This is a genomic window from Pseudomonas petroselini, assembly GCF_045037875.1.
GTDB lineage: Bacteria > Pseudomonadota > Gammaproteobacteria > Pseudomonadales > Pseudomonadaceae > Aquipseudomonas > Aquipseudomonas petroselini.
The window spans coordinates 3,106,828-3,219,616 of record NZ_CP173614.1; the positions used below are offsets into that span (position 1 = coordinate 3,106,828).

The 112,789-nt window shown below is 62.8% G+C and carries 99 protein-coding genes and 5 pseudogenes (2 of these 104 running past the window's edge); 50 read left to right on the forward strand and 54 right to left on the reverse strand.

From position 1 onward, the window contains the following. Positions 1-443, reverse strand: partial view of an LLM class flavin-dependent oxidoreductase gene (locus tag ACI512_RS14575; protein ID WP_236378740.1) — the 5' end (the start) only. The gene continues 601 nt to the left of window position 1, outside the view; 443 of the gene's 1,044 nt are visible here — the first part of the coding sequence; its start codon is at positions 441-443; its stop codon lies beyond the left edge, outside the window. A gap of 344 nt (positions 444-787) precedes the next feature. Here ACI512_RS14575 and ACI512_RS14580 point away from each other — a divergent pair. Together ACI512_RS14580 and ACI512_RS14585 are read left to right on the forward strand one after the other, a co-directional pair. Then, positions 788-1,672: pseudogene (locus tag ACI512_RS14580) on the forward strand (cache domain-containing protein); the annotation flags it as partial. Between the two features lie 309 nt (positions 1,673-1,981). After that, positions 1,982-2,578 (forward strand): annotated as a pseudogene (locus tag ACI512_RS14585) (methyl-accepting chemotaxis protein); the annotation flags it as partial. Positions 2,579-2,859: 281 nt separating this feature from the next. Here the strand turns inward: ACI512_RS14585 and ACI512_RS14590 are convergent. After that, on the reverse strand, positions 2,860-3,345 hold the full coding sequence (locus ACI512_RS14590) for a flavin reductase family protein (RefSeq protein WP_236383701.1): 486 nt from the start codon (positions 3,343-3,345) through the stop codon (positions 2,860-2,862). Between the two features lie 322 nt (positions 3,346-3,667). Here ACI512_RS14590 and ACI512_RS14595 point away from each other — a divergent pair, with 322 nt between their 5' ends. Next, complete coding sequence (locus ACI512_RS14595) at positions 3,668-5,074, forward strand: cytosine permease (RefSeq protein ID WP_236383700.1); 1,407 nt, start codon at positions 3,668-3,670, stop codon at positions 5,072-5,074. On the opposite strand, the gene ACI512_RS14600 is transcribed toward ACI512_RS14595, so the two are convergent. From ACI512_RS14600 to ACI512_RS14630, 7 genes are all read right to left on the reverse strand, one after another. Beyond that, the gene (locus ACI512_RS14600) at positions 5,062-5,628 is read right to left on the reverse strand and encodes a sarcosine oxidase subunit gamma (RefSeq protein ID WP_046035377.1); all 567 of its coding nucleotides are present in this window, start codon (positions 5,626-5,628) and stop codon (positions 5,062-5,064) included. The two genes, ACI512_RS14595 and ACI512_RS14600, sit on opposite strands and share 13 nt — an antisense overlap. Before the next feature lie 3 nt (positions 5,629-5,631). Then, positions 5,632-8,529 carry a 2Fe-2S iron-sulfur cluster-binding protein gene (locus ACI512_RS14605; RefSeq protein ID WP_405121857.1) on the reverse strand — a complete coding sequence of 966 codons (2,898 nt, stop codon included), beginning with the start codon at positions 8,527-8,529 and terminating at the stop codon, positions 5,632-5,634. After that, positions 8,526-8,825, reverse strand: coding sequence for a sarcosine oxidase subunit delta (locus ACI512_RS14610; protein ID WP_012723544.1), 300 nt, complete (start codon positions 8,823-8,825; stop codon positions 8,526-8,528). The genes ACI512_RS14605 and ACI512_RS14610 overlap by 4 nt, the downstream gene beginning before the upstream one ends. Before the next feature lie 13 nt (positions 8,826-8,838). Further along, the gene (locus tag ACI512_RS14615; protein ID WP_012723545.1) at positions 8,839-10,080 is read right to left on the reverse strand and encodes an FAD-dependent oxidoreductase; all 1,242 of its coding nucleotides are present in this window, start codon (positions 10,078-10,080) and stop codon (positions 8,839-8,841) included. Next, on the reverse strand, positions 10,062-10,967 hold the full coding sequence (gene folD / locus ACI512_RS14620; protein WP_012723546.1) for a bifunctional methylenetetrahydrofolate dehydrogenase/methenyltetrahydrofolate cyclohydrolase FolD: 906 nt from the start codon (positions 10,965-10,967) through the stop codon (positions 10,062-10,064). Before folD ends, ACI512_RS14615 begins: the two co-directional genes overlap by 19 nt. Further along, a complete protein-coding gene (gene purU / locus ACI512_RS14625) occupies positions 10,964-11,830 on the reverse strand; it encodes a formyltetrahydrofolate deformylase (protein WP_064052586.1) in 867 nt (288 codons plus the stop codon). Before purU (ACI512_RS14625) ends, folD begins: the two co-directional genes overlap by 4 nt. Before the next feature lie 434 nt (positions 11,831-12,264). Next, positions 12,265-12,864, reverse strand: a complete 600-nt coding sequence (locus ACI512_RS14630) for a helix-turn-helix domain-containing protein (RefSeq protein WP_027603577.1) — start codon at positions 12,862-12,864, stop codon at positions 12,265-12,267. 282 nt (positions 12,865-13,146) lie between these two features. On the opposite strand from ACI512_RS14630, the gene glnT reads away from it, so the two are divergent. The 6 genes from glnT (at position 13,147) to ACI512_RS14660 (ending at position 20,917) form a co-directional block, all read left to right on the forward strand. Further along, positions 13,147-14,481, forward strand: coding sequence for a type III glutamate--ammonia ligase (glnT, locus tag ACI512_RS14635; protein ID WP_012723549.1), 1,335 nt, complete (start codon positions 13,147-13,149; stop codon positions 14,479-14,481). Between the two features lie 22 nt (positions 14,482-14,503). Continuing rightward, entirely contained in the window at positions 14,504-15,412 is a 909-nt protein-coding gene (locus ACI512_RS14640) for a glutamine amidotransferase family protein (RefSeq protein WP_012723550.1), read from the forward strand. An 11-nt stretch (positions 15,413-15,423) separates the two neighbouring features. After that, positions 15,424-16,098, forward strand: a complete 675-nt coding sequence (locus tag ACI512_RS14645; RefSeq protein WP_012723551.1) for a protein glxC — start codon at positions 15,424-15,426, stop codon at positions 16,096-16,098. Positions 16,099-16,112: 14 nt separating this feature from the next. After that, complete coding sequence (locus tag ACI512_RS14650; protein ID WP_012723552.1) at positions 16,113-17,435, forward strand: FMN-binding glutamate synthase family protein; 1,323 nt, start codon at positions 16,113-16,115, stop codon at positions 17,433-17,435. A gap of 181 nt (positions 17,436-17,616) precedes the next feature. Next, positions 17,617-18,942: an ammonium transporter gene (locus ACI512_RS14655; RefSeq protein ID WP_064052588.1), complete on the forward strand. Its 1,326-nt coding sequence runs from the start codon at positions 17,617-17,619 to the stop codon at positions 18,940-18,942. Positions 18,943-19,615: 673 nt separating this feature from the next. Beyond that, positions 19,616-20,917: an IS4 family transposase gene (locus ACI512_RS14660; RefSeq protein WP_082893840.1), complete on the forward strand. Its 1,302-nt coding sequence runs from the start codon at positions 19,616-19,618 to the stop codon at positions 20,915-20,917. 321 nt (positions 20,918-21,238) lie between these two features. Here the strand turns inward: ACI512_RS14660 and ACI512_RS14665 are convergent, their stop codons facing one another. The 9 genes from ACI512_RS14665 to ACI512_RS14705 all read right to left on the reverse strand — a co-directional run bounded on the left by ACI512_RS14665 (position 21,239) and on the right by ACI512_RS14705 (position 32,161). Beyond that, positions 21,239-22,174: a bifunctional 5,10-methylenetetrahydrofolate dehydrogenase/5,10-methenyltetrahydrofolate cyclohydrolase gene (locus ACI512_RS14665; protein WP_043205171.1), complete on the reverse strand. Its 936-nt coding sequence runs from the start codon at positions 22,172-22,174 to the stop codon at positions 21,239-21,241. Positions 22,175-22,248: 74 nt separating this feature from the next. Further along, positions 22,249-23,928, reverse strand: a complete 1,680-nt coding sequence (locus tag ACI512_RS14670) for an APC family permease (protein WP_012723555.1) — start codon at positions 23,926-23,928, stop codon at positions 22,249-22,251. 74 nt (positions 23,929-24,002) lie between these two features. After that, positions 24,003-26,312 carry a DUF1989 domain-containing protein gene (locus ACI512_RS14675; protein ID WP_236380199.1) on the reverse strand — a complete coding sequence of 770 codons (2,310 nt, stop codon included), beginning with the start codon at positions 26,310-26,312 and terminating at the stop codon, positions 24,003-24,005. A 2-nt stretch (positions 26,313-26,314) separates the two neighbouring features. Further along, on the reverse strand, positions 26,315-27,682 hold the full coding sequence (locus ACI512_RS14680) for an NAD(P)-binding domain-containing protein (protein ID WP_236380197.1): 1,368 nt from the start codon (positions 27,680-27,682) through the stop codon (positions 26,315-26,317). Between the two features lie 20 nt (positions 27,683-27,702). Further along, complete coding sequence (gene purU / locus ACI512_RS14685; protein WP_236380196.1) at positions 27,703-28,569, reverse strand: formyltetrahydrofolate deformylase; 867 nt, start codon at positions 28,567-28,569, stop codon at positions 27,703-27,705. 30 nt (positions 28,570-28,599) lie between these two features. After that, positions 28,600-29,730 (reverse strand): aminomethyltransferase family protein, encoded by a 1,131-nt coding sequence (locus ACI512_RS14690; protein ID WP_064052592.1) that lies wholly within the window; start codon positions 29,728-29,730, stop codon positions 28,600-28,602. Positions 29,731-29,760: 30 nt separating this feature from the next. Further along, positions 29,761-30,777 carry a DUF3445 domain-containing protein gene (locus ACI512_RS14695; RefSeq protein ID WP_236380195.1) on the reverse strand — a complete coding sequence of 339 codons (1,017 nt, stop codon included), beginning with the start codon at positions 30,775-30,777 and terminating at the stop codon, positions 29,761-29,763. Positions 30,778-30,788: 11 nt separating this feature from the next. Then, positions 30,789-31,718 carry a PDR/VanB family oxidoreductase gene (locus ACI512_RS14700; protein ID WP_236380194.1) on the reverse strand — a complete coding sequence of 310 codons (930 nt, stop codon included), beginning with the start codon at positions 31,716-31,718 and terminating at the stop codon, positions 30,789-30,791. Next, positions 31,715-32,161, reverse strand: a complete 447-nt coding sequence (locus ACI512_RS14705; protein WP_236380193.1) for a dimethylamine monooxygenase subunit DmmA family protein — start codon at positions 32,159-32,161, stop codon at positions 31,715-31,717. Before ACI512_RS14705 ends, ACI512_RS14700 begins: the two co-directional genes overlap by 4 nt. Positions 32,162-32,411: 250 nt before the next feature. Here ACI512_RS14705 and ACI512_RS14710 point away from each other — a divergent pair, with 250 nt between their 5' ends. The 3 genes from ACI512_RS14710 to ACI512_RS14720 are packed head-to-tail and all read left to right on the forward strand — an operon-like array spanning position 32,412 to position 34,827. Then, on the forward strand, positions 32,412-33,458 hold the full coding sequence (locus tag ACI512_RS14710) for an ATP-binding protein (RefSeq protein ID WP_046035770.1): 1,047 nt from the start codon (positions 32,412-32,414) through the stop codon (positions 33,456-33,458). Beyond that, positions 33,427-34,086: a response regulator gene (locus ACI512_RS14715; RefSeq protein WP_046035758.1), complete on the forward strand. Its 660-nt coding sequence runs from the start codon at positions 33,427-33,429 to the stop codon at positions 34,084-34,086. The genes ACI512_RS14710 and ACI512_RS14715 overlap by 32 nt, the downstream gene beginning before the upstream one ends. Further along, positions 34,087-34,827, forward strand: a complete 741-nt coding sequence (locus tag ACI512_RS14720) for a PAS domain-containing protein (RefSeq protein ID WP_236380190.1) — start codon at positions 34,087-34,089, stop codon at positions 34,825-34,827. It abuts the gene before it with no gap. Between the two features lie 114 nt (positions 34,828-34,941). On the opposite strand, the gene ACI512_RS14725 is transcribed toward ACI512_RS14720, so the two are convergent. The 5 genes from ACI512_RS14725 to ribBA form a co-directional block, all read right to left on the reverse strand. Further along, positions 34,942-36,096, reverse strand: a complete 1,155-nt coding sequence (locus ACI512_RS14725; RefSeq protein WP_012723566.1) for an ABC transporter ATP-binding protein — start codon at positions 36,094-36,096, stop codon at positions 34,942-34,944. Positions 36,097-36,113: 17 nt separating this feature from the next. Continuing rightward, on the reverse strand, positions 36,114-36,923 hold the full coding sequence (locus ACI512_RS14730) for an ABC transporter permease (protein ID WP_010567348.1): 810 nt from the start codon (positions 36,921-36,923) through the stop codon (positions 36,114-36,116). 6 nt (positions 36,924-36,929) lie between these two features. Then, positions 36,930-37,847 carry an ABC transporter permease gene (locus tag ACI512_RS14735; RefSeq protein ID WP_064052598.1) on the reverse strand — a complete coding sequence of 306 codons (918 nt, stop codon included), beginning with the start codon at positions 37,845-37,847 and terminating at the stop codon, positions 36,930-36,932. After that, positions 37,844-38,869 carry an ABC transporter substrate-binding protein gene (locus tag ACI512_RS14740; RefSeq protein WP_012723568.1) on the reverse strand — a complete coding sequence of 342 codons (1,026 nt, stop codon included), beginning with the start codon at positions 38,867-38,869 and terminating at the stop codon, positions 37,844-37,846. Before ACI512_RS14740 ends, ACI512_RS14735 begins: the two co-directional genes overlap by 4 nt. A gap of 228 nt (positions 38,870-39,097) precedes the next feature. Beyond that, a complete protein-coding gene (gene ribBA / locus ACI512_RS14745) occupies positions 39,098-40,207 on the reverse strand; it encodes a bifunctional 3,4-dihydroxy-2-butanone-4-phosphate synthase/GTP cyclohydrolase II (protein ID WP_231807832.1) in 1,110 nt (369 codons plus the stop codon). Between the two features lie 69 nt (positions 40,208-40,276). On the opposite strand from ribBA, the gene ACI512_RS14750 reads away from it, so the two are divergent. Continuing rightward, a complete protein-coding gene (locus ACI512_RS14750) occupies positions 40,277-40,570 on the forward strand; it encodes a DUF1330 domain-containing protein (RefSeq protein ID WP_012723570.1) in 294 nt (97 codons plus the stop codon). A gap of 140 nt (positions 40,571-40,710) precedes the next feature. On the opposite strand, the gene ACI512_RS14755 is transcribed toward ACI512_RS14750, so the two are convergent. The 6 genes from ACI512_RS14755 to ACI512_RS14780 all read right to left on the reverse strand — a co-directional run bounded on the left by ACI512_RS14755 (position 40,711) and on the right by ACI512_RS14780 (position 45,616). After that, positions 40,711-41,274 carry an NUDIX hydrolase gene (locus ACI512_RS14755; RefSeq protein ID WP_012723571.1) on the reverse strand — a complete coding sequence of 188 codons (564 nt, stop codon included), beginning with the start codon at positions 41,272-41,274 and terminating at the stop codon, positions 40,711-40,713. A gap of 2 nt (positions 41,275-41,276) precedes the next feature. Continuing rightward, positions 41,277-42,029 (reverse strand): GntR family transcriptional regulator, encoded by a 753-nt coding sequence (locus tag ACI512_RS14760; RefSeq protein WP_012723572.1) that lies wholly within the window; start codon positions 42,027-42,029, stop codon positions 41,277-41,279. A 144-nt stretch (positions 42,030-42,173) separates the two neighbouring features. After that, positions 42,174-42,659 (reverse strand): flavin reductase family protein, encoded by a 486-nt coding sequence (locus tag ACI512_RS14765; protein WP_012723573.1) that lies wholly within the window; start codon positions 42,657-42,659, stop codon positions 42,174-42,176. Between the two features lie 12 nt (positions 42,660-42,671). Next, a complete protein-coding gene (locus tag ACI512_RS14770) occupies positions 42,672-44,153 on the reverse strand; it encodes an aldehyde dehydrogenase (protein ID WP_012723574.1) in 1,482 nt (493 codons plus the stop codon). Beyond that, positions 44,150-44,983: an alpha/beta fold hydrolase gene (locus ACI512_RS14775; RefSeq protein ID WP_043205174.1), complete on the reverse strand. Its 834-nt coding sequence runs from the start codon at positions 44,981-44,983 to the stop codon at positions 44,150-44,152. The genes ACI512_RS14770 and ACI512_RS14775 overlap by 4 nt, the downstream gene beginning before the upstream one ends. 42 nt (positions 44,984-45,025) lie before the next feature. Further along, positions 45,026-45,616 (reverse strand): amino acid synthesis family protein, encoded by a 591-nt coding sequence (locus tag ACI512_RS14780; RefSeq protein ID WP_012723576.1) that lies wholly within the window; start codon positions 45,614-45,616, stop codon positions 45,026-45,028. A gap of 187 nt (positions 45,617-45,803) precedes the next feature. On the opposite strand from ACI512_RS14780, the gene ltnD reads away from it, so the two are divergent. The 5 genes from ltnD (at position 45,804) to otnI (ending at position 51,082) form a co-directional block, all read left to right on the forward strand. Continuing rightward, positions 45,804-46,778 (forward strand): L-threonate dehydrogenase, encoded by a 975-nt coding sequence (ltnD, locus tag ACI512_RS14785; protein ID WP_224265963.1) that lies wholly within the window; start codon positions 45,804-45,806, stop codon positions 46,776-46,778. 10 nt (positions 46,779-46,788) lie between these two features. Beyond that, complete coding sequence (gene otnK / locus ACI512_RS14790; RefSeq protein WP_236380186.1) at positions 46,789-48,081, forward strand: 3-oxo-tetronate kinase; 1,293 nt, start codon at positions 46,789-46,791, stop codon at positions 48,079-48,081. Next, complete coding sequence (locus tag ACI512_RS14795; RefSeq protein ID WP_236380184.1) at positions 48,078-48,722, forward strand: aldolase; 645 nt, start codon at positions 48,078-48,080, stop codon at positions 48,720-48,722. The genes otnK and ACI512_RS14795 overlap by 4 nt, the downstream gene beginning before the upstream one ends. Positions 48,723-48,820: 98 nt before the next feature. After that, the gene (locus tag ACI512_RS14800; RefSeq protein WP_231807829.1) at positions 48,821-50,281 is read left to right on the forward strand and encodes an SLC13 family permease; all 1,461 of its coding nucleotides are present in this window, start codon (positions 48,821-48,823) and stop codon (positions 50,279-50,281) included. Between the two features lie 15 nt (positions 50,282-50,296). Continuing rightward, positions 50,297-51,082 (forward strand): 2-oxo-tetronate isomerase, encoded by a 786-nt coding sequence (otnI, locus tag ACI512_RS14805; protein WP_046035750.1) that lies wholly within the window; start codon positions 50,297-50,299, stop codon positions 51,080-51,082. Between the two features lie 737 nt (positions 51,083-51,819). Here otnI and ACI512_RS14810 read toward each other — a convergent pair. From ACI512_RS14810 to ACI512_RS14825, 4 genes and pseudogenes are all read right to left on the reverse strand, one after another. Then, positions 51,820-52,641, reverse strand: a complete 822-nt coding sequence (locus ACI512_RS14810) for a DeoR/GlpR family DNA-binding transcription regulator (protein WP_236380182.1) — start codon at positions 52,639-52,641, stop codon at positions 51,820-51,822. Positions 52,642-52,726: 85 nt separating this feature from the next. Then, positions 52,727-53,263: pseudogene (locus ACI512_RS14815) on the reverse strand (methyl-accepting chemotaxis protein); the annotation flags it as partial. 327 nt (positions 53,264-53,590) lie between these two features. Further along, positions 53,591-54,670 (reverse strand): annotated as a pseudogene (locus tag ACI512_RS14820) (cache domain-containing protein); the annotation flags it as partial. A gap of 145 nt (positions 54,671-54,815) precedes the next feature. Further along, a complete protein-coding gene (locus ACI512_RS14825; RefSeq protein ID WP_231809288.1) occupies positions 54,816-55,706 on the reverse strand; it encodes a bestrophin family protein in 891 nt (296 codons plus the stop codon). A gap of 262 nt (positions 55,707-55,968) precedes the next feature. Here ACI512_RS14825 and ACI512_RS14830 point away from each other — a divergent pair, with 262 nt between their 5' ends. The 3 genes from ACI512_RS14830 to ACI512_RS14840 are packed head-to-tail and all read left to right on the forward strand — an operon-like array spanning position 55,969 to position 58,333. Then, on the forward strand, positions 55,969-56,847 hold the full coding sequence (locus ACI512_RS14830) for a hypothetical protein (RefSeq protein ID WP_236381107.1): 879 nt from the start codon (positions 55,969-55,971) through the stop codon (positions 56,845-56,847). Further along, positions 56,832-57,878 carry a GGDEF domain-containing protein gene (locus ACI512_RS14835; RefSeq protein ID WP_236381106.1) on the forward strand — a complete coding sequence of 349 codons (1,047 nt, stop codon included), beginning with the start codon at positions 56,832-56,834 and terminating at the stop codon, positions 57,876-57,878. The genes ACI512_RS14830 and ACI512_RS14835 overlap by 16 nt, the downstream gene beginning before the upstream one ends. After that, positions 57,875-58,333, forward strand: coding sequence for a metallophosphoesterase family protein (locus ACI512_RS14840; protein WP_236381105.1), 459 nt, complete (start codon positions 57,875-57,877; stop codon positions 58,331-58,333). The genes ACI512_RS14835 and ACI512_RS14840 overlap by 4 nt, the downstream gene beginning before the upstream one ends. Before the next feature lie 8 nt (positions 58,334-58,341). Here ACI512_RS14840 and ACI512_RS14845 read toward each other — a convergent pair whose 3' ends face one another. Continuing rightward, positions 58,342-58,653, reverse strand: coding sequence for a helix-turn-helix transcriptional regulator (locus ACI512_RS14845; protein WP_064052609.1), 312 nt, complete (start codon positions 58,651-58,653; stop codon positions 58,342-58,344). A gap of 78 nt (positions 58,654-58,731) precedes the next feature. Between ACI512_RS14845 and ACI512_RS14850 the strand changes: the two genes are divergently transcribed. The 3 genes from ACI512_RS14850 (at position 58,732) to ACI512_RS14860 (ending at position 62,451) form a co-directional block, all read left to right on the forward strand. Next, positions 58,732-59,823, forward strand: coding sequence for an NADH:flavin oxidoreductase/NADH oxidase (locus tag ACI512_RS14850; RefSeq protein WP_236381104.1), 1,092 nt, complete (start codon positions 58,732-58,734; stop codon positions 59,821-59,823). Between the two features lie 217 nt (positions 59,824-60,040). Next, complete coding sequence (locus ACI512_RS14855; RefSeq protein ID WP_236381103.1) at positions 60,041-62,167, forward strand: TonB-dependent siderophore receptor; 2,127 nt, start codon at positions 60,041-60,043, stop codon at positions 62,165-62,167. Between the two features lie 143 nt (positions 62,168-62,310). Further along, positions 62,311-62,451, forward strand: a complete 141-nt coding sequence (locus ACI512_RS14860) for a TonB-dependent receptor (RefSeq protein ID WP_236381101.1) — start codon at positions 62,311-62,313, stop codon at positions 62,449-62,451. Positions 62,452-62,865: 414 nt separating this feature from the next. Here the strand turns inward: ACI512_RS14860 and ACI512_RS14865 are convergent, their stop codons facing one another. Beyond that, complete coding sequence (locus ACI512_RS14865) at positions 62,866-63,588, reverse strand: FadR/GntR family transcriptional regulator (protein ID WP_064052938.1); 723 nt, start codon at positions 63,586-63,588, stop codon at positions 62,866-62,868. Between the two features lie 48 nt (positions 63,589-63,636). Further along, positions 63,637-65,373, reverse strand: coding sequence for an IlvD/Edd family dehydratase (locus ACI512_RS14870; protein WP_012723592.1), 1,737 nt, complete (start codon positions 65,371-65,373; stop codon positions 63,637-63,639). Positions 65,374-65,566: 193 nt separating this feature from the next. On the opposite strand from ACI512_RS14870, the gene ACI512_RS14875 reads away from it, so the two are divergent. The 7 genes from ACI512_RS14875 (at position 65,567) to araH (ending at position 74,007) form a co-directional block, all read left to right on the forward strand. Next, positions 65,567-66,889, forward strand: coding sequence for an MFS transporter (locus ACI512_RS14875; protein ID WP_236381099.1), 1,323 nt, complete (start codon positions 65,567-65,569; stop codon positions 66,887-66,889). A gap of 15 nt (positions 66,890-66,904) precedes the next feature. After that, the gene (gene araD1, locus ACI512_RS14880; RefSeq protein ID WP_046035744.1) at positions 66,905-67,894 is read left to right on the forward strand and encodes an AraD1 family protein; all 990 of its coding nucleotides are present in this window, start codon (positions 66,905-66,907) and stop codon (positions 67,892-67,894) included. Positions 67,895-67,905: 11 nt separating this feature from the next. Further along, entirely contained in the window at positions 67,906-69,486 is a 1,581-nt protein-coding gene (locus tag ACI512_RS14885; protein ID WP_064052940.1) for an aldehyde dehydrogenase (NADP(+)), read from the forward strand. A gap of 16 nt (positions 69,487-69,502) precedes the next feature. After that, positions 69,503-70,366, forward strand: coding sequence for an SMP-30/gluconolactonase/LRE family protein (locus ACI512_RS14890; protein ID WP_236381097.1), 864 nt, complete (start codon positions 69,503-69,505; stop codon positions 70,364-70,366). Between the two features lie 74 nt (positions 70,367-70,440). After that, on the forward strand, positions 70,441-71,445 hold the full coding sequence (locus ACI512_RS14895) for a substrate-binding domain-containing protein (RefSeq protein ID WP_012723597.1): 1,005 nt from the start codon (positions 70,441-70,443) through the stop codon (positions 71,443-71,445). A gap of 57 nt (positions 71,446-71,502) precedes the next feature. Further along, positions 71,503-73,029, forward strand: a complete 1,527-nt coding sequence (gene araG / locus ACI512_RS14900) for an L-arabinose ABC transporter ATP-binding protein AraG (RefSeq protein ID WP_236381095.1) — start codon at positions 71,503-71,505, stop codon at positions 73,027-73,029. Between the two features lie 9 nt (positions 73,030-73,038). Further along, positions 73,039-74,007 carry an L-arabinose ABC transporter permease AraH gene (gene araH, locus ACI512_RS14905; protein WP_064052942.1) on the forward strand — a complete coding sequence of 323 codons (969 nt, stop codon included), beginning with the start codon at positions 73,039-73,041 and terminating at the stop codon, positions 74,005-74,007. Positions 74,008-74,060: 53 nt separating this feature from the next. On the opposite strand, the gene ACI512_RS14910 is transcribed toward araH, so the two are convergent. After that, positions 74,061-75,209 carry an aldose epimerase family protein gene (locus ACI512_RS14910; RefSeq protein WP_012723600.1) on the reverse strand — a complete coding sequence of 383 codons (1,149 nt, stop codon included), beginning with the start codon at positions 75,207-75,209 and terminating at the stop codon, positions 74,061-74,063. A 138-nt stretch (positions 75,210-75,347) separates the two neighbouring features. Here ACI512_RS14910 and ACI512_RS14915 point away from each other — a divergent pair, with 138 nt between their 5' ends. Further along, positions 75,348-76,115, forward strand: a complete 768-nt coding sequence (locus tag ACI512_RS14915) for an SDR family NAD(P)-dependent oxidoreductase (protein ID WP_012723601.1) — start codon at positions 75,348-75,350, stop codon at positions 76,113-76,115. A gap of 254 nt (positions 76,116-76,369) precedes the next feature. Here the strand turns inward: ACI512_RS14915 and ACI512_RS14920 are convergent, their stop codons facing one another. Genes ACI512_RS14920 through ACI512_RS14930 form a run of 3 tightly spaced genes read right to left on the reverse strand, consistent with a single transcriptional unit; the run spans position 76,370 to position 78,525 of the window. Next, positions 76,370-76,966, reverse strand: coding sequence for a glutathione S-transferase family protein (locus tag ACI512_RS14920; protein ID WP_236383306.1), 597 nt, complete (start codon positions 76,964-76,966; stop codon positions 76,370-76,372). Positions 76,967-76,996: 30 nt separating this feature from the next. Next, entirely contained in the window at positions 76,997-77,530 is a 534-nt protein-coding gene (mug, locus tag ACI512_RS14925) for a G/U mismatch-specific DNA glycosylase (RefSeq protein ID WP_236383308.1), read from the reverse strand. After that, complete coding sequence (locus ACI512_RS14930; RefSeq protein ID WP_236383316.1) at positions 77,527-78,525, reverse strand: AraC family transcriptional regulator; 999 nt, start codon at positions 78,523-78,525, stop codon at positions 77,527-77,529. The genes mug and ACI512_RS14930 overlap by 4 nt, the downstream gene beginning before the upstream one ends. A gap of 65 nt (positions 78,526-78,590) precedes the next feature. On the opposite strand from ACI512_RS14930, the gene ACI512_RS14935 reads away from it, so the two are divergent. Together ACI512_RS14935 and yghU are read left to right on the forward strand one after the other, a co-directional pair. Next, complete coding sequence (locus tag ACI512_RS14935; protein WP_236383309.1) at positions 78,591-79,817, forward strand: MFS transporter; 1,227 nt, start codon at positions 78,591-78,593, stop codon at positions 79,815-79,817. A gap of 67 nt (positions 79,818-79,884) precedes the next feature. Beyond that, on the forward strand, positions 79,885-80,712 hold the full coding sequence (yghU, locus tag ACI512_RS14940) for a glutathione-dependent disulfide-bond oxidoreductase (RefSeq protein ID WP_236383310.1): 828 nt from the start codon (positions 79,885-79,887) through the stop codon (positions 80,710-80,712). Between the two features lie 111 nt (positions 80,713-80,823). Here yghU and ACI512_RS14945 read toward each other — a convergent pair whose 3' ends face one another. The 3 genes from ACI512_RS14945 to ACI512_RS14955 are packed head-to-tail and all read right to left on the reverse strand — an operon-like array spanning position 80,824 to position 83,550. Then, positions 80,824-81,750, reverse strand: coding sequence for a sugar ABC transporter substrate-binding protein (locus tag ACI512_RS14945; RefSeq protein ID WP_236383311.1), 927 nt, complete (start codon positions 81,748-81,750; stop codon positions 80,824-80,826). A 19-nt stretch (positions 81,751-81,769) separates the two neighbouring features. Then, a complete protein-coding gene (locus tag ACI512_RS14950) occupies positions 81,770-82,549 on the reverse strand; it encodes a TIM barrel protein (protein ID WP_236383314.1) in 780 nt (259 codons plus the stop codon). After that, on the reverse strand, positions 82,546-83,550 hold the full coding sequence (locus ACI512_RS14955) for a Gfo/Idh/MocA family oxidoreductase (RefSeq protein WP_012723609.1): 1,005 nt from the start codon (positions 83,548-83,550) through the stop codon (positions 82,546-82,548). Before ACI512_RS14955 ends, ACI512_RS14950 begins: the two co-directional genes overlap by 4 nt. Before the next feature lie 186 nt (positions 83,551-83,736). Here ACI512_RS14955 and ACI512_RS14960 point away from each other — a divergent pair, with 186 nt between their 5' ends. Continuing rightward, the gene (locus ACI512_RS14960) at positions 83,737-85,698 is read left to right on the forward strand and encodes a sigma-54-dependent Fis family transcriptional regulator (protein WP_236383324.1); all 1,962 of its coding nucleotides are present in this window, start codon (positions 83,737-83,739) and stop codon (positions 85,696-85,698) included. Positions 85,699-86,473: 775 nt separating this feature from the next. Here the strand turns inward: ACI512_RS14960 and ACI512_RS14965 are convergent. Both ACI512_RS14965 and rtcR read right to left on the reverse strand, forming a co-directional pair. Beyond that, complete coding sequence (locus ACI512_RS14965) at positions 86,474-86,770, reverse strand: DUF6124 family protein (RefSeq protein ID WP_236383247.1); 297 nt, start codon at positions 86,768-86,770, stop codon at positions 86,474-86,476. Positions 86,771-87,128: 358 nt separating this feature from the next. Next, the gene (gene rtcR / locus ACI512_RS14970; protein ID WP_236383255.1) at positions 87,129-88,709 is read right to left on the reverse strand and encodes an RNA repair transcriptional activator RtcR; all 1,581 of its coding nucleotides are present in this window, start codon (positions 88,707-88,709) and stop codon (positions 87,129-87,131) included. A 213-nt stretch (positions 88,710-88,922) separates the two neighbouring features. On the opposite strand from rtcR, the gene ACI512_RS14975 reads away from it, so the two are divergent. The 3 genes from ACI512_RS14975 to rtcA are packed head-to-tail and all read left to right on the forward strand — an operon-like array spanning position 88,923 to position 91,985. Continuing rightward, entirely contained in the window at positions 88,923-90,149 is a 1,227-nt protein-coding gene (locus tag ACI512_RS14975; protein WP_236383257.1) for an RtcB family protein, read from the forward strand. Positions 90,150-90,162: 13 nt separating this feature from the next. Then, positions 90,163-90,951 (forward strand): nucleotidyltransferase domain-containing protein, encoded by a 789-nt coding sequence (locus ACI512_RS14980; RefSeq protein WP_236383259.1) that lies wholly within the window; start codon positions 90,163-90,165, stop codon positions 90,949-90,951. Between the two features lie 8 nt (positions 90,952-90,959). Further along, positions 90,960-91,985, forward strand: coding sequence for an RNA 3'-terminal phosphate cyclase (gene rtcA / locus ACI512_RS14985; RefSeq protein ID WP_236383260.1), 1,026 nt, complete (start codon positions 90,960-90,962; stop codon positions 91,983-91,985). Here rtcA and ACI512_RS14990 read toward each other — a convergent pair. Next, a complete protein-coding gene (locus ACI512_RS14990; protein WP_236383262.1) occupies positions 91,982-93,040 on the reverse strand; it encodes a LacI family DNA-binding transcriptional regulator in 1,059 nt (352 codons plus the stop codon). The genes rtcA and ACI512_RS14990 overlap by 4 nt on opposite strands. 161 nt (positions 93,041-93,201) lie before the next feature. Here ACI512_RS14990 and ACI512_RS14995 point away from each other — a divergent pair, with 161 nt between their 5' ends. From ACI512_RS14995 to ACI512_RS15010, 4 genes are all read left to right on the forward strand, one after another. After that, positions 93,202-94,287 carry a fatty acid desaturase family protein gene (locus ACI512_RS14995; protein WP_405121859.1) on the forward strand — a complete coding sequence of 362 codons (1,086 nt, stop codon included), beginning with the start codon at positions 93,202-93,204 and terminating at the stop codon, positions 94,285-94,287. A 132-nt stretch (positions 94,288-94,419) separates the two neighbouring features. Continuing rightward, a complete protein-coding gene (locus tag ACI512_RS15000) occupies positions 94,420-94,740 on the forward strand; it encodes a MocE family 2Fe-2S type ferredoxin (RefSeq protein ID WP_046036525.1) in 321 nt (106 codons plus the stop codon). 2 nt (positions 94,741-94,742) lie between these two features. Continuing rightward, entirely contained in the window at positions 94,743-95,942 is a 1,200-nt protein-coding gene (locus tag ACI512_RS15005; protein WP_236383265.1) for an NAD(P)/FAD-dependent oxidoreductase, read from the forward strand. A 1-nt stretch (position 95,943) separates the two neighbouring features. Then, positions 95,944-96,759, forward strand: a complete 816-nt coding sequence (locus ACI512_RS15010) for a sugar phosphate isomerase/epimerase (protein WP_236383266.1) — start codon at positions 95,944-95,946, stop codon at positions 96,757-96,759. 259 nt (positions 96,760-97,018) lie between these two features. Here the strand turns inward: ACI512_RS15010 and ACI512_RS15015 are convergent, their stop codons facing one another. Then, a complete protein-coding gene (locus tag ACI512_RS15015) occupies positions 97,019-97,891 on the reverse strand; it encodes an undecaprenyl-diphosphate phosphatase (RefSeq protein WP_012723617.1) in 873 nt (290 codons plus the stop codon). A gap of 140 nt (positions 97,892-98,031) precedes the next feature. On the opposite strand from ACI512_RS15015, the pseudogene ACI512_RS15020 reads away from it, so the two are divergent. Next, positions 98,032-98,576: pseudogene (locus ACI512_RS15020) on the forward strand (GNAT family N-acetyltransferase). Here the strand turns inward: ACI512_RS15020 and ACI512_RS15025 are convergent. Then, a complete protein-coding gene (locus ACI512_RS15025) occupies positions 98,554-99,498 on the reverse strand; it encodes a GlxA family transcriptional regulator (RefSeq protein WP_064055226.1) in 945 nt (314 codons plus the stop codon). The pseudogene ACI512_RS15020 and the gene ACI512_RS15025 sit on opposite strands and share 23 nt — an antisense overlap. 172 nt (positions 99,499-99,670) lie before the next feature. On the opposite strand from ACI512_RS15025, the gene ACI512_RS15030 reads away from it, so the two are divergent. The 3 genes from ACI512_RS15030 to ACI512_RS15040 all read left to right on the forward strand — a co-directional run bounded on the left by ACI512_RS15030 (position 99,671) and on the right by ACI512_RS15040 (position 102,186). Next, positions 99,671-100,300 carry a TetR/AcrR family transcriptional regulator gene (locus ACI512_RS15030; protein ID WP_064055225.1) on the forward strand — a complete coding sequence of 210 codons (630 nt, stop codon included), beginning with the start codon at positions 99,671-99,673 and terminating at the stop codon, positions 100,298-100,300. Further along, positions 100,297-100,974 (forward strand): type 1 glutamine amidotransferase domain-containing protein, encoded by a 678-nt coding sequence (locus ACI512_RS15035; RefSeq protein ID WP_102060613.1) that lies wholly within the window; start codon positions 100,297-100,299, stop codon positions 100,972-100,974. Before ACI512_RS15030 ends, ACI512_RS15035 begins: the two co-directional genes overlap by 4 nt. Positions 100,975-101,052: 78 nt before the next feature. Next, positions 101,053-102,186: an alkene reductase gene (locus ACI512_RS15040; RefSeq protein ID WP_236383736.1), complete on the forward strand. Its 1,134-nt coding sequence runs from the start codon at positions 101,053-101,055 to the stop codon at positions 102,184-102,186. A 688-nt stretch (positions 102,187-102,874) separates the two neighbouring features. Here the strand turns inward: ACI512_RS15040 and ACI512_RS15045 are convergent. Together ACI512_RS15045 and ACI512_RS15050 are read right to left on the reverse strand one after the other, a co-directional pair. Continuing rightward, complete coding sequence (locus ACI512_RS15045; protein ID WP_012723625.1) at positions 102,875-103,873, reverse strand: NAD(P)H-quinone oxidoreductase; 999 nt, start codon at positions 103,871-103,873, stop codon at positions 102,875-102,877. After that, positions 103,870-105,102 carry a YbfB/YjiJ family MFS transporter gene (locus ACI512_RS15050; protein ID WP_236383795.1) on the reverse strand — a complete coding sequence of 411 codons (1,233 nt, stop codon included), beginning with the start codon at positions 105,100-105,102 and terminating at the stop codon, positions 103,870-103,872. The genes ACI512_RS15045 and ACI512_RS15050 overlap by 4 nt, the downstream gene beginning before the upstream one ends. A 112-nt stretch (positions 105,103-105,214) precedes the next feature. Here ACI512_RS15050 and ACI512_RS15055 point away from each other — a divergent pair, with 112 nt between their 5' ends. From ACI512_RS15055 to ACI512_RS15065, 3 genes are all read left to right on the forward strand, one after another. After that, a complete protein-coding gene (locus ACI512_RS15055; protein WP_012723627.1) occupies positions 105,215-106,090 on the forward strand; it encodes a LysR family transcriptional regulator in 876 nt (291 codons plus the stop codon). A gap of 77 nt (positions 106,091-106,167) precedes the next feature. Further along, complete coding sequence (locus ACI512_RS15060; protein WP_064055246.1) at positions 106,168-106,554, forward strand: DoxX family protein; 387 nt, start codon at positions 106,168-106,170, stop codon at positions 106,552-106,554. Positions 106,555-106,839: 285 nt separating this feature from the next. Beyond that, a complete protein-coding gene (locus ACI512_RS15065) occupies positions 106,840-107,940 on the forward strand; it encodes an IS5 family transposase (protein WP_231810450.1) in 1,101 nt (366 codons plus the stop codon). A gap of 207 nt (positions 107,941-108,147) precedes the next feature. On the opposite strand, the gene ACI512_RS15070 is transcribed toward ACI512_RS15065, so the two are convergent. The 3 genes from ACI512_RS15070 to ACI512_RS15080 form a co-directional block, all read right to left on the reverse strand. After that, positions 108,148-108,966 (reverse strand): alpha/beta fold hydrolase, encoded by an 819-nt coding sequence (locus ACI512_RS15070; RefSeq protein ID WP_236381954.1) that lies wholly within the window; start codon positions 108,964-108,966, stop codon positions 108,148-108,150. 88 nt (positions 108,967-109,054) lie between these two features. After that, positions 109,055-110,446, reverse strand: a complete 1,392-nt coding sequence (locus ACI512_RS15075; RefSeq protein ID WP_236381956.1) for an alginate export family protein — start codon at positions 110,444-110,446, stop codon at positions 109,055-109,057. Continuing rightward, positions 110,443-111,339 carry a VOC family protein gene (locus ACI512_RS15080; RefSeq protein ID WP_236381958.1) on the reverse strand — a complete coding sequence of 299 codons (897 nt, stop codon included), beginning with the start codon at positions 111,337-111,339 and terminating at the stop codon, positions 110,443-110,445. The genes ACI512_RS15075 and ACI512_RS15080 overlap by 4 nt, the downstream gene beginning before the upstream one ends. A 146-nt stretch (positions 111,340-111,485) precedes the next feature. Here ACI512_RS15080 and ACI512_RS15085 point away from each other — a divergent pair, with 146 nt between their 5' ends. Continuing rightward, a complete protein-coding gene (locus ACI512_RS15085; protein ID WP_236381960.1) occupies positions 111,486-112,553 on the forward strand; it encodes an NAD(P)-dependent alcohol dehydrogenase in 1,068 nt (355 codons plus the stop codon). Between the two features lie 165 nt (positions 112,554-112,718). On the opposite strand, the gene ACI512_RS15090 is transcribed toward ACI512_RS15085, so the two are convergent. After that, positions 112,719-112,789, reverse strand: partial view of a hypothetical protein gene (locus ACI512_RS15090; RefSeq protein WP_236381962.1) — the final stretch only. The gene runs 229 nt beyond the window's last position; the window shows 71 of its 300 coding nt (coding positions 230-300); the start codon falls outside the window, past its right edge; the stop codon is at positions 112,719-112,721.

Consider the following 112,789-nt stretch of genomic DNA (forward strand, 5'->3'; position numbering starts at 1 on the left):
TGGGCGTAGTCGCCTTTCCACAACGCACGCACCACCGGCACCATCTCGCGCAGCGCCTGGCCGCCGCTGGAGGCGGGCATGCCGCCGGCCATGCGGTCGAATTCGACTTGGTAAGCACCACGGGCCAGGCCGACTTCCATGCGCCCGTTGCTGATCACGTCGAGCAAGGCGCATTCACCCGCCACCCGCAACGGGTGCCAGAACGGCGCGATGATGGTGCCGGCGCCCAGGTGAATGGTGGTGGTCTTGCCCGCGAGGTAAGCCAGCAGCGGCATCGGGCTCGGCGAGATGGTGTATTCCATGGCGTGGTGTTCGCCAATCCATACGGTACTGAAACCGCCGGCCTCGGCCATCAGGGTCAGTTCGGTCAAGTCTTCGAACAACTGCCGGTGGCTGACACTTTCGTCCCAACGTTCCATGTGTACGAACAGGGAAAACTTCATGACGCTTACCTCGGATCTATTGTGATCGGCCTGTCGGCTGCGGGCCCTTAAGTACTCTCGCCACGTTGAAGCATGCCAGTGATGACGGCTGTTCGGCGGATTGATTGTTGGTATACCATAATACGGAATATCCGCAAAACTTTTCTCTCCAACGGTCGCACCGTCACCTCACAAGGAAAGCGAGCTAGATGAACATAAAACAAAAACTGATCCTGGCCTTTGCGGTGATCGCCAGCCTGCCGGTAATGCTGGTGGCTGTGCTGATCATCCTCAATGTGCGTCATGAGGCACGGGATGGCTTTATCGACAGCAGTGGGCGCGAGATCCGCCAGGTCGACAACGCGATGCAGTTGTTTTTCGAAGGCATCAGCCAGAACGTCAGCTACCTGGCCGCGCACCCGCAACTGCAGAGTATCAAGGGTGATGTGAAACGCTACCTGGCCAGCGATGCCGCACAAGTCGCACCCGGCGAGCGCGACGAGCAGGTGTTCAAGCTGTTCGAAGGCTTGGCCCAGAGTCATTCGGCCTACACCTACCTGTCCCTGGGTACCGAGGACGGCGGTTATGTGTTCTGGCCCGGCGACCCCAAGCTGGCCAGCTACGATCCGCGCACACGCCCCTGGTACAAGACCGCCATGGCCCAGCCGGGCAAGACCCTGCGCACCGAGGCCTATTACTGGGCCGCCGACGATGTGGTGCTGGTCAGCACCGTGCAAAGCTTCAACGACCGCCAGGGCAAGGCGAGCGGGGTGGTCAACATCTACGTGTCCCTCAAGCAACTGACCGACCTGGTCAAGCAGATCAAGCTGGGCGAAAGCGGCTACCTGATGCTGATGGAAGCCAACAACACGGTGCTGGTGGACCCGAATGAACCGTCCCATAATTTCAAGCCTCTCGGCCAACTGGGCGATGGCTATCGTCAGTTGAGCGAAGCCGACCAGGGCCTGGTGCAGGTCGAGCTGGCGGGTGAGCGCTATATGGCGCTGGTGTGGCCGTCCAAGGCCTTGGGCTGGCGGTTTGTCGGGCTGGTGCGCGAGAGTGAAGTGATGGCCGGCGCGGCGCGCCTGACCTGGCTGATTGCAGCCATCGCGCTGGTGTGTGGTGTGCTGTTTGCGGTGGCGGGGGCCTGGTTTGCCGGGCTGATCGTCAAGCCGATTCGCGGCGTGGCCAGCGGCCTGGAAGGCATCGCCCAAGGTGAAGGTGACTTGACCGCGCGCCTGGAGGTGAAGGGGCGTGACGAGACGGCGCAACTGGCCGGCTGGTTCAACCAGTTCCTCGAAGCGATCCGCACGCTGATCCAGCGCATCGGGCAGGCGGCCGGGCAGATCCACAGCAGCTCCGGGAGTGCCACCGAAGTCTCGGTGGAAATGGCCGAAGTCGCCGAGCGACAGCGCGAAGCGGTGGATATGGTTTCGACGGCGTTTCATGAAATGGTTGCCACCTCCAACGAAGTCGCGCGCTCCTGCAGCCAGGCTGCCGACTCGGCCGACAACGGCCAGCGCCAGGCCCACACCGGGCAGCAACAGATCGACGCGGCGGTGAGCAGTGTCGGGCGCTTGAGCGAGGAAATCGGCCACTCCGCCCAGGCCATGGAGCAGCTGGAAAAAGACAGTAATGACATCCAGTCGATCCTCGGCACCATCCGCTCCATTGCCGAACAGACCAACCTGCTGGCCCTGAACGCCGCCATCGAAGCCGCACGGGCCGGCGAGCAGGGCCGTGGGTTTGCGGTGGTGGCGGACGAGGTGCGCGCGCTGGCCAAGCGCACCTCGGACTCCACCGGTGAAATCGACGGGCTGCTCGGCAACCTGGCGCGCCGCACTCACCAGATGGGCAAGCAGATGCATGCGAGCCTGGAGGTGTCCCAGGAAACGGTGGTGTCGATCAACGACGCGCGTGAAAGCTTTGGCCTGATCCGTGAGTCGGTCGACGTGATCCGCGACATGAACACGCAAATCGCCACCGCCGCTGAGGAACAGCACCAGGTGGCCGAAGACATCAATCGGCATATCAGCCAGATTCATGGGGATGCGCAATTAGTGGCAAGCCTGGCCGACTCTACACGCCAGGATGCGCAGCAATTGACGGCGTTGTCGCAGACGTTGAATCAATTGGTCAGCCGCTTCCGCACTTAACTGGCACAGCAGCCCTTAGGGGGACGTTCGAATGAGGGAGCGGGCAAGCCCTAAGACCAGTCAGTTAAGAAGCAGCAAGAGCGAAAAGTGACCTGTGGCGAGGGAGCTTGCTCCCGTTGGACTGCGTAGCAGTCCCAGTCGTTTTAAACAAAGAGCTGGGGCCGCTTCGCGGCCCAACGGGAGCAAGCTCCCTCGCCACAGGTACAGTGTTTGCCTTAACTGACTGGCATTCGGGCAAACCCCACATTTGATCTTCGCTGTTTTCAGAACGGTGTCGGGGATCAGGCAGGCAGTGGCAGGGCGCCCATCTTGCCGTTGCAATACACCAGTGGCCCGGCGTTCTGCCGGGGCACGATCAGGTTCTTCACCGCGCCGACCATGATCGCGTGGTCGCCGCCTTCATATTCGCGCCACAACTCGCACTCGATCACCGCCGTGGCATTGGCCAGGATCGGGTTGCCCAACTCACTGAGCGTCCATTCGATGCCCTGGGCCTTGTCCTTGCCTTTGCGCGCAAAGGCATAGGCTTCGGTTTGCTGCCCACCGGAAAGCACATGAATGGCAAAGCGCTTGTTCTTGATCAACACCGGGTACGAGTCGGAGCTGTAGTTGGGGCAGAACAGCACCAGGGCCGGGTCCATGGACAGTGAACTGAAGGCACTGGCGGTCAACCCGACGATTTGCCCCTCGTCATCGAGCGTGGTGATCACGGTGACACCGGACGGAAACGAACCCATCACTTGTTTGTAGATAGCGGCATCGATCATGGGACGGTCCTCTGCGGGTAAAGCGGTTTTTATGAATTTGTAGGTCTGATGGTATACCGTAATACAGTCGATGCAACCGCTTTTTCAATCGCCCGATGAACGTCAATCCTCGGGCTTATCGCCCATAAATACGGGAGCTATGGCGGGAAATAACAGGGTGCGCTGTGGCACACTTGCGGATCAGATGCGCGCTAAGACTACGGATCAGTCTTGTTAAAATGTTGGAATACCATAATATGGTGTTCATCTGAGGGGCGGCCAAAGAGCTCCCCCGGTTTGGCGTCAAACAACTATAAGATCAGACAAACGCGAGTTCATTTCCATGCCCCAGATGTCCCGGCAAGACCCCCTGATCGAGCATCACACGGTCGATTACGTCCCCCTCGCAGAGCGCCATGGAAAGGCCCGCGACCTGTTCACCTTATGGTTCAGCACCAACATCGCGCCGCTGCCGATCGTCACGGGTGCCATGGTGGCCCAGGTGTTCCATCTCAATCTGGCGTGGGGGCTGTTGGCGATTGCCCTCGGGCACCTGCTCGGCGGCATCGTGATTGCCCTCGCATCGGCTCAAGGCCCGCGCATGGGCATCCCGCAGATGGTGCAGAGCCGTGGCCAGTTCGGCCGGTACGGCGCGTTGCTGATTGTGTTCTTCGCCGCGCTGATCTACGTCGGCTTTTTCATCTCCAATATCGTCCTGGCCGGCAAGTCCATCGTCGGCATCGTGCCGTCGGTGCCGGTGCCGGCGAGCATCCTGATCGGCGCCCTCAGCGCCACCGCCATCGGCGTGATCGGCTACCGCTTTATCCATACCCTCAACCGCATCGGCACCTGGGTGATGGGCAGCGCTTTGCTGGCCGGTTTTATCTACATTTTTGCCCATGACCTGCCGGCAGACTTCCTTACCCGTGGCGGCTTCAACGCGGCTGGCTGGTTGGCTACCGTGTCGCTGGGGGTGATCTGGCAGATCAGCTTTTCGCCCTACACCAGCGACTACTCGCGCTACCTGCCGGCGGACATTGGCATCGCCCGTCCGTTTCTCGCCACCTACCTGGGCGCGACCCTCGGCACCATCCTGTCCTTCGCCTTTGGCCTGGTCGCTGCACTGGCCACGCCCGAGGGCACCGAAGCCATGGTCGCGGTCAAGCAAGCCACCGGCTGGCTGGGGCCGATCCTGATGGTGCTGTTCCTGCTTAATATCATCAGCCACAACGCCCTGAATCTGTACGGCGCGGTGCTGTCGATCATCACCTCGGTCCAGACCTTCGCCAGCCACTGGACCCCCAGCATCAAGGTGCGCGTGGCGATGTCGGGCGTGGTCCTGGCCGGTTGCTGCGTGGTGGCGTTGGGCGCGTCGGCGGACTTCATCTCGCAATTTATTGGCCTGATCCTTGCGCTGTTGCTGGTGTTGGTGCCGTGGGCGTCAATCAACCTGATCGACTTCTACATCATCAAGCGCGGGGTCTATGACATTGCCTCGATCTTCCAGGCCGATGGCGGGGTGTATGGGCGTTTCAACCTGCATGCGATCGTGGCGTACTTCATCGGCATCATCGTGCAACTGCCGTTTGCCAATACGTCGCTGTATGTGGGGCCGTGGGCCAACCTGGTGGAAGGCGCGGACTTGTCGTGGCTGGTGGGGTTGGTGGTGACGTGCCCGTTGTATTACTGCCTGGCGACACGTCAACACACGCAAAAGGTCAGGGCGGCGCGGTTGGGCTACACCGACTGACCCACCCCGCCGAACTCCTCCAGCGCATCCCGCAACGCGCCCTCGAAGTATGCCTTCGAGGCGCGATCCCAGAGGATATGAAACGCCGGCAGCTCCCCACTGCCTGTGTGGATGACAATCGCATTGACCCGCGCCACCGAGGTCTGCGCCACCATCCCCGGCTTGAAGGCCGGGAAACTGAGATCCACCCCGCACAGCTTCGCCATCACCTGCGCAATCACCTCCCCGCTGAGCCGCACACAGGCATGGCTGTCCTGGCGCGGCAGCAAGTAGTTGGCGCGGTGGTCCAGTTCCCAACGCGCTTCTTCATCGGCAATCCGTTGCCCCTGATCCCGCGGGCTGCCCAGCACCAGGTATTCGTTCTGCGACAGGCGCGCCACCCAACTGCCGTCCGCTTGTGCGCAGGCTTGGTTGGGCCCGCCCGGCAACGTGAAGCCGCGCGCCGTGAGGTACTCGGCGCTCTGTGCGCCGCGAAAGCCGACCCGGGGCAGGTCGGTCTGGTCCTGCAGTTGGCAGGGCGGCGTGAACAATTCGTGGGCCTTCAGACTGGTCATGGCTTAACCCTCCTGGCGTTGGTTAGTGGGGTCGAAGAACGGCAGTTGCACCACCTCGGCCTGGACGACGATGCCGCCTTCGACGCGAATCGGAATGCGCTGCCCCGGTGTGCTTTGGTCGATCCCGGCGTAGGCCAGCCCGATGATGCGGCCCAGGCTGGTGGAGTATTCGCAGGAGGTGACGTTGCCGCTGATGTCCGCGCCGTTGAGTACCAGATGGCCTTCCAGCGGTTGCACACTGCCCTTGGGCAGGCTGAAGCCCACCAGTTTGCGTTTCAGCGGCTGGGCTTCGAGGATGTCCACCGAGCGGCGGCCGACGAAGAACGGCTTGGTGCGGCTGACTGCCCAGCCCATGTCGATCTCTGCCGGGTGGGTCATGCCGTCGGTGTCCTGGCTGATGATCACGTGGCCTTTTTCCAGGCGCAGCAGGCGCTGGGTCTCGACGCCGAAGGGGCGAATGTCAAAGGCCTTGCCGGCCGTCATCAACGCGTCCCACAGCGCCAGGCCGTGGCGTGCCGGTACGTGGATTTCATAGCCCAGTTCGCCGACGAAACCCACCCGCAGCAGGCGTGCCTTGATCCCGGCCACCGTGCCCTGGCGCACGCCCAGGTAGGGGAAGCCTTCGGCACTGAGGTCGAGATCGCTGCACACCTGCGCCAGCACCTTGCGCGAGTCCGGCCCCGCCACGTTTACCGCACAGATCGCGGCGGTGACGTTGGTCACGTCCACGTCCAGGCGCCACTGCGCGTTCCACTTGAGCATCTGCTGGTAAATACGATCGACGCCGCTGGTGGTGGCGGTGACGTAGAAGTGGTTGTCGGCCAGCCGCGCGCACACGCCGTCGTCGATCACCACCCCGTGTTCGTTGGTCATCAGCGCATAACGCGAACGGCCCACCGGCTGCTTGAGGAACGCGAAGGTGTAGAGGCGGTTAAGCAGTTCGGCGGCGTCCGGGCCGCGCACGTCGAGGCCGCCGAGTGTGGACACATCGATCAGCCCGACCTTGTTGCGCACGTGCAGCGCTTCGGCCTGCATGCACGCTTCGCGGTGCTGGGCCTTGCCGTAATAGGCCGGGCGCTGCCAGATACCGGCGGGCATCATCTTCGCCCCGGCTTGTACATGGCGCGCGTGCATCGGCGTTTGGCGGTAGGGGTCGAAGGCGCGTCCGGCGACATGCGCGAGTTTCTCCGCCACGAACGGTGGCCGTGCGGTGGTGACTCCGGTTTCGCTGATAGTGCGCTGGGTCGCCCAGGCCACCAGCCGTGCGGTCGGCAGCGCCGAGTGGCGCCCCTGGGACGGGCCCATGCCGACCGTGGAATAGCGCTTCACCAACTGCACATCGCGGTAGCCAATGCGGGTGGCGTTGACGATGTCCGCCACTTGCAGGTCTTCGTCGAAGTCGACGAAATCCTTGCCCTTGGGGTGCGGGAAGATCGGCCAGTGGAAGTTGACCTGGGCTTCAGGGCGCAGCGCTGCAGGCGGGCGGGTGCTGTTCAATCCGAGGGCGAGCAGGCTGTCGGCGGCGGCGTTGGTCGCATCCGCCAGCACATTGTCCAGTTGATGCCGACCGTGTACGGAACCGGCCACGCCCAGATTGCGCGGCAGGCCACTGAGGCTGAACTCCGCCCGCGAGTCTTCATAGGCCAGCTTGCCACCGGCCTGGCACAGCAACTGATAGACCGGCATATAACCGGCCGACATGCACAGCAGGTCGCAGTCGATCACTTGCCCGCTGGTGCTGACCTGGCCCTGGCCGGTGATCTGGCGCACGTCGACGCCCTTCACATGGCGCAGGCCTTTTTCATGCAGGGCCTCGAACACCGTGCTGTTGCTCAGGCACGCGATCTTGCGCTGGGCCAGGGCACCCGGCAGGGCTATGTCCGCCGGGGCGTGACGCAGGTCGATCACAGCGGCCACGTCCACGCCCTGGTCATGCAGGTCGAGGGCGGCCAGGTAGCCGTCATCGTTGCCGGTGAGCACCACCGCGCGCTTGCCGGGCTTGACCGCATACAGCTTCATCAGGCGCTGCGCCGCGCTGGTGAGCATCACCCCCGGCAGGTCATTGTTGCGGAAGACCACCGGTTGGTCGAACGAACCGCTGCATACCAGGCACTGCTGCGCGCGCACTTTGTACAGGCGCTTGCCCTGGATCACCGGCAGGTAGTTGTCGGTGAACCAGGCATTGCAGGTGGCGTCGGTGAGTACCTGGATATTCGCGTGTTGCTGCACCGCGCCCAGCAACTCGCGGCGCAAGGTGTCGGCACGGGTGCCGGCAATATCGAAGCGCGCGTAGGTCAGCGACCCGCCGAGGATCGGTTGCTGCTCGATCAGCAGCACCTTGGCGCCGGCATTCGCGGCGGTCAGCGCGGCCTGCAAGCCAGCGGGGCCGGCGCCGATCACGGCGAGGTCGGTAAACAGGTAGGCCTTATCGTAGTACTCGGGTTGGAACGTCAGGTCGAGCACGCCCAGGCCGGCCTTTTTGCGAATGATCGGCTCCCAGACTTTCCACATGCCCTTGGGCTTGTAGAACGAACGGTAGTAGAAGCCCACCGGCATGAACTTGGAGAACTTGCCCAGGTAGGCGTCCTTGTCGTTGTCCAGCGAGCCGTTGACGTTCTGCGCCGTCACCGCCAAGCCGGCGGACAGCGCATGGGCGTCGGCTAATACGTTGGGTTCGCGGGGCAGTTGCACCAGGCTGTTGGCGTCATGGCCGGCCATGGTCAACGGGCCGCGTGGGCGGTGGTATTTGAACGAGCGCGACATCAGGAAGCGCCCGTTGGCGAGCAGGGCGCTGGCGATGCTGTCGCCCTGCAAACCTTGGTAGGGGAGGCCGTCGAAGCTGAAGTCGAGTGGCTGGTCACGCTGGATCAGCAGGCCCATGGGGGCGGGGAGGCGGTTCATCCGGCGATCTCCTTGGCAGTGGTGAAGTCGACGCGGGTGGTGAACACTTCGCGCGGATCGAAGGTGCGCACGATCTCGTCGGTGACCGTGTGGCGCTCGGCGAGGAACCAGTAGCTGGACGGCGTGTGCATCCACCATTCGCGCACCACGCCGGCAAGGTTGTCGGTGTTGAACACGTAGTCGGCCCATTCGGCATCGCTGCAGGTCAGCGGGTCGGGCATCGGTTTGAATTCACCGCCGTAGGTGAACTCGCTGATATTGCGCGGCCCGTTGAGCGGGCAAATCATGATTTTCATCGTCTGCTCTCCGTCAGTGGCTGGCCGCTGTGGCGCCCATTTCGTTGACTTGCTGGAAGGTCGAAAAGCGCTCGAGGCCGAAGGGTTTGATCAAGTCCGGCACCTTGCCGCCGCTGGCGACCAGCTCGGCCATGGTCTTGCCGCATATCGGCGTGGCCTTGAAGCCCCAGGTGCCCCAGCCGGCGTCGAGGTAGTAATTTTTCACCGGCGACAGGCCCATGATCGGGCTGTAGTCGGGGGTCATGTCGGTGATCCCGGCCCACTGGCGCATCAACTTGGCGTTGGCCAGGAACGGGAACATCTCGATGGCATGGGCCAACAGGCTTTCCTTGAGGTCCAGGGTCGAACGCGTGTTGAACAGCGGGTAGGGATCGGAACCGCCACCGAACACCACTTCGCCACGGCTGGTTTGTTGCACGTAGCAGTGCAGCGCCGAGGAACTTACCAGCGGATCGAGGAACGGCTTGAACGGCTGCGTGACCATGGCCTGCAGCGGGAACGTCTGGATCGGCGAGCGGATGCCGGCCTTGGCCATCAGCAGCGAGCTGTGCCCGGCAATCGCCTGCACCGCGCAACCACACTTGATGGTGCCGCGATTGGTTTTCACCGCAGTGATGGCGCCGTTTTCGATGATCAGGTCCTGCACTTCAGTGAGCTGGTGGATCTCCACGCCGCGCTTGGCTGCCTGCTTGGCGTAGCCCCACGCCACGGCATCGTGACGCGCGGTGGCGCCGTCGATATGCCAGAGCCCGGCGATCACTGGCAGGTGGCCGGGGTCGAGGTTAAGGCTGGGCACCAGCTCGCGGATCTGCTGGCGATCGATCATCTCGGTACGCCCGCCGAAGTGCTTGTTGACCTCGGCGCGCTGGCGGAACGAACGCACGGTGGCGTCGGTGTGGGCCAGGGTCAGTTGGCCGCGCTCGGAGTACATGATGTTGAAATCGAATTCGTTGGACAGCGACTGGAACATCTTCACCGACTCGGCGTAGAAACGAACGCCTTCGCTGGTGAGGTAGTTGGAGCGGATCACCGCCGTATTGCGCGCGGTATTGCCGCCGCCCAGGTAGGCCTTTTCCAGCACCGCGATATTGGTGATGCCGTGGTACTTGGCCAGGTAGTAGGCCGTCGCCAGGCCATGGCCACCGGCGCCGATGATCACCACGTCGTAACTCGACTTGAGTGCCTTGGGCGATGGCAGATCCACCTCCACCGGGTACTCGGAACTCAGCCCGTATTTCAATAGATTGAATGGCATACGGCCTCCGATTGGCTGCGTAGGGCGTGGTGTTGCGCCTGGGCGGCGGCCACGGTGTTTTTCATCAGGAAGGCAATGGTCATCGGCCCGACACCGCCGGGCACCGGGGTGATGGCGGCGACATGGGGCAGGGCGCTGTCGAAGTCGACATCACCCACCAGGCGGCTGCGGCCGTCGTCGTCGATGCGGTTGATGCCGACATCGATCACCACTGCGCCGGGTTTCAACCAGCTCGCGTCAATCAAGCGGGCGCGGCCCACGGCAGCGATCACAATATCGGCCTGGCGGCACAGGGCCTGGGCGTCGTGGCTGCGTGAGTGCAGCACGGTCACCGAGCAATCCGCCTTGAGCAGCAGCGCGGCCATGGGCTTGCCAACGATGTTCGAACGGCCGATCACCACCGCGTGCTTCCCGCGCAGGTCGCCGCAGGTGTGTTCCAGCAGGTACAGGCAACCACTCGGCGTGCACGGCGTGAGCACCGCGCGCCCCTGGCTGAGGCCGCCGACGTTCTGGCTGTGAAAACCGTCGACGTCCTTGTCCGGCGCGATGGCCTCCAGGGCGCGCAGTTCGTCCATCTGCGCCGGCAACGGCAATTGCAGAAGGATGCCGTGGATCGCCGGGTCGGCATTCAATTGGCCGATCAGGATCAACAATTGTTCGGTGCTGGTGTCGCTGGGCAGGCGATGCTCCACGGAGCGGATGCCCACCTCTTCGGCGCGCAGGATCTTGTTGCGCACATACACCTGGCTGGCCGGGTCGTTGCCCACCAGGATCACCGCCAGCGCCGGTTGAATAGCCTGCCCATGCAGACGCGCCACGTCTTCGCGCACTTGCAGCAGCACCCGTGCGGCGGCGGCTTTGCCGTCGATCAGTTTATGCGCGTTCACCGGAACACCACCGTTCTGTCCTGATTGAGGAAGACCCGGTGCTCCAGGTGGTACTTGACCGCCTTGGACAGGGCCACGGTTTCGGTGTCGCGACCGATGGCGACCAAGTCGTCGGGCTTGTACACGTGGTCGACGCGCTGTACTTCCTGCTCGATGATCGGGCCCTCATCCAGGTCGCTGGTCACGTAGTGCGCGGTGGCACCGATCAACTTCACGCCGCGTTGATAAGCCTGGTGATAGGGCTTGGCACCCTTGAAACCGGGCAGGAACGAATGGTGGATATTGATCGCCCGCCCCGACAGTTGCCGGCACAGGTCGTCGGAGAGGATCTGCATGTAGCGCGCCAACACCACCAGTTCGGTGCGGGTGTCGTCGACGATCTTCATCAACTCGGCTTCCTGCGCGGCCTTGTTGTCCTTGGACACCGGCAGGTAGATAAAGCGAATGCCCTCGCGCTCGGCCATCGGCCGCAGATCGAGGTGGTTGGAGACGATGGCGGTGAGGGTCATGTCCATCTCGCCCTTGTGGTATCGGTAGAGCAGGTCGGTGAGGCAGTGGTCGAACTTGCTCACCATCAGCATCACGCGCATCGGCTCGCGGGTGTCGTGCAGCTCCCACTGCATGTCGAAGGCCTGGGCGACATCGGCGAAACCGTCTCTGATCTCTTGCAGGTTGCCCGCATGGCCATCGTTGAAGCGGAACACCGCACGCATGAAGAAGCGGCCGCTGAAGTCATCGTCGAACTGCGCCATCTCCCCGATGTAGCACGCCTTGTCCGCCAGGTAAGTGGTGACGGCAGCGACAATGCCGGACACCGCGGGACAAGTGACCTTGATGATGAAATGGTTTTTTTCGTGTTGCATGACACGTCCTCGGGATGATGGCGGCAGCTCATCGCATAGCGAAAAAATGTCTGAGGACAGCAGGCTCATTCCTTGAGCGCGTTTTCTTGTGGGGAATAAAATATTCCTGAAGTGGCTTTATAGGGGAATGAGGGCGGGGCGTCTAGGGGGTTTGGGAAAGATTTTTAACTGGGGGGAATTTTTTCGGGGGCGACGGGAAGGTCGAATGCGATCAAAGGTGGGCGCTGGCTTGCCTACGATGATCACAGGTCTCTGCAAACTGTAGTGAGCGGGCTTGCCCCGCGCTGGGTGGCGAAGCCGACCCAAACCAGGCGACTTGGTCTTATCTGGAACTCGGCGATGTCTTTACTGGGGCGGCTTCGCCGCCCAGCGCGGGGCAAGCCCGCTCACTACAAGGTGCTCATGCGCCTTTAAAAGGTGTGCAGCAAAGCCGCTTATTCTTTGTCGTTGCCGTAGTTCATGATCGACAACAACCGAATCGGCACCCGCACCAACTCCTCCGGCCCATGGGGAATCTCGCCCTCAAACGTCAGGCTGTCCCCGGCCTCCATGCGATACAACTGGTTGCCGTGGCGATAAATCAGCTCCCCTTCAAGCAGGTGCAGAAACTCGGTCCCTGGGTGCGCAAACGTCGGAAACTCCTCACTGGCGTCATCCATGCTGACCATGTACGCCTCGAAGCTCTTCTTCGGCCCGCGCGTGTGGTTGAGCAGGTGATAGGTATGCCCCTTCTCGGTCCCCCGGCGCACCACTTCCATGCCTTGGTCGGCCTTGACCAGCAAGGCGCTGCCATCCTGCTGGTCGTATTCGCTGAATAATTTCGAGAGCGGCAGCCCGAGCACATCGCACAGGCGGCTCAAGGTATCGAGGCTGGTAGAGACCTGGGCGTTCTCGATCTTGCTCAACATGCCCTGGCTGATATCGGCAATTTTTGCCACGTCAGATAGCTTCAGGTCCTGGGCCTGGCGCTGGCGTTTGATCTGCAGCCCCAGGTATTGCTCAAGCTTGAGGCGCGGGGCGGTTTCGGTGGACATGATCATCGGCTCCTGCACGGTTTCCGTTCAGTAATATTATTTTCGCACTGGGAAAGTGCAAAGTCTGGCGCTTAAAGGCCACCCCGCTGTACGTATTCCTGCAGGGAAAAGAATTTTCCCATATATACAGCACAAAAGCGCTTTCACCGGCACATCAAACAGCCGTCCGCGAATCTGGCAAGGGTATTGCATTCCTGTAGGGAAACTAACTTTCTTTTTAGGAATAAAAAGACAGCCTAGGCCCACCCACACGGTTTTGCCTTTCGCGAGGAGTGACACGCAATGTTGCCAGCAGAAACCCAGCGCATTATCGACAAGCACGGGATCAAGTACGTGCTTGCGCAGTTTGTGGATATACACGGTGCGGCCAAGACCAAGTCGGTGCCCATCTGCGGGCTCAAGACAGTGGCCGAAGAGGGCGCGGGGTTTGCAGGGTTTGCCATCAGCGGCATGGGCATGGAGCCCCACGGTCCGGACTTCATGGCGCGCGGCGATCTGTCGACATTGACCCCGGTACCCTGGCAGCCAGGTTATGGGCGTGTGGTGTGTGTCGGCCATGTCGACGGCAAACCCCACCCCTACGACAGCCGCTACGTGTTGCAGCAACAAGTGCAGCGCCTGCAGGACAAGGGCTGGACGCTGAACACCGGCCTCGAACCCGAGTTCAACCTGATGCGCCGTGACGAGCAGGGCACGTTGCAATTGGTCGACCCCAGCGACAACCTCGACAAGCCTTGCTACGACTACAAGGGCCTGTCGCGTTCGCGGGTGTTTCTCGAGCGCCTGACCGAAGCCTTGCAGGCGGTGGATTTCGAGGTCTATCAAATCGACCACGAAGACGCCAACGGCCAGTTCGAGATCAACTACACCTACAGCGACGCCCTGACGTCCGCCGACCGTTTCACCTTCTTCCGCATGGCCGCCGGCGAGATCGCCAATGACCTGGGCATGATCTGCTCCTTCATGCCCAAGCCCGACCCGAAACGCGCCGGCAATGGCATGCACTTTCACCTGTCGATCAGCAGCGCCGAGAACAAAAACCTGTTCCATGACGCCAGCGACCCGAGCGGCATGGGCTTGTCGACACTTGCCTATCACTTCGCCGCCGGCTTGCTCGCCCATGGCCCGGCGCTGTGTGCGTTCGCCGCGCCCACGGTCAACTCGTACAAGCGCCTGGTGGTCGGCAACTCGTTGTCCGGCGCCACCTGGGCCCCGGCCTTCATCGCGTTTGGCGCCAACAATCGCTCGGCCATGGTGCGCGTGCCGTACGGTCGCCTGGAATTTCGCCTGCCGGATGCAGGCTGCAACCCCTATCTGGTCAGCGCCGCGATCATCGCCGCGGGCCTGGACGGTATCGATCGCCAGCTGGAAATCGACCACGTCTGCAACGAAAACCTCTACAGCCTGAGCCTCGAGCAGATCGCCGAGCGCGGCATCAAGACCCTGCCGCAATCCCTCAAGGAAGCCTGCGACGCACTGGAAGCCGACGCGCTGTTCGCCGAAGTGCTTGGCCCGCAGATCGTAGGCGAGTTCATCAAGCTCAAGCGCATGGAGTGGGTGGAGTACAGCCGCCATGTGAGCGACTGGGAAATCCAGCGCTATACCGAATTTTTCTGACACCGTGTGACGGAGACTTGTTATGTGTGGAATCGTAGGCCTGTACCTGAAGAATCCGCAGCTGGAACCCCAGCTCGGCAAGCTGTTTGAACCCATGCTGCAAGCCATGACCGACCGTGGCCCGGACAGCGCCGGTTTCGCCATCTACGGCGATGAAGTCGCCGATGGCTGGGTCAAGCTGACCCTGCAAGCCACCACCGAAGCCTTCGACTGGAAAGGCTTGATGGGCGAGCTGGAAGGGCGCCTCGGCTGTTCCCTGGATTGGTTCCAGAACGCCAGCGCCGCTGTACTTAAGATCCACGCCGACGAAGCCCCGGTACGCCTGGCGCTGGCCGAACTGGCGCCGAGCGTGCGCATCATGAGCGCCGGGCAGAGTATCGAGATCCTCAAGGGCATGGGCCTGCCCCAGGAGATTTCCCAGCGCTTCGGCCTGGCAAACATGCAGGGCAGCCACATCATCGGCCACACGCGCATGGCCACGGAAAGCGCGGTGACCATGGAAGGCAGTCACCCGTTTTCCACCGGCGCCGACCTGTGCCTGGTGCACAACGGCTCGCTGTCCAACCACTTCCGCCTGCGCCAGGAACTCAAGCGCGAAGGCATCCACTTCGAAACCGACAACGACACCGAAGTCGCCGCCGGCTACCTGACCTGGCGCCTGCAACAGGGTGATTCGCTCAAAGAGGCGCTGGACCATTCCCTGGAAGACCTCGACGGCTTCTTCACCTTCGCCATCGGCACGCGCAACGGCTTTGCGGTGATCCGCGACCCGATTGCGTGCAAGCCGGCGATCCTCGCCGAGACCGACGACTACGTCGCCATGGCCTCCGAGTACCAGGCGCTGTCGAGCCTGCCGGGCATCGAGAATGCGCGGATCTGGGAGCCGGCACCGGCCACGTTGTACATCTGGGAACGCGAGTCAGCAGCTTAAGGAGCGCACACATGAAAACCATCGATCTTTCCACCGCCACCGTGCGTGACCTCAACCAGGCGTTGCACGCCCAGGCCATCGACAACGAGTGGCGCGTGACCCATTCCAACGGCAAGCACAACCTCGCCGTGGGCGTGAACCAGGCCGTGTCCATCGATATCGAGGGCCACGCCGGTTATTACTGCGCAGGCATGAACCAACAGGCCTCGATCACCGTGCACGGCAATGTCGGCGTGGGCTGCGCCGAGAACATGATGTCCGGCTCGGTGCGCGTCAAAGGCAGCGCGTCCCAGGCGGCCGGGGCCACGGCCCATGGTGGTCTGCTGGTGATCGAGGGCGACGCGGGCGCGCGTTGCGGGATTTCCATGAAGGGCATCGACATCGTCGTCGGCGGCAGCATCGGCCATATGAGCTGCTTCATGGGCCAGGCCGGGCGTCTGGTGGTGTGCGGCGACGCCGGCGATGCGCTGGGCGATTCGCTCTACGAAACCCACATCTACGTGAAAGGCACGGTGGAGTCCCTGGGCTCGGACTGCGTCGAAAAAGAGATGCGCAGCGAACACCTGCACGAGCTGCAGGAACTGCTCGACCGCGCCGGTTTCGCCCACCAGGCGGCAGATTTCAAGCGCTACGGCTCGGCCCGTCAACTCTACAACTTCAAAGTCGATAACGCCTCCGCGTACTGATCAGGAGCTCCACCATGACTGAACAAACCCCTCCGGTCCTGCGCGAGTCGGCCACCTTCGACCGCCTGACCATCCAGGAAATCCAGCGTGCCGCCGAAACCGGCATCTACGATATTCGCGGTGGCGGCACTAAGCGCAAGCTGCCGCACTTCGATGACTTGCTGCTGCTCGGCGCCAGCGTGTCGCGCTACCCGCTGGAAGGCTATCGCGAGAAGTGCGGCACCGATGTGATCCTCGGCAATCGCTTCGCCAAGAAGCCGATCCACCTGAAGATCCCGGTGACCATCGCCGGCATGAGTTTCGGTGCGTTGTCGGCCAACGCCAAGGAAGCCCTGGGCCGTGGCGCGACCATCGCCGGCACCAGCACCACCACCGGTGACGGCGGCATGACCCCGGAGGAGCGCGGCCAGTCCCAGCACCTGGTGTATCAGTACCTGCCGTCGCGCTACGGCATGAACCCGGATGATCTGCGCAAGGCCGACGCCATCGAGATCGTCCTCGGCCAGGGCGCCAAGCCCGGCGGCGGCGGCATGCTGCTCGGCATGAAAGTCACCGAGCGTGTGGCCGGCATGCGCACTTTGCCCATCGGCGTGGACCAGCGCAGCGCCTGTCGCCACCCGGACTGGACCGGCCCGGATGACCTGGCGATCAAGATTGCCGAGCTGCGCGAAATCACCGATTGGGAAAAACCGATCTACGTGAAAATCGGCGCGAGCCGGCCGTATTACGACGTGAAGCTGGCGGTCAAGGCCGGTGCCGATGTGATCGTGCTCGACGGCATGCAAGGCGGCACCGCCGCGACCCAGGAAGTGTTTATCGAGCATGTGGGCATTCCGATTTTGTCGGCCATCCCGCAAGCGGTACAGGCTTTGCAAGAGATGGGCATGCACCGCAAGGTCCAGTTGATCGTGTCGGGCGGGATTCGTAATGGTGCCGATGTGGCCAAGGCCATGGCGATGGGCGCGGACGCGGTGGCCATCGGCACGGCGGCGCTGATTGCCCTGGGCGACAACCACCCACGACTGGACGCGGAACTGAAAAAGATCGGCTCGGCCGCCGGCTTCTACGACGACTGGCAGAACGGCCGCGATCCGGCGGGCATCACCACTCAGGACCCGGAGCTGTCCAAGCGCCTTGACCCGGTGGAAGGCGGGCGGCGGTTGGCCAACTACCTGCGGGTGATGGTGCTGGAGGCACAGACCATGGCGCGTGCGTGCGGCAAATCGCACCTGCACAACCTCGACCCCGAGGACTTGGTGGCGCTGACCGTGGAGTCGGCCGCCATGGCCCGGGTACCGCTGGCGGGGACCCGTTGGGTGCCGGGTTCCGGTTACTAGCGGGCCCCTGTAGTGAGCGGGCTTGCCCCGCGCCGGGTGGCAAAGCCGCCCCAATAAAGCCGCCGCATTCATTGAGGTAGAAATGCGGCGGTTGGTTTAAGGGCGGCTTCGCCACCCAGCGCGGGGCAAGCCCGCTCACTACACCCAGGTACTTCCCATTTCTTTTGCAGGAGCTTTGAACATGGTCAATCGTCTTCTTGGCAAATCCCTCTTCGGTGTATTAGTGGCCGGTGCCTTTGCACCCTTGGCGTACGCCGCTGATGCACCCACCTTGAACACCGGCAGCACCGCCTGGATGGTCACCGCCGCCGTGCTGGTGCTGTTCATGTGCTTGCCGGGGCTTGCGCTGTTCTACGGCGGCCTCGTCCGTGCGAAAAACATGCTTTCGCTGTTCACCCAGTGCTTCGGCATCGCCGGGTTGGTGGGCGTGCTGTGGGTGATCTACGGCTACAGCATGGTGGTCGACACCACCGGCATGGTCGAAGGGCAGGTGACCTTCAACAGTTTTGTCGGCGGCCTCAGCCGCGCCTTCCTGGCGGGCATGACCCCGGAGAGCCTGGTGGGGGATATTCCGGAAGGGGTGTTCGTGACCTTCCAGATGACGTTCGCCATCATCACCCCGGCCCTGATCGCCGGCGCCTTTGCCGAACGCATGAAGTTCTCGGCGGCGCTGCTGTTCATGGCCATCTGGTTCACCCTGGTCTATGCCCCGGTGGCGCATATGGTCTGGGGCGGTTCGGGGGCCTTGATGCATAACTGGGGCGTGCTTGATTTTGCCGGCGGTACCGCCGTGCACATCAATGCCGGTGTGGCCGCGCTGGCCGCGTGCCTGATCCTCGGCAAGCGCAAGGGCTACCAGAACACGCCAATGCCTGCGCATAACCTCAGCCTGACCATGGCCGGCGCGGCGATGCTCTGGGTCGGCTGGTTCGGCTTCAATATCGGCTCCGGTGGCGGCCTCAGCGGCACCTCGGGCATCGTCATGCTCAACACTCAGTTGGGCGCCTGCGCCGGGATTCTTGGCTGGATGTTCACCGAGTGGTTCAAGGTCGGCAAGCCGAGTGCCCTCGGCCTGGCCAGCGGTGCGTTGGCCGGGTTGGTGGGAATTACACCGGCGTGCGCCTATGTGGGCGTCGGCGGTGCGTTGGCCATCGGCTTGCTGTGCGGGGTGTTCTGTTATTTGAGCGTGACGGTGTTGAAGCGGCGTTTCGGCTACGACGACAGCCTTGACGTGTTCGGCTTGCACGGCATCGGCGGCATGATCGGCGCGGTGTTGACCGGTGTGTTCTGCGTACCGTCCATGGGGGGCCTGGTGGAAGGTGTGACCATGGGGGGGCAGGTGGTTGCCCAGCTTAAGGGGGTGCTGCTGACCACGGTGTACTGCTTTGTGATCAGTTGGATCATCCTCAAGGTGGTCAATGCCCTGGTCGGGTTGCGTGCCCATGAGTCGGTGGAGGAGATGGGGCTGGACCTGGCCGAGCATAACGAGCGGGCCTACAACCACTGATCATTTTCCCTGAGTTAACGCAGCTCAACATGTGGGAGGGGGCTTGCCCTTATGCCAGTCAGTTAAGGGCGAGCACTGTACCTGTGGTGAGGGCGCTTGCTCCCGCCGGCGGCCTGACAGCCGAGCGGCATCTAACGGTTAGACCGCGATCCAAATGTGGGAGGGGGCTTGCCCCCGATAGCTGTGTGTCAGTCGATTCATCAGGTGACTGATTCAGCGCCATCGAGGCATCGGTATCTACGGCACTCTGGCTATGGCGCTGAACCTGTGGCGAGGGAGCTTGCTCCCGCTGGCGGCCTGACAGCCGAGCGGCATCTAACGGTTAGACCGCGATCTAAATGTGGGAGGGGGCTTGCCCCCGATAGCGGTGTGTCAGTCGATTCATCAGGTGACTGATTCAGCGCCATCGGGGCCTCGGTATCTACACCACTCTGGTATGGCGCTGAACCTGTGGCGAGGGAGCTTGCTCCCGCTGGCGGCCTGACAGCCGACCAGGATGCTGGAGTGGAATGAGTACATATCCGTTGCTGCGGTAACGGCTGCTTATGGTTTCGCTCTTACAGCCATCCCTTTCAAGGTCTTTAGTAAAATCCCCTGAAATTTCATTCAGGGGTACCGAAAGATGTGGGCCGATGTTCTAGCGCGTTTCGAGAAAAAAGCACCTGCGAGCGTCATGGCCAAGTTGGCGCTCGAACAGGCTATTGCCCCTGAGTGGGTCGATCAGGTTTTCGAGGAGCATCGGCAACGGCAGTATTCTCGTGAGCTACTGTTCTCGACCATCATCAAGCTGATGTCCCTTGTTTCATTGGGCTTGAAGCCATCCCTGCACGCCGCCGCGCGGCAACTGGAAGATCTTCCTGTCAGCTTGGCGGCCCTTTACGACAAGATCAGTCGTACCGAGCCTGCTCTGTTGCGTGCCCTGGTTACCGGCTGTGCACAGCGCCTGACTCCAACCATCAGAGAGCTGGGCTGCACGGCGATGCTGCCGGGTTGGCAAGTTCGGGTAGTGGACGGTAATCACTTGGCATCCACTGAGAAACGCTTGGGGGCTTTACGTCAGGAGCGCGGCGCTGCTCGTCCCGGTTTTTCGGTGGTGGCCTACGACCCCGACCTGGATCAGGTCATCGACCTTCAGGCGTGTGAGGATGCCTATGCAAGCGAGCGCGTTTGTGTGCTGCCTCTATTGGCCAATGCCGAGCCAGGCCAAGTGTGGCTGGCTGATCGACTCTATTGCACGCTCCCGGTTATGGAGGCTTGTGAGCAGGTCCAAACCTCCTTTGTCATTCGTCAGCAAGCCAAGCATCCACGCTTGATTCAAGAGGGTGAGTGGCAAGAGCCAGTGCCTGTGGAAACAGGCACTGTGCGTGAGCAGATAATTCAGGTCAGAGGCGGTTACCAATGCCGGCGTGTCGAACTGACCCTTCATTCCCCAACGGACTCGGGTGACAGCAGCTTGATGTTCTGGAGCAATCTCCCCCAGAGCGTCAGTGCACAGCAGATCGCCGAACTCTATCGCCGCCGCTGGAGCATTGAAGGTATGTTCCAGCGACTGGAAGCAATCCTGGAAAGTGAAATCGAAACCCTTGGCAGCCCAAAGGCCGCCTTACTCGGGTTCGCTACTGCGGTATTGGCCTACAACGTCCTGGCCGTCCTCAAACGAAGCGTCGAGCAAGCTCATCGGGGTACCCAGCCTGAAGGATGGGAGGCCTCGATCTATCACTTGGCGATTCAGGTTAGAAGTGGTTATGAGGGAATGCAGATTGCGCTGCCCTCGGAACATCTTCCCGTCATTGCTCTGGAAAAACTGGCCCGGCGCTTACTGGAGCTGGCTAGAAACATCCAACCAAAACAAGTGGCGAAAAGCCCCCGCGGCCCCAAGGTGCCTAAGCCCAAAACATGGGTCCAAGGCACTGCGGTACATGCACATGTTTCAACCGACCGGGTAATCAAGGCTGCCAAAACGAAAAGACCTTGAAAGGGATGGCTCTTACAGCGACTCACTTTTGGAGAGGCCCAAAAGTAAGCAAAAAGCCTTCGCCCCACCACTCGGCACCTCGCCTAGGCTCGGTGTGCCCGTAATCCGACATTGATTTGGGGGGCCGCCGCCACGCGCCATCCATGGCGCGGGGCGGCTAAACCGGCATCCCTGCCGGTTTACCCCCCAAATCAATATCGAATTCCGGCCAGCGTGGTTGACGGGGCGCCTGAGATCAAGAGCTAAAGCAAGATCAAGGGCGGCTCGCTTCGCATCGTGGTTACCGTTGTGGATACCTATGCGCCGACAGCGGTCTGTCAGTCAGCTTGGTTGTAGCTGAGCCACGGCCATCGGGGGCAAGCTCCCTCCCTCATTTGCCTTGCTGCGTTGCAGCTGGCTCGCCACCAGGGTGTTCTTCAGCAAGTAGGCTATCGTCATCGGCCCCACACCGCCGGGCACTGGCGTGATCGCGCTGGCCACGGTGCGTGCGCTGGCGTAATCCACATCCCCCACCAACCGCGTGCCGGTCTCGGTCGTGATGCGGTTGATGCCCACATCGATCACCACTGCGCCGGGCTTGAGCCAACGGGCATCGATCAACTGCGGTCGGCCTACGGCGGCGACGACGATGTCGGCCAAGCGGCACAACGCCGGTGCATCGACGCTGCGCGAGTGCACCACGCTGACCGAGCAGTTGGCTTGCAGCAGCAAGGTCGCCATGGGTTTGCCGACAATGTTCGAACGACCGATCACCACCGCGTGCAAGCCGCTCAAGTCGCCGCAGGTTTCGTGCAGCAGGCGCATGCAGCCGCTGGGTGTGCAGGGCGTGAGCACCTCGATGCCTTGCACCAGGCCGCCGACGTTTTCGCGGTGGAAGCCATCCACATCCTTGATCGGGTCGATCGCGTGGATCACCGCCGCTTCGTCGATCTGCGCCGGCAGCGGCAATTGCACCAGGATGCCGTTGACCGATGTGTCGGCATTCAACTGGGCAAGCAGGTCGAGCACCTGCGTCTGGCTGGCATCCTCCGGCAGCCGGTATTCCAGGGAGCGAATCCCGACGTCCTTGGCCCGCAGCAGTTTATTGCGCACGTAGACGTGGCTGGCCGGGTCGTCGCCCACCAGCAATACTGCCAGGGCCGGGTAGATCTGCTGTGAGGCAAGCAGCAGGACCTCTTCGCGAACCTCATCGAGCACCCGCGCAGAGATGGCCTTGCCGTCAATATCGCGGGCAAGCGTGGGGAGAGAACTGGTCAAAAGCGTCACCGTTGTCTGGGGGAATCAAGGCGCTGAGGGACAAGAATCCCTCAGCCATAGGCAGGCCAGAAGGCTCAGGCTACCAGTTGATGGCAGGCATACACCACCAGTACACCGGCGACCAGCGTGGCATAGGGCAGCCAGCCGGCGCGGCGTTGGCCGTCATCGGCCTGGATATACAGGTCAGTGAGCATGGCGGCGGGGAAGCGGCCCTTGTCCTGCACATAGTGGCGGTAGCAGAACACCGGCAGGATCAGCAGCGCCAGCAACAAGCCGGTGACCAGCGTGCCCGCGCCCCAGATGTCCGCGCCCAGGCCCATGCAGGCCAGGTTGACGAAACTCAGCACGCCGCCGGCCGCCAGCAGTACGGTGGGGGCTTTGTACGGGCGCACCCAGTCGGGGCGGTCAAGGCGGTGGATCCAGCCGGCATTGAGGTTGAGGAAGTTGAAAATGATGTAGCTGACGTTTGAAGCCGCAAGCACGAATACGTAGTCCGACATCAGCAACAGCAGCAGGTTGAACGACAGGTCGGTCCACATCGCCGCCGTCGGCGCGCCATGTTCGTTGGTGCGCCCCAGGTACTTGGGCAGCCAACCGTCCACCGACGCCTGGTACAACGTTCGCGACGAGCCGGACATCGAGGTCATGATCGCCAGCAACGTCGCCAGCACCAGCATGATCAATACGATATTGGCCACCACCTTGCCGCCGCCGATGCTGTCGGCCATCACCTGGCCAACGCCCATGCCGCTGTAGATCGCCGGCGAGAGCAGGCCGCTGTACACCGCGGGCGTGACGACTGCGCCGCTGGCATCGAGCACCGCTGGCGTCACCAGTTGCCCCAGCCCGAGGCTGCCTTGAAACGCCAGCGGCACCAGGGTGAACACCAGGATGCACAGCAGGCCGGCGTAGAAGATCGCCTTGAAGGTGTCGCGCTTGGGGTCCTTGAATTCGCGGGTGTAGCACACCGCCGTTTCAAAGCCGTAGGTGGACCACGCCGCCATGAACAGCCCGCCGGCCATCAATGACCAGCCGGACATATCCCATGGCCCATCGATGACTTGCCCGGCTGCGTCATGGGCCAAGGGGTACAGCGGCAGGAAGTTGGCCTGGGTCGCATCCCCGGTGAACAACGGCACCACGCCCACCAGCAGCAGCGGAATCAACGAGGTGACGCCGAGCACCAGGGTCAGTCGTGCCGAGCGCAGGATGCCGCCGTGCTGCACGGCAAACACCGTGAGCAAAATCAACAAACCAATGGCGAACGTCGCGTTGATGCGCAACGACAGACCGCTTTTCACCCAGCCCAGGTCCAGCAGCGTCAGTTGCCAGGTGTTGATCAACGCATCGGCGGGAAACAGCGCCGTGAGGATATACCCCGCCGCCAGCCCCGAACCGATGGACAGCACCGGTGACCAAGCCAGCCAGTTGCACCACACCGACACCGGTGCGATCAGTTTGCTGTAGCGCACCCAGGCCACCGCGCCGTACACCGAGGCGCCGCCGGATTTGTGCGGGAACAGCCCCGCGATCTCGGCGTAGGTGAAGGCCTGGATAAACCCGAACAGGATCGACACGATCCACACGATCCACGCCGGTTTGCCCACCGTGGCGGCAATCGCACCGATGGAGAACAACACCAGCGCGGGTACGCCACTGGCGACCCAGAATGCCCCGCGCCAATCGATCTTGCGGTGCAGGCTGCCCACCGAGCCGGCAGCCTGCGGTACAGCCTCGAACGTCGTCGCTTCCATCTTCGTATTCCCATGTCTGAATAGCGGTTAGGTTGGGGCAGTCAAAATGCGCTGGCACTCCCGTTTCGGGACGATCAGCTGCGCACCCGGCTTTTGTCCGGGTCGTAGAAAATCGCGGCGCTGACCGTGGCGCTGATGCGCTTCTGCAGGCCATCGACTTTGCCGATCTCAAGTTCAGTGCCGGGCTCGGCGCAGCTCACGTCGACCCGGCACAGCGCGATATTGCTGGCCAGCAGCGGTGAGCGGCAGGCACTGGTGATCACCCCGACCTGGGCGCGGCCCTGGTACACCGGGTCGCCGTGGTGGGCGACCTCGTTGCCGCTCAGGTGCAGGCCGACCAGTTTGTGGCTGGGGTGGGCGCTGCGCCGTAGCAGGGCGTCGCGACCGATAAAGTCATCCGTCTTGCTCTTGAGCGGCACGCTGAAACCGATACCGGCCTCGAACGGATCGGTCTGGTCGCTGAACTCGTAGCCGGCGAAAATCAGCCCGGCTTCGATGCGCAGCAGGTCCAGGGCTTCCAGGCCCAGGGGCACCAGGCCCAAGGGTTGGCCGAGTTGCCAGATGCGGTCCCAGACCTGTACGGCGTCTTCGGGCTGGCACCACACCTCAAAGCCCAGTTCGCCGGTGTAGCCGGTGCGCGAAATCATCAACGGGCAGCCGTCGAAACTGTCCAGCCGACCGACCAGGAAGCGAAACCAGCCGAGGGTCTCCACACTCGGTTGCGTGGGCGGGGTCCAGACCATCTGCTTGAGCAGCTCGCGACTCAGCGGCCCTTGCACCGCCAGGTTGTGAATCTGATCACTGGCCGACTTGACCCACACCTTCATGCCCAGTTTCTGTGCCTGCTCGCGCAACCACACGCCGGCGTAGTCTTCGCCGCAGATCCAGCGGAAGTTGTCCGGGCCCAGGCGCAGCAGGGTGCCGTCGTCGAGCATGCCGCCGTGGGCGTGACACATTGCCGAATACACCACCTGGCCCACCGCCAGGCGCCGTACGTCGCGGGTCAGGCAGTACTGCAACAGGGCTTCGGCGTCGGGGCCGATGATTTCGAATTTGCGCAGGGCGGTCAGGTCCATCACCGCCACCCGTTCGCGGCAACCGAGGTATTCCTCAGTCACGCCGTAACCGTCGTAGCGCAGTGGCAGCCACCAATTGCGGTAGTCGGTGAAGCTGCCGGTGAGGGCGCGGGTGCGTGAGTGGAACGCGGACTCACGGGTGAGGATCGGGTCGGCATCCGCCGTGGTTCGAGTGCTCATGGCGATGGAAAAACGCTCCTTCTCGCTGTAGATGCGGACATGGATATCGGTCGGGTTCCAGCCGTTGGCCGGGTCAATGTCATCCGGGCACGAGGTACTGCCGCACAGCAGGTCGTTCATGGCCCGCAGCAGCACGTAATCGCCGGGCCGCGACCAGGGTTCATCCAGGGTCATCTGCTGGTGCGCATCGATGCCGGTGTTGAAGAAGAAATTGATCGCCGGCCAGCCGTTGCGCGCCTGCACGCCCTGGGGCGCAAGGACGCGGCTGAGGTTGTCGCTGCAGTTGTCGTGCCCGAAATAGCCATGGGTTTCGTAGTAGCGCGCCGCGCAGGCCAGGGCGAATGAATCGTGGCGCCCGACGGTGTCTTGCACCACCTCCAGCATCGGTTGCATATGGCGGTCGAAAAACTTCGAGAACAGCCCCGGTGCCGGATACGCGCTGCCGTTCAGCGTGCGCGTGACGGTCTGGTCCAGGTCCAGTTCCACGCCGCGATCCAGGGCTCGCCGGTCGAGGGCGACGAAGTCCGAACACTGGCGGCCCGCGACGTCCAGCACCTGGATGTACTGCCCCTTGGCGACGGTGTAGCTGTGGGCCGTGCCCGCGCGCAGGGTGAATTCGTCGAGTACATCGCCCAACGGCTCGGGCAGGGCGGGCACCAGCAGCGACGACGGGTTGGTCCGCGTCACTATCAGGCGCAGCTCGCTGGGCCGGTATTGCCGGTCGACGGCCGTAGCCTCGGCGGGGGCGGCGACAATCACCAGCAGCGCGTCCTCGGCGACAAACTGCCGGCTGTGGCCGGGCGGGCTGTCGGCGTCCCATAGCGAGGCGGCCAGCGGCAACGCCTGTGCGTCGATGCCGCGCCGCTGGAGCGCCTGGCCGATACGCCCAGGTACACGGCACGCCGTTGACGCGTTCAGCCCCCAGCTTGCCAGCGCGCTGCGACCGCCAGCGTCGAGGGCCAGCAGTGTGCAGGTTTGCCGGCCTTCGACGTCGATCACGTGCAGGCCGTCGCCGGGTTGCAAGTCGACCAGGGTCACACCGCCGGCGGCCACGCGGTAGCGTTCCAGGTTCGGCGCGCGGGCAAACAGCCCGGGTTCTCGGGGATGGGAAACACGGGGTGCATTCATCATCAGCCGACCGACTTGATGGGGGTCGTGGGCTCTCCCAAGTAGGCCGCCATCGAGTCATCCAGAGCCTGCAACCACGGCGTGTGGTGCGGCGGCGACTGGGTGCCGGTCATCAGCGAGCGATAGGACTTGTCGCGATAGCCCATGATGTTTTCCGCCTTGTCGTGCTTCCAGTGCAGAAAGGTTTCGTTGACGGCGGCGATGTCGAAACTCGGGTAGTCGGTGGCGTCCACCAGTTGCTGGATGTAGGCGCCCTGGTACTCGAACATCTGCTGGTTGGTTTCCAGGGCCTGTTCCCGTGCGTGCCACGCTTGGCTGTCGGCGACCATATCAGCGTGGCCGGGCAGTGGTATGCGCCCGAGGATCACATCGCGGGCATACCAGGCCTGGGCGTCGAACATGTTGAAGGAGTACCACTGGTCCTGCATGCCCAGGTAGATCAGGCGGGGGTTGGGTTCCCAGAACACGCCCTTGTAGAGGTTCATCGGCCACAGGCGGTTGTCGGTCTTGAGGCTCAGTTCGTCCGGCAGGAACGGGAAGTGGTGCTTGTAGCCGGTGCACAGGATCACCGCGTCGATGTGCTTGCTGCTGCCATCGACAAAGTACGCGCGGTTGTTTTCCAGGCGCTGGAGCAGCGGTTTTTCTTCCCAGTTATCCGGCCAGGCATAGCCCATGGGCGCGCTGCGGTAGCAACTGGTGATGCTGCGCGCGCCGTATTTGTAGCATTGCGAGCCGATGTCCTCGGCCGAATAGCTGCTGCCGATAATCAGCAGGTCCTTGTCCTTGAACTCCAGCGCCTCGCGAAAATCGTGGGCATGCAGGATGCGCCCGGCAAACTGTTCGAAGCCGTCGAAGTACGGCACCTTGGGCGTGGAGAAGTGGCCGCAGGCGTTGATCACATAGTCGAATGCTTCGCAGGTCAAGGTGTCGCTGGTGTAGTCGTGGGCGTAGAGGGTGAAGCGCTGGCTCTGTGCGTCGAAGGTGACTTGGCGCACCACATTGTTGAAGCGGATGTAGTCGCGCACGCCGGCCTTTTCCACGCGGCCCTTGATGTAGTCCCACAGCACTTCACGCGGCGGGTAGGAACCGATGGGCCGGCCGAAGTGCTCTTCGAAGGTGTAGTCGGCGAACTCCAGGCATTCCTTGGGGCCGTTGGACCACAGGTAGCGGTACATGCTGCCGTGCACCGGCTCGCCGTTCTCGTCGAGGCCGGTGCGCCAGGTGTAGTTCCACATGCCGCCCCAGTCCTGCTGTTTCTCGAAGCACACCAGTTCGGGGATGGCGGCACCTTTGTCGCGGGCCGACTGGAACGCGCGAAGTTGCGCCAGGCCACACGGGCCGGCGCCGATGATTGCAACACGTAGGGTCATGAGCGTGCCTCCTGAAGGGTTCAGCGAAAGATCACTGTCTTGTCCTGGTTGATGAACACCCGGTGTTCCAGGTGGTATTTCAGGGCTTTGGAAAGGGCCACGGTTTCGGTGTCACGGCCGATGGCGACCAGCGAGTCGGGCAAGTGGGTATGGTCGACGCGCTGGATTTCCTGCTCGATGATCGGGCCCTCATCCAGGTCGCTGGTGACGTAGTGGGCGGTGGCGCCGATCAGCTTGACGCCACGGTCATAGGCCTGGTGGTAGGGCTTGGCGCCCTTGAAACCGGGCAGGAACGAGTGGTGGATATTGATCGCCCGGCCCGACAGTTGCTGGCACAGGCCGTCGGACAGGATCTGCATGTAGCGCGCGAGCACCACCAGGTCGGTCTGGGTGTCTTCGACGATGCGCATCAGCTCGGCTTCCTGGCGGGCCTTGGTGTCCTGGGTGATCGGCAGGTAGATGAAACGAATGCCTTCGCGCTCGGCCATCGCCCGCAGGTCCAGGTGGTTGGAGACCACGGCGGTGATGTGCATGTCCATCTCGCCCTTGCGGTGGCGGTAGAGCAGGTCGGTGAGGCAGTGGTCGAACTTGCTGACCATCAGCAGCACGCGGGTCGGTTGGCGTGAGCTGAACAACTGCCAGTGCATGTCGAAGCCACCGGCGAGGTCGCCGAGGCCGTTGCGCAGGGCACCGATATCGCCGCTCACGCCGGTGTTGAAACGGAACACCGCGCGCATGAAAAACTGCCCGGTGAACTCGTCGTCGAACTGCGCCAGCTCGCTGATGTAGCACTGCTGTTGGGCCAGGCACGCGCTGATCGCGGCGACAATCCCGGACGCCGCCGGGCAGGTGATCTTGAGGATGTAATGTTCGCTGGAGGCGTCCATCGAAGGCTCCTGAATTGCGTGAAGGAAGGCTCAGCCCTTGGCCGTGCGCTTGGTTTTTTGCGGGTCATCGAAGGGCAGGGCGTGGGTGCTGGCGCTGGCCTCAAGGCTGCCGCGAACCTGCAAGGCAATACCGGGTTCGGAACAGGCGACGCTCATGCGCGCGATGGCCATCGAGCGTTTGCTCAGGCGCGAATACATGCCGCAGGTGATCACGCCGACTTGCTGGTTGCCTTGCCACAAGGTGTCGCCAGCCTCGGCGGCGCGGACGCCCTCAAGCAGCACGCCGGTGATCTTGAAACGCTCCTGGCCGCGCAGGCGCAGGTGTTCTTCGGCGCCACGGAAGGCGTGCTTGCCCGGGGACACGGTGAAGTCCAGGCCCATTTCCCAGAGGGTGTCGCCGGCCTTCTGGTCGGCGAAGGGGTACATCTGCGAGTTGTCGTAGGGGAAGAACATCAGCGAGCTTTCCACCCGCAACCAGTCCAGGGCGGTGAAGGCGCAGGGGATGATCCCCAGGCTCGCCCCTTGTTCAAGGATGCTGTCCCACAGGAACGGCGCATCGGCGGCCTTGCAGAAAATCTCGTAGCCGCGCTCGCCGGTGTAGCCGGTGCGGGAGATCATCACTGGGCGGTCGAACAGGCGGGTTTGCAGGTGATGGAAGTACGCCAGTTGGCGGATGCCGGGCACGTGTTCGGCGAGGAAATCCACCGCCAACGGACCTTGCAGCGACAGGTCGTGCAGGTCGTCATCGAACAGCACCGCCACTTGCCGGCCCTGGGCCGAGCGCACGAGCATTTCATGCCCGGTGCCGGCGCCATGTACCACCATGAACGCGTTGGGGCCGGTGCGGTAGACGATGCAGTCATCAACGAACTTGCCGTCCTCATCGAGCATCGAGGCGTAGACCGATTTGCCGGGGTAAAGCTTAGCGATGTCGCGGGTGGTGGCCCACTGCAACAGGCTCTCGGCGTGGGGTCCCACGTAGTGGACTTTTTTCAGCCCCGACACGTCCATCAACCCGGCGCGGGTACGGATCGCCTGGTGGTGGTCGGCGAGGTCACTGCTGTAGGTCCAGGCAGTGCCCATGCCGTTCCAGTCTTCGAGGAGGGAGCCGAGGGCGCGGTGCCGTTCGGCCAATGCAGAAATACGCCATGAGTGGGTCATTTGAGGTTCCTTGTCGTAGAAGAGGGGGCGTCAGGCCTGTGGGTCGAACTGGCTCAACCACTCGACCAGCGTGTGGCGGTAGCGGGTCATGCCCTTGTAGTCGGCGATGGGGTCGGGCAGGTCGCGCAGCACGCGGTGCAGGCGACAACCCCAGCCGGGTTGCGTGACCAGCTCGTCCAGGCTGATCAGGTAGGTACGGATGCTGAACATCACCGCGTGGCTGCGCGGCAGGCGCGCCATCACTTGCAGCTCGACCCGCAGGTGTACCTGCTGCCCGACGTTCTCGGCGGTGATCTGGCCGCGATCGGCGCCCCATTCATGGAAGGTTTCCGGCGACGAATCCAGGCGCGGGTTGATGGTCAGGGTCCAGTTCAAGCGCCGTACCGGCTGGCCGACCTGCAAATTGAGCAGGTACTTCAGTGCGCGCTCGAACACGCCCATCTGATGGGCCATGGGCACCGGTGCGTGCCATTGCTTGAAACTCATGCCGGCGTCGAACGCCAACGACCAGTCGGCCGGGCTGGTGACCAGGCCGGCGTCCATGTACAGGTCGCCGTCGCGCTGGTCGAGCAGGGCGAAATCCCCCTGCACCTGGCGGCCGATGTACTCCAGCGGCGCGCAGGGCAGGCTGGTGGCATCGCCGAAGATGAAGGGCTGGTCGATGTCCAGCAGGTGGTTGCGCCACTGCCAGCGCTCGCCGTCTTGCACCAGGCTGAACCACTGCGGGTAGTCGGTAGCCAGGTGCTCCATGAGCATCTGCAGTGCATCCCAGGCGGCCACTTGCATGTGTGGCATCACTAGGTAGCGGCGCGGGTCGTTGTCCAACACCAGGGCGCGCTCGGCCATTTCCGAGCGGTAGTGCTCGTCGATGTCGAAGGCGTGCTCATAGATCGAGCCGGGGTCGCGGGAGATGGCCGGTTCGATGTTCACCGAGTACAGGTAGCTGTCCTCGATAAAGGGAAAGGGAAAACGGCGTATCGCTGCCGGGCTGTTGCGAAAACTGAAATCGTCGCGATAGCTCAGCACGTGGCTCGTTTGCAGGGGCATGGCACTCACTCCTATAGGTCCAGCGAAACGCAGGGGCCGCTGCCGCGCGAGACGCAGGGCATCAGAAAGTCGGCCTGCTCGGCCGGGCTGAGGAAGCTGTCACGGTGTTCGATGGCGCCGCCTTGGTGGCGCGTGATGCACTGCCCGCAGACCCCGCCACGGCACAGGTTGGGCACTTGCAGGCCGGCCTGTTCCAGGGCTTCGAGCAGGCTTTGCTCGGCCTCGACCCGCAGTCGTCGGCCGCTGCGCAGCAGGTGCAGGTCGAATGGCTGGCCGGGTTGTGCGCCCTTGAAGGCTTCCGAATGCACGCGCTTGAGCGGCCAGCCGAGGCGGGCGGCGTGTTGCTCAACCGCCTCGAGCAAGGGCTGCGGACCACAGGTGTAGACGTGGCTGCCCAGCGGCCGGTTGCCGAGGATTGGGTTCAGGTCCGGGCGCCGGTCGTAGGTGTGCAGGCGCGGGCCGAGGCGCTGTTGCAGCTCGTCGAGATAGGCGTCGCTGAGGCCGCGGCGGAACAGGTAATGCAGTTCGAAGTCGGCCTGCTGTTGTTCCATGGCGGCGATATAGGCCATGAACGGCGTGATCCCGATCCCGGCGGCGATGAGAATATGCAGGCGCGCGGTGCCATGGGGTGCGAACAGATTGGCCGGCGGCGAAATCTGCAAGGTGTCGCCGACCTGCACCTGCCTGTGCAGGTACTGCGAGCCACCGCGCGAGGCGTCTTGCAGGCGCACGGCAATGCGATAGTGCTGGGGGTGCGCCGGGTCGCTGGTGAGTGAATAGGCGTTGCGCACCGTGCCTTCGGCCAGCGGCAGGTGCACCTGCACATGGCTGCCGGGCGAGAAGCCGGGCAGGCTGCCCGTGGCGGGCGTCAGGGTGAATTCGCGAACGACGGGCGTGAGCATGCGTGCTGCGCTGACCTGGACGTTGAGGGCCGCGCTCATGGCTGGAACCCCGCGTAGGGCTGGTCAGGGTTGATGCACACGCCGAGGTACGCCCCCAGGCGCCGGGAAAAATGCGTGCGGACCTCCAGCCCGACGTGGCAGCCGATGCAGTTCAACAGCGGCGCCTGCCCGGCCGCCTGCGTCAGGCCGCAGTGTGCGCAATACACCTGGCGCAGGCCCGGCGTGGTGCAGGTCATGTCGATCTCGTCGTCTTCCAGGCCCGCGGCACGGGCCTCGCCGTGCACACGCCAGATAAAGGCTTCGTCGCCCAGCAGGTAAAGCCGGCAACCCACGGTGGCGCTGGCCAACGCGTGTTGCAGGCGCCGCGCAAAGTCAGGGTGTTCGCCGTTCAACAGCACGGGCATGTGCAGTTCGCTGATGAACGCTGCGCGGGCGGCGGCGGATTGCATCACCACGATGGGGCGGCTTTGGGTGGGCGTCATGCGGGCTCTCCACGGTGCGTTTTTGTTTCCTGTTGGGAGAGATACTTTCCTATGGGGAAAATCTTCTCAATCTGGAAAAAGGGCTATGCCTTTGGAGATAAGCCTTGTGCGCCGGCCATTCGGGGCATGGAAGTTGCTGGGCTTCTTGACCACGCAGAGCAACCGGACGGGGAGTTATCAAAGAGTGCTGACACGACCAAAAGGCTGGCCGCTCTGGTTGGGGCCTGTACGCCCCGAACAGGCGCGCAGCGTGCGCAGGTTGTTGGCCGGGTTGCCCCTGCACGCTGACGGTGCCTTGTCGGGTTTCCTGGACCGTTTCGACGCACTGCTGCCGCCTGCCAGGCTTAACCTGATCCTCGGCGGCGAAGACCTGGGCCCGACGCGGCGAGGGGCGGTCGACGGCTGCCAGGCCGTCGCGCGTTGCCCCTGGCGCGACGCCAGCGTGACGGACGCTCCTCAAGCCTGCGGACCTTGCCGGCAAAGGGGCGTGCACCGTCTGGTGTGCGCTTTGCCCGAGGGTGAAAAGGGCGCATTGCTGCTCGACACCCCTCGGCGGGCCGGTGCCAGTTGGCGCCGGATACTGGAAGAGGCGGCGCAGGCGGTGGGCGTGACCGTACGCCTGCGCTGCCACAACCGTGAGCAGCAGCGCAAACAGGCGACTTCCCGCCACGGCGCCCTGGCCCGTGAGCTGCACGATTCGGTAGCGCAGCAGTTGGGCTACCTGTCGTTCCAGGCCCATGGCTTGCAGTCGCAACTGGGCGAGCCGGCCCTGCAGGACCTGTGCACCGGCCTGAGCCAACTGCAACGCCAGGTGCGCGAGCTGATCACCAGTGCGCGCCTGACCATGGACGGGCGCTCGCTGCGCCAGGCCCTGGCCGACTCGGTCGCGGAGTTCTCGCGGCGTTGCATCATTGTCTTCGAACTCGACAACCGCCTGGCCGACGACGCCCTGAGCCCGGAAACCGAATTGCAGATCCTGCAGATCATCCGCGAGGCCCTGACCAACGCAGTGCGGCATTCCCACGCGCGCCACGTGCGGATCGAACTGCGCCAGACCCAGGAGGGCGACGCCTCGGTGTCGGTGGAAGACGATGGCATCGGCTTGATCCCGGCCTGCGACGAGCACAACCATTTCGGCCTGGCGATTATCCGCGAGCGCGCCGCCAGCATCGGTGCACGGCTGAGCATAGAGGCGATCCGCCCGCACGGGGTGCGTGTGCACCTTGGCCTGCGTCGCCACCACGATCTGCCACAGGGGAGTCTCGATGGACTGCACGACCTTATTACTGATCGATGATCACCCGTTGTTTCGCAAGGGCCTGGCGCAGTTGTTCGATGCCAGCGGCGACTTCGAAGTGGTGGGGCAGGCGGCCAGCGGCCGCGAGGGCATCAACCTGGCCGTGAGCCTGACGCCGCAACAGGTGCTGCTGGATTTGCACATGCCCGGCCTCAGCGGTTTGCAGGTACTGGACGAACTGCGCCAGTTGCGCCTGGATTGCCAGGTGGTGGTGCTCACCGCCTCCATGGATCGCGCCGAGTTGCTCACGGCCTTGCGCCTGGGTGCCAGCGGTTATGTGCTCAAGGAAACCGAGCCGGATGCGTTGCTGGCGTATATGCGCAACTGTCACAAGGGCGCGATCGTACTGGACTCGACCCTGATTGCCTTGCTCGCTGACCAGGCTGAGCCATCGCCGTCGTGCGACCCCATCGACAGCGGCAACCTCACCGAGCGCGAAGGCCAGACCCTGGCGCTGATCGCCGCCGGCATGAGCAATAAACAGATCGGTCGCGAACTGGGAATCAGCGACGGCACGGTGAAGATCTACGTGCGCAGCCTGTTGCAGAAACTCGGCCTGCATTCGCGCCTGGAACTGGCGGCCTGGGTGCACAGCGGCGCCTTGATGAAACACGAGGAGCGCCACTAGATGAGGGACAGCCCCGAAGCATTTGCGCCGCCGCCCATGGACGTGATGGATTGCTTTCCCGCCGCTTTAGTGCAACTGCGCGACAACGGCCACATCGCCCACTCCAACCTGGCCTGGGCCGCGTTGATGGGCCCGCACAGCGCGGAGCGTAACCTGATGGACTACGTGCACCAGGAAGACCGCCCGCTATGGCGCCAGGCCTTGAATGAACTGCGCCGCCGCCCCGACACCTCATTCAACCAGCGCCTGCGTTTTGTGCACCCCAGCGGCGAATTGCGCTGGTTTGACATCAGCCTCAAGCGCGGCCCCCAAGGCTTCTACCTGGTGGCGGGCGACGTCACCGCCCACAAGCGCCGCGAAATCGCCTTGCAGGCCAGCCAGCGCAGCAGCATGAGCTTGCTCGACAGCATGCCGGGCCTGATCTATCGCGGCCGCAACAACCGCGACTGGACCATGGAATTCGTCAGCGCGGGCTGCCTGCAACTCACCGGCTACCCCGCCGAGCGCCTGGTAGACAACCATGAGTTCACCTACAACAGCCTGATCCTGGCGCAGGATGCCGACTATGTGTGGCGCGAGGTGCAATACGCGCTGTCACGGCAGGAGCCGTTCGAACTCAACTACCAGATTCGCTGCGCGGATCAGTCGATCAAGCAGGTGTGGGAGAAGGGCGTGGGGATCTATGCCGATACCCGCGAAGTGCTGGGGATCGAGGGGGCGATTTTCGAGCGCAAGAGTTGACGGATAAACGCACTTCAAATGTGGGAGGGGGCTTGCCCCCGATGAGGGAGTGTCAGTGAATGCATCTTTAACTGACACAACGCTATCGGGGGCAAGCCCCCTCCCACATGGGATTCAATGCGCGCCAGCGGCCTTGTTCAGGTCGCTTTCAGCCCACTCCGTATACACACACGCATCCGCCGTCGCCCAGCGCACACGCACCGGGTCGCCGGCCTTGAGCGGCATGCCGGCAGCGGACAGCGCCTTGACCGTCATCGACGTGCCGCCCAGGGTTTTCACGGTGCAGGTCTGGCTTTCGCCGAGGAACAGCACTTCACCGACAATCGCCGACACTTCATTCCAGCCCGCCGCCAGCGGTTGTTCGGCGGCCTGTTCGACGCTCAGCGCCAAGGCTTTTTCCGGGCGTACCATCAGCAGCACATCCTGCTCGGTGTGCAGCCCGGTGGTCAGGCGGATCGACAGCGCCTGGCCTTCGAACGAAGCCACTGCGTTGCCCTGGGCCTTGAGCTTGAGGAAGTTGGAGTTGCCGAGGAACGAGGCGACAAACGCGTTCGGCGGGTTCTGGTAGAGGTCGAAGCCGCTGCCCAGGCCGACAATCTTGCCGTGGCTGAAAATCGCGATGCGCTGGGACAGGCGCATGGCTTCTTCCTGGTCGTGGGTCACGTAGACGATGGTGATGCCCAAGCGTCGGTGCAGCTGGCGCAGTTCGTCTTGCAGGTCTTCACGCAGCTTCTTGTCGAGGGCGCCGAGGGGTTCGTCCATCAGCAGGATGCGTGGCTCGTACACCAGCGCGCGGGCGATGGCGACCCGTTGCTGCTGGCCGCCGGACAGTTGCGAAGGGCGGCGATGCGCAAATTGCTCAAGCTGCACCAGCTTGAGCATGGCGTCGACGCGCTTTTCGCGTTCGGCGCTGGCCAGTTTGCGAATCGCCAGGGGGAAGGCGATGTTGTCGCGCACCGACAAATGCGGGAACAGCGAGTAACGCTGGAACACCATGCCGATGTCGCGCTTGTGCGGCGGCACGTTGACCAGGGATTGACCGCTGACCAGGATCTCGCCGCTGCTTGGCGTTTCGAAGCCGGCCAGCATCGACAGCGTGGTGCTTTTGCCCGAGCCGCTGGAGCCGAGGAAGGTGAGGAATTCGCCGTCCTGGATGTCCAGCGAGATGTTGTCCACGGCAGCGAATTCACCGTAGTGCTTGTTCAGGTTGCGCAGGCTGACCAGGGGTTGGCCGTGGCTCTGTGCGACATCGTTGATCACTGCACTCATGTTCTTCTCCTCGGCGCTCAGGCGCGGGTTTCGGTACGCCGGCGAACGGCGGCGGCAATCACCATGACCAGCACCGAGAGGCCGATCAGCAGCGTCGACGCGACGGCGATCACAGGCGTCAGGTCCTGGCGCAGGGTGGTCCACATTTTTACGGGAAGGGTTTGCAGGGTAGGGCTGGCCATCATCACGCTGAGCACCACTTCGTCCCACGAGACCAGAAAGGCGAACAGTGCGCCGGCCACCATCCCCGGGCGAATCGCCGGGAAGGTCACCTTGAACACGGCCTGCAAGCGCGAGGCGCCGCAGATCACCGCCGCGTCTTCAATCGACTGGTCGAACAGCTTCAGCGAGTTGATGATCGAGATGATGGTGAACGGCAGCGCAACGATCACATGGCTGACCACAAACGCGAACATCGTGCCGGTGTAGCCGAGCTTGAGGAACAGCGCGTACACCGCCACGGCGATGATTACCAAGGGCACGATCATCGGCAGGGTGAATAGGCCGTAGAGCAATTCGCGGCCGGGGAAGCGCCCGCGCACCAGGGCAAACGCGGTAGGCAGGCCCAGGGCGACGGCGAATACAGTGGTCAACACGGCCACCTTGAGGCTGGCCATGGCCGCGTTCATCCAATCGGCGTTGGAGAAGAACTGGCCGTACCATTTCAGCGTCCAGCCGGGCGGTGGGAACACCAGCCATTGCGACGAGCCGAACGACAGCAGCACGATAAACACAATCGGCAGCAGCAGGAACAGGCCAATCAACCCGGTGGTGGTGTAGAGGCCCAAGCGCATCCTGCGGCTCATGGCATTGGGGGTCAGGAGCATGACGGCTTACCTCGCGTTGCTGGCGCCAACCGGGGATTCCGGCTGAAGCTTCAGGTAGAAGTAGAACAGCACCAGCGTGATGAAGATCAGCAACGCGGCGCCGGCACTGGCCAGGCCCCAATTAAGGAACGATTGCACCTGCTGGATGATGAACTCGGGCAGCATCATGTTCTGCGCACCGCCGAGCAGCGCCGGGGTGACGTAGTAACCGAGGGACATCACGAACACCATCAGGCCGCCGGAAAACAAGCCCGGCCGGCACAGCGGCAGGAAGACGCGGAAGAAGTTGGTCCACGGGCTGGCGCCGCAGATCGAGCCGGCCTGCAGGATCATCGGGTCGATGGCCTGCATGGTCGCCTGCAACGGCAGCACGATGAACGGGATCATGATGTAGCTCATGCCGATCACTACGCCCGTGAGGTTGTGCACCATCTCCAGGGGCACATCGATGATGCCCATGGCCATCAGCGCCTTGTTGATCACCCCGGAGGCTTGCAGCAAGACCAGCCAGGAGTAGGTGCGGGCGAGCAGGCTGGTCCACATCGACAGCAGCACGATGTTGAGGATCCAGCGCCCCCAGCCGCGTGGCACCAGGGTGATCGCCCAGGCCAGCGGAAAGCCCAGCAGCAGGCTGAACAGGGTCACCAGGCCCGCCACCGAGAACGTGTTGAGCAGCACGCGGGCATAGGCCGAGTTGGCGAACAGCTGTTCATAGTTGCCCAGGCCCGGCACCGGCTCCAGCACGCCGCGCAGCAACAGGCCGATCAGCGGCGCCAGGAAGAACAGGCCGAGGAACAGCAGGGCCGGGATCAGGTTGCTCGACCCCCGCCAGCGCTGCGCGAGGGACGGCGCCCCGGCCTTGGCCGAAACCGCGCCGGCAGCGCCGAGGGCGCTCCCGGTCGGTGTGGTTGCCGTCATTTTCATTTGACTAGCCATTCATTCCACCGTGTCGCAATGGCCGGGCCGTTCTTGGCCCAGTAGGCGAAATCGAGGGTGATCTGGTCCTTGACGTAGGCAGTCGGCAGGTTCGGCGCGAGCACCGAATCCAGGCGCTGCACGCTGTCGATGTTCACCGGTGCGTAGGCGGTCAGGTTGGAAAAATCCGCCTGGCCCTTGGCGCTGCTGGCATTGGCCAGGAATTTCATCGCAGCCGCTTTGTTTTTCGAACCTTTAGGCACGACGAGGATGTCGGCCATCACCAGGTTCTGCTTCCAGCTCACGCCCACGGGCGCGCCGTCTTCCTGCAGGGCGTGGATGCGACCGTTCCAGAACTGGCCCATGCTGACTTCGCCGGAGGCCAGCAACTGTTGCGACTGCGCGCCGCCGCCCCACCACACGATGTCTTTCTTGATGGTGTCGAGTTTCTTGAAGGCGCGGTCCAGGTCCAGGGGGTAGAGTTTGTCGGCGGGGACGCCGTCGGCCAGCAGCGCCAGTTCGAGCACGCCGGGGCTTGGCCATTTGTAGAGGGCACGTTTGCCGGGGTAGGTCTTGGTGTCGAACAGCGCGGTCCAGTCCTGAGGCTTACCGGCGCCGAGCTTGCCTTCGTTGTAGCCGAGCACGAAGGAGAAGAAGAACGAGCCCACACCATGGTCGGAGACGAAGCGCGGGTCGATCTTGTCGCGCTGGATCACCGAGAAGTCGAGGGGTTCGAGCAGGCCTTCGGCGGCGGCGCGCAAGGCGAAGTCGGCCTCCACATCCACCACATCCCACTGCACGTTGCCGCTTTCGACCATGGCCTTGAGTTTGCCGTAGTCGGTGGGCCCATCCTGGACCACGGTAATGCCGCTGGCCTTGCTGAACGGGTCGGCCCAGGCCTGCTTCTGCGCATCCTGGGTGCTACCGCCCCAGCTCACGAAATTGACGCTTTCGGCTGCCAGGGCCGCGTGAGTGGCCGTAGCCAATAAACCCGCGAACAGCACCGCGGTTGCACGTTTGTTCAACACCATTTTCACGCCCTCATTTGTTTTGTTATTGAGCGGGCTTGGTAATGCCCGCCTATCGGGAGCAGTAGGTCCATCGGGAGCCTCTAATCGAGACCCCAAAAGGCGACCGTGCCAAGGGCTGTTATTGGTGCTCTCCCTGGCGGGCGCACTTGGCAGAAGCGTTCGGTCTATGGAATATCATATTATGGTATTCCAAACTTTGTGCAAGCATTTTGCCTTACCGGTTATCCGTCATTCGGTGAAGGGAATGCTCTCGATCACCTCCAGGTCGTAGCCGGTCAGCCCGGCGTATTTGAGGGGTGGGCCGAGGTGACGCAGCTTGCCGACGCCGAGGTCCTGCAAGATCTGCGCCCCGGTGCCCACTTCAGAATAGATGCGCGACTGCGAACGGTTGAACTGGCGCGGCGCCTGGGTCAGTTGCGGCACGCGTTCCAGCAGCGCCTGGGACGACTCATGGTTAGCCAGCACCACCACCACGCCGCTGCCTTCAGCGGCGACACGTTGCAGGGCCGCCCACAGCGTCCAGTTGGACGGGCCGCTGTAGTCGGCACCGACCAGGTCGCGCAGCGGGTCGATCACGTGCACGCGTACCAGCGCAGGGGTATCGCGGCGCAACTGGCCCATGACCATGGCCATGTGGACGCCGCCGTCGATGCGGTCTTCAAAGGTGATCAGGCGGAACGTGCCGTGCACCGTCGGCAGGTCGCGTTCACCGATGCGCACCACGGTGCGTTCGGTGCTGAGGCGGTAGTGGATCAGGTCGGCGATGGTGCCGATCTTGATGCCATGCTTGCGCGCGAAGATTTCCAGTTCCGGGCGGCGGGCCATGGTGCCGTCGTCGTTCATCACTTCGACGATCACCGACGCCGGGGTGTGCCCGGCCAGGCGCGCCAGGTCGCAGCCGGCCTCGGTGTGGCCGGCGCGGGTCAACACGCCGCCGTCCTTGGCGCGCAGCGGGAAGATATGGCCCGGCTGCACGATGTCGGCCGGCCCGGCGTTGATATCGACAGCCGCTGCCACGGTGCGCGCGCGGTCGGCGGCGGAGATGCCAGTGGTCACCCCAGTGGCGGCTTCGATGGACACGGTAAACGCGGTGCTGAATACACTGCCATTGCTTGGCACCATCTGTTCCAGGCCCAGGCGCTGGCAGTGTTCGTCGGTGAGGGTCAGGCAGATCAGGCCACGGGCTTCGCGGGCCATGAAACTGATAGTCTCGGCGGTGCAGCAGGCCGCAGGCAGCAGCAGGTCGCCTTCGTTTTCCCGGTCTTCGTCGTCCACCAGGAGCACCATCTTGCCTTGGCGGTAGTCTTCGATGATGTCTGCGATGCTGTTGAAGGACATGGAGAGTGCTCGATTTGTTGGTTGTATGTATTATGGTATACCACAAAAATTCAACAAGAGGATGTCACGATGAAGGCCTACTGGATTGCCCATGTGGATGTGTCTGATGCAGAGCAGTACACCCAGTACACCCAGCGCGCGCCGGCGGCGTTTGCAAAGTTTGGCGGGCGGTTCCTGGCCAGGGGCGGGCGCAGCGAGGCGATGGAAGGCGGGCCGTCACGGCAGCGTAATGTGGTGATTGAGTTTGAGAGCTATGAGCAGGCGGTGGCCTGTTACGCGTCTGCTGAATATCAGGAGGCGAAGGGGCACCGGGAGGGGGCAGGTGTGGCGCAGATTATTATTGTGGAAGGGCTGGCACCCTAGGTCATCAGGCCGAACATGGGCCAAATGTGGGAGGGGGCTTGCTCCCGATAGCGGTAGTTCAGTCACTTCATGTATTGACTGACACACTGCTATCGGGAGCAAGCCCCCTCCCACATTTTGATCCGTGTTTGGCCGTGCGGTCAGCGGATGAAATGAATCTTGCCGCTGTCATCGTTGCCGATATAGATGCCATACACCCCAGCCTGGCGTTCCTCGATATAACGCTCGAGGATCTGCCGGATCGCCGGGTAGTAGATGCTGTCCCAGGGAATCTCCTCGGGCGCGAAGAATTTGTAATCCAGGGTCTCCGGCCCGAACTCCCCGGTGATCTCCAGCGCGATGGCGCGGAAGATGATGTAGACCTCGCTGATCCTGGGCACGCTGAAGATCGAGTAGGGCGATACGATCTCGGCACGTACGCCGCTTTCTTCCCACACTTCACGCAGCGCGGCCTGTTCGGTGGTTTCGCCACCTTCCATGAAACCGGCAGGCAATGTCCAAGTGCCGGGGCGGGGCGGAATCGCGCGTTGGCACAGCAGGTATTTGCCGTCCTGCTCGATGATGCAGCCGGCGATGATCTTGGGGTTGATGTAGTGGATATAGCCGCAGCCCCGGCACATCAGGCGCTCATGGGTATCGCCCGGTGGCAGCTGGTGACCGAGGTCACTGCCGCCGCATGTCGGGCAAAAGCTGGGGCTGGCCAAGGTCAGTGACCGATGCGCGGTTCTTTCAGCGCGATGGGCAGGGTGATTTCCGGAAGCTTGCCGGTTTCTTCCTGTTTGCGCTTGAGGTAGTCCAAGGCCACGGCGGCGGCGGCGCGCACGTGATCGACGCAGGCCTGGTGGGCGGCCAGCGGGTCGCCGCTCTTGATCGCCTGGACCATGCGTTCCATTTCCTGGTTGCTGGTGCCGCGACGGTTTTCCTGGGACACCGAGGTGGCGCGCAGGTAGCTGATGCGGGCCTGCAACTGGCGCAGCTGGGTGGCCGCCACATGGTTGCCCGAACCTTCGAGCAGCACGTCGTAGAAGCCCTGCACCGAGTCGATGACTTGTTGCAGCTCGCCGTCCTTGAGGGCCTTGCGGTTTTCTTCAAGGGCTTTTTCCAGGGCCTTGATGTCCTTCGCCTTGGCGCGCAGGGTGAACAATTGCACGATCAAGCCTTCGAGCACGCACCGCAGTTCATAGATGTCGACGGCGTCGGCCAGGGTAATGATCGCTACCTGCGGGCCCTTGGCGTCGGCGAATTCCACCAGGCCTTCGGACTCCAGGTGACGCAAGGCTTCGCGTACCGAGGTGCGGCTGACCCCGAGGCGGTCGCACAGGTCGCGCTCCACCAGGCGGTCACCGGGCAGCAGTTGGAAGTTCATGATGGCGCTGCGCAGTTTTTCCAGCACGATTTCGCGCAGGGTGACCGGGTTGTGATTGACCTTGAAGCTGTCGTCGAGGGGCGCGCGTTTCATGGGGTCTGCTCTGAATTTAGCGGTTAACTGGAGGCCTCGGCCGGCCGGGGCCGATTGAGGGCCGAAAATCGTGCCCAAGTTTATCATGCTGCGTTCTTTAAGCGACAAACCCTCATGGCGCCCTCCCTCTGCCCCCGGCGCGCCTCAGGCCAGGGTCGGCAGCGGGCCCAGCTTGCCCTTGTGGTAGATCATCGGCGTGACCGGTTCCTTGGGCAGGATCAGGTTCTTCACCGCGCCGACGATGATCGCGTGATCGCCGCCGTCGTATTCGCGCCACAGTTCGCACTCGATGATCGCCGTGGCCTTGGCCAGCAGCGGGTTGCCCAGCTCGCTCAGGTGCCACTCGATGCCCTTGGCCTTTTCCTTGCCTTTGCTGGCGAACGCATAGGCCTCGGCGGTCTGGTCGGCGGACAGCAGGTGGATCGCGAAGCGCTTGCTGTCGCGCAGGATCGGGTAGGTGTCCGACGCATAGTTGGGGCAGAACAGCACCAGCGCCGGGTCGATCGACAGCGCGCTGAACGCACTGGCGGTAATGCCGACGATGCCGCCGTCCGGGTCGAGGGTGGTGACCACCGTGACGCCCGAAGGGAACGAGCTCATGACGTCTTTGTAAATGCCGGGTTCGATCATGGTCGGGGTCTCTTAACGCATCACGAAGGGATCAGGCATGGGCGCCTGGGAGAGGTTGATCCACACTGTCTTAAGCTCGGTGTAGGCGAGTACCGAATCGATGCCGCTTTCACGTCCGTAGCCGCTGTTCTTGAAGCCGCCGATGGGCGCCATTGCCGACACGGCACGGTAGGTGTTGACCCAGATGATCCCCGAGCGCACGTCCCGCGCCAGGCGGTGGGCGCGGCCGAGGTCGCGGGTCCAGATGCCGGCGGCGAGGCCGAACTGCGAGTCGTTGGCGATGGCCAGCGCTTCGGCTTCGTCCTTGAAACGGATGACCGAGGCCACCGGGCCGAACACTTCTTCCTGCATGATCTTCATCGAATTGCGGTCGCATTCGAACAGCGTCGGCTCATAGAACCAGCCCTCACCGAGGTTCTGCGGGCGTTTGCCGCCGGTGCGCAGGCGCGCGCCTTCGGCGATGGCATCCGCGACCAGGCCTTCGACCACGGCCAGTTGCTGTGCGGTGGCCATGGGCCCCATTTCGCTGGCGTCGTCCTGCGGGTTACCGATGCGGATGCGCTGGGCGCGTGCCACCAGGCGCTCGACGAATTCGTCGTAGATCTCATCCTGCACCAGCAGGCGCGAACCGGACACGCAGCTCTGCCCGGATGCCGCATAGATCCCGGCAATCGCGCCATTGATGGCGCTGTCGAGGTCGGCGTCGGCAAAGATGATATTCGGCGATTTGCCGCCCAGCTCCAGGGACAGCTTGGCGAAGTTCTCCGCGCTGCTGCGCACCACATGGCGGGCCGTGGCCGCGCCGCCGGTAAAGGCGATCTTGCGCACCAGCGGGTGGCGGGTGAGGGCGGCGCCGGTGCTGGGACCGTAGCCGGTGACCACGTTGACCACGCCCGGCGGGATCCCGGCTTCGAGGGCCAGGCGCGCCAGTTCGAGGATGGTCGCCGAGGCGTGTTCCGACGGTTTGATCACGATGGTATTGCCCGCCGCCAGGGCCGGCGCGAGTTTGATCGCGGTCAGGTACAGCGGGCTGTTCCACGGAATGATCGCCGCCACCACGCCCATGGCTTCGTGCACGGTGTAGGCGAACAGGTCCGGCTTGTCCAGCGGCAGGGTGCCGCCTTCGAGCTTGTCGGCCAGGCCGGCGGTGTAGTGGAAGAACTCCGGCAGGTAGCTGACCTGGCCACGGGTTTCGCGGATCAACTTGCCGTTGTCGCGGCTTTCCAGCTGGGCCAGTTGTTCCTTGTTGTCGGCGATCAGGTCGCCCAGGCGGCGCAGCAATTTGCCCCGTGCGGTGGCGGTGAGGCCACGCCAGGCCGGGCTGTCGAAGGCGCTTTGGGCGGCCTGTACGGCGCGCTCCACATCGGCTTCATCGGCGTCGGGCAGTTGCGCCCAGGGTTCGGCCAGGGCCGGGTTGAGGCTGTCGAAAGTCTTGCCGGACAGGGCATCGACCCATTCACCGCCGATGCACATCTGGAAGCGTGCGAGTGTCATGCAACGATCCCCTTGATTGGATTGTTTTGGGCGTACACCGTGTCGAGGAAGCCCAGCAGCAGCTGGTTGACCAGGCGTGGCGATTCTACCGGCATCATATGCCGTTGCTCGGCCAGCACCGCAACGGTGGCGCCGGGAATACGATCGGCCAGTTGCCGGGCCATTTCCGGGGTTGAACCGGGGTCGAGTTCGCCGGTGGCGACCAGGGTGGGGACGCGCAAACCCTTGAGGTCGTCGGCGCGGTACATGTCCTGGGTCGCAAACAGTTCGTAGGTGGTCAGGTAGCCCTGGGGGTCGTTACCCGCCAGGGTTTCACGCAGGGCGGCGATCTGCGCCGGGTTGGCGGCCTGGTATTCACGGCTGAACCAGCGCGACAGCGCAGCTTCGGCATTCGCATCCGGGCCGTGTTCGGCGGCCTGGGCGGTGCGTGCGATCACGCCGGCACGCTGTTCGGGGCTGCGGTTGAACACACTGTTGAGCACCACCAAGGAGGTGAGGCGCTCGGGGTAGTGCAGGGCAAACGCCCGGGCGACCAGGCCACCCATGGAAAAACCGATCACTGTGGCCTGGGGCAGTTGCAGGTGGTCGAGCAGCTCCAGCAACTGGTCGGCATACCCCAGCAGCGGCGTGCCGGCGGCCGGGCGCGGGCTGGCGCCATGGCCGAGCATGTCATAGCTGATCACGCGGTAGTTCGTGGCCAGGCCAACGACTTGCCCGCCCCACATTTCTTTATTCAGGCCCACGCCGTGGATCAAAACCACAGGCTGGCCTTGGCCGGTCGCCAGATAACTGGTGCCAGCCGGGGTGCGTTCAGCGGTGAGCCGAATCATGGAGCGCTCCTGCATGTTTTTTGTTGTGGTGGCCGGCCGTGCTTACTGGGCTTTTTCGGCCGCCAGCTCTTCCAGGTCGATGTAACGGTTACCGATCCGTGGGTGCAGGCGGCCACCGTCGGCGCAACCCAGGACCACGACGATTTCGTCGGCACGCGGCGAATCTTCGATGTGCATTTCCAGGGTGATGTAGTGCGAACGCAGGCCTTCGTCGTCCTTGTGCATCATCGGGATCTGGATCGAAGTGCCCGGGCCGCCGCGCTTGTTGGTGAAGCTCAGGTAGCTCTTGGCCTTGACCGCTTCACGGTAGTGATTGCCGAAGCGCAGGGTGTGGATGATCGCGCTGGCGTGTTCGATCTCGCCATCGGCACCGACCACCGCTGCCTTGCCGTACGCCTCGATGTTTTCGGCGCCGCCAATGATGGCTACCAGACGCTCGACCATCTGCGCGCCGAGGTCGGAGCAATTGGCGCGGATTTCCGGCTTGAGGTCTTCGACGAAACCACGACCCAGCCATGGGTTCTTCAGCACCACCGCGAGGCCGACCATTTTCACCGGGGTGTCTGCGGCCTTGCCGCCTTCGATAAAGGTCTCTTCTACATAACTGACGATCTTGCGGATTTCGAAACTCATGAGCGGCTCCATCAGGTGTGGGGGAGTGGTTTGCGTATGATGGTATACCATAATACGCAAAGCACAAGCGTCGCAAATGAGTTTGCGTGGGGTGAGGCGATAAAGGGTGATGTGTGAAATTCTTCCGCTGGCGATGTTAAAAAATGTTAGATCGAAAAAATACTTCACATAATCTGTTCATTGGTGGATGATCGATTCCAATTCCAACGCGGCTCGCCGGTGTGGTGTCAGCCGCCGTTTTCCCCTGGAGTACCCCATGAATAATAAGAATGTCGGTGTGATCGGTTTGGGCGCGATGGGGCTGGGCATTGCCCGTTCGCTGTTGCGCGCAGGTTTCAATGTGCATGCCTGTGATGTACGCGAGGCGGTCACCCAGCAGTTCGCCGGCGAAGGCGGAGTGGCGTGCGCGTCACCGGCGCAGATGGCCGAGGCCTGTGATGTGCTCATCACCGTGGTGGTCAACGCCGAGCAGACCGAAACCGTATTGTTCGGCGAAGGCGGTGCAGTGGCTGCATTGCGCCCTGCGAGCCTGGTGATCGGTTGTGCCACCGTGGCCCCGACCTACGCCGTCGACCTCGGCCAGCGCTTGGCCGACCACGGCCTGCTGTACCTGGATGCGCCGATTTCCGGCGGTGCGGCCAAGGCCGCCGCCGGTGAAATGACCATGATGACCTCGGGCCCGCAGGCCGCCTATGCCAAGGCCGATGCGGTGCTGGCAGGCATGGCCGGTAAGGTGTATCGCCTGGGCGACGTCCACGGCCTGGGTTCCAAGGTCAAGATCATCAACCAACTGCTCGCCGGTGTGCACATCGCGGCGTCCGCCGAGGCCATGGCCCTGGGCCTGCGCGAAGGGGTGGACGCCGAGGCCCTGTACGAGGTGATCACCCACAGCGCCGGTAATTCGTGGATGTTCGAGAACCGCGTGCCGCACATTCTCAAGGCCGACTACACGCCACTGTCGGCGGTGGATATTTTCGTCAAGGACCTCGGCCTGGTGCTGGATACCGCGCGTGCGAGCAAATTCCCGCTGCCGTTGTCCGCCACCGCGCACCAGATGTTCATGCAGGCCTCCAGCGCCGGTTTTGGCCGCGAGGACGACTCGGCGGTGATCAAGATTTTCCCCGGCATCGACCTGCCGACTGCCAAGCCCGAGCCGGTGTAAGGAACGCTTTATGACTAACCCCACCACGCGCCCGTTGCTGGGCTGCATCGCTGACGATTTCACCGGCGCCACCGACCTGGCCAACATGCTGGTGCGCGGCGGCATGCGTACAGTGCAGAGCATTGGCATCCCCAGTCGCGAAGTCGCGGACGGGCTGGATGCAGACGCCATCGTCATCGCCCTCAAGTCGCGCACCACGCCGGTGGCAGAGGCTGTCGAGGAATCCCTGGCCGCGCTGGACTGGCTGCGCGAGCAGGGCTGCGAACAGATTTTCTTCAAGTACTGCTCCACATTCGACTCCACCGCCGCCGGCAATATCGGCCAAGTCAGCGAGGCTTTGCTCAAGGCGCTGGGCAGTGATTTCACCTTGGCCTGCCCGGCGTTCCCGGAAAACGGCCGGACGATTTTCCGTGGTCACCTGTTTGTGCAGGACCAGTTGCTCAATGAGTCGGGCATGCAGCATCACCCACTGACGCCCATGGGCGATGCCAACCTGGTGCGCGTGCTGCAACGTCAGACTGCATTGTCGGTCGGGCTGCTGCGTTACGACGCGGTTGCCGCGGGGGTGGACGCGACCCGCACGAAGATCGCCGAACTGCGCGCGCAAGGCGTGGGCATTGCCATCGCCGACGCGCTGTCGGACCAGGACCTCTACACCCTGGGCAGCGCCTGCGCCGACTTGCCGCTGCTCACCGGGGGCTCGGGCCTGGCCCTGGGGCTGCCGGGCAATTTCCGCCGCGCGGGTAAATTGCGCGACTTCGATGTGAACGCGTTGCCCACGGTCAGCGGTGGCGAAGTGGTGCTGGCCGGCAGTGCGTCGGTGGCGACCCTCGGCCAGGTCGCGGCCTGGTGCGAGGCGGGGCGCCCGGCGTTGCGCATCGATCCCATCGCCCTGGCCGCCGGCGAGCCGGTGGTGGCGCAGGCACTGGCCTTTGCGCGCGACAGTGCAGACACCGTATTGATCTACGCCACCAGCACCCCGGCCGAGGTCAAGGCGGTGCAGCAACAGCTGGGTGTCGAACGCGCCGGCGCCCTGGTGGAGAACGCCTTGGGCGAGATCGCTGCCGGCTTGCGCGAGCAGGGTGTGCGGCGCTTTGTGGTGGCCGGCGGGGAGACCTCCGGCGCGGTGGTCAAGGCCCTCGGCGTCAACCTGTTGCAGATTGGTGCACAGATCGACCCCGGCGTGCCGGCCACGGTCAGCAGTTCCACCGAGCCGCTGGCACTGGCGCTGAAATCGGGCAACTTCGGGGGCCGTGAGTTCTTTGCCAAGGCCCTTGCGCACCTGGCCGGAGGTGCCCAATGAGCGGCATTGACGAACAGGCCCTGCGCGAAGAAATCTGCGACGTCGGCCACAGCCTGTATCAACGTGGCTACACCGTCGGCAGCGCCGGCAATATCAGTGCGCGCCTGGACGATGGTTGGTTGATTACGCCCACCGATGTCTGCCTGGGTCGCCTGGCGCCTGGGGCGATTGCCAAGGTCAACCTGAAAGGCGAGTGGGTGTCCGGCGACAAACCCTCGAAGACCCTGGCCCTGCACCGTCAGGTGTATGACCGCAATCCCACGGTGGGCGGGGTGGTGCACACCCATTCCACCCACCTGGTGGCGTTGACCCTGGCCGGGGTGTGGCGGGCGGACGATATTCTGCCGCCGCTCACGCCCTATCAGGTGATGAAGGTCGGGCACATCCCCCTGATCGGCTACCAGCGTCCGGGCTCGCCCGACGTCGCCGAGCAAGTGGCGCAACTGGCCAACAGCGTGCGAGGGGTAATGCTCGAGCGCCTGGGGCCGGTGGTCTGGGAAAGCTCGGTGGCCAAGGCCAGCTACGCCCTGGAAGAGTTGGAAGAAACCGCCCGGCTCTGGCTGATGAGCAACCCCCGGCCCGAGCCGCTGAGACAGGCCGCCTTGGATGAACTGCGCGAGACGTTCGGCGCGCATTGGTAATGCCGTAGACCGACACTGCAAGCCCCCCGCGAGACCCGCCTGCGGAGCGTGACGGGAGCGGCTTGCGCCAAAAAACAATAACAACAGGACATTCTCGAATGAGCCCACTGATTTTGATGTTGACCGCCGGCGCGGGTATCGCGCTGCTACTGTTTCTGGTCCTCAAGTACAAATTCCAGCCGTTTGTCGCGCTGATGCTGGTGAGTATCGTGGTGGCGCTGGTGGCCGGGGTAAAACCGGCTGACCTGGTGGCGACGATCGAAGGCGGCATGGGCAAGACCCTTGGCCACATCGCAATCATCATTGCCCTGGGGGCGATGATCGGGCGGATCATCGAGCTGTCAGGCGGTGCCGAAGCCTTGGCCAAGTCGCTGATCGAGCGGTTTGGCAACAGCCGTACGCCGCTGGCGCTGACCATCGCCGGGTTCATCATCGGCGTGCCGGTGTTCTTTGAAGTCGGGGTGATTATCCTCATGCCGCTGGCCTACGGCGTGGCACGCCGGGCCCGCAAGCCGCTGCTGATGTTCGCGTTGCCGATGTGTGCGGCGCTGCTCACGGTGCATGCGTTTCTGCCGCCGCATCCGGGCGCCGTGGCCGCCGCCAGCCAACTGGGTGCCGACCTGGGCCGGGTGCTGATGTTCGGCCTGCCGATCACCGCGTTGCTGTGCTACGTCGGCTACCGCGTGGCGGGGCGCATGACGCGGCGCTTCTATCCGATGACCGATGACATCCGCGCCGAAGTCTATGGCCCCCATGTGACCAATGAAGACCTGCGGGCCTGGACCAACGGCAACCACCAGGCGGTGCAACAGAGCGCTGTGGCCGACTCTCATATGGGCCTGGAAGAGTCCACCAGCGCCATTGCCGCCAAGCTGCCGGCGGCGCCTGCGCCGGGGTTCGGGCTGATCGTCGGCCTGATCCTGCTGCCGATTGTCTTGATTCTGCTGGGTACCCTGGCCACCTCGCTGCTGCCGATCGAATCGGCGTTGCGTGGGGTGATGACCGTGCTGGGCGCGCCGTTGGTGGCGCTGCTGATCGACACCTTGCTGTGCGCCTGGCTGCTCGGCTCGCGCCGTGGCTGGAGCCGCAGCCAGGTCTCCGACGTGATCGGCTCGGCGTTGCCGGGCGTGGCCATGGTGATTTTGATTGCCGGTGCCGGCGGGGTGTTCGGTAAAGTGCTGGTAGACACCGGGATCGGCGCGGTGGTCTCCGACATGCTGCGCACCACCGGCCTGCCGGTGCTGGCCCTGGGCTTCTTGCTGACCATGCTGTTGCGGGCGGTGCAGGGTTCCACCACAGTGGCGCTGGTGACCACCGCCGGTATCATCAGCCCGCTGATCGCCACCCTCAACCTGACGCCCAACCACCTGGCGCTGCTGTGCCTGGCCATGGGCGGTGGCGGGCTGGCCATGTCGCATATCAACGATGCCGGCTACTGGATCTTCACCAAGCTTGCCGGGCTCAACGTGGCCGATGGTCTGCGCACGTGGACGGTGATCACCACCTTGCTCGGCACCTTGGGTTTCGTGATTACATTGCTGATCTGGCCTTTTGTCTGATTTCCAGGAGTTCCTATGCCTCGTTTTGCTGCCAACCTGAGCATGCTTTACCCGCAACATGACTTTCTCGAGCGCTTCAGTGCCGCGAAGGCCGATGGGTTTGACGCGGTGGAGTACCTGTTTCCTTACGAGTACGACGCGCAGGTGCTCAAGCAGCGCCTGAGTGATAACGGCTTGGTGCAGGCGTTGTTCAACGCACCGCCCGGTGACTGGGCTGCAGGGGAGCGGGGCATCGCGAGCCTGCCGGGGCGTGAGGCCGAGTTTCGCAGCGGCTTCGACCGCGCGTTGGAATACGCCGCCGTGCTCGGCAACGACCGCGTGCACGTCATGGCCGGTTTGCTGCCCTCGGAGAACCTGCGCCAGCGCCATCAGGCCGTGTACCTGGAAAACCTCGCCTACGCCAGTGCGGCGGCGGCTGAGGTCGGCGTCACCGTGTTGCTGGAACCGATCAACACCCGCGACATGCCGGGTTTTTTCCTCAACCGCCAGGACCAGGCCCACGCCATCTGCCGTGAAGTCGGCGCGCGCAACCTCAAGGTGCAGTTTGACTGCTACCACTGCCAGATCGTCGAAGGCGACTTGGCCACCAAGCTGCGCCGCGACTTCGATGGCATTGGTCATATCCAGATCGCCGGGGTGCCGGACCGTCACGAGCCTGACCTGGGCGAGCTGAACTACGCGTACCTGTTCGAACTGATGGACCAGTTGGGCTATGACGGCTGGGTCGGCTGCGAATACCGGCCAAAGGGCGATACCTCGGCGGGCCTGCAATGGTTGCGGGACTGGAAAGGGGCTCGATAGTCGACGAGCCTGTGGGTCGGTTTGGTTCAAAGGTGGAAGGGGCGGTGCGACGAGTCGACTTGCCCCTGATAGCTGTGTGTCAGCCAGCACCTCTACCCGCAATGCGGCCGCCATCGAAGCCTCGCTAAAGCTCGACCTCTCCCACAGGGGACCAGCGGTGACCCACTTCCCACCTGCCAACCGAACTCAAATGTGGGAGGGGGCTTGCCCCCGATAGCTGTGTGTCAGCCAACACACCTGCCAACCCTGCCGCCGCCATCGAAGCCTCGCTAAAGCTCGACCTCTCCCAAAGGGGACCAGCGGTGACCCACTTCCCACCTGCCAACCGAACTCAAATGTGGGAGGGGGCTTGCCCCCGATAGCTGTGTGTCAGCCAACACACCTGCCAACCCTGCCACCGCCATCGAAGCCTCGCTAACGCTCGACCTCTCCCAAAGGGAACCAGCGGTGACCCACTTCCCACCTGCCAACCGAACTCAAATGTGGGAGGGGGCTTGCCCCCGATAGCTGTGTGTCAGCCAACACACCTGCCAACCCTGGCACCGCCATCGAAGCCTCGCTAAAGCTCGACCTCTCCCACAGGGGACCAGAGGTGACCCACTTCCCACCTGCCAACCGAACTCAAATGTGGGAGGGGGCTTGCCCCCGATAGCTGTGTGTCAGCCAACACACCTGCCAACCCTGCCACCGCCATCGAAGCCTCGCTAACGCTCGACCTCTCCCACAAAGGAAGGGCATCACGCCGGCAATGGATCACCTGGCAGCATCAATTCAATCCCGCGCTTGCGGATGCCATCCGCCGCCGCTGGCGCCAGGCCGTCGTCGCTGATGATCACGTCGAACGGTTCCAGCCCGGCGATGCGGTACATGCTGAAGGTGCCGTACTTGGAACTGCTCGCCACCAGTACGACCTGGGACGTCGATTGCATTGCCACTTGCTTGACCTCGACTTTCAGCGCCGAGGGGGTGGTGATGCCTCGGTGCAAATCCCAGGAGCTGGTGGACACAAAGGCGATGTCCGTGACTACCTGGCGCAAGGTCGCCACCGCCAGCCCGCCGACGGAAGAATGGTTGTCATGGTCCAGTTGGCCGCCGGTGTGGATCACCGTGACCTGCGTCGCATCCATCAAGGCCTGTACGATCCCGAAGTCGTTGGTGACCACCGTCATCCCCGACAGTGCCTTGATGTAAGGGACGATCTCCAAGGTGCTGGTGCCGGCATCCAGGTACACCGTCATGTCCGCGTGCAGCAACCGCGCGGCCAGTCGTGCCATCGCCTGCTTTTGCGGCAATTCCACCACGGCTTTGGATTGATGGCTGGGCTCGCTGTGCAGCTGGCTGGCGATCCTGACCCCTCCGGTGACGGAGTACGCCCGGCCTTCCTGCTCCAGCAGTGCAATATCACGGCGCACGGTCATGTGCGAGCAGTCGAACATCTCCATCAACTGGTGCACGCTCATCACCTGATGCTTGCGCAACTGCCGCAGGATTTGTTCGCGACGCTGCTCGGGGATCATCGGGGTGCTGCTGTCGGCGGCCGTGTCCTTGGGGGTGGGCATTAAGGCTCCAAAGGTAAGGTGCGGGGGAGTGCGTGGCTATAGTAGCCAATACACGCCCCCGCAAGCGACCCCGGTGTGACGGCGGTTAGAACTTGAACCGCCCCACCAAGCCCTTGAGCTGACCCGAAATATCCGTCAACCGACCTGACCCGGTCTGCGCCGAGTGGGCGAATTCTTCAACCAATTGCGCATCGGCATGGATCTGCGCGATGTGCCGGTTGATCTCTTCGGCCACTTGGTGTTGTTCCTCGGCGGCCGTGGCGATCTGGGTATTCTGGTCGCGGATCGAGTCCACCGAGCCACGGATCTTGTCGAAGCTGTCGCGGGCCTGCTGGATGCGTTCCACGCTGGTGTGGGACACCTGCAGGCTGCCTTGCATCTGCTGCGTGACTTCCTGGGTGCGGCGGGCGAGGTTGCCGAGCAGGCTGTCGATTTCACCGGTGGAGTCGGCGGTGCGGCGCGCCAGGGCGCGGACTTCGTCGGCGACCACGGCGAAGCCTCGGCCCTGGTCACCGGCGCGCGCGGCTTCAATCGCGGCGTTGAGCGCCAGCAGGTTGGTCTGTTCGGCAATCGAACGGATGGTGTCGAGGATGGTGTTGATGTTTTTGCTGTCCTGCTCCAGCAGCTGCATGGTCTGGGTCGACTTCTGCAGGTCCTCGCTGAGCTTGAGCACGCTGCCGGTGGCTTCGCCGATGTGCTGCTGGCCGTCGTGCACGTCGCGGTAGCCTTCGTCGGCGCTGGTGGCGGCGGCGCTGCAGGAACGGGCGACTTCGTTGGCGGTGGCCACCATTTCGTTGAACGCGGTGCTGACCAGCTCCACCGCTTCACGCTGGCGGCCGGCGGCCTGGTTCATGTTGTGGGCGACTTCGCTGGTGTCGGCGGCGGCGGTTTGCAGGTCGGAAGAGGCGTTGCCGATGCGCTGCACCAGCTGCGCGATCATGCTCAGGAACTGGTTGAACCAGCCGGCCAAGCTGGCGGTTTCGTCCTTGCCTTGCACCTTGAGTTGGCGCGTCAGGTCGCCTTCGCCTTCGGCGATTTCTTGCAGGCCGTCGGCCACGCCGCGAATCGGGCGCACGATGACGCTGGCAAAGCTGGCGCCGACAATCGCGAACACCAACGCCAATACTGCTGCGATGGCCGCGATCAACCAGGTCAGGCGGGTGGCGCCGGCCATCACTTCGTCGCGCTTGATCAGGCCGATAAACCGCCAGCCGAGGTCCTTGGAACTGACCATGTTGGCCATGTAGGCCACGCCATCAATGTCGATCTGGCTCACGCCGTCGCCGCGCTTGGCCAGTTCGGCGTAGTTGGGGCCCAGGTCGGCCAGGGGCTTGAAGTTGTGCTTGGCATCGCTGGGGTCGACCAGCACGTTGCCGTTGCCTTCCACCAGCATCAGGTAGCCGCTGTCGCCCAGCTTGATGTTGCGCACCAGCTCGGTGAGCTGCTTGAGCGACACGTCCAGGCCAACCACGCCGAGGATATTCCCGCTGCCGTCGGCGACGGTGTGTACGGTGCCGATCAGCGTCACATCGTCCGGCGCCCAATAGTAGGCGCCGGTGCGCACGGTTTTACCCGGCGCGGCGATGGCCGCCTGATACCAGGGGCGTACACGCGGGTCGTAGTTGTTCAGTTTGGTGTCATCAGGCCAGCTGGCATAACCGCCGTCGGCGAGGCCCAACGACAAGTAGGCGGTGCTCGGGTGGCTTTTGGCGAACTGGTCGAAAATCGCCAGCAGGTCTTTGTTGGTCTGGGTCAGGGGGATTTGCGCGGCGTCGGCGCCGGCGTAACTCTTGAGGTCCTTGGCCGCGACAACGCGCGGGTCCTTGGCGACGAAGTCGACGTTCTGGCTGATGCCGTCGAAGAACTGCTTCATGCCATTGTCGATCTGACGGATTTCGCGGCCGCTGCTGTCGAGGAAATTGGCCACGGCCCCCTCGCGCACATTCAGTACAACTAACACTGCGACCAAAATAACCGGGACGCACGCGATGGCGGCAAACGCCCAGGTCAGCTTTTGCTTGATATTCATGACTTCACCCGCGGGTATTTATATTTTTGGCAAGGAGAAAACAGTGGTGTCGAGCGTCGCATGTGTTGTTGTGAGGGGGATATGGCCCATGCGTACCCCCTGTATATCGACCGCGGGGGCAAGCACTTGAGGGCCGAGGGCAGGTTTAACCGATGCGCTCGCCACCGAGAGCGTCACGCTGCATCGACTGCAGGTTTTTCTCGATGGTTTCGCAGATGGTTTCCATCTGGATCTGGTGTTCGCTGGAGCTGAACGGGCTTTGCAGGTCGGTGCCGATGCGTTCGATGGCGAGCAGCATAAAACCGACCACCGTCGATGCCAGCGGGGTAAACCAACCCAGGGATTCCACCAGGCCCACCGGCACGATCAGGCAGAACAGCGAGATAAACAGCCGTGGGAAGTACACGTAAGGGTAGGGCAGTGGCGTGTTGGCGATGCGCTCCATGCCGCCCTGGGCGTTGGACAGATCCACCAGGGTCGACTCCAGCCGCGCCAGGCGAATGCTGTCCAGGTGCCCGGCCTTGTATTCCTTGGCCAGCAACGCCGCCGAGCCGGTGAGTATGTCATTGGAAAAGTTATTGGTGGCACCGTTGCGCGCAAATTCCTCGGCCGGGATAAATGCCCGCACTTCTTCGGGGCATGGTTCGCCTTTAAGGTGGGCGGCCAGGCAATTCACGTAGGCCACATGGCGGCGCAGCAGGGTGGCCTTGACCGGGTTCACTTCGCCGTCGGGGTCGTCCAGCAGGGTCAGTACCTGGCGGGCAAAGCTGCGCGAGTTGTTGACCATCGCACCCCACAGCGTGCGGGCTTCCCACCAGCGGTTATAGGCGCTGCTGTTACGGAAACTGATCAGCACCACCAGCGCCGAACCCAGCAGGGTGAGCGGCATCAGCGGCAGATTGATCTTGGCGGTGAGAAACAGCATGAAGTCCACGGTGACGGCGACGTCCCACAGCAACAGCCAGAACAGCGCCCAGCCCACGTAGCCCATGGTCTTGATGATCAAACGGTATTTTTTGATGATGGCGGCTTTCAAACGAGGCCCTCGCGGCGAGCAGTAAGCAACAGTGCTAAAGCTCGGACGTCGGCTTGCGGGGAAGGTTCGCTGCGGCGACTGAAACGGTTAAGCCATCGAGGTCTTTTTGGAACAATTTTGGTAGCGACGGTGTCCTCTGCGCTAATCACGATAGATTGCGCTCAAGGCAAAACGCCATTATCGGTGCTGCAATTGAGATCAGTGAATCCAAGTTGTTTGATCAGGGCTCTTTCTCATGTGCAGTGGTTCGTTGAAGTTGGCGATGGAACAGTCGGCGCGGGCGTTTGAGCGCCATGTGGATTTTGAAGCGTGTATTCGTTCCCATTATTCGATTTTGTTGGAGTCCTATTCAAAAAGACCGTTTTTCTATAAGACCGCACTCAAGTTCAGTCGCTTGATGGTGTCCTTTACCTTATTGAGCACGTATTTCTCCAAGCCCGTTCCCTTACTGTCCGAGGTGAAAGCGTTTTGTCTGGCGCGCGGCTTCTGTTCCAGAAACAGCCTGGAGTCGATCTTCCTGCTGTTCAGGGCGCTGGGGTTCATGACAGTGTCCAGGCATCCGGATGACAGCCGTTTGCGGGTATTCAGCCCGTCATCCCAAGCCTGCGAGGAGATCCGGCGGATGCTCACCTCCGTGGTCGAGCCGCTGGGTGTGATGTGCTCGGGAACGGCGGTGTGCGGGTCAATGGGCGGGTTGGATGATCGCGCCTATCTGGCACGTTATTTCAAAGGGTTTTCGGTCCTTCTCTCCCATAACGTGACCATCGACCTGTTGATGCCTGATTGTTATTGGCTGGTAAAACGCGATGCCGGGCATATGTTGATGCTGGCGATCTATAACGATGCGTGTGCGCTCGATAATCAAGGGGCAAGTTTCAGGTCTTCGTCCTACCTTTCCATCGCTGAGCAACTCTCGGTGTCCAAGACCCACGTTATTCGTCTGGTTCAAGAGGGGGCCGACCGGGGCTATTTCAAGATTCATTCCAAGACATTGCTTGAAGTCCTGCCACCTTTTATGGTGTTGGTCAGGCGGTTTATGGCTTACTCGTTTGCGACCTGCCTCCACAGTCTTCAACTGAGTCATGCCGATAGCACACCGGCCACTCATGCACAGGGAGTGACGGGATGCCGGCTAATGTGAAGCTCAGGCCACGGATGCAAAGACTGTTGTCGCCCGCGATCGCCAAGGCTGAACTGATCGGGATTTTCGCCTGGCTGGCGGTGTTGCTGGTGGACCGCTGGGCGATGTTTGGCTGGCCGGTCGCGCTGGTCACGATCGGGCTGTGCGGGGTGTATGGGGTTCACCGAGTGGTGACTCATTATGTGCTGTGGCGGGCGCTGGGTGTGGCCTACATGGTGCTGCTGTCTGCGGGTTTTGCCTATGTGGTTCACGTCCATCCCGCGCTGCAGGTGTTTGCCTTGCCGCTGGCCGTGACCTTGGTGCTGAGCAGTGCAATCCTGTTTATCGTGGTTCAGGATTTTCTGGTCTGCGCCGCCTTGGTCTGGTTACTGACGTGGCCCAGCATTCAGATGAGCCTTTACGAAGGCGTCGATATCTACGTGTTTATCTTTTGTGCCGCGTCGGTGGCGATCGGCTTTGTCTTGAATGTCTACTACCTGAAGAACCTGCGTTCGGTGTTAATGGTGGAGAGTGAGTTTCGGGAGTTGGCCGAGACCGATTACTTGACCTCCATCCTGAACCGGCGGGCCTTTATGGAGAGCTTCGCCAAACTGATTGCGGCCGGTGATACCGGCTACTTCATGATGCTGGATATCGACAGTTTCAAATTAAAGAATGACCAGTTCGGTCATGACGTCGGCGACAGGATTCTTCGCGCCATGGCCGCGTGCCTTAAATCCACCCCAGGCAGCCACAGTTTCGGCAGGATTGGCGGCGAAGAATTCGGGGTGCTGCTGGTGGGCGATGACCCTGGTCTCGCCACCGATTACGCGCTACGCCTGCTGCAAGCGATTCGCAGCAGTGTCGCGCCGCCCCATGACTACACCTGCAGTGCGGGCATGACGCATTTTACGCTCGGGGCCGATATGTCGGCGGTTCTCAAGCGTGCCGACCGCAACCTCTACACCGCCAAGGGCAACGGCAAGGACCGCGTGTACCTAGATGGCGCGCGGGTGTCTCACGGTTTGATTTCCACCCCGGAGGCCCTATGAAAGTTGGCGTGATTTCCGATACCCATGGCCTGCTGCGACCTGAAGCGGTGGCAGCTTTGCAGGGATGTGAGCAGATCATTCATGCCGGCGATATCGGCAGCCCTGAGATTCTTCAGCAATTGTCACAGATCGCGCCGCTGCACGTGGTGCGCGGCAACAATGACCAGGACGCGCCGTGGGCAGAGCAGGTGCCCGACCATCTGCTGCTGCATGTGGACGGATGGCGGACGTTGGTGGTGCATGACATCGCCGACGTACCCGCCTTACTCGACACGTCTACTCGGCTGGTGATCACCGGCCATTCGCACAAGCCCCTGATCGAATGGCGCGGCGCAACGCTGTATGTGAACCCCGGCAGTGCAGGGCGGCGGCGCTTCAAGTTGCCGGTGACGTTGGTGGTGCTGGAGGTGCAGGCGCTGACGATCGAGTCGCGGCTGGTCGCGCTGCTGGACTGAGCCGGGTTTTATTGTTGCACCAGGATGCTCTGCAACAACCCCGGAAACCGTTCCTCAAGCACATCGCCGCGCAATGAATTCATATGGGTAGTGCCCACGCTGCGGGTGTGTACCAGGCCGGCATCGCGCAGGACCCGGAAGTGGTGGGACATGCTCGACTTGGGCCGCCCGCCGTCCAGTTCGCCACACGTGGCTTCGGGCACACCGGCCAGGCAACGCACGATTTCCAGGCGCACCGGGTCACTCAGCGCATATAGCAGGCGCTCGAGGGTCAGGTCTTCCAGAGGGGGATGTTTAAAGGCTCGCATGAAGCGAATCATAACAGGGGGGTATCATCGAATACCATAGTTCGATTACCATCGAACTATCGAATCATCCACTCGCTCCCGGAGTTCTCAATGTCCGCTTTGTTCGAACCGTTCAAACTCAAAGACGTCACCCTGCGCAATCGCATTGCCATCCCGCCAATGTGCCAATACATGGCGGATGACGGCATCGTCAACGACTGGCACCTCGTGCACCTGGCCAGTATGGCGCGTGGCGGTGCTGGCCTGGTGGTGGTGGAAGCCACTGCCGTGGCGCCTGAAGGGCGTATCACCCCCGGTTGCGCCGGTCTCTGGAGCGACGCCCACGCCGAGGCCTTCGTGCCCATGGTCAAGGCCATCAAGGCCGCCGGCTCGGTGCCAGGCATCCAGATCGGTCACGCCGGTCGCAAAGCCAGCGCCAACCGCCCGTGGGAAGGGGACGACCATATGCCTGCCTCCGATGCGCGCAGCTGGGAAACCATCGCGCCGTCCGCCATCGCCTTTGGTGCCAACTTGCCGCAAGTGCCACGCGCCATGACCCTGGACGACATCGCTCGGGTCAAGCAGGACTTCGTCGACGCCGCCCGCCGTGCCCGTGACGCCGGCTTCGAGTGGATCGAACTGCACTTCGCCCACGGTTACCTGGGCCAGAGCTTCTTCTCCGAGCACTCCAACCAGCGCACAGACGCCTACGGTGGCAGCTTCGACAACCGCAGCCGTTTCCTCCTGGAAACCCTGGCCGCCGTGCGCGAAGTCTGGCCGGAGAACCTGCCGCTGACCGCGCGTTTTGGCGTGATCGAATACGACGGCCGTGACGAGCAGACCCTCACCGAATCCATCGAACTGGCCCGCAACTTCAAGGCTGGCGGTCTGGACCTGCTGAGTGTTAGCGTCGGTTTTACCATTCCCGACACCAATATCCCGTGGGGCCCGGCCTTCATGGGCCCGATCGCCGAGCGCGTGCGCCGCGAAGCGGGCATCCCGGTGACCTCGGCCTGGGGCTTTGGCACACCGCAACTGGCAGAAGGTGCGTTGCAGTCTGGGCATCTGGACCTGGTCTCGGTCGGTCGTGCGCACCTGGCTGACCCGCATTGGGCGTACTTTGCGGCCAAGGAACTGGGCGTGGAGAAATCCTCCTGGACCTTGCCTGCGCCATACGCCCATTGGCTGGAGCGCTATCGCTGATCGGATCCTGACGTCGTATAGAAATCCAACTGTGGGAGGGGGTAAGCCCCCTCCCACATTGAGTTCGCATCAAACTTGCTGCTTATCGATACAAAGCGGTTACCTGAAAAATAGTGAATGAGAATAGATGTCAAACGCGAATGGATTGGTATACCATCCCCGCGAATTTTTGGCAGGTTTGCCGCCCCTTCTGGCTCATTCACTAGGTTCAACATCCATGCGTCGTACCTTGATTTCCCTCTGTGTGCTTCAGGCGTTTTCGCCTTTTACTTGGGCTGAGGTTGTCCCTGCCGACAAAGCCAGTCTTGAGCTGCAAGCCACCAATGTCACGGGCGAGGCGGACTACGAGACGGCTCAAGGGCCGGTCAAGGGCTACCACGCCACACGTTCAGCCAGTGCGACGCGCACCGACACCTCCATTCATGAAACCCCGCAGTCCATCACCGTGGTGTCCAAGGCCGTGGTCGACGACATCGGCGCCACTCGCCTGCAGGACGCGCTGGATTACGCCGGCGGTGTCGGGCGTGCGAACAACTTTGGCGGCCAGGGGCTGACCACGTTCACCGTGCGCGGCTTTACCACCGGCGAGTTCTACCGCAACGGTTTCCCGATCAACCGCGGTTACCCGAACATGCCGGACGCCAACACCATCGAGCGCCTGGAAGTGCTGCGCGGCCCGGCGACCATGCTCTACGGCCGTGGTGATCCGGGCGGCACCTTCAACGTGGTGTCCAAGCAACCGCTGGCCGAACCCACCGTCACCCTTGGCAGCCAGTTGGATGACCAGGGCATGCAGCGCGCCACGCTTGACGCATCGGGCCCACTGGACGAGCAAGGTCGCCTGGCCTATCGCCTGAACGTGGTGGGCGAGGGCGGCGATACCTTCCGTGATCATGTCGAGACCGAGCGCTACGGCGTGACCCCGGTCATCACCTGGCAAGCCACCGACGACACCAAGGTGATCTTCGAAGGCGACTTCATGCGTAACAACCACCCGTTGGACCGTGGTTTGACGCGGTACCCCAATCAAAAAGGCACCGCCTCGCGCGACACCTTTTGGGGTGAAAAAGACGTCGGCAAACTGCACAACGACAACAGCATGGCCCAGCTGCGTTTCGAGCACCTGCTCAATGACAGCTGGACCTTGGGCGGTGGTTTCCAATGGCTCGACGGCACCCTGCAAGGCAACGCCATTGAAGCCAACGGCCTGGCCGCCGATGGGCGCACCCTGGGCCGCAACTTCAACTACCGCAAGCTGGAGTGGACTGATAAAGACACCCAACTCAACCTCACCGGGCATTTCTCCACCGGTGGTTTCGATCACACCTTGCTCACCGGCGTCGAGTTCGAAGACTACGACTATAAGTCGATCATCCAGCGCTCCAGTGGCGCGGTGGGTGCCTACACCATCGACATCTTCAACCCGGTCTATGGCCAGGCGCGCCCGAACCTCACACGCACGCCGACCCACGACAAGGAAAACCTCAAGACCTACGCTGCTTTTGTCCAGGACCAGGTGGCCCTGACCGAGCGTTTGAAAGTACTTGCCGGCGCACGCTTCGAGCGCTTTGAACACGACTACCACACCTACGTGCCGGGCGGTAAAAGCTGGGAAGCCAGCGACAACGCCGTCACCCCACGCGTCGGTGTGATCTACGACCTCACCGACACCGTCGCGGTGTACGCCGACGCCGCGCGCTCGTTCAAGCCCAACACCGGCGCCAGCCGCCAGGGCGGCGGTTTTGCGCCGGAAAAAGGCAAATCCTACGAGATGGGCGTCAAGTGGGAAGCCCTGGATCGCCAGTTGAGCGTCGACGCTGCGATCTACCAGATCGAGAAGAAAAACGTGCTCACCACCGACCCCCAGGACTCGACCTTCAGCGTCGCCGCCGGCCAAGTGCGCAGCCGAGGTTTCGACCTGAACGTGACGGGCAATATCACCCCGGAGTGGCGCGTGATCGGCGGCTATGCCTATGTGGACGCCGAAGTCACCAAGGACAACACCCTGCGCACCGGCACCCGTTTGCTGAACATCCCACGCAACAGCTTCAGCTTGCTTAACGTCTACGAATTCCAGGACGGCGCCCTCAAAGGCCTGGGCCTGGGGGCGGGCGGCAAATACGTGGATGAGCGCGCCGGGCAGACGTCCAACACCGCGTTCTCGATGGAAGCCTACACCGTGGTGGACTTGCTCAGCTACTACAAGGTCAACGACAAAGTGCGCCTGAACCTCGACGTGAAGAACCTGTTCAATCGCGAGTATGAAGAAGGCGCGTTCGGCAACGTCTACGCCTACCCAGGCGAGCCGCGCACCGTGCAGGTCGGGATCGCCTACACGCTGTAACGGCGTACACCGCTTCAATGTGGGAGGGGGCTTGCTCCCGATAGCGGTGGATCAGTCAACGCAACATTGACCGGTCTACTGCCATCGGGAGCAAGCCCCCTCCCACATGGGGTTCCGGGCAGACGTCCAGCACCGCGTTCTCGATGGATGCCTACACCGTGGTGGACTTGCTCAGCTACTACAAGGTCAACGACAAAGTGCGCCTGAACCTCGACGTGAAGAACCTGTTCAACCGCGAGTATGAAGAAGGCGCGTTCGGCAACGTCTACGCCTACACGCTCTAACGGCGTACACCGCTTCAATGTGGGAGGGGGCTTGCTCCCGATAGCGGTGGATCAGTCAACGCAACATTGACCGGTCTATTGCCATCGGGAGCAAGCCCCCTCCCACATGGGGTTCCGGGCAGACGTCCAGCACCGCGTTCTCGATGGACGCCTACATCGTGGTGGACTTGCTCAGCTACTAGAAGGTCAACGACAAAGTGCGCCTGAACCTCGACGTGAAGAACTTGTTCAATCGCGAGTATGAAGAAGGCGCGTTCGGCAACGTCTACGCCTACACGCTCTAACGGCGTACACCGCTTCAATGTGGGAGGGGGCTTGCTCCCGATAGCGGTGGATCAGTCAACGCAATATTGACCGGTCTACTGCCATCGGGAGCAAGCCCCCTCCCACATGGGTCCTGGGTATGCCTTGGAGTCAGAGCGGCGTGAGCACGTTCATCACCGTATCCAACGCCACCCGCGTGTCATCCAGCTGCACCAGCGACGCATGCCGTGCCCCGAGGGCGTCACGGTTCTGGATCGCGGTGAGGATTGCCTTGTGCCGGGGCAGGCTCAGGCCCTGGATATCCGGGCGGCGGTTGGTGATGTTGATCGACTCGCGCAGCGGCAACGACAGCATGTTGCACATATAAGCGAGCAGGTCGTTGCGGGTGGCATCGGCAATCGCGCGGTGAAAATCCAGGTCGGCCTGCAACAGGTCTTCGTGGGTCTTCGCGGTTTCCATGCCCCGGTAGGCCTGTTCGATGGTGGCGATGTCTTCATCGGTGGCGGTAGTCGCGGCCATGGCGGCGATTTCCGGTTCGAGGATGCGCCGCACACCCGCCAAGGTATTGAAGAACTCACTGTGGGGCGTGGACTGCATCAACCAGGACAACACGTCCGGGTCGAGCAGGTGCCATTTCAACCGGGGTCGCACCACCGCGCCCACCCGAGGCTTGGAATACACCAGGCCCTTGGCGCTGAGCACCCGCGTGGCTTCACGCAGCACCGAACGGCTGACCTTGTACTCCTCGCAGAGCGTGGCCTCCATGGGCAGCCGCTCTTCAGGCTTGAAGCGACCGGAAACGATGTGCATGCCCAAGTCCTGAACGATCTGGGCATGCTGGCTCTTGCGCGGCTTGGACGGCTGGTGATCCATAACGACAGGGAGGCTCTGACTTAAATTCGCGGCATCATAGCATCCCAATTAGTGGGAATGCCGGGGGACTTCGGCCCCACGGCACCCTACCAGGAAGTCAAAGTCACAGCCCTGGTCGGCCTGCAGCACATGGTCGATATACAGCTGGCGATAGCCGCCGACGATCAGGTTTTGTGGCGGTTTCAGGTCGGCCATGCGCGCCGCCAGCTCTGCGTCGGGGATGTCCAGGTGCAGGCGGCCGTTGGCACAGTCCAGTTCGATCCAATCACCTTCCTTCACCGTGGCCAACGGCCCGCCGGCAGCGGCTTCGGGCGCCACGTGCAACACCACCGTGCCGTAGGCGGTGCCGCTCATGCGCGCATCGGAAATCCGCACCATATCGGTTACGCCCTGGGCCAGCAGCTTGGCCGGCAAGCCCATGTTGCCGACTTCGGCCATGCCTGGGTAACCCTTCGGCCCGCAGTTTTTCATCACCAGGATCGAGTTGGCGTCCACGTCCAGCTCCGGGTCGTTGATGCGCGCCTTGTACATGTCGAAATTCTCGAACACCACCGCGCGACCACGATGCTGCATCAGCTCCGCGCTGGCGGCGGACGGCTTGAGCACCGCGCCCAACGGGGCGAGGTTACCGCGCAACACGCAAATGCCGCCGTCGGCGCGGATCGGGTTGTCGAGGGTGCGGATCACTTCGTCCTGGCCGTAGATCGGCGAGTCCTTGGTGTTCTCGCCCAACGATTTGCCGTTGACGGTCAGGGCATTCGGGTGCGGGATCAGGTTGGCCTCACCGAGGCGACGCAGCACGGCGGGCAGGCCGCCGGCATAGTAGAACTCTTCCATCAGGAAACGCCCTGACGGTTGCAGGTCGACGATGGTCGGCATGCCACGGCCGATGCGGGTCCAGTCGTCCAGGTCCAGTTCGACGCCGATGCGCCCGGCGATGGCTTTCAAGTGAATCACGGCGTTGGTCGAGCCGCCGATGGCCGCATTCACGCGGATCGCGTTTTCAAACGCTTCTTTGGTGAGGATCTTCGAGAGTTTCAAGTCTTCGCGCACCATCTCTACCGCACGCATGCCGGACATATGCGCCAGCACATAACGCCGTGCATCCACCGCCGGGATCGCCGCGTTGTGGGGCAGGGAGGTGCCCAATGCCTCGGCCATGCAGGCCATGGTCGACGCGGTGCCCATGGTGTTGCAGGTGCCCGCCGAACGCGACATGCCGCCCTCGGCCGCGAGGAAGTCGTCCAGAGTGATGGTGCCGGCCTTGACCTGTTCACTTAATTGCCACACCACGGTGCCGGAACCGATGTCCTGGCCCTTGTGCTTGCCGTTGAGCATCGGCCCACCGGTCACGACGATGGCCGGTACGTCGCAACTGGCGGCGCCCATCAGCAGGGCGGGGGTGGTCTTGTCGCAGCCGGTCAGCAGCACCACACCGTCAATCGGGTTGCCGCGAATGGCTTCTTCCACGTCCATGCTCGCCAGGTTGCGCGTGAGCATCGCAGTGGGGCGCAGGTTGGATTCGCCATTGGAGAACACCGGGAACTCAACCGGGAAGCCACCGGCCTCGATCACGCCACGCTTGACGTGCTCGGCGATCTGGCGGAAATGCGCGTTGCACGGGGTCAGCTCCGACCAGGTGTTGCAGATACCGATGATCGGCTTGCCATGGAACTGATGGTCGGCAATGCCCTGGTTCTTCATCCAGCTGCGGTACATGAAACCGTTTTTGTCGGCGGTACCAAACCACTGGGCGGAGCGTAGGCCGGGCTTTTTATCAGACATGATCGATTCTCTTATTGTATGACTATATGTTCTATGCGTGCTTAAACATAAGCGCAAAATCGATGCTTTGGAAGAGTTGTTTTGCAAATAGTCCTACTATATAGTCGGTCTCAACTGAGGTATGACCCTGGCGGATTTTCGCGAGAGGCGTCCCCCGAGCTTCTATAAAAACAACAATCGGAGATCGACTCCCATGAGCCAGGAACTGCGGCTTGTTCGGCGCATCACGCTGAAACTGATTCCCTTCCTGATCCTGCTTTACCTGATCGCCTACGTGGACCGCTCCGCCGTGGGCTTCGCCAAATTGCACATGGGCGCTGACGTGGGTATCGGTGACGCCGCCTACGGCCTGGGCGCGGGGTTGTTCTTCATTGGCTACTTCCTGTTCGAGATCCCCAGCAACCTGATGCTCGACCGCTTCGGCGCGCGGCGCTGGTTTGCGCGGATCATGATCACCTGGGGCGCCATCACCATCGGCATGGCCTTTGTACAGGGCCCGCACAGCTTCTACGTGATGCGCTTTCTGCTCGGCGCGGCGGAGGCGGGGTTCTTTCCGGGCGTCCTGTACTACATCACCCAGTGGTTCCCGGTGCGTCATCGCGGCAAGATCCTCGGGCTGTTCATCCTGTCGCAACCCATCGCGATGATGATCACCGGCCCGGTGTCCGGCGGTTTGCTGGGCATGGACGGCATCCTTGGCCTGCACGGCTGGCAGTGGCTGTTCATCGTCATCGGCACCCCGGCGATCCTGCTGACCTGGCCGGTGCTGCGCTACTTGCCGGACGGCCCCAAGCAGGTCAACTGGATGAGCGATGACGAAAAGGCTTGGCTCACCGGCGAACTGGCTAAAGACCTGCAAGCCTACGGCCAGACCCGTCACGGCAACCCGCTGCATGCCCTCAAAGACAAGCGCGTGCTGCTGTTGGCGCTGTTCTACCTGCCGGTGACCCTGAGCATCTACGGCCTGGGCCTGTGGCTGCCGACCCTGATCAAGCAATTCGGCGGCAGCGACCTCACCACCGGCTTTATCTCGGCCGTGCCCTATATCTTCGGCATCATCGGCCTGCTCATCATCCCGCGCAGTTCCGACCGTTTGAATGACCGCTACGGCCACCTCGCCGTGCTCTATGTGCTCGGTGCCATCGGCCTGTTCTTCAGTGCCTGGCTGAGTGTGCCGGTGCTGCAAATGGCGGCGCTGTGCCTGGCGGCGTTCGCGATGTTTTCCTGCACGGCGGTGTTCTGGACCCTGCCGGGGCGCTTCTTTGCCGGCGCCAGTGCGGCGGCGGGCATTGCCTTGATCAACTCGGTGGGCAACCTCGGCGGCTACATTGGCCCGTTCGTGATCGGCGCGCTCAAGGAATACACCGGCAACCTGGCTTCGGGCTTGTACTTCCTGTCCGGGGTGATGGTGTTCGGGCTGCTGCTGACCTTCGTGGTCTACCGTGTGCTTGAGCGCAAGCACGTATTGCCTGCCGACCAGTTCGCCGCCAGCGCCCGTGGCGCCACACGTACTTAATCTGGGAGAAGTTTCATGCGTTTAGTTCAGTTCGAATTGCACAACGGTGAGCGCCGCGTCGGCGTGGTGGAAGGCAGCACATTGCGCGAAGTGAACACGGCGCGCAGCGTACGCGAACTGGCCCTGGCCGCCATCGAGGCCGGTATCAAGTTGCAGCAGCAGGTCGAGACCCTCGGCCTGGGCGACAGCCATGACTACGCCACACTGCTGGCCGATCTGAAAGTCCTGCCGCCGCTGGATCACCCGGACCCGGCCCATATGCTGATCAGCGGCACCGGCCTGACTCACCTGGGCAGTGCCTCGGCACGCGACAAAATGCACCAGGCCGGTGACGAGACCGCACTGACCGACACCATGCGCATCTTCAAATGGGGCGTCGAGGGCGGCAAGCCCGCGGCCGGCCAAGCCGGTGTGCAGCCGGAGTGGTTCTACAAGGGCGATGGCAGTATCGTCGTGCGCCCTGGCGAAGCCTTCCCGGTGCCGCCGTTTGCCGAAGACGCCGGTGAAGAGCCGGAAATTGGCGGCCTTTACGTCATCGGCCCGGACAGCAAGCCCTATCGGCTGGGCTTTGCGGTAGGCAACGAATTCTCCGACCACATCATGGAGCGCAAGAACTACCTGTACCTGGCCCACTCCAAACTGCGCAGCTGCAGCTACGGTCCCGAGTTGCGCGTGGGCGAATTGCCCCAACACCTGGCCGGCACCAGCCGTATCCTGCGTAACGGCGAGGAAATCTGGCGGAACGAATTCCTCAGTGGCGAGGCCAATATGTGCCACAGCCTGGAAAACCTCGAATACCACCACTTCAAATACCGTCAGTTCCTTAAGCCCGGCGATGTGCATATTCATTTCTTCGGCACCGCCACGCTGTCATTCGCCGACGGTATACGTACTCAACCGGGCGATGTGTTCGAGATCAGCCAAGCCGAGTTCGGCGCGCCGCTGGTCAACCGTGTCGGCAGTGCCGATGCGGCCTTTGAACCCGGTAACGTCATCACCCTTTGAAGGAGACCCCCATGACCCAGTTCCTCGGCCACAACTACATCGGCGGCCAGCGCAGCGCCAACGGCAGCGTCAAGCTGCAAAGCGTCGACGCAGCCACCGGCGAAGCCTTGCCCCAGGACTTCTACCAGGCCACCCCGCAGGAAGTCGACGCCGCCGCTAAGGCCGCCGCGCAGGCCTATCCCGCGTACCGCGCCTTGAGTGCGGCGCGTCGCGCGCAGTTTCTGGACGCGATCGCAGACGAACTGGATGCCCTGAGCGATAACTTCATTGAACTGGTCTGCCGCGAAACCGCATTGCCGGCCGCGCGTATCAAGGGCGAGCGCGGGCGTACCAGTGGCCAGATGCGCCTGTTTGCCACCGTGTTGCGTCGCGGTGATTTCTACGGCGCGCGCATCGACAAAGCGTTGCCCGATCGCCAACCGCTGCCACGTCCTGACCTGCGCCAATACCGCATCGGCCTGGGCCCGGTCGCGGTGTTTGGCGCGAGCAATTTCCCCCTGGCATTTTCGACGGCGGGCGGCGACACCGCCGCAGCGCTGGCCGCAGGTTGCCCGGTGGTGTTCAAGGCTCACAGCGGCCATATGGCCACGGCGGAACAGGTCGCCAATGCGATCATCCGTGCCGCCGAGGCCACCGAGATGCCGGCCGGCGTATTCAATATGATCTTCGGCGGTGGCGTCGGTGAAGCGCTGGTCAAGCACCCGGCGATCCAGGCGGTCGGCTTTACCGGTTCGCTCAAGGGCGGTCGTGCGTTGTGCGATATGGCCGCGGCGCGCCCGCAACCGATCCCGGTGTTTGCCGAGATGTCGAGCATCAACCCGGTGATCGTATTGCCCCAGGCGTTGCAGGCCAGGGCCGACACCGTTGCCCGCGACCTCACCGCCTCGGTGGTGCAAGGCTGTGGCCAGTTCTGCACCAACCCTGGCTTGGTGATCGGGATTGCTTCGCCAGCCTTCACCGCGTTCACCCAACAGGTGGCGCAACTGATCGGCGAGCAACCGGCGCAGACCATGCTCAATGCCGGCACCCTGAGCAGCTACGGCAAAGGCCTGGAAAAACTCCTGGCGCACCCCGGCATCCAGCACCTGGCGGGCAATGCCCAGGCAGGCAACCAGGCGCAGCCGCAGCTGTTCAAGGCGGATGTGGGCTTGTTGATCGACGGCGATGACGTGCTGCAGGAAGAAGTCTTCGGCCCCACCACGGTGTTTGTCGAAGTGGCTGACCAGGCGCAACTCAGCGCTGCCTTGCACGGCCTGCACGGCCAACTCACCGCCACGATCATTGGCGAGCCGGGCGACTTTCAGCAGTTCGCCGAACTCACGCCGCTGCTCGAACAGAAAGTCGGGCGCATCCTGCTCAACGGTTACCCGACCGGTGTGGAAGTCTGCGACTCGATGGTTCACGGCGGGCCGTACCCGGCGACGTCGGATGCCCGTGGCACTTCGGTGGGCACCCTGGCCATCGACCGTTTCCTGCGCCCGGTGTGCTTCCAGAACTACCCGGACAGCCTGCTGCCCGACGCGTTGAAAAACGCTAACCCGTTGCGGATCCAGCGGCTGGTGGATGGCACGCCATCGCGCGATTCGCTGTAAAAAACCAGGAGGCGTCATGTCGTGTACCGCCGTCACCGCGCACCGCGCGCAACTGGGGGAGGGTCCGTTCTGGGACGTGCCCACCCAGGCCCTGTATTGGGTCAACATTGCCGGCAAACAGGCGCTGCGCCTGATGGGCGGGCAGTTGCAGATCTGGCAGTTGCCCGAGCATGTCTCGGCCTTTATCCCGTGTGAAAGCGGCGATGCGTTGGTGACCTTGAGCAGCGGCGTGTACCGGCTGGACCTGGCCACCGAGGCCCTGACCTTGCTGTGCGTGGCCGACCCGCACGCGGGCAACCGTGGCAATGAAGCACGCTGCGATGCCCAGGGCCGGCTGTGGCTGGGCACCATGCAGAACAACATCGGCGAACACGGTGAAGACGTGCCGATTACCCGACGTTCCGGCGGCCTGTTTCGCATCGATGCCGATGCACAGGTCACGCCGTTGCTGAGCGGGCTGGGCATTCCCAACACCTTGCTGTGGAGTGATGACGGCCGCCAGGTGCATTTCGGCGACAGCCTGGATGGCACGCTGTACCGGCATGCGATCCACGCGGACGGCCAGCTCGGTCCGGCGCAAACGTGGTTTGGTCCACACGAGCGCGGCGGGCCGGACGGCTCGGCGATGGACGTTGAAGGCTACCTCTGGAACGCGCGCTGGGACGGCAGTTGCCTGCTGCGCCTCACGCCCGCAGGAGAGGTGGACCGCATCATCGAACTGCCCGTCAGCCGTCCCACCAGTTGCGTATTCGGTGGCCCCAACCTCACCACCCTGTATATCACCAGCGCTGCCAGCCCATTGGATCACCCCCTGGATGGTGCGGTATTGGCCATCGAGGTCGACGTGCCAGGCAAACCCTGTCACCGCTTTGCCGGATAACCCTAATGGGAGTGGGGTCCTTGCCAGCCCGCTTCTAGAGTTCTACCTAAAAACAACAACAAGGAGTCACCCGTATGAATCGTCGTCGTGGTATCCGTTCCCTGTGCTGCGCCGCTGTGGCGGTCTCGGCCATGAGCCTGAGCGGGCTGTTGCTGGCCGCTGAAGAAGTGAAGATCGGTTTTCTGGTCAAGCAGGCTGAAGAGCCGTGGTTCCAGACCGAGTGGGCGTTTGCCGAAAAAGCCGGCAAGGAACATGGCTTCACCGTGATCAAGATCGCCGTGCCCGATGGCGAGAAAACCCTCTCGGCCATCGACAGCCTGGCGGCCAACGGCGCCAAGGGTTTTGTGATCTGCCCGCCGGACGTGTCCCTCGGCCCGGCCATCGTCGCCAAGGCCAAAGCCAATGGGCTGAAAGTCATCGCCGTGGACGACCGCTTTGTCGACGCCAAGGGCGCCTTCATGGAAGACGTGCCGTACCTGGGCATGGCCGCCTTCGAAGTGGGCCAGAAGCAGGGCGCGGCCATGGCGGCTGAAGCGAAAAAACGTGGCTGGGACTGGAAAGACACCTACGCCGTGATCAACACCTTCAACGAACTCGACACCGGCAAGAAACGCACCGACGGCTCGGTCAAGTCCCTGGAAGAAGCCGGCATTCCCAAGGATCACATCCTGTTCACCGCCGCCAAGACCCTGGATGTACCGGGCAGCATGGACGCCACCAACTCGGCCCTGGTCAAGCTGCCCAGCGGCGCGAAAAACCTGATCATCGGCGGCATGAACGACAACACCGTACTCGGCGGCGTGCGCGCCACCGAAAGCGCCGGCTTCAAAGCCGCCAACGTGATCGGTATCGGCATCAATGGCACCGATGCCATCGGCGAACTGAAGAAACCCAACAGCGGCTTCTTCGGCTCGATGCTGCCTAGCCCGCATATCGAGGGCTACAACACGGCGCTGATGATGTACGAGTGGGTCACCAAAGGCACCGAGCCACCGAAGTACACCGCCATGGACGAAGTGACCCTGATCACCCGCGAGAACTTCAAGGAAGAACTGACCAAGATCGGGTTGTGGAACTGAGTGTTTGGCATGGCGGCCCCCACAACGGGGCCGCCGGTTTGGTGTGACGAGGTGGTTATGCACGCGCAATTACAGACACACAACGCCGCTGCCCAGTTGAGCTTCAACGGCATCGGCAAAACCTTTCCTGGGGTCAAGGCGCTGGATGGCATCAGCTTCACCGCCTACCCAGGGCAAGTGCACGCCTTGATGGGCGAAAACGGCGCGGGCAAGTCGACGCTGCTGAAAATCCTCGGCGGCGCCTATATCCCCAGCAGTGGCACGCTGCAGATCGGCGAGCAGACCATGGCCTTCAAAAACGCCGCCGACAGCATTGCCAGCGGCGTGGCGGTGATCCACCAGGAACTGCACCTGGTGCCGGAAATGACCGTGGCCGAGAACCTGTTCCTCGGGCATTTGCCGTCGCGTTTCGGTGTGGTCAATCGCAGCCTGTTGCGTAAGCAGGCACTGGCCTGCCTCAAGGGATTGGCGGATGAAATTGATCCGGAGGAAAAGCTCGGCCGCCTGTCCCTGGGTCAGCGTCAACTCGTGGAAATCGCCAAGGCGTTGTCCCGTGGTGCCCATGTGATTGCCTTTGACGAACCCACCAGCAGCCTCTCGGCGCGCGAGATCGACCGCCTGATGGCGATCATCACGCGCCTGCGCGACGAGGGCAAAGTGGTGCTCTACGTGTCCCACCGCATGGAAGAGGTGTTCCGCATCTGCAACGCCGTGACGGTGTTCAAAGACGGCCGCTACGTGCGCACCTTCGATGACATGAGTGCGCTGACCCACGACCAGTTGGTCACCTGCATGGTCGGCCGCGATATCCAGGACATCTACGACTACCGGCCGCGTGAGCGGGGCGAAGTGGCGCTCAAAGTCGACGGTTTGCTCGGCCCAGGCCTGCGTGAGCCGATCAGTTTCAATGTGCGCAAAGGCGAGATCCTCGGCCTGTTCGGACTGGTGGGCGCCGGACGCACCGAGTTGTTCCGCCTGCTCAGCGGCCTGGAACGTGCCAGCGCCGGTCAGTTGGAACTCTGCGGGAAAGCCTTGCAACTGCGCTCACCGCGCGATGCCATCGCCGCGGGTGTGCTGCTGTGCCCGGAAGACCGTAAGAAGGAGGGCATCATTCCGCTGTCCAGCGTGGCGGAGAACATCAATATCAGCGCGCGCGGCGCCCATTCGGCGTTTGGCTGGCTGTTGCGCGACGGCTGGGAAAAACGCAACGCCGACCAGCAGATCCAGGCGATGAAAGTCAAAACGCCGAATGCGGCGCAGAAAATCATGTACCTGTCCGGCGGCAATCAGCAGAAGGCGATCCTGGGACGCTGGCTGTCGATGCCGATGAAAGTCCTGCTGCTGGACGAACCCACGCGTGGCATCGATATCGGCGCCAAGGCCGAGATCTACCAGATCATCCATAACCTCGCGGCCCAAGGCATTGCGGTCATCGTAGTGTCCAGCGACCTGATGGAAGTGATGGGCATCTCCGACCGCATCCTGGTGCTGTGCGAAGGCGCGATGCGCGGCGAACAAACCCGCGAACACGCCACTGAATCCAACCTGCTGCAGCTGGCTTTGCCGCGTAGCCTGGCGAACTGAGAGACGATCATGACAATCCAAAACAATGCGCTGCCGACCGCGCGCAAACCCCTGGACGTGCGGGCACTGCTGGACAACTGGGCCATGCTGCTGGCGGCGGTGAGCATCTTTTTGCTCTGCGCCTTGCTCATCGACAACTTCCTCTCCCCGCTGAACATGCGCGGGCTGGGCCTGGCGATTTCCACCGTGGGCATTGCCGCCTGCACCATGCTGTTCTGCCTGGCGTCGGGGCACTTCGACTTGTCGGTGGGCTCGGTGATTGCCTGCGCCGGGGTGGTCGCGGCGATTGTGATGCGCGATACCGACAGCGTCATGCTGGGCATCGGCGCCGCGCTGCTGATGGGCCTGGTCGTGGGGCTGATCAACGGCATCGTGATCGCCAAGCTGCGGGTCAACGCGTTGATCACCACCTTGGCGACCATGCAGATCGTGCGCGGCCTGGCGTACATCTTTGCCAACGGCAAGGCGGTGGGGGTGTCCCAGGATCAGTTCTTTATCTTCGGCAACGGCCAACTGCTGGGCGTGCCGGTGCCGATCATCATCACGATCCTGTGCTTCATGTTTTTCGGCTGGTTGCTCAACTACACCACCTACGGGCGCAACACCATGGCCATCGGCGGCAACCCGGAAGCGGCGCTGCTCGCGGGGGTAAACGTCGACCGTACCAAGATCCTGATCTTTGCCGTACACGGTGTGATCGGCGCATTGGCCGGGGTGATCCTGGCATCACGCATGACCTCGGGCCAGCCGATGATCGGGCAGGGTTTTGAACTGACCGTGATCTCGGCCTGCGTGCTGGGCGGGGTGTCGTTGAGCGGTGGGGTCGGGATGATCCGTCATGTGATCGCCGGGGTGTTGATTTTGGCGATCATCGAGAATGCGATGAACCTGAAGAATATCGACACCTTCTACCAGTACGTGATCCGTGGCTCGATCCTGCTGCTGGCCGTGGTCATCGACCGCATGAAACAACGCTGAGTCATGCCATGTGAGGATTAAATGTGGGAGGGGTCTTACCCCCTCCCACAGGTTTAGTTTGCGGAGAATTTGAAGACGGTGCTCTGGGTGTAGGTTTGCCCTGGGTTCAGGCGGGTGGAGGCAAATGTCGGTTGGTTAGGCGCATCCGGAAAGTGCTGGGTCTCCAAGGTGAAACCACTCCAGTGCAGGTAGGTCTTCCCAGCCTTGCCCTTCACCGAACCGTCGAGGAAGTTACTGGTATAGAACTGCACCCCTGGCTCGCTGGTGTACAGCTGCAAGCGCCGACCTGACTCAGGGTCATGCACCTCGGCGGCCAATTGCTTGACGTCACCTTTGGTGTCCAGCGCCCAGTTGAAGTCAAACCCGCCTTGTTTCGGCTCGGCGAATTTGAGCTGCGGATGATCTTCCTTGATGTGCTGGCCGATCGGCGTCGGTTTGAGGAAGTCCATCGGCGTGCCCTTGACGGGGGCCAGTTCGCCGGTCGGAATCAAGGTGGCATTCACCGGGGTGTAATGGCTGGCATGCAAGGTGGCGACCTGCTTGAGAATGTCGCCATTCCCCGCGCCGGCGAGGTTGAAGTAGCTGTGGTTGGTGAGGTTTAGCACCGTGGGTTTGTCGGTGGTGGCCTTGTAGTCGATGTGCAGTTCGTTTTTATCGTTGAGGCGGTAGGTGACTTCGGTTTTCAGGTTGCCGGGGAAGCCCATTTCACCGTCCTTGGACAGGTAGGTGAGGGTGACGCCGACCGAGTCCTTGGATTTGACGGGCGAGGCCTTCCAGACATGCTTGTCGAAGCCTTGTGCGCCGCCGTGCAGCGAGTTGGGGCCGTCGTTGAGTGGCACTTGGTAGCGCTTGCCGTCGAGCTCAAAGGCACCGCCCGCGAGGCGATTGCCGAAACGCCCGATGGTCGCGCCGAAAAACGCGGTGCCAGCCTGGTAGCCCTGCACGTCGTCGAAGCCGAGTACCACGTCGTCGACCTTGCCGTTTTTATCCGGCACTTTCAGTGACTGCAGCACGCCGCCGTAGGTGATCACCGTGGCTTGCATGCCGTGGCTGTTGCGCAAGATGTACTGTTCGACGGCGGTGCCGTCGTTGGTTTTACCAAACGGTTTGTGTTCGCTGGTGAGCCCTGCGGCCTGGGCGCCGCCACTGGCGATCAGCAAGGACATGGCCAGGCCCGAAAGCAGGTATCGAGGGTGCTTCATGATCGAACTTCCTTTTGTTGTTTTGAGTGGAATAGTTCTACTAATGTGCGATATTTTGTCGATAAGACAGCGAATTTATAGCCTTTAACGCCGTATTTGCAAAATAAAATAAGACTAATTGAGCGAGGCACCTGTTCTATGAGCACTCAACACGCCGTTTACCCCGACCTTGAAGGCAAGACCGTCCTGATTTCCGGAGGCGCCTCGGGCATTGGCGAATTCATGGTGCGCGCCTTCGCTGCGCAAGGCGCCAAAGTCGGGTTTGTGGACCGCGCGCAAAGCCAGGGCGAACGCCTGGCGGCGCTGCTCAGTTCGCGCGGGCACACCGTGGAGTTCGTGAACTGCGACATCACCGATGAAATCGCCTACAAGGCGGCCATCGGGCGTTTCGAACACTCCCTGGGGCCGATCACCGTGCTGGTGAACAACGCCGCCAATGACGTGCGCCACACCTTGGAAGAAGTCGACTCGGAGATGTTCGACCGGCTGATCTCCGTCAACCTCAAGCACGCCTTCCTGGCGGCTAAGGCCGTGGTGCCGATGATGAAAGGCGCGGGCGGCGGGGCGATCATCAACCTCGGCTCGGTCGGCTGGATGATGGCCTCCGCCGGCTACCCGGTGTACGCCGCCAGCAAAGCCGCCGCCCACGGCATGACCCGCGCCCTGGCCCGGGAACTGGGGCCGAGCCGCATCCGTGTGAACACGCTGGTGCCGGGTTGGGTGATGACCGAGAAACAACTGGCGATGTGGGTCGATGATGCCGCCAAGGAACTGATCAGCCGCAGCCAGTGCCTGCCGGGCAGTGTGCTGCCGGAGCACATCGCCAATATGGCGTTGTTTCTCGCCTCTGACGCCTCGGCGATGTGTTCGGCGCAGAACTTTATTGTGGATGGCGGCTGGGTCTGAGCCGGCTGCACAGGCTGAACGTGGGAGGGGGCTTGCCCTAATGCCAGTCAGTTAAGAAGCAGCAAGAGCGAAAAGTAACCCGTGGCGAGGGAGCTTGCTCCCGCTGGACTGCGCAGCAGTCCCAGTCTTTTGAAACAAAGAGCTGGGGCCGCTTCGCGACCCAGCGGGAGCAAGCTCCCTCGCCACAGGTACGGTGCTCACTCTTAACTGACTGGTATTAGGGCTTGCCCCCTCCCACATTGGATAGGGGGTGTTTATTCGATCGGGTACTTCTTGAAAGCCGGGTGCTGTTCCAGGCGCTCTGCATGGCGCTTGAGGTTGGGAAACGCATCCGCCTTGACCACCGACGCCACGGTAAATTGGCTGAACGACCAGGCCACTGCCGCGGTAATCGAGGCCTGGCTCAGTGCTTCACTGTCGCTCAGCTGTTTTTCCAATAACGAATAAGCGGCCAGCAACTGACCGCTGACGCGGTCGAGCCAGGGCGCATGCAGCTTCTCGGCCGGGCGCAGATTGTGTTCATAGACGATCTGCACGCTTTTCTCACAGGCCGCCAGGGCCAGCCCGAGTGTTTGCAGGTCGCGGGCACGCTCGGCGGGTTGCGACGGGAGCAGCTTTTTATCCGCCGGGGCCAGGGTTTCCAGGTAGTCCAGGATCAGGCTGGAGTCCATCAGCACCGTGCCATCGTCCAGCACCAGCGTCGGCGCCTTGACCACCGGGTTGATCTGGGAAAACTCGGTGAACGTGCGGAACACCGACAGCGGCTCATGCACAAAATCCACCCCGTATAACTCCAGGGAAATGGCCACGCGGCGTACGTAGGGCGAGTCCAACATACCGATCAGTTTCATGAAGCCTCCATTGCTCACAAGGTGATGGGCTCAAGAGATTAAGGGCGCGGGGTCGACGGGCGCAATGGCCTCGCGCAGGGACTGATACGCCTCCACCAATTGCTCCAGGCTGAACGCCAGGTTGCGTCCGCTTGGGTTGGGCAACACCCACACCGACGCACCGCCCAGCCGCTGCGGCTGCAACCCCCAGCCGATCTCGCGTTGACCGGACAGCGCGCTGTAGCCGGCCTTGCCGAGAAATGCCACGAAACGCGGTGCGTGGCGATGGATTTTCTGTTCAAACGCTGCCGCCGCGTCGGTGAATTCATGCCTTGCCAGCTCGCCCGCGCTCGCGGTAGGGCGCTCGACCACGGTGGTTAAGCCGCAGTGATAGTCCAGTAACGTACGGCCGTCCTCCGGGCGGATTTCTTGGGGCGTGAAGCCCGCCCGGTGCAAGGTGCGCCAGAAGCGATTGCTGCGATTGGCAAAGTGCAGGCCCAGGGCGGCGGAGCCCTTGCCGGGGTTGATGCCGCAGAACACCACGTCCAGATGGTCGGCCAGGATGTCGTCGAGGCGAGCGTTCATGCCGGGCTCCGCAGGGTGTGGCGGCTGGCCCCCGGTGGCTGGCCGGTGATGCGCTTGAATGCACGGCTGAACGCCGCCTGGGAGGTGTAGCCCAGGCGCAGTGCGACGTCTTCGATGGGCAACCGCTCCAGGGTCAGCCATTGGCTGGCCAGGCGCATGCGCAGTTCCGTCACGTAGCGCAAGGGTGGGATACCCAGGGTGGCCTGGAAGCGCTCGGCGAACACCGAACGGGAGGTGTGACAGTGCGCGGCCAGCTCGGTCACGCTCCAAGCGCGGCCGGGTTGCTGGTGCAGTGCGAGCAGGGCACCGGCCAATCGTGCGTCGCGCAGCGCCGCCACCAGCCCCGACGCATTGCCGCAGGCGCATTCCACCCAGCCGCGCACGATCATCGCGGCCACCACATCGGCCAGGCGCGCGAGGATGCCGGAGTAGCCGACGCGAGCGGCGCTGACTTCGCGTTCCATCACCGCCAGGATCGGCATCAGGCCGGGGTAACGTTGGCCCTGGGCGTCGATCAGCATCAAGGCCGGCATCAGCCTGCCCAGCCCCTGGATGCTGCCAAGCTCGAACGCCATGCAGGCGCTGAACAACAAGGTGCTCGGGGGCGTGTCGGGCGATGCATCCACCGCGCAGACGGTCTCGCCCAGCGGCGTGGCGTCAAAGCCCTTGATGTCCTGCACCGGCCCGTCGGCGGTGGATGACAGCGCATGGGCGCCCCCGTGGGAGATGAACACCGCATTGCCCGCCGACAACTCAAACAGGCTGCCGTCGTCGGTACGCAGCGTGGCCGTCCCTGCGGCCAGGAAGTGAAAATAGGCGTGTCCAGGTTTGGCCTCAAAGCCCATGCCGAAGCTCGGCCCGGCCTGGATGCGCCGGTACTGCACCCCGCGCAGGCGCATGCCGCGCAGCAGCTCGTCGATAAGGTCGGAGGACAGGTTGAAGGGGGCCGCTGTCGTCATGTTCGGGGTTTCGGTCAAAAACTCAAGGGTTTGCATCATAGATCATCCGATGTAACGAACCTAGACTGGCCGTCGCGCTAATTTCCCGAGGATGTCGTGTGATGAATGATTGTGTAGCTCAACCCTCTGTCCATTCGCAGGCGGAGCCCGCTGCACCCGCCTGGATGGCGGTGTTTTCCCTGGCCATGGGGGTGTTCGGATTGTTGACGGCGGAATACCTGCCGGCCAGCCTGTTGACGCCGATGGCGATGGACCTTGGCGTGTCAGAGGCGCTCGCCGGCCAGGCGGTGACCGTGACGGCGGTGGTGGCGTTGTTCGCCGGGTTGCTGGTGCCCGGCCTGACGCGTGGCATCGATCGACGCGTGGTGCTGTTGGGTTTCTCCCTGCTGATGATTGCGTCCAACCTGTTGGTGGCGCTTTCTTCCAGTCTGGCGGTGCTGCTGTTGATGCGCATCCTGCTGGGCGTTGCCCTGGGCGGTTTCTGGAGCATGGCGGCAGCGGTGGCGATGCGCCTGGTGCCGGCGGCGCTGCTGCCCCGTGCGCTGTCGATCATCTTCAGCGGCATTGCGGTGGGCACGGTGGTCGCCGTGCCGCTGGGCAGCTTCCTTGGTGGTTTGTATGGCTGGCGCAGTGCGTTCGTCGCCGCAGCCGCCGTCGGTGTGATCACGCTGGCGTTCCAGCTGTTCACACTGCCACGCCTGGCCCCCACGGGCACCGCACGTTTGCGCACGATACTGGATGTACTGCGGCGTCCGGGCATCGCCATCGGCATGTTTGGCTGCGTATTGGTGCACACCGGGCATTTCGCGCTGTTCACCTACATCCGGCCATTCCTGGAAAGCACCACAGGCGTGGGCACCGAAGGGCTGGCCTTGATGCTGCTGGGGTTCGGCGCCGCCAACTTCGTCGGCACGCTGTTGGCCGGATGGATGCTGGTGCGTTATCCACGTGGCACGTTGGTGCTGATGCCGATCTTGGTGGGCCTTGCGGCGCTCGCCCTGGTGCTGCTGCCGGCCTCGCTGCCGAGCCAGGCGTTGCTGCTGGCGCTGTGGGGCATGGCCTTTGGCGGGGTGCCGGTGGCGTGGTCGAACTGGGTGGCCCGCGCGGTGCCGGATCAAGCTGAAAGTGCCGGTGGCATGGTGGTGGCGTCGGTGCAGTCCGCTATTGCCGCAGGGGCTGCGGGGGGTGGCGTGATGTTCAGCCTCAGCGGTATCGACGGCGTGTTTATCGGTGCCGGTGTCTTGATGCTGCTGGCCGCCTTGTTGATCGCGTTACGGGTGCAGGTGCCTCGGCAGCATGCGGCGGCGGGTAAAGCGCTGCAGGTGTGACGCGCCAGCAACCTTTGGTTTAGTCTGGAGCGCTTCGCTGATCGCAAGCACGCCTGGAGCAGTAAGCATGACCGATTACGTACCCCCAACAGTGTGGACCTGGGACACCGAAAACGGCGGCACCTTCGCCAGTATCAACCGCCCCATCGCCGGCGCCACCCATGACAAGGCACTGCCGGTGGGCAAGCACCCGCTGCAGTTGTACTCCTTGGCCACGCCCAATGGGCAGAAGGTCACGATCCTGCTGGAGGAGTTGCTCGCGCTGGGCCACAGCGGTGCGGAATACGACGCCTGGCTGATCAAGATCGGCGACGGTGACCAGTTCGGCAGTGGCTTTGTCGGGGTCAACCCGAACTCCAAGATCCCGGCCCTGCTGGACCGCAGCGGCGCCACGCCGATTCGGGTGTTCGAGTCGGGCGCGATTTTGCAGTACCTGGCGGAAAAATTCGGTGCGTTCTTCCCGACTGAGCCTGCGGCGCGTGCGGAATGCCTGTCGTGGTTGTTCTGGCAGATGGGCAGCGCGCCGTACCTGGGCGGTGGCTTCGGGCACTTCTATGCGTATGCGCCGAGCAAGATGGAATACGCGATCAACCGCTTCGCCATGGAGACCAAGCGTCAGCTCGACGTACTCGACCAGCGCCTGGCGGTGAGCGCGTACATTGCGGGTGATGAATACACCATCGCCGATATCGCGATCTGGCCCTGGTATGGCGGGTTGGTCAAAGGCCGCTTGTATGGCGCGGCGCAGTTCCTGTCGGTGCATGAGTACACGCACGTGTTGCGCTGGGCGGAGGCGATCGAAGCGCGGCCGGCGGTGCAGCGGGGGCGGCGGGTGAACCGGGTGTCTGGCGAGGAACATTTACCCGAACGGCATGACGCAAGCGACCTGGACTGAGTGTGGGAGGGGGCTTGCTCCCGATAGCGGTGGATCAGGCACGGATGTATCAACTGACCCACCCTCATCGGGAGCAAGCCCCCTCCCACAGTGTGCGCTGGGTACGACAGGCTATTTGTAGCGCTGCTCAAACACCGCCACCTGCTCGGGTTTGATCAGTTCGAACGGCACCCACACCTCCGGCTCAATCGGCTCACCCTTGATCATCCGCACCGCCGCCTGCACGGCCTGGGTGGCCTGGGCCTTCGGGTCCTGGAACACCGAGGCCGTGAGCATCCCACGCTTGATCGCCGCCAGGCCGTCGGGCAAACCATCGATGCCGACAATCGCGATCTCGCCCTTGGCTTTGCCGGCCTGCTGCAAGGCCATGGCGGCGCCAATCGCCATTTCATCGTTATTGGCCACGATGGCATCGAACTGGGTGCCCGCCAGCAGCCAGTTGCTGGTCAGGTCCATGCCCTTGCTGCGTTGCCATTCGGCGCTTTGCTGCTCGACCACCTTGATACCGGGAAAATCCTTGAGCACCTGTTTGGCGCCTTCGGTGCGGTCATGGGTGGCGTTCTGCGCGAGGTCGCCCATGATGATCGCCACATTGCCCTTGCCGCCGAGCTTTTGCGCCAGGTAGCGCATCTGCAACTGCCCGGCTTCGATGTCGTTGGAGGCCACGGTGACCACGCCCTTGGGCAGGGTGCGTTCGTCCGGGTGACGGTTGACGTACACCAGCGGTGTCTTCGCCGCTACGGCGGCGCGGGTCATGTTGGCGGTGGCGGCGGTGTCCACCGGCAATACGATCACCGCGTCGACCTTCTGGTTGAGGAAGCCTTCGACCTGATTGAGCTGGCGCACCACATCGCCCTGGGCGTCTTCGAACTGGATCTGCACATCCTGCTGCTTGGCGGCGGCTTCCAGGCCGGTGCGCACGTAGGTCATGAAGTTATCGTCGACCCGGGCAATGCTCACGCCGATGCGATAGGCGGCGAAGGTCCATTGGCTGAACAGCAACACCAGCGTGGCAACGATCAATGAATAGCGGTTCATAAGGGTGTTCCTTTTATTGTTATAGGGTGAACGCTTGGCGGAATCGCTCCAGGGCCAACTCGCTGTCGCCGCTGGCCCAGCCTTCCAGACCGACCACGCCGCGGTAGCCTATGGCGTGCAGGGCCCTGGCTATAGCCGGGTAGTGGATTTCACCGGTGCCGGGCTCCTGGCGTCCCGGTACGTCGGCCACCTGGATTTCACCGATGTGTGTACCGGCGCGCTGGATCAGCTCGATCAGATTTCCTTCGCCGATCTGCGCGTGGTACAGGTCCAGGTTCATCTTCAAGTGAGGGCTGCCCACGGCCTCGACCAGCGCCAGGGTGTCGTCGGCGCGGGCGAAGGGTGTGCCGGGGTGGTCGACCTCGGTGTTGAGGTTTTCCAGCAGGAACACACGGCCGGCGTCTTCCCCCAGGCGGGCGATTTTTTCCAGGGTCTTGCAGGCGCTCAGCCACATGCGGCCGGTGGTCTGGCTCACGGGTTGGACGGGCAGGCCGCCGTCACCCAGGCCGGTACCGTGCAGGTTGAGGCTGGGGCAATTCAATTGCTCGGCGACCCCTAAGGATTCGCGGGCGCTGTCGAGCAACTGGCGGATGCCGTCGGGGTCGGTGAGGGTGCCGCTGATGTAGCCGGTCATGGACGTAAAGTCGGCACCGGTGGCGGCGAGGGCGGCAATGTCCTTGTGGGTCCAGTCCCAGATTTCAACGCTGAAGCCCAGCGCATGAATACGCTGTACGCGCTCGATGAAGGGCTGGTCGAGAAACACCATCTCCGCGCTGATCGCGAGCTTGAACGGGCTCATAGGGTCACCGCCTTGCCCGTTTCGAACGATTCGATACAGGCGCGGGCAATCGCCAGCGCCGCGCGTGCGTCTTCACCGCTGGCCAGGGGCTTGGCGCCGCTGCGCAGGCAATCGACAAAGTGGTTGAGCTCGGCGATGTAGGCGTCGCGCAACAGGTCGGTGTCCATGCGCTGGGTGTCGGCCTGGATGCCTTGGGCGAGGTAGCGCACCAAGTCGGACTCGTTAAGGCTGCCCATGCTCAGCATGCCGGCGCTGCCGAACACTTCGCCGCGCACGTCGTAGCCATACACGGCCTGGAAATTGGCTTCGGCAGTGGCGATGGCGCCGTTGTCGAAGCGGATCGCAACCACCGCGGTGTCGAGGAAGCCTTTGTTTTTGTAATCGGGCGCGATCAGTGCGTCAGCCATCACGTAGACCTGCACCGCCTCCGCGCCGGGGTTGAGGTAGCGCAGCGTGTCGAAATCGTGGATCAGGGTCTCGAGGAAGATCACCCATTGCGGCGAAGCGGCCGGGTTGTTCAGCGCCGGGTCGCGGGTCAGCGAGCGCAGCAGCTGCGGGGTGCCGATGCGGCCGGCGGCGACGTCGAGGTGCGCGGTGCGAAAGCTCTTGGCGAAACGCCGGTTGAAACCGACCTGCAGCGGCACCCGCGCATCGGCCGCGGCCGCGATGGCACGGTCGGCCTCATCCAGGGTGATGGCCATGGGTTTTTCGCAGAAGATCCCTTTGCCCGCGCGGGCGGCGCTGATCACCAGCTCGGCGTGGCTGCGGGCGGGGGCGGCGATGAGTACGCCGTCGATGTCCGGGTCGTCGAGCAATTGTTGAGGGTCGGTGTAAACCTTGCTCACGCCCAGTTCAGCGGCGAGGCGGGCGGCCTGGCCTGGCGTCGGGTCGGCAATCGCCGCCAGGCTGGCGCCGGGGATATGCCGAGCGGCGGTCAGACCGTGGAAGCTGCCCATGCGACCGGCACCGATCAAACCCAGGCGGATGTGCTGTGTACTCATGAAATAACCCCTTGTTGTTATTGGCCCCAGGACGGTCCTGGTGGGCGAAGGGGTAGGAGCAAGGCCTGTGCCAATTCATAACTCATTGATAAATAACGATTTATTATAATTCATAAGCCAATAGTGTTTATTTAATGAGCATGTCTATACTGACATGTCAAAAACATGGACATGGATACCGCCCCAATGAGCATGGCGTTCAGCGTGCAAGACCTCGACTACCTCACAGCCCTTGGGCCTGCTGCGCTGAATGATGGCCCGGTGGCCGCGCTGGAGCAGGCCTGGCGCGACTGCCTGGCCGGTCAGGTCGAGCGCCCGGCGCACGTGCGCCAAGTGATCTGGGATTCGTGGCGACGCAGCGTTGAGGCCGGTATCGACCCGGCAGACAACGCGTACCGCTTCGTGGCCGCCGAAACCCTGGCCGCCACCCAGACCACCCACCGCGTGCTGATCGCCGCCGCCGCGCAAGTCATGCGAGGTTTGCTGGCCTACAACCCGCGCGGCCATATCAACCTTACCGATGCCGACGGCACCACCCTGTATTTCTGCGGGCTGGACATCACCCCCGTGGGCAGTCGCCTGCTGGAATCGGTACAAGGCACCAACTGCACCGGCCTGGCGCTGGCCGAAGATCGCCTGGTGTACGTGCTGGCCGAGGAAAACTTCGGTATCGGCCTGCGCCAGCGCCGCATGCACTGCGCCGCTGCGCCGATCAAGAATGCTCAAGGCCAGACCCTGGCCATGCTGACCCTCACTGCCGAGCCCGGCTGGTTTCACTTCCATACCCTCGGCACGGTGCAGGCTGCGGCCGACGCCGTATCGCGGCAGATGGCCCTGCAAGGTCTGTTGGAAGAACAGCAAACCGTCCTCGAAGTGCTCAACGAAGGCCTGGTGGTGCTGGATGAGCGTGGCTGCATCAAGGCGCTCAACCGCTATGCCCGGCACCTGTTCGGGGTGGGGCTGGAGCTGATCGGTCAGCCGTTTCAGCAGTTGGGGCGCAGCGAATTGAGCGACTCGATGGGCGAGGCCGTTCGCGACCTCGACTGCACCTTCCACCTGCACAACCGCAGCCAACTCGCCTGCCTGGTCTCGGTGTGCCCGCTGGAGCAGGGCGGGGTGATCGTCTCACTGCGGGAGAACCGCCGCATTCGCGAAATCACCCGGCGCCTCATCGGCACCCAGGCCAGCTACACCTTCGACACCATCCAGGGGCACTCGCGGGCGATCCAGGACGCGCTGCACTTGGGGCGCATCGCCAGTCGCAGTGATTCCACCACGCTGATCTTGGGTGAAAGCGGCACCGGCAAGGAGCTGTTCGCCCAGGCTATCCACAACGGCAGCGACCGCTGCAACGGCCCGTTTGTGGCGGTCAACTGCGGCGCGATTCCACGCGACCTGGTGCAAAGCGAGCTGTTCGGGCATGTCGAAGGCGCGTTTACCGGCTCGGCGCGTGGCGGCTCGGCGGGTAAGTTTGAACTGGCGGATGGCGGTACGATTTTTCTGGATGAGATTGGCGACATGTCCTTCGATGCCCAGGTGAGCTTGCTGCGGGTGTTGCAGGAAGGTGAGATCACCCGTGTCGGCGCGAAAAATTCGCGGCAAGTGGACGTGCGCATCATCGCCGCCACCCACCGCAACCTCAGCCAGGCGGTAGCGGAAGGCGCGTTTCGCGAAGACCTCTACTACCGCCTCAACGTGCTCAACCTGACCGTTCCGCCACTGCGCATGCGCCGTGAAGACATTCCGCTGCTGGCGCGGCACTTTCTGGCCCGCTGTGCACGCTCGTTGCGTAAGTCGGTGCAGGGCTTTTCACCGGAGGCGATGGCATTGCTCTCGGCCTATGGCTGGCCGGGCAATGTGCGCGAGTTGGAAAACAGCATCGAGCGGGCGACCAACTTGGCGACGGGGGCGCTGATCGAACCGGTGGACCTGCCATTGGAAAACCGCCAACGCGCCCCGCTGCGCGGCTACGAACCGCAACCTGCCCAGGACCTGAGCAGTCACGAAATGCACGCCATCGTCGCCGCGCTTAAAAGCACCGGTGGCAATGTCCGCCTGGCTGCGCGGCAACTGAACGTGTCGCGGGGCGGGCTGTACAACAAGATGAGTCGGTTTGGGCTGAATGCCGGGGATTTTCGTGGCGACTGAGATTTCAGCCTGGCGCAGTTCAAATGTGGGAGGGGGCTTGGTCCCGCCGGCGGCCTGACCGACGACCGCCATCTAACGGTTAGACCGCGATCCAAATGTGGGAGGGGGCTTGCCCCCGATAGCGGTGTTCCAGTCGATTCATCAGGTGACTGATTCAGCGCCACCGGGGCCTCGGTATCTACACAATTCTGGGGCTGGCGCTGGACCTGTGGGAGGGGGCTTGCCCCCGATAGCGGTGTGTCAGTCGATTCATCAGGTGACTGATTCAGCGCCACCGGGGCCTGGGTATCTACACAATTCCGGGTATGGCGCTGTACCTGTGGCGAGGGAGCTTGCTCCCGTGGCGGCCTGACAGCTGGCCTGGATGTTGGATCAGACCGGGTACATATCCGTTATTTAGGTAACGGCCACTATGGGTTCCGCTTTTACAGCGGCTCACTTTTGAAGAGCGCAAAAGTAAGCAAAACGCTCTTGCCCCAACACTCGGCACCTCGCTCACGCTCGGTGTGCCCGTAATCCGACAGGTATTTGGGGGGCCGCCGCCACGCGCCATCCATGGCGCGGGGCGGCTAAACCGGCATCCCTGCCGGTTTACCCCCCAAATCCCTGTCGAATTCCGGCCAGCGTGTTTGACGGGGCGCCTGAGATCAAAAGCGGGATCAAGATCAGGATCAAGAGCGACTCGCTTCGCATCGTGGTTAGCGGGGTTGCTGCAGCGTTGTGTCGGTACCTATGGCCATCGTAGGCAAGCCAGCTCCCGCAGGGTTAATCGTATTTAGGCGGTTGTCTTAGGGGGAGTCAGGCACTCGATGGAGCGATCCACGGTGGTCTTGGCAATCTCCAGTAAATGCCACACCGCCAGGATCTTCGCCCGCTCGGGATTATCCAGCGTCTCTCCACAATCCAGCGCGGTCGCCGATGCACTGTCGAGCAAGCTGGCGGTGTAGAGCAGAGCGTCTTCGAAGCTCAGGTCTTCGTTGATGGAGTGGAAGCCCTGGGTGGGCAGGTAGTGATCGATGGCGCGGTTGAAGGCGGCGCGGTCTTTGGCGGGGTCGTTTGCGTCTTTGTTCATTGTTTAGCTTCCTTTTGGACTCAGGGAGCCGAACCTTTCGCGACTAAACGTAGGGTGGCGGCTGTACGCAGGTTAGTCGACCGGCCAAAAGGCAAAATCCGGCGCACCCAAGGGCGCCCTGCGCACAGCCACCATTAAACCTCATGGAGGATCATGCGCCTTTTGGAATGCCGGGCGACTAAACCCGATCACTGAATTGGCAGCGACGGACCGCAGACTAGCCACCGATTCCAGCAGGCACAAGGCGGCGAGGATTGTCTAGGAAACGTCCTGCAATTAAAAGGGACCTGCCTTGCTGGCCCTTTACAAACCATGACCAAATGCCACTAACCGCTCGCTGGCGGGTCGTCTCGCAGGCCTATGGCTTCAACTGTTTCCATTCAATGGCAAAGCGGGCCAGGTATTTGCGCAGGCGGTCTGCGTCATTGGGTTGTGCCTTGGCCTGGCGCGACACACCGAACAGTCGGCGGCCGGCGTCTGAAAGGCTGTCGGATTGCAGGCACACGTCGATTACGGCCTTGAGTTGCAATTGGTCGAACAGGTCCAGATCGGCCGGTAGCAGCGCATGGGGTTCGGTCAGCCCCCAGGCGTAGCGCAGGCGTTGGATTTCCTCTTCGGCCTGGGCTTCATCTATACGCCCGCTGTCGGCCAGGGTGGCCATGCGTGTGATGGAGGCCGACAGCTCGCGAAAGTTGCCCAGCCATGCCGCTTCGCTGGAACAGGCGAACGCCAGGTAGCGGCGGCGCGCCTCCAGATTAAAGCGCACGCGACGACCTTGCTCGCGGGCGTGGCGCTCCAGTTCGAAGTCGATATTGGGCTCGATATCTTCGCGCCTTCCCGTCAGGCCCGGCAGGTCAAAGGTCCACAGGTTGATGCGCGCATACAGGTCTTCGCGAAACAGCCCTTCGGCCACACGCCCGCGCAGGTCGCGGTGGGTGCCGGCGATGATCAGAAAGTCGCTGGCCACTTCACGGTCGGCGCCCATGGGGTAAAAGCGTTTTTCTTCGATGGCCTTGAGTAGCATCGCCTGTTCATCCAGGCCCAGCTCGCCGATTTCATCGAGGAACAACATGCCGCCGTCCGCCGCGCGCAGCAGGCCGTCGCGGGCGTTCTGCGCGCCGGTGAAGGCGCCCTTGGTATGCCCGAACAGTGCTGACATCGCGCCATCGCCGCGCAGGGTGGCGCAGTTGACTTCCACGAAGCGCCCCTGCACCTGGTGGCGGCTGCGCTTGAGTTCGTAAATGCGCCGGGCGAGAAAGGATTTGCCCGCGCCGGTGGGGCCGATCAGCAGCATGGGCGCGGTGGAACGCACGGCCACGCGCTCGATCTGTTCGATGGTGGTATTGAACGCACTGTTGCGCGTGGCAATCCCTGACTTGAGGAAGGCCAGGCCTTCCAGGCGCTGGTGGGCGAAGCGCGAGGCGATGCGGTCGTAGCGTGACAGGTCGAGATCGATCAGGGCGTGGGTGCCCGCGGCCGGTGTGGTGTCGTCACGGCGGCGAAGGGGGGCGGTCTGGATCAGCCGCGCCGGCAGGTTGCGTGCCTCGGTGAGCAGGAACCAGCAAATCTGGGCCACGTGGGTGCCAGTGGTGATGTGGACCAGGTAGTCCTCATGGTCGGTGTCGAAGGTGTAGGCGGCGGTGAAGTCGTGCAGCGCGCCGTAGACCTCTTCGAAATCCCAGGGGTCGTTCAGTGGCATGGGGTGCAGGCGCACCTCGGTGGTGGGCGAGATCTGCTGGATGTCGGCGCGTATCCGCTCGGCGAGGCTGACGTCACGGGCGTCGATGTCGTGGATCAGCTCCAGGCGATCAACCTGCAGGTTATCTTGCTGGCACAGGCCGACGCTGGGGCGCCAGTGATTCCAGCGGTTGGCGCCCTTGCCGACGCGATCCAGCTTGGACCCGATAAACCCGATGGCGACTGTGCGCTGGTGTTTCATGACTAGACCAAAATATAAATAACGATAGCCAAGGATATAAATGGCGTGAGGCCCTTGTCATCGGTTTTCAACGCCTCAATGCGTTTACATTAAAAATATCGATATAAAACAATAGCTTAAAAACTTTAAGCCCGGTATGGAAAAACCTGGCACGCCCGCTGCTATATCCCAGCCAACGCCGCAGTGCCGGCTTTTAAAAAAAGAATCGAGATCATGCAAGAGAACACCTACCAACTGCTGGAAGTCGCCAACGGCAAGCCGATCAAACTCTGGACCCAGGGCGTGCCTGTGGAGCCTGAGGCGCGCAAGCAATTGATGAACACCGCCCAGATGCCGTTCATCTTCAAGCACCTCGCGGTGATGCCGGATGTGCACCTGGGCAAGGGCTCGACCATCGGCAGCGTGATCCCCACCGTGGGCGCGATCATCCCGGCAGCAGTGGGCGTGGATATCGGCTGCGGCATGATCGCTGCGCGTACCACGTTGATGGCCGGCGACTTGCCCGACAACCTCCACGGCCTGCGTTGCGCTATCGAGGCCGCGGTGCCTCATGGTCGTACCCGCAGCCGCCAGGGCCGCGACAAAGGTGCTTGGGAACATGTACCGGCCCAGGCCGATCAGGTGTGGTCGGCGCTGCACCCACGCTTCAAGGCGATCACCGACAAGTACCCGCAATTGGAGCGCAGTAACCACCGCCAACACCTCGGCACCCTGGGCAGCGGCAACCACTTCGTCGAGGTGTGCCTGGATGAAGCCAACCGTGTGTGGTTCATGTTGCACAGCGGCTCCCGAGGGGTGGGTAACGCCATTGGCAACCTGTTTATCCAGCTGGCCCAGGCCGACATGCGCCAACACCTGACCAACCTGCCGGACCGCGATCTGGCGTACTTCGAAGAGGGCAGCCAGCACTTCGATGACTACGTGGAAGCGGTGGGTTGGGCCCAGGATTTTGCCCGGCAGAATCGCGAATTGATGATGCGTGCGGTGGTCCAGGCCACGCGCCAGGTGATCAGCAAGCCGTTTGACGTGGCGCTGGAGGCCGTGAACTGCCATCACAACTACGTGCAGAAAGAGCGGCACTTCGGCGAAGAGATACTGGTCACGCGTAAAGGTGCGGTGTCGGCCAGGAAAGGTGAGCTGGGGATTATTCCTGGCTCCATGGGCGCCAAGAGCTTCATTGTGCGCGGGCTGGGTAACGAAGAGTCGTTCTGCTCCTGCAGCCACGGCGCCGGCCGCACCATGAGCCGCACCAAGGCGAAGAACACCTTCACCCTGGCCGACCAGATCCGCGCCACCGCCCATGTGGAGTGCCGCAAGGATGCCGATGTGATCGACGAAATTCCGATGGCCTACAAGGACATCGACCAGGTTATGCATGCTCAGCGCGAGCTGGTGGAAGTGCTGCACACCTTGCGCCAAGTGGTGTGCGTCAAAGGCTGAAAGGGGAATCAAGATGCAAAAGGATGAACGCCACCCATTGAGCGACGCGATGCGCGCGCGGGTGCTACAGGAGCTCGACCGCCTAGAGCGCGAGCGCAATGTCACGGTGCTGTATGCCTGTGAGTCCGGCAGTCGGGCCTGGGGGTTTGCTTCCACCGACAGCGACTACGACGTGCGCTTTGTCTACGTGGAAAAACCCGACTGGTTCATGCAGGTGGATGCGCCGCGCGATGTGATCGAGCGCCCGTTGGATGACGAATTGGACGTGAGTGGCTGGGAGTTGCGCAAGACGCTGGGCCTGCTGCGCAAATCCAACCCCACGTTGCTGGAATGGTTGGACTCGCCGTTGGTGTATCGCCAGCACGTCGAGGCGACAGTGCAATTGCGCGCCTTGGCCGAGACGTTCTACAGCCCGCCGGCGGCGCGCAGTCATTACCTGTCGATGGCCAGGAAAAACTTTCGTGGTTACCTGCAAGGCGACACGGTGCGGTTCAAGAAGTACTTCTACGTGCTGCGACCGTTACTCGCGGTGCGCTGGATCGACCTCGGGCTGGGCCGTCCACCCATGACGTTCGCCGATTTGTTGAGCACGGTGGATGACCCGCAACTGCTCGATGAAGTGGACGCCTTGCTGGTGTTGAAACGCAATGCCGGGGAAGCGGCGTACGGGCCTCGGCGTCCGGTGCTGCACGCGTATATACACGGTGAATTGGAACGCAGCGTGCCGGTCTTGCCACGCACCCAGGCAGACTCACACCCACTGGACCGGTACCTGCGGGACACGGTCAAACGCTTTGCTTAAGGATGACGATGAAACAGGACGTGATTGAACTCGACGGCGCCATCGGCGGTGGCCAGGTACTGCGCAGCGGCCTCAGCCTGTCGATGGTGACCGGGCTGACCCTGCGCATCAAAAACATTCGCGCCAAGCGCAGTCGGCCAGGGTTGATGCGTCAACACCTGACCGCTGTGCTGGCGGCGGCGCAAGTCTGTGGAGCCCAGGTGCACGGTGCGCAATTGGGCTCGCAGCACCTGGTGTTCGAGCCGGGGCCGATTCAAGGCGGCGACTATCGCTTCAGCATCGGCACCGCCGGCAGCTGCACCCTAGTGTTGCAGACCCTGCTGCCGGCCTTGCTGTACGCACCCACGGCCAGTCGCGTGACGATCTGTGGCGGCACCCACAATCCGCTGGCGCCGCCGGTGGACTTCTTACAGCGCGCCTGGCTTGTGCTGTTGCGACGCATGGGCGCGCGTGTTGAATTGAACTTGAACCGGTATGGGTTCGTGCCCGCCGGCGGCGGTGAGTTGGAGGCATTTGTCCAACCCTCTGAGCTGGCGCCGTTGCAGTTGATGCAGCGCGGTAAGTTGCTCGAAGCCCGCGCCATTACGCTTAACGCCGGCTTGCCTGCCCAGGTGAGCGAGCGTGAGTTCAGGCGCGTGCGCCAGCGCTTGTCGTTCGACGACAGGCAGTGGTTGCCGATAGAGATCGACCCAGCGCAAGGCCCGGGCAACGTGCTGATGCTGGAGTATGTCCACGAGCATGTCAGCGAAGTGTTCAGCGCCTTCGGCCTGGCCAACGTGCGCGCCGAGACCGTGGCCGACCAGGCGATCGACCAGGCCCTGGCGTGGCGGGGAACCGACACGGCGGTGGGCGAACACCTGGCCGATCAGTTGCTGCTGCCGATGGCCTTGGCCGGTGGGGGGCGCTTCACCACGCCGCACATGAGCGACCATCTGCACAGCAATATGCAGGTGATCCAACGCTTCCTGCCCGTGGTGATCGAGAGTCACGTGCGGGAGGAGGGCGGCTTGATCATCGAGTGCCGCGCCCGCTAGAGGTTCTCCGACGTCACAATCTGCGGCGATATATACACCCGATGCCGCACCGGATCGAACCCCTCGGTGCGCTCCAGTTCCTCACTCTGCAAGGCCACCAGCAACTGCACCAGTGCGGTCGCCGTCTGCCCCGGCTGCGAATCCATCACCACATCGATCAAACCCTGGCGCAGCGCCTGGCGTGACAGCTCGGTCGACTCCTGCAAGATGCAGCACAGCGCCGGTCGCTTGGGCAACTGCGCCAGGGCGCTGATGATGCCGTCACCGCCGCCGCCCACCACGCACAGGCCGCGCAGGTCGCTGTGGCGGCTGATCAGGTCGAGAGTGGCTTCCTCGGTGATGTCGCAGTTGTCCAGGTTGATCAACGGCTCCAGCGGCTTGAGCCCCGGCGCGTGTTCGGCCAGGTAGCTGTGCAGGCCTTCGACCCGCGCCTGGTGGCCGAGAAAACGATGGCCGCCGAGCAGGATCCCCACGCTGCCTTTGCGCGCGCCGCCAGTGCGCGCGAGCAACCAGCCCATGGTGCGGCCGACCACGTGGTTGTCCTGGCCCACGTAGGGCTCCAGGGCTTGCTCGTGGATATCCGAGAGCAGGGCGACCACGGGCACGCCGGCTTCGCGGATCTGCTTGAGGCAGGCGTTGATCAGCGGATGGGCAAAGCTGACCACCGCGAGGCCATCGCATTGCACGGCCAACTGTTCGATCTGCGCAACGATAGCGCTGGGGGTGCGATCCACGATGTATTCGAACTGGCACGTCAGGTTGGCCGTGGCGTAATGCTGCGCCGCGGTGCTGATCGACTGCGCCAGGTTGGCGTAGAACGCTTGGGCGGTCCCCAGCAAGAGGATGCCGAAACGATAAGTCGGCCGACGTTCGCGAATGCGCTGGCCGATCAGCCGCGCGGCAAAATAGCCCACGGCTTCGGCGGCCTGGAACACCTGCTCGGCGGTGTCCGGGTTGACCGGCGCACGCGCATTCAATACGCGGTCGACGGTGGCCACACTCAGCCCTGCATGGGCGGCAACGGTGGCGATGGTTGGGCGTTTATTGTTGTTCATGACAAGCCCTTTGAATGTCTTGATAGAAAACTATCAAGCTCCGCTAGGCCTGGATGATAGCTTGATAGGGAATGGAATCAAGGCCTTGAGGGGGATTTACCGGTTCTCTATGGTGGGTTTCGTAAAGCACTAGAAACCACCGCTTGCGGAGAACAATAACAATGCCTGAACACACCGCTCACACCGCCCGCCGCGACTACAGCCTCACCGGCCCCGAAGCCGCCCGCGCCGCTGAAAAAGGCCTGGTCTCGGCCAACTGGTACCAGTCGCCCATCTCGCGTAAACGCATGAAAGAACTGATGCAGCGCCGTGACGGCCCGGCCTTGCTCGACACCGCCATCTGGGTGGTCGCGCTGTTGGCCGCAGGCTTCGGGGCTTATTGGTTCTGGGGCACTTGGGCCTGCGTGCCGTTCTTCCTCGTCTATGGGGTGCTGTACGGCACCGCGTCCAACCCGCGCTGGCACGAAACCGGCCATGGCACCGCATTCAAGACCCGTTGGATGAACGACGTGCTGTACCAAGTCGCCAGCTTCATGTGCATCTTCGAACCCCACGTGTGGCGCTGGAGCCATGCCCGTCACCACACCGACACCATCGTGGTCGGCCGCGACCCGGAGATCGTCGAGCCGCGTCCACCGAGCTTCTTGATGATGTTCCTGAGCCTGTTCAATTTGCCCTTGGCCTGGAAGACATTCGGCGGCGTGGCGCGCCATGCCATTGGCAAGATGAGTGCCCAGGAAGCGGACTTCATCCCGGAATCCGAATGGCCCAAAGTGTTTCGCGCGGCGCGGATCTGGGTCGGCATTTATGCCGTGGTGATTGGCACCGCCCTGTACCTGCATAGCTGGTTGCCGCTGATGCTGATTGGGTTGCCGAGTCTCTACGGCGCCTGGCTCGGCTACGTCTTCGGCCTTACCCAACACGTCGGCCTGGCCGAAGACGTGCTGGACCACCGCAGTAACTGCCGCACCATCTACATGAACCGCGTGCTGCGTTTTATCTACATGGACATGAACTACCACCTCGAACACCACATGTACCCGATGGTGCCGTACCACGCGCTCAAGCACCTGCACGAAGAAATCCGCAGCGACTGCCCGCCGCCATACGCCAACCTGTTCGAGGCGTACAAAGAGATCCTGCCGACGATCTGGAAACAGCGCAGCGACCCGACCTATTTCGTCCAGCGCCCAACCCATTGTGGTGAGCGAGCTTGCTCGCGCTGGGCTGCGCAGCAGCCCCAATAAAACCACTGCATTCATTCAGACATAACTCGACTGCCGATCTTGGGGCCGCTTCGCAGCCCAGCGCGAGCAAGCTCGCTCGCCACAACAAGCGCGCTCGCCACAGGGGCAGTCAGTCATTTGGAGACAAACGCCATGAACGATCAATGGATCGACGTCTGCGCCGTGGGCGAAATAGACGAGGAAGACGTGCTGCGCTTCGACCACGGGCCGCATACCTACGCGGTGTACCGTTCGGCCGAGAATGAGTTTTTCGCCACCGCCGGCCTGTGCACCCACGAGAAAATCCACCTGGCCGACGGCCTGGTGATGGACCACGTGATCGAGTGCCCCAAGCACAACGGGCGCTTCGATTACCGCACCGGCAAAGCCATGGGCGCGCCGGTGTGCGTCAACCTCAAGACCTACCCGGTGCGGGTCGAAGCGGGGCGGGTGTTGCTCGCCGTCACGGCGTGACCATGAGCGCACCCCTGATCATCGTCGGCGCCGGCCATGCCGGTGGCCGTGCGGCGCTGACCCTGCGCGAAGAGGGTTACACCGGGCGCCTGATCCTGATCGGCGATGAGCCGCACTTGCCCTACGAGCGACCACCGCTGTCCAAGGCTGTGCTGCAGGGCACGGCGGACCTGGCCGGGTGCAGCCTGTGCGACAGCGCACGGCTGGCGGAGTTGGGTATCGAGCATATCGCCGGTGACCCGGTGACCCAGTTGGAGCCGGAACACCATCGCCTGCAACTCGCCGACGGCCAGTGGCTGCCGTATGCCGGTCTGCTGCTGGCCACTGGCGGACGGGCACGACGCTTGCCCCAAGAGCAAGCCCATGTGCTTTACCTGCGCACCCACGATGAAGCGCTGGCCCTGCGCAACGCGCTAAAGGCCGGGACGCGGCTGGTGGTGGTCGGTGGCGGTTTTATCGGCCTGGAAGTGGCAGCCACGGCACGTGGCTTGGGCTGTGAAGTCACGCTGCTCGAAGCCGGACCGCGTTTGGCGGGGCGGGTATTGCCGCCGGTCATCAGCGAGGCGCTGCTGGCGCTGCATCGCCAACACGGCGTGGATGTGCGCTTGAATGTGGCCTTGGAGTCCATCCAGGCCGACGCCGTGCTGCTGGTGGACGGGCAACGGTTGCCGTGCGATCTGGTCGTCGTCGGCATCGGCATGCAGCCCAATATCGAGTTGGCCACGGCGGCGGGGCTGGACGTGGGGCAGGGCATTCGTGTCGATACGCACCTGCGCACCAGCGCGCCCGACATCTATGCCGCCGGTGACGTGTGTGAGTTTCGCCTGGGCGGTCTCTACCAGCGCCAGGAAACCTGGCGCAACGCCGAGGTCCAGGGGCGGCATGCGGCGTTGAATCTGCTGGGGCGCGACGTGCCGTTCGACGCGCTCCCCGGTTTCTGGTCCGACCAGTACGACTGGGGCTTGCAGACCGTGGGCGTGATCACGCCCTTGACGGTCAGCCGGCCATTGGCGGGCGGCGGCGTGCTGCTGTTCTACCTGGATGCCGAGCACCGTTTGCACGGTGCCTGCGGTTGGGCGCCGGGCAACAGCGTGGCCAAAGACATCAAGCTGTGTGAGCGCCTGATCAGCGCACGTATACCGCTCAACGCGGCCAGCCTGGCCGACGCCGAGCTGTCCCTCAAACACCTGCTGCGAGGCTGATATGCGCCAATTCCTGGTGTTCCAATCCCTGTGGGCGATGCAAACCGAGCCCGGCACACTCGACGACCAACTCGACCGCATCAAGGCCGCCGGTTTCGACGGCATTACCGACCATTACTACACACCCGCCGACGTCGCCCGCTTGCACGCCGCCGCCACGGCCAGGGGCCTGCAGATCGAAGGCCAGCTGTTCCCGCAATCGGTGGATGACCTGGCGGCCGCGCTGGATGTGGTCAGCGGCTACGGCTGTCACCACCTCACCCTGCAAGCCGACGTGCGCCCGCGTACTCAACGCGAAGCGGCGCGACTGGTCGAAGGCTGGCAACGCCTGGCCGAGCAGGTGGACTTTCCGGTGCTGCTGGAAACCCACCGTTATCGGCTCACCAATGACCTGCTGTTCACCCTCGACCTGCTGGCGCAGATGCCCGACTTGAAACTGCTGGCCGACCTGTCCCACTACGTGGTCGGGCGTGAACTGCCGGAGCCTGGTGCCGCCGAGGACGATGAACAGATCCGCACTGTCCTGCGCCACAGCTGGGGGTTTCACGGCCGCGTGGCCAGCAGCGAACAGGTGCAGGTGTCGTTGGATTTCCCCCAGCATCACGCCTGGGTGCAACGTTTCACCGAGTGGTGGCGCTACGGGATTGAACACTGGCTGGCGCGGCCCGAGGCACCGCAGAGCCTGTCGTTCACCTGTGAACTGGGCCCGCCGCCCTATGCGATCACCGGCGCAGATGGCCGTGAAATCAGCGATCGCTGGGCCGAAGCGCTGAAGATGCAGGCGTTGATTCGCGAGGTGTGGCAGCGCTGTCAGTGATGACCTTGAACCCGCTCAGTCAGTTTGAATGTGGCTTGCCTGCGATAACCCTAGGTATCTACACATCTTTTGACTGTAGTGAGCGGGCTTGCCCCGCGCTGGGCTGCGAAGCAGCCCCAAAAAGGAGGAACGTGGTGTATCAGATACGCTTCATCGGTCGGTTTTAGGGCCGCTTCGCAGCCCAGCGCGGGGCAAGCCCGCTCACTACAGTGTCGTACTGGGGGTGTGGCGAGGGCGCTTGCTCCCGTGGCCGCTGCTTTCAGCTCAGCAGCCCGGTGCTGACCGCCACAATCAGAAACACCCCCAGCAGCGCGCGGTAGATCACGAACGGCCAGGTGGAGAACCGCTCCAGGAACTTCATCAGCCCCCAGATCGCAAAAAACGCCGAGATGCTCGCCACCACCAGGCCGAACAGCAGGTGCGGCCAGGCATGCACGGGCATATCGGCATGCAGCAACACCCACAATTCTTTCAAACCGGCGAGGGCGATGGCGGGCAGGCCCAGCAGGAAGGAAAACCGCGCGGCTTCCTCACGCTTGAAGTTGAGGAACAGCGCGGCGGTCAGCGTGGAGCCGGAACGCGAGACGCCAGGAATCAACGCACCAATCTGTGCAATCCCTACGATCAACGCATCCCGCAGGCGCATTTCGCTGACTTCGCGGGTGTGGCGTGCACGCACTTCCGCCACCGCCAACAGCACCGCCATGACCACGCAGGAAATACCGATCACCATCAACCCGCGCAACGGCGAGTTGCAGGCATTCAACGTCGACGACAACGCCAGCCCGGCAATGCCGATGGGGATCGTCGCCAGCACAATCGCCACCGCCAGCTTGAACCAGGGGTCGTTGTAGTCGCCCCGGCGCACGGCGCCGATGCTGCCGGTGGTCACCTGGCGCACATCCCGCCAGAAGTAACTGACCACCGCCGCCAGCGCCGCCAACTGCATGGCTGCGGAAAACGCCGAGCCGGGGTCTTGCCAGCCGAGCAGGGCGGGTACCACGCGCATATGGGCGGTGGACGACACCGGCAACAGTTCGGTAATGCCCTGGATCACGCCCAGGATGAAGATCTGCAGGTAGTCCAGGGAGGCAAACCCCACATCCAGGCCGGCGGAACAGACGTTGCTCACAATACGTGTCCTTGAAAAAGAGAGGCAATTTCGCGGAGTTTATTCGAAATGTTTCAAGGTTTCGGGGGAGGCAACGCCTATTTGCAATCGGTTCAGCAAGTAGAAAGGTTGGCGACTCTATTGGACTGTCCCGGCGTTTTGTGAACAATGGCGCCCTGCATTTTTGACCGAGAGCCCCATGCCTGAAACCACCTTCGAACTGATCCAGACCGGCCCGGAGCACGCCGAGCTGATCCGCAATCTCTACCAGTACTACGCCTACGAGTCGTCGGACTGGGAACAGGAAGATGTCGAGGCGGATGGCCGCTTCTATATCCATGACGAACACCTGACCCGTTACTGGCAGGACCCGCAATGGAGCGCCAACCTGTTGCTGGTCGACGGCTACATCGCCGGTTTCCTGCTGATCGAAGGCAGCGAACTGCCGGGTATCGACGCCCTGGAACTGGCCGACCTGTTCATCCTCAAGCGCTACCGCCGCAAAGGCATTGGCCGCGCCATCGCCACCCAGGTGCTTTGCAGCGGCGAGGCCAATTGGCTGGTGCGGTTCTATGACCAGGACGAAGTGTCTCAGGCGTTCTGGCGCACGGTGCTGGATAACCTGCCGCGCCCGGTGCAGACGATTGAACTGGAGGATGACCTGCAGTTGGTGAGTTACCTGATTACGCGGGCGGCGCTGCATTAAAGGCTTGCTGCATCACCTGCGGCGGTTGCCCGAACGCCCTTAAAAACGCCTGGCGCATGCGCTCGCGATCACCAAACCCGGTTTCGCGGGCCACCACCTCGACCGGGTGTCGACTGGTTTCCATCAACGCCCGGGCGGCTTCGACCCGCAGGGACTCGATGGCCTTGGCCGGTGTCTGCCCGGTTTCTTCACGGAACACCCGGCTGAACTGGCGCGGGCTGAGCCGGGCGACTTCGGCCAGGGCTTCCACCGAGAGGTCATGGGTCAGGTTCTCGCGGGCGTAGGCCAGGGCCAGTTGCACGCGGTCCGATTTAGGGTCCAGCTCCAGCAGCGCCGACAACTGCGATTGCTCGCTGCCGCGACGCTGGGCGATCACCAGTTTGCGTGCAATGCGCCGCGCCAGGTCGCTGCCCAGGTCGTTCTCCACCATCGCCAACGCAAGGTCCACGCCGGCGCTCATGCCGGCGCCGGTCCAGATGTGGCCGTCGACGATAAACAGCTTGTCCTCTTCCAGGCGGATATCCGGGTAGCGCTTGCGAAAGGCCGGTGCGTGGATCCAGTGGGTGGTGGTGCGCTTGCCTTCGAGCAGACCGGCTTCGGCCAGCACGAAGATCCCCATGCACAGCGAGGCCACGCGCCGCGACTGGGCGGAGGCGGCCTTGACCAGTTCCAGCAGGTTGGCTTCCGGCAGGCGGAATTCCAGGTAGCCGCTGACGATGAGCGTGTCGTAACCCTCCGGCCGGATCGGTGTGGTGTTCACCGAAAAACCCTGGGACGTCATCACCGCGCCGCCGCTTTCCGACACCAGATGAAACTCATAGGCCGGCTCACCGCGCAGCAGGTTCGCGCACTCGAACACCGAGCCCAGGCTGAGACTCAGGGATTGGAAGTTCGGGTAAACCATCAGCGCAACGCTGTGCATCGCATGTCTCCAGGGGTGTGGGAGCAGGGATTGTCGGCGGCTGCCGGGAAAACGGCAACCGACTTTGGCGCATGTCCGAAATCCTTGCGGATCTGACATTGTGTGCGTTTCGCCTGGCTCCTAACATTCACTCAACGAACTAGACGACTGGTCTAATCGATCGAGATGAAGCATGAGCCGCGAAACTAAAAGTGCAAGGCAGACGATTCTGGAAACGGCGCAGCCGATTGTGGGCGCCAAGGGATTTTCTGCGGTGGGGCTGAACGAAATACTTCACGCCGCCGATGTGCCTAAAGGCTCGTTCTATCACTACTTCAACTCTAAAGATGCGTTCGGGGTGGTATTGCTCGATACCTATTTCGATAACTACTTGAACGCTATGCAACAGCTGTTCAATCAGCCGGACTTATCTCAACACGCCAAGTTGATGCGTTATTGGCAAAGCTGGATCAACAACCAGACCGGCTGCACCGACGCCGGCAAATGCCTTGCCGTCAAACTCGGTGCAGAGGTGTCAGACCTTTCAGAGCCGATGCGCCTGGCCCTGCAACGCGGCACCGCACGCACCATCGGGTTGCTCAGCGAGGCCTTGCAGCAGGGCGTCGAAGACGGCTCGGTAACGATCACGCAACACCCCGAAAGCCTGGCCCGGCGCCTGTATGCGTTGTGGCTGGGGACCAGCGTCATGAGCAAGATCACCCATACAGCGGCGCCGTTCGACGAGGCGCTGGGGCTGACCCGACAGTTGTTGGGGCAGCCGGAAGAAACTGACACTCACCCCTATCGAGGCACTGGAAAATGAAAGTATTAATGGTACTGACCTCTCACGACCAGCTCGGCGATACCGGGCGCAAGACCGGCTTCTGGCTCGAAGAATTTGCCGCTCCCTACTACGCGTTCAAAGACGCCGGTGCCGACGTGGTGCTGGCATCCCCGGCCGGCGGTCAACCGCCGCTGGACCCGGTCAGCGACCAGCCGGACGCCCAGACCGAACAGACCCGCCGCTTCGCCGCCGACCCGGCCGCCCAGCAAGCCCTGGCCACCACGGTGAAACTGGACACGGTCAACGCCGACGACTTCGACACCGTGTTCTACCCAGGCGGCCACGGCCCGCTGTGGGACCTGGCGGAATCGCCGGTGTCGATCGCGCTGATCGAGTCCTTCGAGCGCGCCGGTAAGCCCATCGGTTTCGTCTGCCATGCACCGGGTGCCCTGCGTCACGTCAAGGCCGTCAATGGTGAGTCGTTGATCAAGGGCCGTCGTGTCACCGGGTTCTCCAACTCGGAAGAGGCGGCGGTGGAGTTGACCGATGTGGTGCCGTTCCTGATTGAAGACGAGTTCAAGAAACTCGGCGGCCACTATGAGAAGGGTGCCGATTGGCAATCCTTTGTGATTACCGATGGCCTGCTGGTCACCGGGCAAAACCCTGGCAGTTCCAGTGATGTGGCTAAAGCCCTGCTGACACTCACCGCTTAATTAACTAACCGCTTGATGCATTGGCGACTTTTATACGTCGCCAATGCTTTAGCGCGCCCGCTATTTGGACAGTATTCAATGAATGACCCTATTTTAAGTACCCCGGTAAAACTGGGGCACCACACGCTGAACAACCGTATTGTGCTGCCGCCGTTGACGCGCCAGCGCAGTGCCCAGCCCGGCGATATCGCCACCGACTTGATGGCCGAGTATTACCGCCAGCGCGCCACGGCCGGTTTTATGGTCAGCGAAGGCACGCAGATTGAACCGCGTGGCCAGGGTTACGCGTGGACGCCGGGTATCTACACCCCGGCGCAGATCGACGGCTGGCGCACCGTCACCGAGGCTGTGCATGCCGAAGGCGGGGTGATCTTCGCCCAGTTGTGGCATGTCGGTCGCGTGTCCCACAACGCGTTGCAGCCAGACGGCGCCGCCCCCGTCGCGCCGTCTGCGATCCAGGCGTTGCAGGCCAAGGCCTTTATCGAAACCGGGCCTGGCATGGGCGAACTGAAGCAGCCGCCGGTGCCACGTGCATTGTCCGTGCTTGAGATCGAAGAATTGGTCGGGCACTACGCCCAGGCCGCGCGCAATGCGCTGGATGCCGGGTTTGACGGGGTGGAAATCCATTCGGCCAATGGTTACCTGGTCAACCAATTCATCTCCGCCCATTCCAACCAGCGCGAGGATGAATACGGCGGCTCGCTGCACAACCGCCTGCGCTTTCTGCGCGAGATCGTCGAAGCCGTGAGCGCCGTGGTCGGGCCGCAGCGTCTGGGCGTACGGTTCTCGCCGTTGTTCAGCGGCACCGATCAGGACCGTGTCTACATCGGCCTGGTGGAAGACGACCCGCACCACACCTACATTGAAGCGATCAAAGTGCTGGAAGAGTCGGGCATCGCCTACGTTTCCATCGCCGAAGCCGACTGGGACAACGCCCCGGTGTTGCCCGAGTCGTTCCGCCGAGCGGTGCGTGAGACCTTCAGCGGGCGGATCATCTACGCCGGTCGTTACACCGCTGAGCGCGGTGCTGATCTGGTCGAAGCGGGGCTGGCGGACTTGATTGCGTTCGGGCGGCCATTCATTGCCAACCCGGATCTGCCACAACGGATTTTCAATGGCTGGCCGTTGAACCCGCTGAAGGCGGAAGGGCTGTATGGCGGGACGGAAGCGGGTTACATCGATTACCCGGTCTACCGCCCAGTAGCGCTGTAACGCTGAACCCTGTGGGAGCTGGCTTGCCTGCGAAAGTATCACCTGGGTACGCCTGACTCACCACGTTGTCTGCATCGCCGGCAAGACTGCCTTTGCTCCACACCACTCAAGCCGGCTGTCAGGCCGCTGTGCTTTTGCTTTTGATCTTGATCTCAAGCGCCCCGTCAAACACGCTGGCCGGAATTCGACAGGGATTTGGGGGGTAAACCGGCAGGGATGCCGGTTTAGCCGCCCCGCGCCATGGATGGCGCGTGGCGGCGGCCCCCCAAATACCTGTCGGATTACGGGCACACCGAGCGTGAGCGAGGTGCCGAGTGTTGGGGCAAGAGCGTTTTGCTTACTTTTGCGCTTTTCAAAAGTGAGCCGCTGTAAAAGCGGAACCCATGGCGGCCGTTACCTAAATAACGGATATGTACCCGGTCTGATCCAACATCCAGGTCAGCTGTCAGGCCGCCAGCGGGAGCAAGCTCCCTCGCCACAGGTTCGCCGCCATACCCGAAATGGTGTAGATACCGATGCACCGCTATCGGGGGCAAGCCCCCTCCCACATTTGGATCGCGGGGTAACAGTTAGATGGCGGTCAGCTGTCAGGCCGCCAGCGGGAGCAAGCTCCCTCGCCACAGGTCCAGCGCCGTACCCCGATTGAAGTGTCCAAAATCATTAGGCCAGTTCAAGCCCGCTCCCTGTATTACTCCACCCGCAACACAATCTTGCCAATATGATCCCCACCCTCCATCCGCGCATGAGCCTGGGCCGCGTCGGTGTAGGCGTACACCTTGTCAATGATCGGCAAGCAACGCCCGGCGGCCAGCACCGGCCAAATGTACTCGCGTAACTGTTCAGCGATGGCGGCTTTTTCGTCTTTGCTGCGTGCTCGCAGAAGTGACCCGGTAATCACCGCGCGTTTGGCGAGAATGCTCAGCAGGTCGACATCATTGGCCTTGCCACCGCCGAGAAAGCCCAGCATCACCAGGTGACCGTCCATGGCCAGGGCCTTGAGGTTGTTGTTGAGGTAGGAGGCGCCCATGATGTCAAGGATCACATTCACGCCCTGGTCATCGGTCTTCTGGGCGATGACCTCGGCAAAATCCTGCTCGCGGTAATTGATCGGTTCAGCGCCCAAGGTGGCAATGGCTGCGCATTTGTCGGCGCTGCCGGCGGTGGCGAAGGCCTGGATGCCGAACTCGCGGCACAGCATCAGCGCGGTGGTGCCGATACCGCTGGTGCCGCCATGGATCAGCACGCGCTGACCGGTGTGCGCATCGCCAAGGCCAAACAGGTTGGCCCAGACGGTGAAGAAGGTTTCCGGCACAGCGGCGGCCTGGATCCAGTCCATGCCCTCGGGGATCGGCAGGGCCTGGCTGGCCGGTACGCTGCAGAACTGCGCGTAGCCACCGCCATTGGTCAGGGCGCAGACCTTGTCGCCCAACTGGTATTCGCTCACGCCATCGCCCAACGCCACCACTTCACCGGCCACCTCCAACCCTGGGATTGGGCTGAAGCCGGGTTTCATCGGGTACTTGCCGGCGCGTTGCAGGGCGTCAGGGCGGTTGACCCCGGCGGCATGCACGCGGATCAGGATCTCGCCGGGGCCTGCGACAGGCACCTCGGCGCGGCGCGGTTGCAGCACTTCAGGCCCCCCGGGGGTGGTGATTTCGATCAGGGTCATTTCTTGAGGAAGCGTCATTTCAGAGTACCTGCAGCGATGAGCGTATGGGTTGGGACCGTACCAAGCGGTCGACGGTTCAGCATAATCATGCCCAGTTCCAGGGCCAACGCGACCACGATGGCCCCGGCGGCGATCATGAACAACAGCGCATGCTGGCCGCCGCTGCTGTTGAACAGCGCCGAGTAGGCAAACCCGGACAGCGCCTGGAACGTCGCGAAGGACACAGTAGCGCGGCTCCAGGCCACTTGCTGCTGGTGATGATTGGGCAGCAGTTCATGCACCCGCGCCAGTGCCAGCGGCACGATGCCCGGCGGGAAAGAGCCGAGGATCACCGCCAGCACCGCGAGGGCGCTGAACGAGCCGGCGAATGGCAACAACCCGACGGCAATCGCCTGCACCACCAGCACCACGCGGATACTCAAGCGTGCACCGAGTTTATCGGCGAGGAAACCGTAGGTCACCGGCCCCACAATCGCGCCCAGGCCGTACATCACCCAGATCATCGCGCCGACGTGTGCGCCGTCACCCAGGCCACGGGCCACGTAATCCACCAGGAACACCATCGCCGGCACCAGGCCCGCCGCCATGAAGGCGTACTGGGCAAACAACAGGTACACGCCGGACGGCGTCCGCGCTGAGGTGTCCGCGGGGGCCGCGGCTTCCTGCAGCGTACCGGTGGGCCAGGCGAACCAACTGGCGGCCGTCAACACCAGCGCCAACAGGCCCAGGCCAAACCAGGTCTGCTGCAACCCCAGGCTCAGCAGCGGCGGCACGAGGGTGCCGGAGCCGGCAATGCCCAGGCCGATGCCAAGGAAGATCGCGCCGCTGGCCAGGCCCCGACGCGCCGCCGGTACATGGGGCAGCACGGTCGCTGCTACCAGCACCATGATCGCGCCCCCGGCAATGCCCGAGAGCAGGCGCCAGGTAAAGAACCACACTACCGACAGCGGGAAGCCACAGGCGAAGAACGCCAAGGTCACCGCCACCATCATGATGCGCAGGGCGATCTTGTTGGAGGTGCGCTGGGCGATGGGCCGACCGATCAGCGCGCCGATCAGGTAACCCACCAGGTTGGCGGCACCGAGGTAGACCACGTCGCTGGCGGAAAACCACTGCGCCTGGATCAAGGTCGGGATCAATGGCGTATAGGCGAACCGCGCCAGGCCGATGCTGACCAGGCTGGCGCAGAGGCCGGCGAAGATCGGCAGCCAGACTGAGCGGCGAGTTGGAGTGGGGGTGTCGAGCATGATGGCGGTCCTGGGTATTTTTCTCTGGCGCCCAGCATATCCAGGTTTGTTGATGCAATAATGCTGCGATTACACGGCATAGCGATGCATATATGCATCACAAGGGGCAGGTATGAATTGGGATGATGCGCGAGTGTTCCTGGCGGTCTGCCGCGAATCCACGCTGCGCGGTGCCGCACGGGTGCTGGGCGTGGATCAGGCCACGGTGGGCCGGCGGGTCAACGCCCTGGAAAAGTCCCTGAGCGCCACCTTGTTCCTGCGCACGTCCGAGGGGTATGCGCTCACGGCGGTAGGCGAGGCAGCCTTGCTCTCGGTGGAGAAAATGGAGCGCTCGGCCCTCGACCTCGAGCGCCAGATCCAAGGCCTGGACGAGCGCTTGACCGGTACCGTGCGGGTCAGCACCACCGACTCCCTGGCCATCGATTTCCTGATCCCGGCCATTGCCTGCCTGCACGCCAAACACCCCGACGTGCGCGTGCAGTTGGACGCCTCTACGCAGATCCTCAGCCTGGCCAAGCGTGAAGCCGATATCGCCGTGCGCAACACCCGCCCCGATAACCCCGACCTGATCGCACGGCGCATCGCCCGTTGGTCGGTCGGGCTGTTTGCTTCCCAGGGCTACATCGACCGCCACGGCGTGCCCGAGCCCGGCAGCCTGTTCGACGGGCATGACTTGGTCGTCTACCAGCCCTACCTGCAAAGCCAGAAGGACATGGCCTTGGTCTCTGAACCCCTGGGGCGCGGGCGCATCGTCGCGGCCTTGAGTTCCAGCCTGCTGGTGCGCCGTTCCATCGCTGCCGGCATCGGCATCGGCGAGATCCCGGTGTACACCGGCGAGCGCGACGGGCTGGTGCGCCTGTGGCCCGAGCGCACGCGGCCCTTGCCGTATGACGTGTGGCTGGTGACCCACGCCGACCTGCGCCACACGGCGCGGGTGCGTGTGGTGATCGATGAAATCGTTGCCGCCTTTGCCGGCACCGGGGGCTGAGGACAGCACAGGCTTGCAAGCAGGCGGAGGGCTTGGTCGACACAATCGACGTTTGTGTCCACCCACCGAGAGCACGTATGAACGAATCGAAAAGTCAGGACTTGGGGCTGTTGTTTCTGCGGGTCAGCGGGGCGCTGTTTCTGCTGTGGGTACACGGTTTGCCCAAGTTATTGAATTACAGCGAACAACTGAAACTGATCGAGGACCCGTTTCACTTGGGCGCCCACGTCACGCTGCTGCTGGCAATAGTCGCCGAAGTGCTGTGCCCGGTGCTGATCATTGCCGGGGTGTTGGTGCGCCTGGCGTGCCTGCCGATCCTGGCGGTGCTGTTGATCGCCATGGTGGTGGTGCACCCGGAGTGGACGTTGTTCGAAGGGCAGTTCGGCTGGCTGCTGTTGATCATTTTCACCAGCGTATTGATCGCTGGACCAGGGCGCCTGGTCTTGAGCCAGCGTTTCTCCTGAGAAAAAAAGGCCGGGCAACTAATGCCAGTCAGTTAAGGGTGAGCACCGTACCTGTGGCGAGGGAGCTTGCTCCCGCTGGACTGCGTAGCAGTCCCAGTCTTTTGAAACAAAGAGCTGGGGCCGCTTCGCGACCCAGCGGGAGCAAGCTCCCTCGCCACGGGTTACTTTTTGCTCTTGCTGCTTCTTAACTGACTGGCATTAGCAGGCCGTTGAAAAAGACCGGACCGAATTGGATTCTGGCAAACTCCCCGTCATGTTCCTCAATGTCAGCGGAAGATCGAGCCGATGCGTGGACCCGATCTCAAGCAAAACGACCTGTTCAGTTACACGACGCTTGAACAGCGTATCCCCAAGGATCACCCGCTACGCCCTCTGCGTGAGCTGGTTGATACGATCTTGATATCGATGGATTCTGATTTCGAGGCGTTGTATTCCTCGCTGGGACGCGCCTCGATTCCACCAGAGCGGCTACTGCGGGCTTCATTGCTGCAGGTGATCTACACCGTGCGTTCCGAGCGGCAATTGGTCGAGCAGATCGATTTTAATCTGCTTTTTCGCTGGTTCGTCGGCCTGTCGATGGACGAACGGGTGTGGGATCACTCAACTTTCAGCCAGAACCGTGACCGCCTGTTTAACCAGGATATTGCACGCCTGTTCTTCCAGCGCATCAAGTCGCTGGCCCAGTGGTCGCAATACGCCAGCGATGAGCATTTCAGTGTGGACGGCACACTGATCGATGCTTGGGCTTCGCATAAGTCCTTCGTCAAAAAAGACGATGGCGAGAAGCCGGGCGATGAGCCTCCAGAAGACGGCCCTCGCAACAACTATCTCGATTTCAAGGGTGAGAAACGCGGCAACAAGACTCACCAATCGACTACCGATCCCCAAGCGCGGCTCGCCCGCAAGAGTCCGGCCGATGGCAGTCGCCTGGCCCATATGGCCCACACTCTGATGGAAAACCGTAACGGGTTGATCGTGGATGTGGAATGCACCGAGTTCAATGGACACGCCGAAGTGGGTGCAGCCTTGAAGATGCTTGAACGCACGGCCAAACCTGGCAGCACCGTGGGCGCGGACAAAAGCTACGACCAGAAATTTTTTGTCCAAATGGTGCGTGATTTGAAGGTGACGCCGCATGTCTCGAGGAAGGCCATCAAGAGCGCAATCGATGGCCGTACGACCCGTCATCCGGGTTACGGCATCAGCATGAAAATACGAAAAAGAATCGAGGAAGGATTTGGCTGGTTAAAGACCGTGGGTGGTCTGCGCAAGACCAAGCTGATCGGCCGCGAAAAGCTCAGCGCCCAGTTGCTGCTGGGCTTTTCGGTGTACAACTTGATCCGTTTGGGGAGCTTGTCGGGCTGGTGGCGTGGGTCGCATGTTTAGGCGAGGTGCGCCCAGAAATCGCCCACAGGCGAATATTTGCTCTGGAACTGGCAAAACACTCGCTGATTGAGGCGGGATAAAGGGCAGCGCCAAGTCTGAGCGGCTGAAAAATCTCAAACTTGGCGGGTTAAGGGAGATAGGGCTGAATTTTTCAACGGCCTGTTAGGGCAAGCCCGGCCAAAATAAGGAGAGGGTGGTTCAGGCGTTTCAGCGGTTCAGGAACGCCAGCAGGTCTTCATTCAACTGCTGCGCGTGGGTCACGGCGAATCCGTGTGGCGCATCCTTGTAGACTTTCAGTTCGGCGCCCTTGATCGAGGCCGCGGCGACTTTACCGGTGGTTTCGAACGGAACGATCTGGTCGCCATCGCCGTGGATGACCAGGGTCGGCACGTCGATCTTGGCCATGTCCGGGCGGAAGTCGGTTTCAGAGAACGCAGTGACGCAATCCACGGTCGACTTCAGGGACGCCAGCAAGGCGATCTGCAGGGTCTGGGTCAACACGCCTGCGGAGACGGTCTGGCCCTTGTTGATGCCGAAGAACGGCGTATTGAAGTCGGCGATGAACTGCGCGCGATCCTTCAGCAGGCCAGCCTTGATGCCATCGAACACTTCAGTCGGCACGCCCTGCGGGTAATCCGGTTTCTGGCCGAAGAGCGGCGTCACCGCACCCAGCAGCACCAGGCCGGCAACCCATGCGCTGCCGTGGCGGGCGATGTAGCGCGCGACGTCGCCGCCGCCCATGGAGAAGCCCACCAGGGTCACGTCCTTGAGGTCCAGGTGCTCGATCAACTGCGCGATGTCGTCGGCGAAGGTGTCGTAGTCGTTACCGGTCCAGGGTTGGTCCGAGCGGCCAAAGCCACGGCGGTCGAACGCGAGGGTGCGAAAGCCACGGCTGCTCAGGTATTCCATCTGGTATTCCCACATGTCGGCATCCAGCGGCCAGCCGTGGCTGAACAGCACGGGCTTACCGCTGCCCCAGTCCTTGAAGTAGATCTGGGTACCGTCTTTGGCAACAAATGTGCTCATGGAAAACTCCTTGGTAGCGGGAAAATGGCTCAGCATCACTATGGGTATAAAGCGTGCGCCGGGCTTGTATGGGTGTGCTTGGTTGGGGCTACCAGCTGAATTTCAGCTCGACGCCCAGGTAATTGCTGTCATCACCGCCGGCATCGCGCAGGGTTCGGCCGACCGCGTAATGCACGGCTTCGACGGCGCCGGTGAGGTTCGGCGTAAACACATAGTCGGTACGCAGCTGACCGTAGGCACCGGTCCAACGTTCACCTTGGCCGGCGGTTCCGGCGACGGGCAGGTTCGGTTGGGTGTACACCGCATCGCTGGTGGTTTGTCGCCACAGCAGGCCGATGGCGGTTTGCACGCTGAGCTTGTCGATCGGCTTGACGGTGATCGACGGCTTGACGTGAATCAAGTTGCTGTAGCCGGTGTAGCCCGCGAGGGAAAAGTAATAGCCGTTGGGGAACAGCGGGTTGAACGTGCCGACGGTGCCGTCCCCGGTTTTACGGTCGCCCGAGGCGATGTCCAGTTGCAGGCCCAAGCGCGGTGTCCAGGCCAGGCTGTCGAAGGTGTAGCCGGTGCGGCTGCCACCGGCCCAGGCGCGGATATCCTTGCTGCCCACCGAGCCGCTTTGCAGCATCGCTTCGACGTCCCAGTCAAAACCCATGGCCGCGCCGCCCAGGCGGGCGTCGAACAGGTGGCGGGTCTCGTCGCCGTCCGCGTCGAGGTAATGCGCCGCGCTGCGTTCATACACGCCGTAGTAGGCCGACAGTTCGTTCTTGCCGCCCACCAGCCGCTCCACACGCAGCATGTGGAAGCGCGCATCGCTGTTGGATTTGTCGTCGAAGTGTCGCCCGTCCTGGTACTGCACCGGCTGGCTGGCAATCCCGATAAAACGCCAGTTGGACGTCTCCCAGTCGGCCCACAGCGCATCGAAGGACTGCCGCACATTCGGGCCGTCCCGCGACGAGATGAAACGCTGCAAATCGAAGGCGAAATCCTGGCGCCCGACGCGGGCCTTCAGCGTGCCGCTGCTGAAGGTATTCACGTATTCGGCAAAGGCCAGGCGCAGGTCGACACGGTTCTGGTCGGCGCCGCCAATCGTGGTTTTGTCGTAGGCGCGCACGTCTTCGAGTTGGGTGAATACCCGCCAGTTTTCGTTCAGGTGCAGGTCGGCATGCACCTGGAAACGCTGGATCAGGTAGCGGTCACGCTTCACGTCGCGCACGCCGAAACCACTGGCGTCGTTCATCTCGAAGCGCTCGCGCAACGTCGCACCGAGCGACAGGTAGGTCAACGGGTCGGCACTCGACAACGGGATGTACTTCAAGGTGTCCAGCGGCTGCGTGCGCAGCGCCGGGTTCTGCAGCACCGACCAGTCTTCCTGCCAGCGGTTGGCCTTGATGGCCGGGCGTGTCGCTTGCTCATCGGCGTGGACGCTGCCGGCGAGCAGCGGCCACAGCACGGCCAGGCCCCAGCCTGTGCGGCGCGTCATTTTGCTGCGTTGAGTTGATGAATCTCCGCGACATAGCCGCCGGGGAATTCCACCAGTGCGCTGCGACGGCCTTTGCTGTCAAAGGCCGGCACCACCACGGTGGCGCCGGAACCGGTGGCTTTGCCCAGGGTGGCTGTCAGGTCAGCCACTTGATAGCCGGTGGTCTCGTGGCCGAACGGGTAGGGCAGTTGGCCGTTGGTGACCAGTACCGCCATGCGCCCGAACGGCGACTCGATGTCGACACGCCGATAGCTGCCGTTGGCTTGACCGATGTCCACGCCCGGTGCGTGTTTGTCATCGGCCAGGACTTTGCCGTGGGAGAAGCCGAGGAACGCCTTGATAAAGCGGTCGGCCCGGTCGGCGCTGAGGTACACGCGGTTTTCCGGCACGGTCTGGAACGCTGCGTAATCCGGGGTCTTGGTGTGCCAGTAGAGTTGCATGTTCACACCGCCTGGCCACTGCACCACCGCGTCACGGCCGATCGGGTCGGGGAAGTCGCTGACGATCACCGCCGCGCCGTTTTCCCGCGCGGCCTTGAGGGCGACGTCCATGTCCTTGACCAGGTAACCGTTGCGCTCCTGGCCGAACGGGTGCGGGATCGGCGTGGTGAAACCAAACAGCGACACCGTGCCCGCCGGCGTCTGCAGCAATTGCGAGGTGGTGCTGCTGGGCACCGGCAGCACATTCACCACCACCTGGGCGGTGCTTTTACCGCCGAAAGTGGCCAGGAAACTCTGGGCGAAACGGTCGACATCGGCCGGCGCCACATAGACGTGGCTGGTGTCGTATTGCGGGGCCACGGCCACGCTCGGGGTTGCCGCGAAGGCATTGTCCATCATTGCGCTCGCCAGCAGCGTCAATGCCACAGATACCTTGATTGCTTTGCTACGCATGCCCACTCTCCAGCACTTCTACGCGATTGAAGCCGTGAGGTTAGGGGCACAGAGGCGAAGGAAATTGTACAGACGTGCTCGGTTGAACGGTTCAGCGTCTATGCTGGTCCACTGACTTCTACCGTCAGATCACACAGGTGAACGAAATGGCCAAGACCTACAGCTACGCCGCCCAGAACGCCAAGGATGCCCTCAAACCCTTTACCTTCGAGCGCCGCGCGCCGGGGGCGGATGACGTACAGATCGACATTCTCTATTGCGGCGTGTGCCACTCCGACCTGCACACCGCGCGCAACGAGTGGAAGAACACCCTTTACCCCTCCGTGCCGGGCCATGAAATTGTCGGCCGCGTGACGGCGGTCGGGGGCAATGTGACGACCTTCAAGGTCGGCGACTTGGCCGGTGTCGGCTGCATGGTCGACAGCTGCCAGCACTGCGCGTCGTGCGCCGAGGGCGAGGAGCAATACTGCGAGAACGGCTTTACCGGCACCTACAACGGTCCGGTGTTCGGGGGTGAAAACACCTTTGGCGGCTACTCGGACAGCATCGTGGTCAAGGAGAAGTTCGTGCTGCGCATCTCCCACGACGATTCTAACCTGGCCGCTGTCGCGCCGTTGCTGTGCGCGGGCATCACCACTTACTCGCCGCTGCATCACTGGAAGGTTGGCCCCGGCAAGAAGGTCGGTGTGGTGGGCCTCGGTGGGCTGGGGCATATGGCGGTGAAGATCGCCCACGCCATGGGCGCGCACGTCACGTTGTTCACCACCTCGCCGAACAAGCGCGAAGACGGCCTGCGCCTGGGCGCCGACCAAGTGGTGATGTCGAAGAACCCGGACGAAATGGCCAAGGTCGCCAACAGCCTGGACTTCATCCTCAACACCGTCGCCGCGCCGCACGACCTTGACGCCTTCCTCAACCTGCTCAAGCGCGACGGCACCATGACCCTGGTCGGCGCCCCCGACAGCCCGCACCCGTCGCCGACCGTGTTCAACCTGATCTTCAAGCGCCGCAGCCTGGCCGGTTCGCTGATCGGTGGGATCCAGGAGACCCAGGACATGCTGGACTTCTGCGCCAAGCACGGGATTGTCTCCGACATCGAGATGATCGATATCCAGGGCATCAACGAGGCCTATGAGCGCATGCTCAAGGGCGATGTGAAGTATCGGTTCGTGATCGATATGGACAGCTTGAAAAAGGAAAGCCACGCGGCTTGAAACGCACGCGATAAACCCCTGTAGAACCCTGTGGGAGGGGGCTTGCTCCCGATAGCGGTGTTCCGGTCAGAACGTCTGTGACTGACCCACCGCCATCGGGAGCAAGCCCCCTCCCACAATTTTATGGGCGCACTGCAGACCGAGAGAGGCTATCTGCCTGACGGCTTAAGGCCGCTGCGGTTTCACCGACGTACCGAAGGTGTTGCCCATCCGCACGCTGGTCGCCGCCGGCGTGG

What these genes read in the sequence shown, in the direction of transcription:
- ACI512_RS14590 (WP_236383701.1), bottom strand. Translation starts at nt 3,345, where the DNA reads ATGATCGATGCCGCTATCTACAAACAAGTGATGGGTTCGTTTCCGTCC.
- ACI512_RS14595 (WP_236383700.1), top strand. Translation starts at nt 3,668, where the DNA reads ATGCCCCAGATGTCCCGGCAAGACCCCCTGATCGAGCATCACACGGTC.
- ACI512_RS14600 (WP_046035377.1), bottom strand. Translation starts at nt 5,628, where the DNA reads ATGACCAGTCTGAAGGCCCACGAATTGTTCACGCCGCCCTGCCAACTG.
- ACI512_RS14605 (WP_405121857.1), bottom strand. Translation starts at nt 8,529, where the DNA reads ATGAACCGCCTCCCCGCCCCCATGGGCCTGCTGATCCAGCGTGACCAG.
- ACI512_RS14610 (WP_012723544.1), bottom strand. Translation starts at nt 8,825, where the DNA reads ATGAAAATCATGATTTGCCCGCTCAACGGGCCGCGCAATATCAGCGAG.
- ACI512_RS14615 (WP_012723545.1), bottom strand. Translation starts at nt 10,080, where the DNA reads ATGCCATTCAATCTATTGAAATACGGGCTGAGTTCCGAGTACCCGGTG.
- purU (WP_064052586.1), bottom strand. Translation starts at nt 11,830, where the DNA reads ATGCAACACGAAAAAAACCATTTCATCATCAAGGTCACTTGTCCCGCG.
- ACI512_RS14630 (WP_027603577.1), bottom strand. Translation starts at nt 12,864, where the DNA reads ATGTCCACCGAAACCGCCCCGCGCCTCAAGCTTGAGCAATACCTGGGG.
- glnT (WP_012723549.1), top strand. Translation starts at nt 13,147, where the DNA reads ATGTTGCCAGCAGAAACCCAGCGCATTATCGACAAGCACGGGATCAAG.
- ACI512_RS14640 (WP_012723550.1), top strand. Translation starts at nt 14,504, where the DNA reads ATGTGTGGAATCGTAGGCCTGTACCTGAAGAATCCGCAGCTGGAACCC.
- ACI512_RS14645 (WP_012723551.1), top strand. Translation starts at nt 15,424, where the DNA reads ATGAAAACCATCGATCTTTCCACCGCCACCGTGCGTGACCTCAACCAG.
- ACI512_RS14650 (WP_012723552.1), top strand. Translation starts at nt 16,113, where the DNA reads ATGACTGAACAAACCCCTCCGGTCCTGCGCGAGTCGGCCACCTTCGAC.
- ACI512_RS14655 (WP_064052588.1), top strand. Translation starts at nt 17,617, where the DNA reads ATGGTCAATCGTCTTCTTGGCAAATCCCTCTTCGGTGTATTAGTGGCC.
- ACI512_RS14660 (WP_082893840.1), top strand. Translation starts at nt 19,616, where the DNA reads ATGGCCAAGTTGGCGCTCGAACAGGCTATTGCCCCTGAGTGGGTCGAT.
- ACI512_RS14670 (WP_012723555.1), bottom strand. Translation starts at nt 23,928, where the DNA reads ATGGAAGCGACGACGTTCGAGGCTGTACCGCAGGCTGCCGGCTCGGTG.
- ACI512_RS14675 (WP_236380199.1), bottom strand. Translation starts at nt 26,312, where the DNA reads ATGAATGCACCCCGTGTTTCCCATCCCCGAGAACCCGGGCTGTTTGCC.
- ACI512_RS14680 (WP_236380197.1), bottom strand. Translation starts at nt 27,682, where the DNA reads ATGACCCTACGTGTTGCAATCATCGGCGCCGGCCCGTGTGGCCTGGCG.
- purU (WP_236380196.1), bottom strand. Translation starts at nt 28,569, where the DNA reads ATGGACGCCTCCAGCGAACATTACATCCTCAAGATCACCTGCCCGGCG.
- ACI512_RS14690 (WP_064052592.1), bottom strand. Translation starts at nt 29,730, where the DNA reads ATGACCCACTCATGGCGTATTTCTGCATTGGCCGAACGGCACCGCGCC.
- ACI512_RS14695 (WP_236380195.1), bottom strand. Translation starts at nt 30,777, where the DNA reads ATGCCCCTGCAAACGAGCCACGTGCTGAGCTATCGCGACGATTTCAGT.
- ACI512_RS14700 (WP_236380194.1), bottom strand. Translation starts at nt 31,718, where the DNA reads ATGAGCGCGGCCCTCAACGTCCAGGTCAGCGCAGCACGCATGCTCACG.
- ACI512_RS14705 (WP_236380193.1), bottom strand. Translation starts at nt 32,161, where the DNA reads ATGACGCCCACCCAAAGCCGCCCCATCGTGGTGATGCAATCCGCCGCC.
- ACI512_RS14715 (WP_046035758.1), top strand. Translation starts at nt 33,427, where the DNA reads ATGGACTGCACGACCTTATTACTGATCGATGATCACCCGTTGTTTCGC.
- ACI512_RS14720 (WP_236380190.1), top strand. Translation starts at nt 34,087, where the DNA reads ATGAGGGACAGCCCCGAAGCATTTGCGCCGCCGCCCATGGACGTGATG.
- ACI512_RS14725 (WP_012723566.1), bottom strand. Translation starts at nt 36,096, where the DNA reads ATGAGTGCAGTGATCAACGATGTCGCACAGAGCCACGGCCAACCCCTG.
- ACI512_RS14730 (WP_010567348.1), bottom strand. Translation starts at nt 36,923, where the DNA reads ATGCTCCTGACCCCCAATGCCATGAGCCGCAGGATGCGCTTGGGCCTC.
- ACI512_RS14735 (WP_064052598.1), bottom strand. Translation starts at nt 37,847, where the DNA reads ATGAAAATGACGGCAACCACACCGACCGGGAGCGCCCTCGGCGCTGCC.
- ACI512_RS14740 (WP_012723568.1), bottom strand. Translation starts at nt 38,869, where the DNA reads ATGGTGTTGAACAAACGTGCAACCGCGGTGCTGTTCGCGGGTTTATTG.
- ribBA (WP_231807832.1), bottom strand. Translation starts at nt 40,207, where the DNA reads ATGTCCTTCAACAGCATCGCAGACATCATCGAAGACTACCGCCAAGGC.
- ACI512_RS14750 (WP_012723570.1), top strand. Translation starts at nt 40,277, where the DNA reads ATGAAGGCCTACTGGATTGCCCATGTGGATGTGTCTGATGCAGAGCAG.
- ACI512_RS14760 (WP_012723572.1), bottom strand. Translation starts at nt 42,029, where the DNA reads ATGAAACGCGCGCCCCTCGACGACAGCTTCAAGGTCAATCACAACCCG.
- ACI512_RS14765 (WP_012723573.1), bottom strand. Translation starts at nt 42,659, where the DNA reads ATGATCGAACCCGGCATTTACAAAGACGTCATGAGCTCGTTCCCTTCG.
- ACI512_RS14770 (WP_012723574.1), bottom strand. Translation starts at nt 44,153, where the DNA reads ATGACACTCGCACGCTTCCAGATGTGCATCGGCGGTGAATGGGTCGAT.
- ACI512_RS14775 (WP_043205174.1), bottom strand. Translation starts at nt 44,983, where the DNA reads ATGATTCGGCTCACCGCTGAACGCACCCCGGCTGGCACCAGTTATCTG.
- ACI512_RS14780 (WP_012723576.1), bottom strand. Translation starts at nt 45,616, where the DNA reads ATGAGTTTCGAAATCCGCAAGATCGTCAGTTATGTAGAAGAGACCTTT.
- ltnD (WP_224265963.1), top strand. Translation starts at nt 45,804, where the DNA reads ATGATCGATTCCAATTCCAACGCGGCTCGCCGGTGTGGTGTCAGCCGC.
- otnK (WP_236380186.1), top strand. Translation starts at nt 46,789, where the DNA reads ATGACTAACCCCACCACGCGCCCGTTGCTGGGCTGCATCGCTGACGAT.
- ACI512_RS14795 (WP_236380184.1), top strand. Translation starts at nt 48,078, where the DNA reads ATGAGCGGCATTGACGAACAGGCCCTGCGCGAAGAAATCTGCGACGTC.
- ACI512_RS14800 (WP_231807829.1), top strand. Translation starts at nt 48,821, where the DNA reads ATGAGCCCACTGATTTTGATGTTGACCGCCGGCGCGGGTATCGCGCTG.
- otnI (WP_046035750.1), top strand. Translation starts at nt 50,297, where the DNA reads ATGCCTCGTTTTGCTGCCAACCTGAGCATGCTTTACCCGCAACATGAC.
- ACI512_RS14810 (WP_236380182.1), bottom strand. Translation starts at nt 52,641, where the DNA reads ATGCCCACCCCCAAGGACACGGCCGCCGACAGCAGCACCCCGATGATC.
- ACI512_RS14830 (WP_236381107.1), top strand. Translation starts at nt 55,969, where the DNA reads ATGGAACAGTCGGCGCGGGCGTTTGAGCGCCATGTGGATTTTGAAGCG.
- ACI512_RS14835 (WP_236381106.1), top strand. Translation starts at nt 56,832, where the DNA reads ATGCCGGCTAATGTGAAGCTCAGGCCACGGATGCAAAGACTGTTGTCG.
- ACI512_RS14840 (WP_236381105.1), top strand. Translation starts at nt 57,875, where the DNA reads ATGAAAGTTGGCGTGATTTCCGATACCCATGGCCTGCTGCGACCTGAA.
- ACI512_RS14845 (WP_064052609.1), bottom strand. Translation starts at nt 58,653, where the DNA reads ATGATTCGCTTCATGCGAGCCTTTAAACATCCCCCTCTGGAAGACCTG.
- ACI512_RS14850 (WP_236381104.1), top strand. Translation starts at nt 58,732, where the DNA reads ATGTCCGCTTTGTTCGAACCGTTCAAACTCAAAGACGTCACCCTGCGC.
- ACI512_RS14855 (WP_236381103.1), top strand. Translation starts at nt 60,041, where the DNA reads ATGCGTCGTACCTTGATTTCCCTCTGTGTGCTTCAGGCGTTTTCGCCT.
- ACI512_RS14860 (WP_236381101.1), top strand. Translation starts at nt 62,311, where the DNA reads ATGGATGCCTACACCGTGGTGGACTTGCTCAGCTACTACAAGGTCAAC.
- ACI512_RS14865 (WP_064052938.1), bottom strand. Translation starts at nt 63,588, where the DNA reads ATGGATCACCAGCCGTCCAAGCCGCGCAAGAGCCAGCATGCCCAGATC.
- ACI512_RS14870 (WP_012723592.1), bottom strand. Translation starts at nt 65,373, where the DNA reads ATGTCTGATAAAAAGCCCGGCCTACGCTCCGCCCAGTGGTTTGGTACC.
- ACI512_RS14875 (WP_236381099.1), top strand. Translation starts at nt 65,567, where the DNA reads ATGAGCCAGGAACTGCGGCTTGTTCGGCGCATCACGCTGAAACTGATT.
- araD1 (WP_046035744.1), top strand. Translation starts at nt 66,905, where the DNA reads ATGCGTTTAGTTCAGTTCGAATTGCACAACGGTGAGCGCCGCGTCGGC.
- ACI512_RS14885 (WP_064052940.1), top strand. Translation starts at nt 67,906, where the DNA reads ATGACCCAGTTCCTCGGCCACAACTACATCGGCGGCCAGCGCAGCGCC.
- ACI512_RS14890 (WP_236381097.1), top strand. Translation starts at nt 69,503, where the DNA reads ATGTCGTGTACCGCCGTCACCGCGCACCGCGCGCAACTGGGGGAGGGT.
- ACI512_RS14895 (WP_012723597.1), top strand. Translation starts at nt 70,441, where the DNA reads ATGAATCGTCGTCGTGGTATCCGTTCCCTGTGCTGCGCCGCTGTGGCG.
- araG (WP_236381095.1), top strand. Translation starts at nt 71,503, where the DNA reads ATGCACGCGCAATTACAGACACACAACGCCGCTGCCCAGTTGAGCTTC.
- araH (WP_064052942.1), top strand. Translation starts at nt 73,039, where the DNA reads ATGACAATCCAAAACAATGCGCTGCCGACCGCGCGCAAACCCCTGGAC.
- ACI512_RS14910 (WP_012723600.1), bottom strand. Translation starts at nt 75,209, where the DNA reads ATGAAGCACCCTCGATACCTGCTTTCGGGCCTGGCCATGTCCTTGCTG.
- ACI512_RS14915 (WP_012723601.1), top strand. Translation starts at nt 75,348, where the DNA reads ATGAGCACTCAACACGCCGTTTACCCCGACCTTGAAGGCAAGACCGTC.
- ACI512_RS14920 (WP_236383306.1), bottom strand. Translation starts at nt 76,966, where the DNA reads ATGAAACTGATCGGTATGTTGGACTCGCCCTACGTACGCCGCGTGGCC.
- mug (WP_236383308.1), bottom strand. Translation starts at nt 77,530, where the DNA reads ATGAACGCTCGCCTCGACGACATCCTGGCCGACCATCTGGACGTGGTG.
- ACI512_RS14930 (WP_236383316.1), bottom strand. Translation starts at nt 78,525, where the DNA reads ATGCAAACCCTTGAGTTTTTGACCGAAACCCCGAACATGACGACAGCG.
- ACI512_RS14935 (WP_236383309.1), top strand. Translation starts at nt 78,591, where the DNA reads ATGAATGATTGTGTAGCTCAACCCTCTGTCCATTCGCAGGCGGAGCCC.
- yghU (WP_236383310.1), top strand. Translation starts at nt 79,885, where the DNA reads ATGACCGATTACGTACCCCCAACAGTGTGGACCTGGGACACCGAAAAC.
- ACI512_RS14945 (WP_236383311.1), bottom strand. Translation starts at nt 81,750, where the DNA reads ATGAACCGCTATTCATTGATCGTTGCCACGCTGGTGTTGCTGTTCAGC.
- ACI512_RS14950 (WP_236383314.1), bottom strand. Translation starts at nt 82,549, where the DNA reads ATGAGCCCGTTCAAGCTCGCGATCAGCGCGGAGATGGTGTTTCTCGAC.
- ACI512_RS14955 (WP_012723609.1), bottom strand. Translation starts at nt 83,550, where the DNA reads ATGAGTACACAGCACATCCGCCTGGGTTTGATCGGTGCCGGTCGCATG.
- ACI512_RS14960 (WP_236383324.1), top strand. Translation starts at nt 83,737, where the DNA reads ATGAGCATGGCGTTCAGCGTGCAAGACCTCGACTACCTCACAGCCCTT.
- ACI512_RS14965 (WP_236383247.1), bottom strand. Translation starts at nt 86,770, where the DNA reads ATGAACAAAGACGCAAACGACCCCGCCAAAGACCGCGCCGCCTTCAAC.
- rtcR (WP_236383255.1), bottom strand. Translation starts at nt 88,709, where the DNA reads ATGAAACACCAGCGCACAGTCGCCATCGGGTTTATCGGGTCCAAGCTG.
- ACI512_RS14975 (WP_236383257.1), top strand. Translation starts at nt 88,923, where the DNA reads ATGCAAGAGAACACCTACCAACTGCTGGAAGTCGCCAACGGCAAGCCG.
- ACI512_RS14980 (WP_236383259.1), top strand. Translation starts at nt 90,163, where the DNA reads ATGCAAAAGGATGAACGCCACCCATTGAGCGACGCGATGCGCGCGCGG.
- rtcA (WP_236383260.1), top strand. Translation starts at nt 90,960, where the DNA reads ATGAAACAGGACGTGATTGAACTCGACGGCGCCATCGGCGGTGGCCAG.
- ACI512_RS14990 (WP_236383262.1), bottom strand. Translation starts at nt 93,040, where the DNA reads ATGAACAACAATAAACGCCCAACCATCGCCACCGTTGCCGCCCATGCA.
- ACI512_RS14995 (WP_405121859.1), top strand. Translation starts at nt 93,202, where the DNA reads ATGCCTGAACACACCGCTCACACCGCCCGCCGCGACTACAGCCTCACC.
- ACI512_RS15000 (WP_046036525.1), top strand. Translation starts at nt 94,420, where the DNA reads ATGAACGATCAATGGATCGACGTCTGCGCCGTGGGCGAAATAGACGAG.
- ACI512_RS15005 (WP_236383265.1), top strand. Translation starts at nt 94,743, where the DNA reads ATGAGCGCACCCCTGATCATCGTCGGCGCCGGCCATGCCGGTGGCCGT.
- ACI512_RS15010 (WP_236383266.1), top strand. Translation starts at nt 95,944, where the DNA reads ATGCGCCAATTCCTGGTGTTCCAATCCCTGTGGGCGATGCAAACCGAG.
- ACI512_RS15025 (WP_064055226.1), bottom strand. Translation starts at nt 99,498, where the DNA reads ATGCACAGCGTTGCGCTGATGGTTTACCCGAACTTCCAATCCCTGAGT.
- ACI512_RS15030 (WP_064055225.1), top strand. Translation starts at nt 99,671, where the DNA reads ATGAGCCGCGAAACTAAAAGTGCAAGGCAGACGATTCTGGAAACGGCG.
- ACI512_RS15035 (WP_102060613.1), top strand. Translation starts at nt 100,297, where the DNA reads ATGAAAGTATTAATGGTACTGACCTCTCACGACCAGCTCGGCGATACC.
- ACI512_RS15040 (WP_236383736.1), top strand. Translation starts at nt 101,053, where the DNA reads ATGAATGACCCTATTTTAAGTACCCCGGTAAAACTGGGGCACCACACG.
- ACI512_RS15045 (WP_012723625.1), bottom strand. Translation starts at nt 103,873, where the DNA reads ATGACGCTTCCTCAAGAAATGACCCTGATCGAAATCACCACCCCCGGG.
- ACI512_RS15050 (WP_236383795.1), bottom strand. Translation starts at nt 105,102, where the DNA reads ATGCTCGACACCCCCACTCCAACTCGCCGCTCAGTCTGGCTGCCGATC.
- ACI512_RS15055 (WP_012723627.1), top strand. Translation starts at nt 105,215, where the DNA reads ATGAATTGGGATGATGCGCGAGTGTTCCTGGCGGTCTGCCGCGAATCC.
- ACI512_RS15060 (WP_064055246.1), top strand. Translation starts at nt 106,168, where the DNA reads ATGAACGAATCGAAAAGTCAGGACTTGGGGCTGTTGTTTCTGCGGGTC.
- ACI512_RS15065 (WP_231810450.1), top strand. Translation starts at nt 106,840, where the DNA reads ATGCGTGGACCCGATCTCAAGCAAAACGACCTGTTCAGTTACACGACG.
- ACI512_RS15070 (WP_236381954.1), bottom strand. Translation starts at nt 108,966, where the DNA reads ATGAGCACATTTGTTGCCAAAGACGGTACCCAGATCTACTTCAAGGAC.
- ACI512_RS15075 (WP_236381956.1), bottom strand. Translation starts at nt 110,446, where the DNA reads ATGACGCGCCGCACAGGCTGGGGCCTGGCCGTGCTGTGGCCGCTGCTC.
- ACI512_RS15080 (WP_236381958.1), bottom strand. Translation starts at nt 111,339, where the DNA reads ATGCGTAGCAAAGCAATCAAGGTATCTGTGGCATTGACGCTGCTGGCG.
- ACI512_RS15085 (WP_236381960.1), top strand. Translation starts at nt 111,486, where the DNA reads ATGGCCAAGACCTACAGCTACGCCGCCCAGAACGCCAAGGATGCCCTC.